Annotated in this window: 111 protein-coding genes and 1 pseudogene (1 of these 112 cut by a window edge); 54 read left to right on the forward strand and 58 right to left on the reverse strand. The window is 66.3% G+C overall.

The window, feature by feature from the left end:
• Positions 1–133: 133 nt before the first annotated feature.
• The 3 genes from JX25_RS11545 to JX25_RS11555 are packed head-to-tail and all read left to right on the forward strand — an operon-like array spanning position 134 to position 3,423.
• Positions 134–2,584, forward strand: a complete 2,451-nt coding sequence (locus tag JX25_RS11545; RefSeq protein ID WP_128255269.1) for a heavy metal translocating P-type ATPase — start codon at positions 134–136, stop codon at positions 2,582–2,584.
• On the forward strand, positions 2,581–2,985 hold the full coding sequence (cueR, locus tag JX25_RS11550; protein WP_128255270.1) for a Cu(I)-responsive transcriptional regulator: 405 nt from the start codon (positions 2,581–2,583) through the stop codon (positions 2,983–2,985). Before JX25_RS11545 ends, cueR begins: the two co-directional genes overlap by 4 nt.
• Before the next feature lie 33 nt (positions 2,986–3,018).
• The gene (locus JX25_RS11555) at positions 3,019–3,423 is read left to right on the forward strand and encodes a DUF1810 domain-containing protein (RefSeq protein ID WP_128255271.1); all 405 of its coding nucleotides are present in this window, start codon (positions 3,019–3,021) and stop codon (positions 3,421–3,423) included.
• On the opposite strand, the gene JX25_RS11560 is transcribed toward JX25_RS11555, so the two are convergent.
• The 4 genes from JX25_RS11560 to JX25_RS11575 all read right to left on the reverse strand — a co-directional run bounded on the left by JX25_RS11560 (position 3,420) and on the right by JX25_RS11575 (position 8,820).
• Positions 3,420–4,859, reverse strand: coding sequence for a succinate-semialdehyde dehydrogenase (locus tag JX25_RS11560; RefSeq protein ID WP_128255272.1), 1,440 nt, complete (start codon positions 4,857–4,859; stop codon positions 3,420–3,422). The genes JX25_RS11555 and JX25_RS11560 overlap by 4 nt on opposite strands.
• Positions 4,856–5,905 carry a tartrate dehydrogenase gene (locus JX25_RS11565; RefSeq protein WP_479680586.1) on the reverse strand — a complete coding sequence of 350 codons (1,050 nt, stop codon included), beginning with the start codon at positions 5,903–5,905 and terminating at the stop codon, positions 4,856–4,858. The genes JX25_RS11560 and JX25_RS11565 overlap by 4 nt, the downstream gene beginning before the upstream one ends.
• 5 nt (positions 5,906–5,910) lie before the next feature.
• Entirely contained in the window at positions 5,911–7,374 is a 1,464-nt protein-coding gene (locus JX25_RS11570) for an aldehyde dehydrogenase family protein (RefSeq protein WP_128255274.1), read from the reverse strand.
• Positions 7,375–7,494: 120 nt separating this feature from the next.
• Positions 7,495–8,820 carry an NAD(P)/FAD-dependent oxidoreductase gene (locus JX25_RS11575; protein ID WP_128255275.1) on the reverse strand — a complete coding sequence of 442 codons (1,326 nt, stop codon included), beginning with the start codon at positions 8,818–8,820 and terminating at the stop codon, positions 7,495–7,497.
• Between the two features lie 154 nt (positions 8,821–8,974).
• Here JX25_RS11575 and JX25_RS11580 point away from each other — a divergent pair, with 154 nt between their 5' ends.
• Complete coding sequence (locus tag JX25_RS11580) at positions 8,975–9,469, forward strand: Lrp/AsnC family transcriptional regulator (protein ID WP_128255276.1); 495 nt, start codon at positions 8,975–8,977, stop codon at positions 9,467–9,469.
• Here JX25_RS11580 and JX25_RS11585 read toward each other — a convergent pair.
• The 10 genes from JX25_RS11585 to JX25_RS11630 form a co-directional block, all read right to left on the reverse strand.
• The gene (locus JX25_RS11585) at positions 9,466–11,121 is read right to left on the reverse strand and encodes an ABC transporter ATP-binding protein (RefSeq protein WP_128255277.1); all 1,656 of its coding nucleotides are present in this window, start codon (positions 11,119–11,121) and stop codon (positions 9,466–9,468) included. The genes JX25_RS11580 and JX25_RS11585 overlap by 4 nt on opposite strands.
• A complete protein-coding gene (locus tag JX25_RS11590; protein ID WP_128255278.1) occupies positions 11,121–11,969 on the reverse strand; it encodes an ABC transporter permease in 849 nt (282 codons plus the stop codon). The genes JX25_RS11585 and JX25_RS11590 overlap by 1 nt, the downstream gene beginning before the upstream one ends.
• The gene (locus tag JX25_RS11595) at positions 11,969–12,928 is read right to left on the reverse strand and encodes an ABC transporter permease (protein ID WP_128255279.1); all 960 of its coding nucleotides are present in this window, start codon (positions 12,926–12,928) and stop codon (positions 11,969–11,971) included. Before JX25_RS11595 ends, JX25_RS11590 begins: the two co-directional genes overlap by 1 nt.
• A gap of 57 nt (positions 12,929–12,985) precedes the next feature.
• Complete coding sequence (locus JX25_RS11600; protein ID WP_128255280.1) at positions 12,986–14,596, reverse strand: ABC transporter substrate-binding protein; 1,611 nt, start codon at positions 14,594–14,596, stop codon at positions 12,986–12,988.
• Positions 14,597–14,654: 58 nt separating this feature from the next.
• Positions 14,655–15,347, reverse strand: a complete 693-nt coding sequence (locus JX25_RS11605; RefSeq protein ID WP_128255281.1) for an HAD-IA family hydrolase — start codon at positions 15,345–15,347, stop codon at positions 14,655–14,657.
• 149 nt (positions 15,348–15,496) lie between these two features.
• Positions 15,497–16,408: a 2-hydroxyacid dehydrogenase gene (locus tag JX25_RS11610; RefSeq protein ID WP_128255282.1), complete on the reverse strand. Its 912-nt coding sequence runs from the start codon at positions 16,406–16,408 to the stop codon at positions 15,497–15,499.
• The gene (locus tag JX25_RS11615) at positions 16,408–17,778 is read right to left on the reverse strand and encodes an aspartate aminotransferase family protein (protein WP_128255283.1); all 1,371 of its coding nucleotides are present in this window, start codon (positions 17,776–17,778) and stop codon (positions 16,408–16,410) included. Before JX25_RS11615 ends, JX25_RS11610 begins: the two co-directional genes overlap by 1 nt.
• A 13-nt stretch (positions 17,779–17,791) precedes the next feature.
• A complete protein-coding gene (locus JX25_RS11620) occupies positions 17,792–18,613 on the reverse strand; it encodes a GNAT family N-acetyltransferase (protein ID WP_128255284.1) in 822 nt (273 codons plus the stop codon).
• 107 nt (positions 18,614–18,720) lie between these two features.
• Positions 18,721–19,836 carry an acetylornithine deacetylase gene (gene argE / locus JX25_RS11625; RefSeq protein WP_128255285.1) on the reverse strand — a complete coding sequence of 372 codons (1,116 nt, stop codon included), beginning with the start codon at positions 19,834–19,836 and terminating at the stop codon, positions 18,721–18,723.
• Positions 19,820–20,182 (reverse strand): cupin domain-containing protein, encoded by a 363-nt coding sequence (locus JX25_RS11630; RefSeq protein ID WP_128255286.1) that lies wholly within the window; start codon positions 20,180–20,182, stop codon positions 19,820–19,822. Before JX25_RS11630 ends, argE begins: the two co-directional genes overlap by 17 nt.
• Positions 20,183–20,390: 208 nt before the next feature.
• Between JX25_RS11630 and JX25_RS11635 the strand changes: the two genes are divergently transcribed.
• Together JX25_RS11635 and JX25_RS11640 are read left to right on the forward strand one after the other, a co-directional pair.
• Positions 20,391–21,056 (forward strand): haloacid dehalogenase type II, encoded by a 666-nt coding sequence (locus tag JX25_RS11635; RefSeq protein ID WP_128255287.1) that lies wholly within the window; start codon positions 20,391–20,393, stop codon positions 21,054–21,056.
• Positions 21,057–21,059: 3 nt separating this feature from the next.
• On the forward strand, positions 21,060–22,340 hold the full coding sequence (locus JX25_RS11640; protein WP_128255288.1) for an NAD(P)/FAD-dependent oxidoreductase: 1,281 nt from the start codon (positions 21,060–21,062) through the stop codon (positions 22,338–22,340).
• Here JX25_RS11640 and JX25_RS11645 read toward each other — a convergent pair.
• The gene (locus JX25_RS11645) at positions 22,337–23,233 is read right to left on the reverse strand and encodes a GNAT family N-acetyltransferase (RefSeq protein WP_164876143.1); all 897 of its coding nucleotides are present in this window, start codon (positions 23,231–23,233) and stop codon (positions 22,337–22,339) included. The two genes, JX25_RS11640 and JX25_RS11645, sit on opposite strands and share 4 nt — an antisense overlap.
• A 319-nt stretch (positions 23,234–23,552) precedes the next feature.
• Here JX25_RS11645 and JX25_RS11650 point away from each other — a divergent pair, with 319 nt between their 5' ends.
• From JX25_RS11650 to JX25_RS15420, 5 genes are all read left to right on the forward strand, one after another.
• Positions 23,553–24,680 (forward strand): 5-methyltetrahydropteroyltriglutamate--homocysteine S-methyltransferase, encoded by a 1,128-nt coding sequence (locus JX25_RS11650; RefSeq protein WP_128255290.1) that lies wholly within the window; start codon positions 23,553–23,555, stop codon positions 24,678–24,680.
• A 72-nt stretch (positions 24,681–24,752) separates the two neighbouring features.
• Positions 24,753–25,730 (forward strand): TRAP transporter substrate-binding protein, encoded by a 978-nt coding sequence (locus JX25_RS11655; protein ID WP_128255291.1) that lies wholly within the window; start codon positions 24,753–24,755, stop codon positions 25,728–25,730.
• Positions 25,730–26,185 carry a TRAP transporter small permease gene (locus JX25_RS11660; RefSeq protein ID WP_241557947.1) on the forward strand — a complete coding sequence of 152 codons (456 nt, stop codon included), beginning with the start codon at positions 25,730–25,732 and terminating at the stop codon, positions 26,183–26,185. The genes JX25_RS11655 and JX25_RS11660 overlap by 1 nt, the downstream gene beginning before the upstream one ends.
• Positions 26,178–27,476: a TRAP transporter large permease gene (locus JX25_RS11665; RefSeq protein WP_128255293.1), complete on the forward strand. Its 1,299-nt coding sequence runs from the start codon at positions 26,178–26,180 to the stop codon at positions 27,474–27,476. Before JX25_RS11660 ends, JX25_RS11665 begins: the two co-directional genes overlap by 8 nt.
• 43 nt (positions 27,477–27,519) lie before the next feature.
• Positions 27,520–27,639 carry a small membrane protein YohP gene (locus JX25_RS15420; RefSeq protein ID WP_479680587.1) on the forward strand — a complete coding sequence of 40 codons (120 nt, stop codon included), beginning with the start codon at positions 27,520–27,522 and terminating at the stop codon, positions 27,637–27,639.
• 37 nt (positions 27,640–27,676) lie between these two features.
• Here the strand turns inward: JX25_RS15420 and JX25_RS11675 are convergent, their stop codons facing one another.
• Positions 27,677–28,726: an NAD(P)-dependent alcohol dehydrogenase gene (locus JX25_RS11675; protein ID WP_128255294.1), complete on the reverse strand. Its 1,050-nt coding sequence runs from the start codon at positions 28,724–28,726 to the stop codon at positions 27,677–27,679.
• Between the two features lie 365 nt (positions 28,727–29,091).
• Between JX25_RS11675 and JX25_RS11680 the strand changes: the two genes are divergently transcribed.
• The 10 genes from JX25_RS11680 (at position 29,092) to JX25_RS11725 (ending at position 39,360) form a co-directional block, all read left to right on the forward strand.
• Positions 29,092–29,409 (forward strand): hypothetical protein, encoded by a 318-nt coding sequence (locus JX25_RS11680; protein WP_128255295.1) that lies wholly within the window; start codon positions 29,092–29,094, stop codon positions 29,407–29,409.
• Between the two features lie 56 nt (positions 29,410–29,465).
• Positions 29,466–30,347, forward strand: coding sequence for a hypothetical protein (locus JX25_RS11685; protein WP_128255296.1), 882 nt, complete (start codon positions 29,466–29,468; stop codon positions 30,345–30,347).
• Positions 30,334–30,741 carry a phage holin family protein gene (locus JX25_RS11690; protein ID WP_128255297.1) on the forward strand — a complete coding sequence of 136 codons (408 nt, stop codon included), beginning with the start codon at positions 30,334–30,336 and terminating at the stop codon, positions 30,739–30,741. Before JX25_RS11685 ends, JX25_RS11690 begins: the two co-directional genes overlap by 14 nt.
• A complete protein-coding gene (locus JX25_RS11695) occupies positions 30,738–31,637 on the forward strand; it encodes a DUF3618 domain-containing protein (protein ID WP_128255298.1) in 900 nt (299 codons plus the stop codon). Before JX25_RS11690 ends, JX25_RS11695 begins: the two co-directional genes overlap by 4 nt.
• Before the next feature lie 155 nt (positions 31,638–31,792).
• A complete protein-coding gene (locus JX25_RS11700; RefSeq protein WP_128255299.1) occupies positions 31,793–33,022 on the forward strand; it encodes an Hsp70 family protein in 1,230 nt (409 codons plus the stop codon).
• Positions 33,023–33,063: 41 nt separating this feature from the next.
• Positions 33,064–34,875: a glycoside hydrolase family 15 protein gene (locus JX25_RS11705; RefSeq protein WP_128255300.1), complete on the forward strand. Its 1,812-nt coding sequence runs from the start codon at positions 33,064–33,066 to the stop codon at positions 34,873–34,875.
• A 100-nt stretch (positions 34,876–34,975) separates the two neighbouring features.
• The gene (locus JX25_RS11710; RefSeq protein ID WP_128255301.1) at positions 34,976–35,833 is read left to right on the forward strand and encodes an SDR family oxidoreductase; all 858 of its coding nucleotides are present in this window, start codon (positions 34,976–34,978) and stop codon (positions 35,831–35,833) included.
• 22 nt (positions 35,834–35,855) lie between these two features.
• Entirely contained in the window at positions 35,856–37,025 is a 1,170-nt protein-coding gene (locus JX25_RS11715) for a zinc-dependent alcohol dehydrogenase (RefSeq protein ID WP_128255302.1), read from the forward strand.
• Complete coding sequence (locus tag JX25_RS11720) at positions 37,022–37,771, forward strand: SDR family NAD(P)-dependent oxidoreductase (RefSeq protein ID WP_128255303.1); 750 nt, start codon at positions 37,022–37,024, stop codon at positions 37,769–37,771. The genes JX25_RS11715 and JX25_RS11720 overlap by 4 nt, the downstream gene beginning before the upstream one ends.
• 170 nt (positions 37,772–37,941) lie before the next feature.
• Positions 37,942–39,360, forward strand: coding sequence for a sugar porter family MFS transporter (locus JX25_RS11725; protein ID WP_128255304.1), 1,419 nt, complete (start codon positions 37,942–37,944; stop codon positions 39,358–39,360).
• A 99-nt stretch (positions 39,361–39,459) separates the two neighbouring features.
• Here JX25_RS11725 and JX25_RS11730 read toward each other — a convergent pair whose 3' ends face one another.
• A complete protein-coding gene (locus tag JX25_RS11730) occupies positions 39,460–39,894 on the reverse strand; it encodes a PRC-barrel domain-containing protein (protein WP_164876144.1) in 435 nt (144 codons plus the stop codon).
• 149 nt (positions 39,895–40,043) lie between these two features.
• Here JX25_RS11730 and JX25_RS11735 point away from each other — a divergent pair, with 149 nt between their 5' ends.
• Together JX25_RS11735 and JX25_RS11740 are read left to right on the forward strand one after the other, a co-directional pair.
• The gene (locus tag JX25_RS11735) at positions 40,044–40,838 is read left to right on the forward strand and encodes an NAD-dependent epimerase/dehydratase family protein (protein ID WP_128255306.1); all 795 of its coding nucleotides are present in this window, start codon (positions 40,044–40,046) and stop codon (positions 40,836–40,838) included.
• 12 nt (positions 40,839–40,850) lie between these two features.
• On the forward strand, positions 40,851–42,365 hold the full coding sequence (locus JX25_RS11740) for an aldehyde dehydrogenase (NADP(+)) (RefSeq protein ID WP_128255307.1): 1,515 nt from the start codon (positions 40,851–40,853) through the stop codon (positions 42,363–42,365).
• A 40-nt stretch (positions 42,366–42,405) separates the two neighbouring features.
• Here JX25_RS11740 and JX25_RS11745 read toward each other — a convergent pair whose 3' ends face one another.
• The 4 genes from JX25_RS11745 to JX25_RS11760 all read right to left on the reverse strand — a co-directional run bounded on the left by JX25_RS11745 (position 42,406) and on the right by JX25_RS11760 (position 46,109).
• A complete protein-coding gene (locus JX25_RS11745; protein WP_241557948.1) occupies positions 42,406–43,269 on the reverse strand; it encodes an amidohydrolase family protein in 864 nt (287 codons plus the stop codon).
• A complete protein-coding gene (locus JX25_RS11750; protein ID WP_128255308.1) occupies positions 43,270–44,406 on the reverse strand; it encodes a mandelate racemase/muconate lactonizing enzyme family protein in 1,137 nt (378 codons plus the stop codon). It lies immediately after the preceding gene.
• A complete protein-coding gene (gene kdgD, locus JX25_RS11755) occupies positions 44,403–45,320 on the reverse strand; it encodes a 5-dehydro-4-deoxyglucarate dehydratase (RefSeq protein WP_128255309.1) in 918 nt (305 codons plus the stop codon). Before kdgD ends, JX25_RS11750 begins: the two co-directional genes overlap by 4 nt.
• Positions 45,321–45,398: 78 nt before the next feature.
• Positions 45,399–46,109, reverse strand: coding sequence for a FadR/GntR family transcriptional regulator (locus JX25_RS11760; RefSeq protein ID WP_128255310.1), 711 nt, complete (start codon positions 46,107–46,109; stop codon positions 45,399–45,401).
• A gap of 102 nt (positions 46,110–46,211) precedes the next feature.
• Between JX25_RS11760 and JX25_RS11765 the strand changes: the two genes are divergently transcribed.
• Positions 46,212–46,922, forward strand: coding sequence for a FadR/GntR family transcriptional regulator (locus JX25_RS11765; RefSeq protein WP_128255311.1), 711 nt, complete (start codon positions 46,212–46,214; stop codon positions 46,920–46,922).
• Between the two features lie 49 nt (positions 46,923–46,971).
• Positions 46,972–48,120: a mandelate racemase family protein gene (locus JX25_RS11770; protein WP_128255312.1), complete on the forward strand. Its 1,149-nt coding sequence runs from the start codon at positions 46,972–46,974 to the stop codon at positions 48,118–48,120.
• On the opposite strand, the gene JX25_RS11775 is transcribed toward JX25_RS11770, so the two are convergent.
• The 7 genes from JX25_RS11775 to JX25_RS11805 all read right to left on the reverse strand — a co-directional run bounded on the left by JX25_RS11775 (position 48,113) and on the right by JX25_RS11805 (position 54,942).
• Complete coding sequence (locus JX25_RS11775) at positions 48,113–49,021, reverse strand: alpha/beta hydrolase (protein WP_128255313.1); 909 nt, start codon at positions 49,019–49,021, stop codon at positions 48,113–48,115. The genes JX25_RS11770 and JX25_RS11775 overlap by 8 nt on opposite strands.
• A complete protein-coding gene (locus tag JX25_RS11780) occupies positions 49,005–49,760 on the reverse strand; it encodes an ABC transporter ATP-binding protein (protein WP_128255314.1) in 756 nt (251 codons plus the stop codon). The genes JX25_RS11775 and JX25_RS11780 overlap by 17 nt, the downstream gene beginning before the upstream one ends.
• Positions 49,757–50,593 carry an ABC transporter ATP-binding protein gene (locus JX25_RS11785; RefSeq protein ID WP_128255315.1) on the reverse strand — a complete coding sequence of 279 codons (837 nt, stop codon included), beginning with the start codon at positions 50,591–50,593 and terminating at the stop codon, positions 49,757–49,759. Before JX25_RS11785 ends, JX25_RS11780 begins: the two co-directional genes overlap by 4 nt.
• A 1-nt stretch (position 50,594) precedes the next feature.
• Positions 50,595–51,455, reverse strand: a complete 861-nt coding sequence (locus tag JX25_RS11790; protein WP_128255481.1) for an ABC transporter permease — start codon at positions 51,453–51,455, stop codon at positions 50,595–50,597.
• A 32-nt stretch (positions 51,456–51,487) separates the two neighbouring features.
• The gene (locus tag JX25_RS11795) at positions 51,488–52,507 is read right to left on the reverse strand and encodes an ABC transporter permease (protein WP_128255316.1); all 1,020 of its coding nucleotides are present in this window, start codon (positions 52,505–52,507) and stop codon (positions 51,488–51,490) included.
• 50 nt (positions 52,508–52,557) lie between these two features.
• Positions 52,558–54,162: an ABC transporter substrate-binding protein gene (locus JX25_RS11800; protein WP_241557949.1), complete on the reverse strand. Its 1,605-nt coding sequence runs from the start codon at positions 54,160–54,162 to the stop codon at positions 52,558–52,560.
• 99 nt (positions 54,163–54,261) lie between these two features.
• Positions 54,262–54,942 (reverse strand): DnaA N-terminal domain-containing protein, encoded by a 681-nt coding sequence (locus JX25_RS11805; RefSeq protein WP_128255317.1) that lies wholly within the window; start codon positions 54,940–54,942, stop codon positions 54,262–54,264.
• 416 nt (positions 54,943–55,358) lie between these two features.
• Between JX25_RS11805 and JX25_RS11810 the strand changes: the two genes are divergently transcribed.
• The 4 genes from JX25_RS11810 to JX25_RS11825 are packed head-to-tail and all read left to right on the forward strand — an operon-like array spanning position 55,359 to position 59,411.
• Positions 55,359–56,663, forward strand: coding sequence for an AAA family ATPase (locus JX25_RS11810; protein WP_128255318.1), 1,305 nt, complete (start codon positions 55,359–55,361; stop codon positions 56,661–56,663).
• Positions 56,660–57,733, forward strand: coding sequence for a ParB/RepB/Spo0J family partition protein (locus JX25_RS11815; protein WP_128255319.1), 1,074 nt, complete (start codon positions 56,660–56,662; stop codon positions 57,731–57,733). The genes JX25_RS11810 and JX25_RS11815 overlap by 4 nt, the downstream gene beginning before the upstream one ends.
• Before the next feature lie 48 nt (positions 57,734–57,781).
• Positions 57,782–58,129 carry a DUF4112 domain-containing protein gene (locus JX25_RS11820; protein WP_128255320.1) on the forward strand — a complete coding sequence of 116 codons (348 nt, stop codon included), beginning with the start codon at positions 57,782–57,784 and terminating at the stop codon, positions 58,127–58,129.
• A gap of 49 nt (positions 58,130–58,178) precedes the next feature.
• Entirely contained in the window at positions 58,179–59,411 is a 1,233-nt protein-coding gene (locus tag JX25_RS11825; RefSeq protein ID WP_128255321.1) for an aminopeptidase, read from the forward strand.
• A gap of 15 nt (positions 59,412–59,426) precedes the next feature.
• On the opposite strand, the gene JX25_RS11830 is transcribed toward JX25_RS11825, so the two are convergent.
• Positions 59,427–60,752, reverse strand: a complete 1,326-nt coding sequence (locus tag JX25_RS11830; protein ID WP_128255322.1) for an esterase-like activity of phytase family protein — start codon at positions 60,750–60,752, stop codon at positions 59,427–59,429.
• Positions 60,753–60,813: 61 nt separating this feature from the next.
• Complete coding sequence (locus tag JX25_RS11835) at positions 60,814–61,239, reverse strand: organic hydroperoxide resistance protein (RefSeq protein ID WP_128255323.1); 426 nt, start codon at positions 61,237–61,239, stop codon at positions 60,814–60,816.
• A 98-nt stretch (positions 61,240–61,337) separates the two neighbouring features.
• Here JX25_RS11835 and JX25_RS11840 point away from each other — a divergent pair, with 98 nt between their 5' ends.
• The 7 genes from JX25_RS11840 to JX25_RS11865 all read left to right on the forward strand — a co-directional run bounded on the left by JX25_RS11840 (position 61,338) and on the right by JX25_RS11865 (position 66,564).
• Positions 61,338–61,784, forward strand: coding sequence for a MarR family winged helix-turn-helix transcriptional regulator (locus JX25_RS11840; RefSeq protein ID WP_241557950.1), 447 nt, complete (start codon positions 61,338–61,340; stop codon positions 61,782–61,784).
• A 95-nt stretch (positions 61,785–61,879) separates the two neighbouring features.
• Positions 61,880–62,362 carry a DNA starvation/stationary phase protection protein Dps gene (gene dps / locus JX25_RS11845; RefSeq protein ID WP_128255325.1) on the forward strand — a complete coding sequence of 161 codons (483 nt, stop codon included), beginning with the start codon at positions 61,880–61,882 and terminating at the stop codon, positions 62,360–62,362.
• Between the two features lie 349 nt (positions 62,363–62,711).
• Entirely contained in the window at positions 62,712–62,867 is a 156-nt protein-coding gene (locus tag JX25_RS14875; protein WP_164876146.1) for a hypothetical protein, read from the forward strand.
• Positions 62,868–62,919: 52 nt separating this feature from the next.
• Positions 62,920–63,822 (forward strand): glycine betaine ABC transporter substrate-binding protein OsmF, encoded by a 903-nt coding sequence (gene osmF / locus JX25_RS11850; protein ID WP_128255326.1) that lies wholly within the window; start codon positions 62,920–62,922, stop codon positions 63,820–63,822.
• Positions 63,819–64,940, forward strand: coding sequence for an ABC transporter permease (locus tag JX25_RS11855; RefSeq protein WP_128255327.1), 1,122 nt, complete (start codon positions 63,819–63,821; stop codon positions 64,938–64,940). The genes osmF and JX25_RS11855 overlap by 4 nt, the downstream gene beginning before the upstream one ends.
• Positions 64,937–65,854, forward strand: a complete 918-nt coding sequence (locus JX25_RS11860; protein ID WP_128255328.1) for an ABC transporter ATP-binding protein — start codon at positions 64,937–64,939, stop codon at positions 65,852–65,854. The genes JX25_RS11855 and JX25_RS11860 overlap by 4 nt, the downstream gene beginning before the upstream one ends.
• Positions 65,851–66,564, forward strand: a complete 714-nt coding sequence (locus tag JX25_RS11865; RefSeq protein ID WP_421780845.1) for an ABC transporter permease — start codon at positions 65,851–65,853, stop codon at positions 66,562–66,564. The genes JX25_RS11860 and JX25_RS11865 overlap by 4 nt, the downstream gene beginning before the upstream one ends.
• Here the strand turns inward: JX25_RS11865 and JX25_RS11870 are convergent.
• Positions 66,561–67,211, reverse strand: a complete 651-nt coding sequence (locus JX25_RS11870) for a GntR family transcriptional regulator (RefSeq protein ID WP_128255329.1) — start codon at positions 67,209–67,211, stop codon at positions 66,561–66,563. The two genes, JX25_RS11865 and JX25_RS11870, sit on opposite strands and share 4 nt — an antisense overlap.
• Before the next feature lie 206 nt (positions 67,212–67,417).
• Here JX25_RS11870 and JX25_RS11875 point away from each other — a divergent pair, with 206 nt between their 5' ends.
• From JX25_RS11875 to JX25_RS11895, 5 genes and pseudogenes are all read left to right on the forward strand, one after another.
• Entirely contained in the window at positions 67,418–68,647 is a 1,230-nt protein-coding gene (locus JX25_RS11875) for an NRAMP family divalent metal transporter (protein WP_206611580.1), read from the forward strand.
• A gap of 15 nt (positions 68,648–68,662) precedes the next feature.
• Complete coding sequence (locus JX25_RS11880) at positions 68,663–69,427, forward strand: LamB/YcsF family protein (RefSeq protein ID WP_128255331.1); 765 nt, start codon at positions 68,663–68,665, stop codon at positions 69,425–69,427.
• Positions 69,424–69,908: pseudogene (locus JX25_RS11885) on the forward strand (D-glutamate cyclase family protein). The gene JX25_RS11880 and the pseudogene JX25_RS11885 overlap by 4 nt, the downstream one beginning before the upstream one ends.
• A complete protein-coding gene (locus tag JX25_RS11890; protein ID WP_128255332.1) occupies positions 69,905–71,461 on the forward strand; it encodes a 5-oxoprolinase subunit B/C family protein in 1,557 nt (518 codons plus the stop codon). The pseudogene JX25_RS11885 and the gene JX25_RS11890 overlap by 4 nt, the downstream one beginning before the upstream one ends.
• Positions 71,458–73,194 carry an acetyl/propionyl/methylcrotonyl-CoA carboxylase subunit alpha gene (locus tag JX25_RS11895; protein WP_128255333.1) on the forward strand — a complete coding sequence of 579 codons (1,737 nt, stop codon included), beginning with the start codon at positions 71,458–71,460 and terminating at the stop codon, positions 73,192–73,194. Before JX25_RS11890 ends, JX25_RS11895 begins: the two co-directional genes overlap by 4 nt.
• A gap of 16 nt (positions 73,195–73,210) precedes the next feature.
• Here JX25_RS11895 and JX25_RS11900 read toward each other — a convergent pair whose 3' ends face one another.
• The 8 genes from JX25_RS11900 to JX25_RS11935 form a co-directional block, all read right to left on the reverse strand.
• Positions 73,211–74,308: an NADH:flavin oxidoreductase/NADH oxidase gene (locus tag JX25_RS11900; protein WP_128255334.1), complete on the reverse strand. Its 1,098-nt coding sequence runs from the start codon at positions 74,306–74,308 to the stop codon at positions 73,211–73,213.
• 64 nt (positions 74,309–74,372) lie between these two features.
• Positions 74,373–75,392: a nucleotidyltransferase family protein gene (locus tag JX25_RS11905; protein WP_128255335.1), complete on the reverse strand. Its 1,020-nt coding sequence runs from the start codon at positions 75,390–75,392 to the stop codon at positions 74,373–74,375.
• A 40-nt stretch (positions 75,393–75,432) separates the two neighbouring features.
• On the reverse strand, positions 75,433–76,458 hold the full coding sequence (locus JX25_RS11910) for a LacI family DNA-binding transcriptional regulator (RefSeq protein ID WP_128255336.1): 1,026 nt from the start codon (positions 76,456–76,458) through the stop codon (positions 75,433–75,435).
• Complete coding sequence (locus JX25_RS11915) at positions 76,458–77,072, reverse strand: dual specificity protein phosphatase family protein (protein WP_206611581.1); 615 nt, start codon at positions 77,070–77,072, stop codon at positions 76,458–76,460. The genes JX25_RS11910 and JX25_RS11915 overlap by 1 nt, the downstream gene beginning before the upstream one ends.
• Positions 77,065–77,859 carry an inositol monophosphatase family protein gene (locus tag JX25_RS11920; protein ID WP_128255337.1) on the reverse strand — a complete coding sequence of 265 codons (795 nt, stop codon included), beginning with the start codon at positions 77,857–77,859 and terminating at the stop codon, positions 77,065–77,067. Before JX25_RS11920 ends, JX25_RS11915 begins: the two co-directional genes overlap by 8 nt.
• A gap of 52 nt (positions 77,860–77,911) precedes the next feature.
• On the reverse strand, positions 77,912–79,015 hold the full coding sequence (locus tag JX25_RS11925) for an ABC transporter substrate-binding protein (RefSeq protein ID WP_128255338.1): 1,104 nt from the start codon (positions 79,013–79,015) through the stop codon (positions 77,912–77,914).
• Positions 79,012–80,127, reverse strand: a complete 1,116-nt coding sequence (locus tag JX25_RS11930; RefSeq protein ID WP_128255339.1) for an ABC transporter ATP-binding protein — start codon at positions 80,125–80,127, stop codon at positions 79,012–79,014. Before JX25_RS11930 ends, JX25_RS11925 begins: the two co-directional genes overlap by 4 nt.
• Before the next feature lie 2 nt (positions 80,128–80,129).
• Positions 80,130–81,938, reverse strand: a complete 1,809-nt coding sequence (locus JX25_RS11935; protein ID WP_128255485.1) for an ABC transporter permease — start codon at positions 81,936–81,938, stop codon at positions 80,130–80,132.
• A 421-nt stretch (positions 81,939–82,359) separates the two neighbouring features.
• Here JX25_RS11935 and JX25_RS11940 point away from each other — a divergent pair, with 421 nt between their 5' ends.
• Together JX25_RS11940 and JX25_RS11945 are read left to right on the forward strand one after the other, a co-directional pair.
• The gene (locus JX25_RS11940) at positions 82,360–82,938 is read left to right on the forward strand and encodes a sugar O-acetyltransferase (protein ID WP_128255340.1); all 579 of its coding nucleotides are present in this window, start codon (positions 82,360–82,362) and stop codon (positions 82,936–82,938) included.
• Positions 82,939–83,145: 207 nt separating this feature from the next.
• Positions 83,146–84,174 carry a Hint domain-containing protein gene (locus JX25_RS11945; protein ID WP_128255341.1) on the forward strand — a complete coding sequence of 343 codons (1,029 nt, stop codon included), beginning with the start codon at positions 83,146–83,148 and terminating at the stop codon, positions 84,172–84,174.
• Here the strand turns inward: JX25_RS11945 and JX25_RS11950 are convergent.
• Positions 84,155–84,388, reverse strand: a complete 234-nt coding sequence (locus JX25_RS11950; protein WP_128255342.1) for a hypothetical protein — start codon at positions 84,386–84,388, stop codon at positions 84,155–84,157. The genes JX25_RS11945 and JX25_RS11950 overlap by 20 nt on opposite strands.
• 94 nt (positions 84,389–84,482) lie before the next feature.
• On the opposite strand from JX25_RS11950, the gene nagA reads away from it, so the two are divergent.
• The 3 genes from nagA (at position 84,483) to JX25_RS11965 (ending at position 87,050) form a co-directional block, all read left to right on the forward strand.
• Entirely contained in the window at positions 84,483–85,580 is a 1,098-nt protein-coding gene (nagA, locus tag JX25_RS11955; protein ID WP_128255343.1) for an N-acetylglucosamine-6-phosphate deacetylase, read from the forward strand.
• The gene (locus JX25_RS11960) at positions 85,577–86,449 is read left to right on the forward strand and encodes an ROK family protein (RefSeq protein ID WP_128255344.1); all 873 of its coding nucleotides are present in this window, start codon (positions 85,577–85,579) and stop codon (positions 86,447–86,449) included. The genes nagA and JX25_RS11960 overlap by 4 nt, the downstream gene beginning before the upstream one ends.
• A 100-nt stretch (positions 86,450–86,549) precedes the next feature.
• The gene (locus JX25_RS11965) at positions 86,550–87,050 is read left to right on the forward strand and encodes a YciE/YciF ferroxidase family protein (protein WP_128255345.1); all 501 of its coding nucleotides are present in this window, start codon (positions 86,550–86,552) and stop codon (positions 87,048–87,050) included.
• 242 nt (positions 87,051–87,292) lie between these two features.
• On the opposite strand, the gene JX25_RS11970 is transcribed toward JX25_RS11965, so the two are convergent.
• The 6 genes from JX25_RS11970 to JX25_RS11995 all read right to left on the reverse strand — a co-directional run bounded on the left by JX25_RS11970 (position 87,293) and on the right by JX25_RS11995 (position 92,783).
• Positions 87,293–88,993 carry an ABC transporter permease subunit gene (locus tag JX25_RS11970; RefSeq protein ID WP_206611582.1) on the reverse strand — a complete coding sequence of 567 codons (1,701 nt, stop codon included), beginning with the start codon at positions 88,991–88,993 and terminating at the stop codon, positions 87,293–87,295.
• An 8-nt stretch (positions 88,994–89,001) separates the two neighbouring features.
• A complete protein-coding gene (locus JX25_RS11975) occupies positions 89,002–90,477 on the reverse strand; it encodes an ABC transporter substrate-binding protein (RefSeq protein ID WP_128255346.1) in 1,476 nt (491 codons plus the stop codon).
• A complete protein-coding gene (locus JX25_RS11980) occupies positions 90,477–91,271 on the reverse strand; it encodes an ABC transporter ATP-binding protein (RefSeq protein WP_128255347.1) in 795 nt (264 codons plus the stop codon). Before JX25_RS11980 ends, JX25_RS11975 begins: the two co-directional genes overlap by 1 nt.
• A 2-nt stretch (positions 91,272–91,273) precedes the next feature.
• Positions 91,274–92,056, reverse strand: a complete 783-nt coding sequence (locus JX25_RS11985; protein WP_128255348.1) for an ABC transporter ATP-binding protein — start codon at positions 92,054–92,056, stop codon at positions 91,274–91,276.
• 99 nt (positions 92,057–92,155) lie between these two features.
• Positions 92,156–92,374 carry a hypothetical protein gene (locus JX25_RS11990; protein WP_128255349.1) on the reverse strand — a complete coding sequence of 73 codons (219 nt, stop codon included), beginning with the start codon at positions 92,372–92,374 and terminating at the stop codon, positions 92,156–92,158.
• Between the two features lie 64 nt (positions 92,375–92,438).
• On the reverse strand, positions 92,439–92,783 hold the full coding sequence (locus JX25_RS11995) for a DUF1622 domain-containing protein (RefSeq protein ID WP_128255350.1): 345 nt from the start codon (positions 92,781–92,783) through the stop codon (positions 92,439–92,441).
• Between the two features lie 109 nt (positions 92,784–92,892).
• On the opposite strand from JX25_RS11995, the gene JX25_RS12000 reads away from it, so the two are divergent.
• Positions 92,893–93,081, forward strand: coding sequence for a hypothetical protein (locus JX25_RS12000; protein WP_128255351.1), 189 nt, complete (start codon positions 92,893–92,895; stop codon positions 93,079–93,081).
• Between the two features lie 13 nt (positions 93,082–93,094).
• Here JX25_RS12000 and JX25_RS12005 read toward each other — a convergent pair whose 3' ends face one another.
• The 9 genes from JX25_RS12005 to JX25_RS12045 form a co-directional block, all read right to left on the reverse strand.
• A complete protein-coding gene (locus JX25_RS12005) occupies positions 93,095–93,544 on the reverse strand; it encodes a copper chaperone PCu(A)C (RefSeq protein WP_128255352.1) in 450 nt (149 codons plus the stop codon).
• 11 nt (positions 93,545–93,555) lie between these two features.
• On the reverse strand, positions 93,556–94,869 hold the full coding sequence (locus tag JX25_RS12010) for a PepSY-associated TM helix domain-containing protein (protein ID WP_128255353.1): 1,314 nt from the start codon (positions 94,867–94,869) through the stop codon (positions 93,556–93,558).
• Positions 94,870–94,908: 39 nt separating this feature from the next.
• Positions 94,909–95,274: a hypothetical protein gene (locus JX25_RS12015; RefSeq protein WP_128255354.1), complete on the reverse strand. Its 366-nt coding sequence runs from the start codon at positions 95,272–95,274 to the stop codon at positions 94,909–94,911.
• 49 nt (positions 95,275–95,323) lie between these two features.
• Positions 95,324–96,010 carry a superoxide dismutase gene (locus JX25_RS12020; protein WP_128255355.1) on the reverse strand — a complete coding sequence of 229 codons (687 nt, stop codon included), beginning with the start codon at positions 96,008–96,010 and terminating at the stop codon, positions 95,324–95,326.
• A gap of 143 nt (positions 96,011–96,153) precedes the next feature.
• Positions 96,154–97,089, reverse strand: coding sequence for an ABC transporter substrate-binding protein (locus JX25_RS12025; protein ID WP_128255356.1), 936 nt, complete (start codon positions 97,087–97,089; stop codon positions 96,154–96,156).
• Positions 97,090–97,103: 14 nt separating this feature from the next.
• Positions 97,104–98,102 carry an ABC transporter permease gene (locus JX25_RS12030; protein WP_128255357.1) on the reverse strand — a complete coding sequence of 333 codons (999 nt, stop codon included), beginning with the start codon at positions 98,100–98,102 and terminating at the stop codon, positions 97,104–97,106.
• A complete protein-coding gene (locus JX25_RS12035) occupies positions 98,099–99,589 on the reverse strand; it encodes a sugar ABC transporter ATP-binding protein (RefSeq protein WP_128255358.1) in 1,491 nt (496 codons plus the stop codon). Before JX25_RS12035 ends, JX25_RS12030 begins: the two co-directional genes overlap by 4 nt.
• Positions 99,586–100,701, reverse strand: coding sequence for a Gfo/Idh/MocA family protein (locus JX25_RS12040; RefSeq protein ID WP_206611583.1), 1,116 nt, complete (start codon positions 100,699–100,701; stop codon positions 99,586–99,588). The genes JX25_RS12035 and JX25_RS12040 overlap by 4 nt, the downstream gene beginning before the upstream one ends.
• Complete coding sequence (locus JX25_RS12045) at positions 100,698–101,750, reverse strand: sugar phosphate isomerase/epimerase family protein (protein ID WP_128255359.1); 1,053 nt, start codon at positions 101,748–101,750, stop codon at positions 100,698–100,700. The genes JX25_RS12040 and JX25_RS12045 overlap by 4 nt, the downstream gene beginning before the upstream one ends.
• Positions 101,751–101,870: 120 nt before the next feature.
• Here JX25_RS12045 and JX25_RS12050 point away from each other — a divergent pair, with 120 nt between their 5' ends.
• Positions 101,871–102,878, forward strand: coding sequence for a LacI family DNA-binding transcriptional regulator (locus JX25_RS12050; RefSeq protein ID WP_128255360.1), 1,008 nt, complete (start codon positions 101,871–101,873; stop codon positions 102,876–102,878).
• Positions 102,879–103,076: 198 nt separating this feature from the next.
• On the forward strand, positions 103,077–104,339 hold the full coding sequence (locus JX25_RS12055) for an MFS transporter (RefSeq protein WP_206611584.1): 1,263 nt from the start codon (positions 103,077–103,079) through the stop codon (positions 104,337–104,339).
• Between the two features lie 39 nt (positions 104,340–104,378).
• Here the strand turns inward: JX25_RS12055 and pobA are convergent, their stop codons facing one another.
• A complete protein-coding gene (gene pobA, locus JX25_RS12060) occupies positions 104,379–105,545 on the reverse strand; it encodes a 4-hydroxybenzoate 3-monooxygenase (RefSeq protein ID WP_128255362.1) in 1,167 nt (388 codons plus the stop codon).
• Between the two features lie 56 nt (positions 105,546–105,601).
• Here pobA and JX25_RS12065 point away from each other — a divergent pair, with 56 nt between their 5' ends.
• Both JX25_RS12065 and JX25_RS12070 read left to right on the forward strand, forming a co-directional pair.
• A complete protein-coding gene (locus JX25_RS12065) occupies positions 105,602–106,477 on the forward strand; it encodes a helix-turn-helix domain-containing protein (RefSeq protein ID WP_128255363.1) in 876 nt (291 codons plus the stop codon).
• Positions 106,478–106,555: 78 nt separating this feature from the next.
• A complete protein-coding gene (locus JX25_RS12070; RefSeq protein ID WP_128255138.1) occupies positions 106,556–107,728 on the forward strand; it encodes an IS5 family transposase in 1,173 nt (390 codons plus the stop codon).
• 114 nt (positions 107,729–107,842) lie between these two features.
• Here the strand turns inward: JX25_RS12070 and JX25_RS12075 are convergent, their stop codons facing one another.
• A complete protein-coding gene (locus JX25_RS12075) occupies positions 107,843–108,592 on the reverse strand; it encodes an IclR family transcriptional regulator domain-containing protein (RefSeq protein WP_128255364.1) in 750 nt (249 codons plus the stop codon).
• A gap of 107 nt (positions 108,593–108,699) precedes the next feature.
• On the opposite strand from JX25_RS12075, the gene JX25_RS12080 reads away from it, so the two are divergent.
• The 3 genes from JX25_RS12080 to pcaF are packed head-to-tail and all read left to right on the forward strand — an operon-like array spanning position 108,700 to position 111,279.
• Positions 108,700–109,419, forward strand: a complete 720-nt coding sequence (locus tag JX25_RS12080) for a 3-oxoacid CoA-transferase subunit A (protein WP_128255365.1) — start codon at positions 108,700–108,702, stop codon at positions 109,417–109,419.
• Positions 109,419–110,084 carry a 3-oxoacid CoA-transferase subunit B gene (locus JX25_RS12085; RefSeq protein ID WP_128255366.1) on the forward strand — a complete coding sequence of 222 codons (666 nt, stop codon included), beginning with the start codon at positions 109,419–109,421 and terminating at the stop codon, positions 110,082–110,084. Before JX25_RS12080 ends, JX25_RS12085 begins: the two co-directional genes overlap by 1 nt.
• Position 110,085: 1 nt before the next feature.
• Positions 110,086–111,279 carry a 3-oxoadipyl-CoA thiolase gene (pcaF, locus tag JX25_RS12090; protein ID WP_128255367.1) on the forward strand — a complete coding sequence of 398 codons (1,194 nt, stop codon included), beginning with the start codon at positions 110,086–110,088 and terminating at the stop codon, positions 111,277–111,279.
• Here the strand turns inward: pcaF and JX25_RS12095 are convergent.
• Positions 111,276–112,003, reverse strand: partial view of a LysR substrate-binding domain-containing protein gene (locus JX25_RS12095; protein ID WP_128255368.1) — the 3' portion only. The gene runs 157 nt beyond the window's last position; the window shows 728 of its 885 coding nt (coding positions 158–885); the start codon falls outside the window, past its right edge; it ends in the stop codon at positions 111,276–111,278. The two genes, pcaF and JX25_RS12095, sit on opposite strands and share 4 nt — an antisense overlap.

Below are 112,003 nucleotides of genomic sequence, written 5' to 3' on the forward strand. Positions count from 1 at the left end.
CAGGATGGTCGTGCCATGCAATGTGGGGCTTCCCACCATGGGAAGGTCAAGCCTTGATTTTGCCGCTTGACCTTCCCACCATTGGAAGCCCCACTTGTGACGGGACTGCACCGAAATCCCGAAAGGCCACGGCATGTCCACCGCCAGCCCCACCGTCTTCAGCCTGCCCATCACCGGCCTCAGCTGCGCTTCTTGCGTGGGGCGGGCCGAAAGGGCGCTGGCCGCCGTTCCCGGCGTATCTGCCGCCAGCGTCAACCTTGCCACCGAACGGGCCGAGGTGCGGCTTGCCGCGCCCGTGCCCACCGCCACACTGGTCAGGGCCGTGACCGATGCCGGATACGGCGTGCCCACCACCACGACCGAACTGCTGGTGGAGGGGATGAGCTGCGCATCCTGCGTGGGCCGCGTGGAACGGGCGCTGGCAGATACCGCAGGCGTGACGGAAGTGGCCGTGAACCTTGCCACCGAACGCGCCACCGTCACGGGCGTTGCCCCTGCGGCGCAGCTTGTGCAGGCCATCGCCGCCGCAGGCTACCCTGCCCGCCCCGCCACGACCGAAGCCGGGGATGAAACCGCCGCCCGCCGCGATGCCGAACAATCGCACCTGAAGCGCGACCTGATCATGGCCGCCGCACTGGCCGTTCCGGTTTTCGTGCTGGAGATGGGATCGCACGTCATTCCCGGAATGCATGATCTGGTGATGGCCACACTGGGCGATGCAAGCTGGTATCTGCAATTCGTGCTGACAACGCTGGTGCTGGCGCTGCCGGGGCGGCGCTTTTACCGCAAGGGGATCCCGGCGCTGATGCGGCTGGCGCCCGACATGAACTCTCTTGTCGCGGTGGGCACGCTTGCTGCTTTCGCCTATTCGGTCATGGCCACCTTTGCGCCCGCGCTGCTGCCCGCCGGCACCGTTCACGTCTATTACGAGGCGGCGGCCGTCATCGTCGTGCTGGTCCTGCTTGGCCGCTGGCTGGAGGCGCGGGCAAAGGGCCGCACCTCGGACGCGATCCGCAGGCTGGTGGGCCTTCAGGCGAAAACCGCGCGGGTGCGCCGGGGCGGCACCCTGTCCGACCTTCCCATCAACGAGGTTGTGGAGGGCGACATCATCGACCTGCGCCCCGGAGAGCGGGTCCCCGTGGACGGGCTGGTGACGGCGGGCGAAAGCTATGTCGATGAATCCATGATCACGGGCGAACCCGTTCCCGTGGCGAAATCGGCCCGAAGCCCCGTCGTGGCCGGCACGGTGAACGGCAACGGCGCGCTGACCTTCCGCGCCACCGGCGTGGGCGAGGCGACGATGCTGGCCCAGATCATCCGCATGGTGCAGCAGGCGCAGGGGTCAAAGCTGCCGATGCAGGCACTGGTGGACCGGGTGACGATGTGGTTCGTGCCCGCCGTCATGGCGGCGGCGGCTGTCACCTTTCTTGTCTGGCTGGTTCTGGGTCCGCAGCCCGCACTTGGCCTTGCGCTGGTGAACGCGGTGGCGGTGCTGATCGTGGCCTGCCCCTGCGCGATGGGTCTTGCCACGCCCACCTCCATCATGGTCGGCACGGGGCGCGGGGCGGAACTGGGCATCCTGTTCCGCAAGGGCGAGGCATTGCAGCGCCTGCGCGATGCCCGTGTCGTGGCGCTGGACAAGACCGGCACGCTGACCGGAGGCCGCCCTGCCCTGACCGATCTGGAACCGGCACCGGGATTTGACCGCGTTCGCGTCCTGACCCTTGTTGCCGCGGCCGAGGCGGGGTCCGAGCATCCCGTCGCCCGCGCCGTCGTTCGCGCCGCCGAGGCCGAGGGCCGCCTCCTGCCGCAGGCGCATGGCATGCAAGCCGTCACCGGTTTCGGCATTCGCGCAACGGTGGATGGCCATGCCGTCGCCGTGGGGGCCGCGCGCTTCATGCGCGATCTGGGGCTGGACGTGTCGGCGCTTGATGACGCCGCCGCCCGCATGGGAACCGACGGCAAGACGCCTTTCTATGCCGCGATCGACGGGCGGCTTGCCGCCATCATGGCCGTGGCCGATCCCATCCGCGCCACCACCCCGCAGGTGATCGAAGCGCTGCACCGGCAGGGCCTGACCGTCGCGATGATCACCGGCGATGCCACCCGCACGGCCGAGGCCATCGCCCGCCGCCTTGGCATCGACACCGTCATGGCCGAGGTTCTGCCCGCCGGCAAGGCCGACGCCATCCGCCAGCTTCGCGCGCAGCACGGCCCCGTCGCCTTTGTGGGCGACGGCATCAACGACGCCCCTGCACTCGCCGAGGCGGATGTGGGCATCGCCGTCGGCAGTGGCACGGACGTGGCCATCGAATCCGCCGATGTGGTGCTGCTGTCGCGCGGGCTGGCCGCGCTTGGGTCTGCGATCGGGCTGTCGCGCGCCACCATCGGCAACATCCGCCAGAACCTGTTCTGGGCATTCATCTACAACGTCGCGCTGATCCCGGTGGCGGCGGGCCTGCTTTATCCGGCATGGGGCGTGCTGCTGTCGCCGGTCCTTGCGGCGGGGGCGATGGCGCTGTCCAGCGTGTTCGTGCTGGGCAATGCGCTGCGGTTGAAACGCTTTGGCGGGGGAATGGCATGAATATCGGGCAGGCGGCGAAAGCCTCGGGCGTTTCGGCCAAGATGATCCGCTATTACGAACAGATCGGGCTGATCCCGAAGGCCGATCGCACGCTGTCAGGCTATCGCGATTATGGCGAGGCCGAGGTGCATATGCTGCGCTTCATCCGGCGCGGTCGGGATCTGGGCTTTTCGGTGGCCGAGATTTCGGACCTTCTCAGCCTGTGGCGCGACGGGTCTCGCCAAAGCGGCGATGTGAAGCGCATCGCCCTTGGCCATATTGCCGGGCTGAACGAAAAGATCGCCCGCCTGCAACAGATGGCCGACACGCTGCAAACGCTGGTGTCGTGCTGTTCGGGCGATCACCGGCCCGATTGCCCGATCCTTGCCGATCTGGAAGGCAGCGCGGAACGCAAGGCCTAGGCATCCGCGTTGCCACGGAAACCGGAGATTGCCATGTCCCTTGACCGCTTCCGCACCGCCCAGGACCGCATCTGGCCCACCCCCCTGACCGAGCTTCGGGCAGGGCACAAGCAAAGCCACTGGATGTGGTTCGTGTTTCCCCAGCTTCGCGGCCTTGGCCGGTCCGAAACCGCCCGCTTTTACGGTATCGCAGGGCAGACCGAGGCCGCCGCCTATCTGGCCGATCCGCTTTTGTCGCAGCGCCTGACCGAGGCGGCCGAAGCGATGCTGGCCAATCGCGGCACCCCCGCCGCCCGTATTTTGGGCGAGGTGGACGCGATGAAGTTACGCTCCTCGGCCACGCTGTTCGCGCAGGCGGGGGGCGGCCCTGAATTCACCGCCCTTCTTGATGCCTTCTTCGACGGGCCGGATGACGCGACGCTGCGCCTTCTGGCCTAGAGCAGCCCGCCGAAGTGGAAGGCCTTGGTTTCAAGGTATTCCTCGATGCCCTCCTGGGCGCCCTCGCGGCCAAGACCCGAGGATTTGACCCCCCCGAAAGGTGCCTCGGCATGGCTGACGGCGCCGGTGTTCAGCCCGACGAGGCCAAATTCCAGCGCCTCGCCCACGCGGAAGGCGCGGGCCATGTCGCGCGTGAAGAAATAGGCCGCAAGGCCGAAGGGCGTTCCGTTGGCGATGGCCAGCGCCTCTTCCTCGGTTTCGAAGCGGAAGATGGGGGCGACGGGGCCGAACGTTTCCTCCGAGGCCAGCCGCATGTCTGTTCTTGCCCCAACCAGCACCACCGGATCGGCATAGGCATCGCCCAGATCGCGCGCGGCGGTGGCCCTTGTCGCGCCCTTTGCCAGCGCATCGGCCACATGGGCGTTGATCTTGTCGATGGCGGCGGAATTGATCATCGGGCCGATGGTTGTTCCCTCTTCGGTTCCGGGGCCGACCTTCAGCGCATCGACGCGCTTTGCCAGCGCCGCGACAAAGGCATCGTGGATGCCGGCCTGCACAAGAATGCGGTTGGCGCAAACGCAGGTCTGCCCGCCATTGCGGAACTTCGACACCATCGCCCCTTCAACCGCCGCGTCCAGATCGGCATCGTCGAACACGATGAAGGGGGCGTTGCCGCCCAGTTCCAGCGACATGCGCTTCAGCGTCGGGGCGCATTGCTGCGCCAGAAGCGCACCCACCCGCGTCGATCCGGTGAAGGACAGCTTGCGGATCACGGGGCTGGCGGTCAGCGTGGCGCCGATCACCTCGGGCCGGCCGGTCAGGATGTTCAGAACGCCCGCCGGAACGCCCGCCCGTTCGGCCAGAACCGCCATTGCCAGCGCGGAATAGGGCGTGAAGTCCGACGGCTTGACCACCATCGTGCAGCCCGCCGCCAGCCCCGGTGCCACCTTGCGCGTGATCATCGCGATGGGAAAGTTCCACGGGGTGATGATCGCGCAAACGCCCACCGGTTCCTTCATCGCGAAGATCTTCTTGCCCGCCACGGGGGACGGGATGATGGACCCGTTGATCCGCCGCGCCTCTTCGGCGAACCAGCGCAGGAACGACGCGCCATAGACCACCTCGCCCCGCGCCTCGGCCAGGGGCTTGCCCTGTTCGGCGGTCAGGATCTGCGCCAGATCGTCTGCGTGATCCAGCATCAGGTGGTACCAGCGCATCAGGATGTCGGCGCGGTCGGCATGGCTGCGTGCCTTCCAAACCGTCATCGCATGTTCGGCGGCGGTGATGGCTTGAGTGGTTTCATCCGCCGTGCAATCGGGCATGGTGCCGATCACTGCGCCGGTGGCGGGGTTTGTCACCTGCATGTCGGCGCGGGCAATCCACGTGCCATCGATCAGGGCTGCCTGCCGCAGCAGGTCGGGATCGGCAAGGTTCATGCCAGCTCCTCCATGATAGCTGCGGTGATGGCATCGGTGCCGTGCGATCCGGGGCGGATGCCGATGCCCCGCGCGGTCACGGCCTGCACCGCCGTCAGGATGGCCGAGGCGGCGACGCCCTCGCCCAGATGTTCCAGCATCATCGCGCCCGACCAGATCGCGGCGATGGGGTTCGCGATGTTGCGGCCCGCGATGTCGGGGGCCGATCCGTGAACAGGCTCGAACATCGAAGGAGCACTGCGGTCGGGGCAGATATTGGCCGATGCGGCAAAGCCGAGGCCACCCTGGATGGCCGCACCCAGATCGGTCAGGATATCGCCGAACAGGTTGGAGGCGACGACCACGTCCAGATCCTGCGGTGCCATCACCATCTTGGCCGCCATCGCGTCGATATGCATGTGGCTGACGGTCACGTCCGGATAGTCGGCGGCGAGTTCCGTCGTCACCTCGTCCCAGAAGACCATGGAATATTTCTGCGCATTCGATTTGGTGACCGAGGTCAGGTGCCCCCGCCGCGCGCGCGCCTGTTCGAACCCGAAGCGGAGGATGCGCTCCACCCCCTTGCGGGTGAAGATGGCGCTTTCCACCGCCACCTCGTTGTCGCGGCCCTGATGGACGCGCCCGCCCGCGCCGGAATATTCCCCTTCGGTGTTTTCGCGGATGCACAGGATGTCGAAACCGCTTGCCTTCAGCGGCCCTTCGACACCGGGCAGCAGGCGGTGCGGACGGATGTTCGCATATTGGTCGAACGCCTTGCGGATCGGCAGCAGCAGCCCGTGAAGCGAAACGCTGTCGGGCACGGTCGCGGGCCAGCCAACGGCGCCAAGGAAGATGGCGTCGAAGGCGCGCAACTGGTCGATCCCGTCTTCGGGCATCATGCGGCCGGTCGCCAGATATGTCTCGCACGACCAGTCAAAGCGCGTGGGGGCCAGCGCGAAACCGTGCTTGGCGGCGGCGGCCTGCAGCACCTGCATCGTCGCATCGGTCACATCCACGCCGATGCCGTCACCGGGAATAAGCGCGATCTTGTGGGCGGGCATCGTCATCTCCTTCAAAGGTCGATCAGGACGGATTTGGTGCGGCGGTTCGCGGCAAACGCCTCGCGCCCCAGATCCTTGCCAAGGCCAGAGGCCTTCCAGCCCCCCGTCGGCAGGATATGATCGCGCGAACGGCCATAGCGGTTGACCCAGACCGTCCCCGCCTCCAGCCGCCGCGTGCAGCGCAGGGCGCGCGACAGATCGCGCGTGAACAGGCCGGCACAAAGGCCATAGGTGGGATGGGCGGCAAGCTGCATCGCCTCGTCCTCGGTCTCGAAGGTCTGGAAGGTGGCGACGGGGCCGAAAATCTCTTCGGTCACGGCGGGGTTGGTGGCCGAAACGCCCGCAATCAGCGTGGGGCGATAAAAGCTGCCCACGCGATCGAACCGCCCGCCGCCGCAAAGGATCTCTCCCCCCTGCGCCCGCGCGGCCTGCACGATCCCGTCGATCCGCTGAAGCTGGGGCTCCGAGATGATGGGGGAAAAGCCTGCCTCCTCCTCCCACGTTGCGGCCGGGGCGGGGCGGGCGAAACGTTCGGCCAGCTTCGCCGCCAGCGCATCAGCGATGCCCCGCTGCACGAGGATGCGCGAGCCTGCCACGCAGAACTGCCCCGCATTGGGCAGGATGCCGCGTTCAAGACAGTCCGCCGCCAGGTCAGGATCGGCATCATCGAACACGACCATCGGGCTTTTTCCCCCAAGCTCCAGCGTCATGGGCTTGATGCCGGTGCGGGCGATGTTTTCCATGATGGCGGCACCGGCGCGGGTCGATCCGGTGAAGGAAACCTTGTCGATGCCGGGATGGGCCGTGATGGCCGTGCCCGTCACCGCCCCGTCGCCCAGCACCACGTTCACCAGCCCCGCCGGAATGCCCGCACGCACCGAAAGTTCGGCCATGTAAAGGGTGGAAAAGGGCGTCATCTCGGACGGCTTCAGAACCACCGCGTTGCCCGCCGCCAGCGCGGGCCCCAGCTTCCAGCCCGCCATGGAGATGGGGAAGTTCCACGGTGCGATCGCCCCCACCACGCCGTAAGGTTCGGCGGCGATGAAGCCGAAGCTGCCATCGCCCGTCGGGACCAGATCGCCGCCTTCCTTGTCGGCGAATTCGGCAAAGAAGCGGATCTGTTCGGCCGTGACCGCCACATCGCCCGTCAGCGCATGCGAAACGGGCCGGGATGAACAGACGGCCTCCAGCCGGGCAAGCGTCAGGGCTTCGGCCTCGATCAGGTCGGCCCAGCGGTGCAGCGCGGCCAGCCTTTCGCGCGGCCGCAGCCCGCTCCACCCCGAGACGGCCAGCGCCTGCCGCGCCGCCCCCACCGCACGATCCACCATCGCGGCATCGGCCACCGGCACCCGCGCAATCACCGCGCCGGTGGAGGGGGCGCGCACCTCCATCGCTGCCGTATCGCGCACATATTCGCCGCCGATGAAATGGGCGCAGGGCAGGGTCAGATCAGCGGGGGAAAAGGCAAGCGTCATGGTATCCTCGCGGAAGCGTCGCCATCAGGATGGCGCGGGGGGCAAAGCGGAAGCTGCCGAAACCGGCGGCTGCACGGCACGGCGCGCGGCAAGCCGTGGCCCGCGCCGAATATCCTGCCGTCAGAACTTCGCCACCTTACCCCATTGGCTGCTGCGGAACCGGTCCAGCCGGTATTGCGCGGTTGCGGTGATCGGCTTGCGCCCCAGAACCATGTCAGCCACCAGATGCCCCACCCCCGGCCCGATGCCGAAGCCGTGGCCCGAAAGGCCCGCCGCCAGAACCAGGCCCGGAATGCCGGTATCGGCATCGATCACCGGCACGCCATCGGGCGTGCTGTCGATGAAACCGGCCCAGCTTGCCTGCACCGGAACATCGCGCAGCGCCGGAAGCAGCCGCCGCGCGCGCGCCAGCGTTTCGGCCACAAGCCGGGCCGAGGGGGCGGGATCCAGCACGCGCATCCGTTCCATCGGCGTGGGGCGGTCCATCGCCCAGTGGCGGCGCGTCTCGAAGCCCGCGCGCCAGCCCTGCATCCCGCCGGGCGACAGCGCCCGCCAGCGCCGCGCGAACATCGGCAGGAATTGCCGTGCGTGGTGCAGCATTGCCGGCGTCGGGTCCACGTTCGCGCGTCCGGATATGGCCAGCGTATGCCCGCCATCCCCCCGCCGCGTGACGGAAACGGCGGCCGTGTGCAGGGCGGGCGGCACCCCTTCCGCCCCCGGCGCGATGGACAGGATCGAACTGCGGACCGAGGCTTGCGGGAAGGAAATGCCCATCCGGTGCATGAAGCTGCCCGCCCATGCCCCGCCCGCAACCACCACAACGGGGGTGCGGATCGTGCCGCGTTCGGTGATCACCCCGCATACGCGCCCGCCTGCAAGCTCCACCCCCCGCGCGGCGCAGGACTGGATGACGTGGCCGCCATGCCGGACGATCCCGCGCGCGATCACGGGCACGGCGCGGGCGGGATCGGCGGTGCCGTCGCTGGGCGACCACACGCCCCCCAGCCACGGCTTGCCGGTGGCCGCGCCCCGCTCTGCCGCCTCGGCCGCGGTCAGCATCCGCGTGTCGATCCCCTCGCCGCGGGCGAAGCGCCCCCATGTGGCCCAGCCCTCGATCTCGGCCTCGTTGTCGGAAAGATACAAAAGACCGCAGCGGCGAAAGCCCGTATCCTCGCCCAGATCGGCGGCGATGTTTTCCCAAAGGGCAAGGCTGCGGGTGGAAAGCGGCAGTTCGCGCGCGTCGCGGTTCTGCTGGCGGCACCAGCCCCAGTTGCGGCTGGACTGTTCGGCCCCCACGCGCCCTTTTTCCAGCAGCACCACCTTCTGCCCCGCCCGCGCCAGCCAGTAAGCCGCCGAAACGCCCGCGATGCCGCCGCCGATCACCACGCAATCGGCCTCGGGCGGCAGGGCATTATCGGTTTCGATCTGCAAAAGCGGGGCGGGCATGGCACTCTCCGGTCGTTGTTGGGGCCAGCATAGCGGGCATGGCGCAGCGGCATCTGCCGCATCTTCGCGCCAAAGCGGCATTTCCTTTCGAACGGCGTGGCTTGGCAAGCCCTTCGATCTGCCGCAGAAAAAGCAAAACAGGAAGGACACTGCCATGACGCCGCGCCTCAAACTCGACCGTATCGACGTCAAGATCCTGGCCGAGCTGCAGCGGAACGGGCGCATCACCAACGTGGAGCTTGCCGATCTGGTCGCGCTGTCGCCTTCGCCCTGCCTGATGCGGGTAAAGAAATTGCAGCAGGCGGGATATATCACCGGCTATTCCGCGCTGATCGACGTGGCAAAGCTGGGCGACACGCTGACCGTGTTCACCGAGTTCACGCTGAAGAACCACCGGCAGATCGACTTCGCCCGCTTCCAGGAGGCGCTGGAAAAGGTGGACAGTTGCATCGAATGCCACCTCGTTTCGGGGGGCTATGATTACCTGGCGAAGTTCGTCACCTCTGGCATCGTGGATTACCAGACCATCATCGAAGGGCTGATCGACCGCGAAGTGGGGATCGACAAGTATTTCAGCTTCGTCGTCATGAAGACGCCCTTCGTGAAAACCCAGATCCCCCTGACGCGCCTGTTCGCCGACCGCATCTAGCGGTTGGCGAACTGCGCCACCAGTTCGGGATCCTGTTCCAGCCCCTTCAGCCAGCCCGTATCCAGCTTCGGGATGGAGGAGATGAGAAGCCGCGAATAGGGATGCGTTGCATCGGCCGACATGCGGGCGGCGGGCAGCGCCTCCACCACGCGGCCCTTCAGCATGACCAGAACCTCGTCGCAGATCGCCTCCACGGTGGAAAGATCGTGGCTGATGAACATGTAGGACAGGCCAAGCTCTCGCTGCAGCTCCTTCAGCAGATCAAGGATTGCCGCCGCCACGACCGTATCCAGCGCCGAGGTGATCTCGTCGCAAAGGATCAGTTCGGGTTCGGCGGCAAGTGCGCGGGCAAGGTTCACCCGCTGCTTCTGGCCGCCCGAAAGCTCTGACGGAAGGCGGTGGCGCAGGGCGGTGGGCAGGTGCACCATTTCCAGCAGCTCGGCCACGCGTGCGTCGCGCGCGGCACCCTTCAATCCGTGATAGAAGGTCAGCGGGCGCCCAAGGATCGCCCCCACCGATTGCGCCGGGTTCAGCGCCGTGTCGGCAAGCTGGAACACGATCTGCACGCGGCGAAGCTGGTCCTTGCTGCGCTGGCGCAGGTCGGGATTCAACACCTCGCCGTCCAGCAGCATGTCGCCGCGATAACAGGGAAGAATGCCTGCGATGGCGCGTGCCAGCGTGGATTTGCCCGAACCCGATTCCCCGATCACGCCAAGATTGCGCCCCCGTTCCAGTTGCAGGCTGACATTCTGCAACACCTTCGCGGCGGGCTTTCCGTCCCGGATCACGCCATATCCGGCACAAAGATCGTCCACACGCAGGATGGGGCGCGCCCGCTCTGCCGGGGTGGCGGACACGTGCGGCACGGGTTCGAACGCATCCAGAAGCTGGCGGGTATAGGGATGTGCCGGCGCGTTCAGGATCTGCTCGGTCGTGCCTTCCTCCTGAACCTCGCCGCCGCGCAGAACAATGATGCGGTCGGCGATCTGCGCCACCACGGCCAGATCGTGGCTGACGTAAACCCCCGCCATTCCGCCCTTCGCCATGACGGAGCGGAAGGCGCGCAGCACCTCGATCTGGGTGGTCACGTCCAGCGCGGTTGTCGGTTCGTCAAAGATGACAAGCTGCGGATCGCCGATCAGCGCCATCGCCGCCGAAAGGCGCTGCAACTGGCCCCCCGAAACCTGGTGCGGATACCTGTTCCCGATCCGGTCGGGATCGGGCAGGGCCAAGGCGCGGAACAGCTCGCGCGCCTTCGCCTCGGCCTTGGCGCGGGGCATCAGGCGGTGGATGGCCGTCACCTCCACCACCTGGTCCATGATCCGCTGCGACGGGTTGAAGGCCGCCGCCGCCGATTGCGGAACATAGGACACCTCGGTCCCGCGCAGGGCGGCGCGCTGGCCTTCGGTCATTCCCGTCACGTCATGGCGGCCCACGCGGATGGTGCCGCCCTGGATGGCGCAGCCCGTGCGCGCATGCCCCATCAGCGACAGCGCGATGGTTGTCTTGCCCGAACCGGATTCCCCGATCAGGGCCACGATTTCACCCGGCGCGATATCGAAGCTGACGCCGCGGATGATCTCCACCTTCCGCTTGGCGTCGGTGACGGCGCCGATCCGCAGATCGCGCACACAAACCAGGGGTTCGCTCATCATTCGCTCCTGTCGCGTATACGGGTGGGAAGGTTGTCGATGAACATGTTGACCGAGATGGTCAGCGAGGCGATGGCCACCGAAGGGAAGATCACGGCGGGGGCGCCAAGGCTCAGCCCCTCGATATTCTCGCGCACAAGGCCACCCCAGTCGGCGTTGGGGGGCTGCACGCCAAGGCCAAGAAAGGACAGGCCCGACAGAACCAGAACGATGAACACGAACCGCAGGCCAAGATCGGCCAGAACGGGGCCAAGGATGTTGGGAAACACCTCGCGCAGGATGATGTGGCCGAAGCCTTCGCCCCGCGCACGGGCCACCGTCACGAAATCCATGGTGTTGACGTTCACCGCCAGCGCCCGCGCAAAGCGATAGGACCCGGGCAGGTAGATCACGGCCAGCGTCAGGATCAGCACGGGGATGGACGATCCGACCGCCGCCACCACGACCAGCCCGAACAGAAGCGAAGGGATGCCGTTGAACGCATCCAGCAGCCGCGACAGAAGCATGTCGAACCAGCCGCCCGTCACCCCCGCGATCATGCCAAGGATCACGCCGCCCGCGCAGGCCAGCACCACCGCCGCCGCGGCGATGCCGACGGTGTATCGCGCCCCCATGATCACGCGCGAAAGGATGTCGCGGCCAAGATAATCGGTGCCCATCCAGAACTGCCCGTTGACCGGCCCGAAATAGTTCCAGTCCACCATGTCGCCGGGGGCATAGGGCGTGATCCACGGCCCGATCAGCGCGATCACCACCCAGAACAGGATCACGGCAAGGCCGATGCGCCCCGCCCAGTTGAAGGAATATCCCAGCCGCGCCGGGGTCGGAATGCGAAGGGGCAAGGACATCAACGGCGCAACCTCGGGTTCGACAACATTGCAATGACATCGGCCAGCGTGATCAGCAGCAGATAGCTGATGCAGAAGATCATCGCGCAGCTTTGGATCAGGGGCAGATCGCGCGTGGCCACCGCATCCACCATCAGCTTGGCCACGCCGGGATAGTTGAACACCGTTTCCACGATGATCACCCCGCCCACCAGGTATGACAGCGACAGCGCGACAGCGTTCGCGATCGGGCCAAGCGCGTTCGGCAGCGCATGGCGCAGAACCATCCGCCTGCGCGATGCACCCTTCAGCAGCGCCATTTCAACGTAAGGGGTGTTGATCGTCTCGATCACGGCGGCGCGGGTCATGCGGATCATCTGGGCCGAAACGACGAATGTCAGCGTGATGACCGGCATGGCATAGGCGCGCAGCATTGCGCCAAGACTGTCCACGTTCACGCCGTAGCTCAGCGCCGGAAGCCAGTCCAGCCAGACCGCGAAGATCAGCACGGCAAGCGTTGCCACCATGAATTCCGGCACCGAGATGACGGAGATGGTCAGCATCGACACCGCCCGGTCCAGAAGCGATCCGCGCCACATCGCCGCTGCGATGCCCAGCGTCAGCGCAAGCGGCACGCAAACCAGCGTGACGATGCCGGCAAGGCGCAGCGTATTGGCCAGCCGGCCGGCCAGAAGATCGGCCACCGCCATGTTGTTGGCATAGGACATGCCAAGATCGCCCTGCGCCAGCCCTGCCAGCCATGACAGGAAGCGGGTGAAGGCAGGCTCGTCCAGGCCCATCGCGGTACGCAGGCCGGCCACCGCCTCGGGGGTGGCCGACTGGCCCAGAAGGATTTCAGCCACGTCGCCGGGCAGCAGTTCGGTCGCGAAAAACACGGCAAAAGACACGATCACCAGCGTGATGGCGGCGATGCCAAGACGCTGGCCGACCAGAAGCCATGTGGTTGCGGAGCGTAGCATGTCGCGCCTCCGTCGGAAGGGAAGTTGCCCCGCGCGGCACCCGCGCGGGGATCGGCATCAGGCTTCCAGCCAGACATTCTCGGCGAAGGCGTAACCCATCTGCCCGCCCAGCGGGTTCGGCCGCAACCCTTTCAGCTTGCTGGAAAGCCCGTCCACGTTGGACAGATAGGCCGGGATGACGGTGCCCGCCTCGTTCGCGACCATTTCCTGCATGTCCCAGTAGATGTCGCGCCGCAGGTTTTCATCCAGCGATCCGCGCGCCTCCGTCAGCATGGCGTCGAACTTTTCGGACTTGTACTGGCTTTCGTTCCAGGGCGCGTCCGATGCGTAAAGAAGCGAGAACAGGATGTCGGGCGTGGGGCGCGGGTTGATGTTGCCGAAATGGACCGGCGATTTCAGCCAGTAATTGGACCAGTACCCGTCCGAGGGCACGCGCTGCACATCAAAGCGCATGCCGATCTGCGCCCCTGCCTGCTGCACCACCATCGCGTAATCCACGCCCGATGTGGGGGCATCCGACGTGACGATGGGGATTGCCTGCCCCATCAGCCCGGCCTGTTTGAACAGGTCCGCCGCGCGTTCGGGATCGTATTCGCGGGCCGCAAGTTCGGTGTTGCGATACCGGTCGGCGGGGGAAACGGGCTGGTCGTTGCCCACCTCTGCCAGCCCGCGCAGGACCGAATTCACGATCGCCTCGCGGTTCATCAGGTATTTCATGCCTTCGACGAAATGCGCCTTGTCGCCCGGGGACATGTCCAGCCGGATGTTCAGGTTGGTATAGTTGCCCGAGGTGGTGACCGATGTCTGCACATGGTTCTGCCCTTCCAGCATCCGCATGGATCGCGGGTTGATGGAGGCCGCAAGATGGATGTCGCCCGAAAGCAGCGCGTTCACCCGCGCATTGTTGTCCGAAATGGCGAAGTATTCGAAGCTGTCGACATAAGGGCCGTTTGCCTTGAAATAGTTCGGGTTGCGCGTGCCGATGGACCGCACGCCCGGCTCGAACACCTCGCAGATGAAGGCGCCGGTGCCATTGGCCTTGGTAAAATCGGTGGTGCCATCCGCGATGATCATGAAATGGTGCAGCGCAAGGATCGTCGGCAGGTCGGCATTGGCGGCGGCCAGAACGATCTGCACGGTCCGGTCGTCCACCGCCGTCACCTCGGTGATCTGTTCGGCGATTGCGGCGGCCTTGGACCCGACGGCAGGATCGTGATGGCGCTTCAGCGAATAAACGACATCGGTGGCCGTCAGCGTCTTGCCGTCATGGAACGTCACGTCCGGCTTCAGCACCACCTGCCAGGTGCGGGCGTCATCGCTCGTCACCTCGTCGGCCAATTCCATCTGCACCTGCCCGTGTTCGTCAAGGAAGGTCAGGCGGTTATAAAAGGCGCAGCAGCGCACATAGTCGGTGGCATGCGAGGCCTTGGCCGGATCCAGCGTATCGGCGGTGGAGGCCGACCAGCTTGCCGCCTTCAGCGCCCCGCCCGTCACCGGCGTTTGCGCCGCCGCCTGCCCCGCGCGAAGCAGCAACGAGCCGCCCGCCGAAACGGCCACGCCCGAAGCCATCAGCATCTTCAGCAGGTCCCTGCGCGAGGCGCCGCGGCGGATCGCGGCCTCCACCATCGCATCGTCCCGCCCCGTCCAGTTCGTCGGCTTGTTTGTCATCTTTATTTCCCCTGTTGCTGGCCCGCCCGTTCTTCCGACGGCTCGGGCAAAGATCGTGTCAGGCGCGGTCCACCGCGTCGGCAAGTTCGGCAAGGCTGCGGAAGTGGTAATCGGGCCGCGTATGTTCGCGCGGCGCGATCGTGCCGCCATGGCCCGCATCATCCGCGCGCCGCTGGATCCACACGTTCGTCATCCCCAGTTCCCGAGAGATGCCGATGTCATGATACTGGCTTTGCGCGACATGCAGGATGCGCGCGGGATCGTCGCCTTCAGCCGCCACATGGTCGAACACCTGCCGGAAGAAGGCGGGATCGGGTTTTTCAGTCCCCGTTTCATCCGTCGTGAACGAGGCGTGGAAGGGATGTCCCAGCTTCGCCTCGTATTTCTCGAACGCCCAGCGGCGGGCATTGGTCATCGCGATCAGCCGGAAGCGCGTCTTCAGCCGTGCCAGCGCTTCCACGCTGTCGGCAAAGGGCTCGGCCTCGGCGGCGGCGTCGATCAGCGCGCGGCGGGCGGCGGGCGTGTCGGGCAGGCCCAGCCGGGCGGCGATATGGCCATAGCAGCGGCCCAGGTCATCGGGAAAGCGCTGCGCCTCGGGCTGGCGCCGTGCGTCGCGATAGGCGTCAAGCGCGGCTTCGCGGTCGACCCGCGCGATGGCTTCCAGCCCCGCCGTGATGGCGCTTTCGAAATCGATCAGCGTGCCCACCACGTCGAAGCTGGCATGGCTGAAGGCGGCAAGAGGTTTCGGCATCGAAGATCCTTCCGTTCCGCAGCGAAGGCCCATCAGGCCTCCACATCGCTGTTACATCCAGCTTTTCCTGTTCGGGCCCGCGCGGAACGCCGAAAGGTTGCGATCCGGCGGCAGATTATTCTGTATTCCAACCGCCGGCAGCATAACGTTCAATAACCCTTCGCGCGGTCCACAAGCCCCGGCACCGGCTGGCCGTTTCGGGTGGCACGGATCACGGCAAGGGCGTGGCGGGCCCCTTCCTCGGGATCGGTCTGCGAGGCGATGTGCGGCGTGACGATGATCCGCGGGTCGGACCATGCCCAGTGATCGGCGGGCAGGGGCTCGGGATCGGTCACGTCCAGCATGGCGGCCGCAAGCTGGCCGCCATCCAAGGCAGCCCGCAGCGCCGCCATGTCCAGATGTGCGCCGCGCCCCGCATGAACCAGCCGCGCACCCTGCGGCAGGCAGGCCAGAAGCCTTGCGTTCAGGATGCCGCGCGTTTCGTCCGTCAGCGGCAGAAGGCAGATCAGCAGGTCGGTGCGGGCAAGAAACCCGTCCAGCCCGGATGCGCCATGCACCTCTATTCCCGCAACGGGGGTGCCGGACCTGCTCCATCCCGCGACGGGGAAGCCCATGGCGCCAAGGGTTCCGGCCACCTCGCGGCCGATGCGGCCCATGCCCATGATGCCGATACGGCGATCGCGGGCAAGGCAGGTGGTGTGGGTGCGCCATTCCCCCCGCGCCGCCTGATCCAGATAGGCTGGCAGATCGCGGTGCAGCGCCAGCGCCGCCATCACCACCCAGTCGCGGACCATCCCTTCGATTCCCGGGGCCAGTGTGCGCGAAAGCGCGACCCCCTCGGGCAGCGGCGGCATATGATCCACCCCCGCCCCCACCCCGATCACGACCTGCAGCGAGGGATAGCGGGACAGGTCGCGCGGCGGCATCCAGCAGGCGATATGCGTGACAGCGGCGGGATCGTCCACCGCATCCTCACCCAGAAAGATGCGCTCCCCCTCCTGCTGGAAGACGCGCTGCCAGATCGCGCCCCGTTCGGGGGTGGACCGGAACAGCAGGGCCATCAGCGTACCATCCCGCGCAGTTCGGGATCTTCCAGCGTCAGGTCCAGAACCGCGCGGGTGCGGGCGACGATCTGGTCGATCTCCTCCTCGGTGCAGCACAGCGGCGGGGCATAGCCGAAGATCCCCTGCGGGAAGGATCGCACCACCAGCCCGTGTTCCCATGCCCGGTCGAACAGGCGGGTTGCGGGCTGAAGCGCGGCGGGAAGCGGCGTTTTCGCGGCCTTGTCGGTCACAAGCTCCACCGCGGCCAGCATGCCGCGCCCGCGCACATCGCCCACCAGCGGATGATCGCGCAGCGTTTCCAGACCTGCCTGAAGCCGCGCACCCGCACGGCGGCCGTTTTCCAGCAGCCCGCCTTCATAAAGCGCCAGCACCTCCAGCGCGACCGCGGCGGAAACGGGATGCGCGGAATAGGTGAAGCCATGCCCCACCGCCTTGGCCCCCGCACCATCCGCGATGGTCTGGTAAACGTGATCGCGCATCAGCACCGCCCCCATCGGCGCATAGCCCGAGGTGAGGCCCTTCGCCACCGTCATCAGGTCCGGCACGATGCCTTCGTCTTCGCAGGCGAAAAGCGGGCCGGTGCGGCCGAAACCGGTGATCACCTCGTCGGCAACGAACAGCACGCCGTATTCGGCGCAAAGGTCGCGCATCGCCTTCACCCAGCCCTTCGGCGGCACAAGCACCCCACCCGATCCCTGGATGGGTTCGACATAGAAGGCGGCCACGCGTTCGGGCCCCAGCCCTTCGATCTTGGCGCGCAATTCGGCCACCGAGGCGTCGATGATCGCCTGATCGCCCTGCACCGCGTTGCGATAGACATAGTGCGACGCGATCTTGTGCTGCCAGTCATAGGGCACGCCGAACCCGTCGTGAAAGCCCGGCAGCGCCGTCAGCCCCGCCCCCATGGTGGTGGAACCGTGATACCCGCTTGCGACCGAGATGAACTGGTCGCGCCCCGGCTGCCCCTTCGAATGCCAGTAATAGCGGATGAAGCGGATCGTGCTGTCCACCGCGTCGGACCCGCCAAGCGTGAAATAGACATGGTCCAGATCGCCGGGGCTGCGTTCGGCCAGCGCGGCGGCCAGCCGGATCGGCGCCTCGGCCCCCAGATCGAAATAGCCGGTGGCATAAGGCAGGCGGCGCATCTGGTCGGCGGCTGCCTGCACGATGCTTTCATGGCCGTAACCTGCGTTCACGCACCAAAGGCCCGCGAACCCGTCGATCAGGCTGCGCCCTTCGGCATCGGTGACGGTCGCGCCCTTTCCGCCCGTCAGCACGCGCACGCCGCGCGCTTCGTGCCCGCGGAAGGAGGATACGGGATGGATCAGGTGCCGCCGGTCAAGTTCGGCAAGGGAGTTGGTCAGCATGGAAGTCTCCGGTTCAGCCAAGGGCCTGCGAGATCAGGGCATAAGTCGTCGCCCCCTTCAATGGGGCGGCCTGCGGATCGCGCACCATCGCGGTGCCGCCTCCCGCCCGCGCAAGGCCAAGCGAGGCGGCAAGATCGGCCAGCCCCTCGTGCCGCAGGTCGGTCCGCAGGAAGGTGCCGGCGCAGCGGGTGGCAGCGTCCGACAGAAGGGAACGGGCGGCGGCGTCATCACGCGCCACGATGGGGCCAACCACGCGCCCGCGTCCGAAGGGGCGCAGCAGGGCAAACCCGCCATCCGTCAGCAGAACCTCCCCGCCCTCGGCGATGCGGCGCAGGATCTGCTCGCGCTTCAGCCCGCTTGCGGCGTGATCCAGCGCCGCCATGTCCGCCACATCGGCAGGGCCGCCGGTGCGGACGGCGCGTTCGGGGGCGCCGGCCAGCGCGATGCCCTGATGCTGCATGATCTGCCCCGTGGCCACGAATCCCAGCTTTTCATAAAGCGGCAGGCCATCGGTGGTGGCGACCAGGCGCATCTCGTGTCCTGCCGCGCGCTGCATCGCCGCATCCATCAGCATCCGGCCAAGGCCGCGCCCGCGCATCGCCTGATCCACGATGATCATCGACAGCGCCGCCGCCTGCCCCATCACCGCACACAGCGCCGTGCCCACCACGCGCCCTTCGTCCATCGCGACCACCCCGTCCGAGGCGAAAAGCGTCAGCGCCCAATCCTCGATCCGGTGGGGCCATCCCGTCTGCTGCGACAAGCGCAGCGCGTCGTCCAGATGCGCCGGTGTGAACGGAACAAGGCGCGGCTTGGCAAGGGTTTGCGTGGTCATGATCCTGTCCTCTTTGCCCCAGCCTAGCGTGCGGGCGGCGGCATGATAATCGCGTTCGGGGCCGCGGGCGGCAGTTTGCTGCGGGCGGTACGGGGGCCTGCCGCAGATTATGCCGCCCCCGTGCAAAGCGTCCGGCCAAGGGCGCGGATCATCCGGCCCGCGCCTTCCAGTTCGGTTCGCGTCAGGTATTCCTCGGGGCGGTGGGCGCGGGCGATATCCCCCGGCCCGCAGATCACGGAAGGGATGCCGGCGGCCTGGAACAGCCCCGCCTCGGTTCCGAAGCTGACGGCGCCAAGCGGCGCATGCCCCGAGATTTCCGCAGCCAGCGCCGCCAGCGGATGATCGGGCGGCAGGGCCAGCGCGGGATACGAGGACAGCCATTCGGCCCGCAACCCGCCCGCGGCGGCGATCACCGGCGCCAGAACCTCCTTCGGGTCCACGCCCGCGATGGCGCGGGCCTCGATCTCGGCCTCGGCATGGTCGGGGATGATGTTTATCGCCTGCCCGCCTTTCACCGTGCCGATCTGAAGGCTGGACCATGGCGGCGCAAAGCGCGCATCCTGCGGGCCCGATTGCAGGGCCGCCGCCTGATCCGCCGCCGCCGAAAGCGCGGGCAGAAGCGCATGGATCGCGTTCATCCCCAGATCGGGGCGCGAGCTGTGGCCCGCCCGTCCCTGCGCCACCAGCCGCAGCGCCGCCTTGCCCTTGTGGGCCAGCACGGGAACCAGGCCAGTCGGCTCCCCCACGATGCAGCCTGCGGGCGGCGCGCAAAGATCGGGAAGCGCGGCGATCAGGTGGGGCACGCCGCGGCAGCCCGCCTCCTCGTCATAGGACAGGGCGATATGGATCGGCGCGGCCAGCGGCATCGCGGCCAGATCCGGCACCGCCGCCAGAACGGCGGCAACAAAGCCCTTCATGTCGCAGGCCCCGCGCCCGATCAGACGGTCCCCTTCGGCCCGCAGGGTGAAGGGATCTGCGTGCCAGTCAGGCTCTGCCGCCGGAACAACATCGACATGCCCCGAAAGCACATAGCCCGCGCGGGACGGATCGCCGATCGTGGCGAACAGGTTCAGCCGGTCGCCCTCCGGCCCCTTCAGCAGGCGCGCGGCGATGCCGTGGCCGCGCAGGTAATCCTGCACGAACCCCATGATCGCCCCGTTCGGCGTGCCGACGACACTGGGAAACCCGACAAGCCGCGAAAGGATCTCAATCGGCGAAGACATAGATCTTCCGCACCGTTTCGATCGTTTTCCAGATGCCCCTGAAGCCGGGCTTCATCAGGAAGGTATCGCCCGCGGTGAAGCGGCGCGTTTCCCCGCCCTCTTCGGTCAGCTCCACGATGCCCGAAAGGATGTGGCAGATCTCCAGCGCCTCGCCCTTGACGGATCGGGTGGTGCCGGGGGTCGCTTCCCAGATGCCGGTGCGGATCTTCGACCAGTTGCCCAGCGGCACCTCGTCCAGCGCCCATGTCTTGAAGGCGGGCGCACCTTCGATCAGCCGGTCGGGCGCGGCGACATCCTCGCGCGGGGGGAAATCGGGGGCGGTGTCGATCGGCTTCAACAAGGTCATCGGCGTGTTCCGTTTTGTGAAATGCGTATGGCCTCAAGCATGGCGCGCACAGCACCCGCGCGGGCACCGTTCTGACGGGCATGGCGGCATCCCCTGCCGCCGGACATGCGCGATACGCAATTTCGTGCGCCAAAAGCCGCATCTGCGGCAATCCCTGTCGCGCCGCGCGGCGGATGCTGATGGGGCAAGGATACCTCCGGAGAACGCGATGACCTTCCGCCCCAAATTCATCACCTTCGACTGCCACGGCACGATGATCTTCTTCGACATGGCCGGCGCCGCGCGCGACCATTACGCGGCCCAGCTGCCCGGCGCGAAGATGGACGCCTTCATCGCCGACTTTTCCGCCTTCCGCCTGGACGAGGTTCTGGGCGCGTGGAAACCCTATGCCGAGGTGGTGCACAACGCGCTGGAACGCACCTGCAAGCGCAACGGCATCGCCTTCGATCCGGCCGTGGCGCAGGACATCTATGCTCGCGTGCCCACATGGGGGCCGCATCCGGACGTGCCGGAAGGGCTGGCAAAGGTGGCGGACAAGATCCCGCTGGTCGCGCTGACCAATTCCATGAACGCGCAGATCCCGCACAACATCGCCCGGCTGGGCGCGCCCATCGCCCATACCTTCACCGCCGAAAGCGCAGGGGCCTACAAGCCGCAGATGCGCCCGTTCGAATACATGTTCGACGAACTTGGCTGCGGGCCCGAGGATGTGCTGCACGTCTCCTCCTCGTTCCGGTACGACCTGATGACGGCGCATGATCTGGGCATCCGCAACAAGGTCTGGGTCAACCGGGGGCATGAACCGGCCAACCCCTATTACGGATACGTGGAGATTGCGGACATCTCGGGCCTTGCCGGCACCGTCGGGCTGTAGGCGATGGAATACGCATCCTATTGGCATGCAAGCGCCCCGCCCTTCGTGCATGGTGCGGCGGGGCCGGTCGACGGGCAGGTTGACGTGGCCGTGGTGGGCGCAGGCTTCACCGGCCTGTCGGCCGCGCTTGCGCTGGCCCGCGAAGGCGTGCGCGTCGCCGTGCTGGAGGCGGGCCATGTCGGATCGGGCGCTTCGGGGCGCAATGGCGGGCATCTGAACAACGGCATCGCCCACGGCTTTGCCGCTGCCAAGGCGCATCTGGGCGATGCGCGCGCCCATGCGCTTTACCGCGCCTATGACCGTTCCATCGACATGATCGAGGCGCTGGTGGCGGATGAAGGCATCGACTGCGACTTCCGCCGCGCGGGCAAGCTGAAGCTGGCCTCCAAGGAAAGCCACGTCGCCGGCCTTCGCGCCAATCACGAGCTGATCCGCCGCGAGGTGGACCCCGAGACCCGCTGGCTGGACAAGCGTGACCTTGCGGCAGAAATCGGCGGCACCGGCTTTCACGGCGCGATCCTGTATGAAAAGTCGGCCATGATGCATATGGGCCGCTATGTCACCGGCCTTGCGCAGGCGGCGCAGCGCCATGGCGCGACGATCTGGGAAAACGCCCGCGTCACCGCCCGCACCAAGCTGGCCGAGGGGTGGGAGCTGACCACCCCCCGCGGCCGCATCCGCGCCAGCCGCGTGATCGCCGCAACGGGCGCTTATGGCCGCACGCCCCCCTTTGCGTGGTTCCGCCGCCGCATCATCCCCGTGGGATCGTTCATCATCGCCACCCGCCCCCTGACCGAGGCCGAGGTTGCCGCAACCCTTCCGGGCGACCGGACCTGCGTCACGTCACTGAACATCGGCAACTATTTCCGCCTTTCGCCCGACAGGCGCCTGATCTTCGGCGGGCGGGCGCGGTTTTCGGCCAGTTCGGACCAAAGCTCGGACGCGAAATCGGGCCGTATCCTGCGCCGGTCGATGGCGGCGATCTTCCCGCATCTGGCCGATGTGCGGATCGATTACTGCTGGGGCGGGCTGGTGGACATGACGAAGGACCGCTTCCCCCGTGCGGGGCAGGCCGATGGCATGATCTTCGGCATGGGATATTCGGGCCACGGGGCGCAGATGTCCACCCTGCTGGGGCATGCGCTGGCCGATCTGGCACTGGGGCGCAAGGGCACGAATCCGCTTGAAGGGCTGGACTGGCCTGCCATCCCGGCCCACAGCGGCAAGCCTTGGTTCCTGCCGCTGGTCGGGATGTGGTTCGGGCTGAAGGATCGCCTGTCCTAGCCCAGGGAGTGGGCGGCGAGCGCATAGGTCACGGCCCCTTCCGCCGCGCGGCGGTGGGGGCCGATCCGCATCTCCGTCACCGTGTCGTAATCGGCAAGGCCGGCGCCGCGCAGGAACGCAACGAAACGCTCGCTGTCCACGGGTGTATCAAGACGAACGAACCGCCCTTCGGACTGCCGGATCAGGGGGGCGGCAAGGCGGATCGCCATCGCATCATCCTCTGCCGCCATCGGGCCGATCACCACGCCTTTTCCGAAGGGGCGCAGCAGGGCGAAGCCGCAAGGCTTTCCGTCCCGCTCGGCCACGACGCCGGTCGAAAGCGCCAGCAGCGCATCCACCACCGCACCCCGCGGCGCACCGAAGGCATGGGCATCCAGCGCGTGCAGGGCCGGAGTGTCGGCCTGCGTCAACGGCCGGATCGTCAGGCCGGGCAGGTCGGCGGGTGCATCGAACGGCACCGCGATGCCCTGCTGCTGCCGGATCGTGGCCACCGGCACAAAGCCCGCCGCCTGATACAGCCGGTATCCCGACCGCGTCGCGCTGAGGCGCAGATCCCGCCCCGCGCAATCCTGCATCATCCCCGCCAGAAGCGCCCGCCCCGCCCCCTGCGCCTGCAATCGCGGCACCGTCACCATCATGCCCAGCATGGCGAAATCTTCCCCCATCGGGAAATACATCCCCGAGGCAAGCGGGCGGCCGATCTCGTCCACCGCCAGCCGGCCCTTGCCCAGCGAAAGGAACAGGTCCAGATCATCGGGGCGATGGGGCCACAGAACGCCCACCGTCAGTTCATGCAGCAGGTGACGCTGCCCAAGGCCAAGCGGCCCGACGCTGGCCTCATAGGAATCCACCTTCAGCGGCGGAAACGTTCCGATAGCGCCCAGATTTTCCATTCCGCCCTGCCCCTGATGCATGCTGTCGGCCCACCCTATACCAGCGGTGCCGCCACATCGTGCCGAATGACGAAGTGGCCAAGGAAGATTATGCTGCACATCCGCCGCCCCGTCATATCTTCGCAAACCGCCTGCGCCTTGGGCAATGCGGCGGGCGGTTCGGCATCCGGCACGCCGCGACATGCGCCACCTTCATCATCTTCATGAAAATTATGAAGGGCAAAGCAAATTGACATCACGCGCCCGCGCGTGGATGGTTGCCGCAGCTTCGGGGCGGCCACTGCCCGTCCCGCCATGTTCCAAGACCGAAGGCCTGCCAATGACCGCTTCCGCAAACCGTCCCGCCCGCACCGCGCCGTTCCGCGCCGATCACGTCGGCTCGCTCCTGCGGCCCAAGAACGTGGCGGTCGCCCGCGCGGCCAACGTTCCCGCCGCCGATCTGCGGATCGAGGAAGACAAGGGCATCCGCGATCTGGTGCAGCTTCAGCGCGAGGCGGGCATGAAGGTGGTGACCGACGGCGAAGCCCGCCGCGCCTTCTGGCACTATGATTTCATGGGCATGCTGACCGGTCTGGACATGAAACCCTCCAGCCGCAGCCTGCCCTTCAAGACCGAACACAAGACCCCCCCGATCGAGGCGCACCTGACCGGACCGCTGGATTTTCCCGCCGATCACCCGATGATCGAGCATTTCACCTTCGTGAAGAACCTTGCCCAGGCGGGCGAGGCGCCGAAAATCTCCATCCCCGGCCCGTCGGCCTGCCACTTCCGGATGGAGCCGGAGAACATCGAGTACGATGCCTACAAGGACGCCGACAAGCTGTTCGAGGATATCGCCGCAACCTACAAGAAAGCCGTGCAGGCATTCTATGACGCGGGCTGCCGCTATCTTCAGCTGGACGACATCTTCTTCGCCTATCTGGGCGATGCCAACCAGCGCGAGCAGCGCAAGGCGATGGGTCAGGATCCCGACTGGCTGATCGACCGCTATTCCTGGATGCTTGAAGAATCCATCAAGGACCGCCCCGAGGACATGGTCATCGGCATGCACATGTGCCGGGGCAACTTCCGCTCCTCGCACGTGGCCGAAGGCGGCTATGACGTGGCGGCGGATGCGATCTTCAACCGCACCTCGGTCGATGTGTATTTCATGGAATACGACACCGAACGCGCCGGCGGGCTGGAGCCGCTGAAGCTGCTGCCCAAGGGCCACAAGCGCGTCATGGCCGGTTTCATCACCACCAAGACGGGCGAGCTGGAAAGCGCCGACTGGCTGAAATCGAAATTCGACGAGGCTTCGAAATTCGTGGATCTGGACCAGCTGGGCATCGCGCCCCAATGCGGCTTCGCCTCGACCGAGCATGGCAACGCCATCACCGAGGACGACCAGAAGCGCAAGCTGGAGCTGGTGGTCAACACCGCACAGGCCATCTGGAACGAGAACTGATCCTTCCGGAAGCGTTTCCGGACCTATCAGACAGGGCAGCCGAACGGCTGCCCTTTTTCAAAGGATATCATGATGCCGAAGCTGTTCAAACCGGCGCTGGCCGCCGCTGCCCTGTTCCTTGCCGCCCCCGCGATGGCCGAAACGATGAAGTTCGCTCATTTCGTGGCCCCCACCCACACGCTGACCGAAGCCATCGTGCAGCCGCTGACCGAGGCCGCCGCGCCCACGGGGCTGGTGATCGAAACCTATCCCGCGGGCAAGCTGGGCGCCGGGCCGGCCGATCAGTATGTGCGCGTGGTTCAGGGCGTGGCGGATATCGCCTGGGGCATCCAGGGCTATACCTCCTCGCAGTTTCCGCTGTCGATGCTGACGGAACTGCCGGGCGCGCTGCCCGAAGGCATGACGGGGGCCGACTTCCTGTGGAACGGCTGGGATGCGGGGCTGCTGGCACGGGAATATCCCGCAACCGAACCGCTGGCGCTGTGGACGGCCGAACCCGCCGTGCTGATCCTGCGCAGCAAGGTGGTGCGCACGCCCGCCGACCTGCGCGGCCTGAAGATCCGCGTGTCGGGCGCAACGACTGCCCGCGCGGTGGAAGCGCTTGGCGCGGTGCCGGTGCAGCTTTCGGCCGGTGACGTTTACAACGCGATGCAGACGGGCCTTGTGGACGGGCTGATCACCGGGTCCAGCGCCATCGCCGATTTCCGCTTTGACGAGGTTCTGGGCCACGTGACGCTGGGCATCCCGCTGGGCAACCAGTCCTTCTTCGTCGTGGCCAGTGCCGCGAAGATGAAGGCGCTGCCGCAGGACCAGCGGGATGCTCTGGTCGGCGCGTCGGGCCGTGAACTTTCGCGGCAGGCCGAGGCGGCATGGAATGCCAAGGGCGAGGCCGCCATCGCCGCGCTGCGCGAACGCGATCCGGCCATCGTGACCGACCTGACAGAGGCAGAGATCGCGGCCTTTAACGACATCCTGCTGCCGCTGACCGAAAAGATGGTTGCGGATGCGGGCGCAGCCAAGGCACTGGCCACGATGCAGGGCGGCGAATGATGGCCTGGCTGTCGCGCATAAGCGCCGCGCTGTCGGGCGCGGTGCTGCTGGCGGTGACGGCCATGCTGCTGATCGACGTGCTGGGCCGAGCGGCGGGCCATCCGCTGTTCGGTGCGCAGGATGTGGCGCAGATGGCGATGGTGCTGATCACCTTCGGCACCGTTGCCGCGCTGGACCGGCAGAACGGGCAGATCCGCGTGGACCTTCTGAAACCTGCGATGCCCCGCGCGGTGCGCCGCGCCGTCAGCCGCCTGTCGCTGCTGCTGGGGGCCGCGATCTATGCCACGCTGGCATGGACGCTTTGGGATGCGGCGGCGCTGTCCTCGATGCTGTCGCTGGGCACCAACATCCTTGGGCTGCCGCGCGCGCCGTTCCAGTATGCGCTGGCCGCCTTTGCCCTGATCGCCGCGCTGAACGCCGTTCTGCTTGCGGCCACCGGAGATCACGATGACTGAAACCCTTGCCGGCCTTTCCGGCATCGTGGCGCTTCTGGCGCTGATCCTGCTGCGCGTGCCCGTTGCCTTTGCCATGTTCGCGGTGGGCTTTGCGGGCATTTCCTTCCTGTCCGGCCCGCAGGCGGCGCTTGGGCTTCTGGCCTCGGAAACCTTCGCCCTCGCCTCGCAGTTCGACCTGCTGGTCATTCCGCTGTTCATCCTGATGGGCAACCTCGCCTCCCGCTCGGGGATGAGTGCGCAGCTTTACGCAGCCGCCTATGCGCTGGTGGGGCGCTTCCGTGGCGGGCTTGCCATGTCCACGCTGGTGGGCTGCGGGGCATTCGCGGCGCTGTGCGGATCGTCCATCGCATCGGCGCTGACGATGGGACGCGTGTCGATGGACGAGATGGCCCGCTACCGCTATTCCCCGCGCCTTGCCACGGCCACGGTCGCGGCGGGCGGCACGCTGGGCATCCTGATCCCGCCCTCCACCGGGCTTGTGATCTATGCGCTGCTGACGGAACAATCCATCGGGCGGCTGTTTCTTGCGGGCTTTCTGCCGGGGCTGATGCTGTTGTCGCTGTTCATGCTGACGGTGGCGATCCTGTGCTGGCTGAACCCCGCCGCCGGCCCCGCGGGCGAGCGTACCGCCGATATGCGCGGCGCGCTGGTGGCCGCGCTGCCGGGGCTGGCGATCATCGCCATCACCATCGGCGGCCTTTACCTCGGGATCTTCTCGCCCGTGGAATCGGCGGCGGTGGGCGCCGGTCTGCTGGCGCTTCTGGGCCTTGCCCGGCACGAGATCGGGCTGAAAACCCTGTGGACCTGCGGGCGCGACAGCGCCATGACCTCGGCCAGCGTGATGCTGATCCTGATCGCGGCGCATCTGGTGAACCCGTTCCTTGCCCTCAGCCATATTCCGCAATGGGTGGGCGATGCGCTGACGGCCAGCGGGCTGCCGCCCTTCGGCATCCTTGCACTGATCGTCCTGTGCTATCTGCTGCTGGGCATGTTCATGGACGGTTTTGCCATGCTGGTGCTGACGCTGCCGATCTTCTTCCCCGTCATCGTGGCGCAGGGCTTCGATCCGATCTGGTTCGGCGTGATCGTGATGATCGTGCTGGAAATGGGGCTGCTTTCACCGCCCGTGGGCATGAACGTGTTCATCGTCCATTCGGTGGCCCGCCACGTTCCGCAGGCCGAGATTTATCGTGGTGTCCTGCCGTTCTGGCTGGCGATGATCGCGGCGCTGGTGATCCTGTCGCTGGTGCCGGAAATCGCGACCGCCCTGCCCGACTGGATGATGGGCTGAGGTTTTTTGCCATGCCGGCGGAACGAGGCGATCCCGCATCACGTTGAAAAGGGAAAGCTGCAACCGCGAGGATACCATGTTCAAGTTCATCGGCGGCACCATCGGCGTGATCTTCCTGATCGGCCTTCTGGTGGTTATCGGGCTTCTGGCCCTGATCTTCTGATCTGAAAAGGCCCGCCGATCCGGCGGGCCTTTCTTCTTCAGGCGGCGTCCAGCGACGCCATGTCGATCACGAAACGATAGCGGACGTCGGCGCGGTCCATCCGTTCGAACGCTTCGTTGATCTGGTCCATGCGGATCATCTCGCATTCGGGCAGGATGTTCATGCGGCCGCAGAAATCCAGCATTTCCTGCGTTTCGGCGATCCCGCCGATCAGCGACCCTGCAACGCGGCGGCGGCCCATCAGCATCGGCACGGTCACCATCTCGTCCATCGGGCCAACCTGGCCGACGATGCACAGCGTGCCATCCACGTCCAGCAGCGGCAGATAGGGGTTCAGGTCGTGCTTCACGGGCACAGTGTCGATGATGACGTCAAAGCCCGAAGCTGCCTGCGCCATCGCATCCGCGTCCGAGGAGATGAGGAAAGCATGTGCGCCCAGTTCCAGCGCATCCCCTTCCTTGGACGGAGAGCGCGAGATCACCGTGACATGCGCGCCAAGCGCGACGGCCAGCTTGATCGCCATGTGGCCAAGCCCGCCCATGCCCACAACGGCCACGCGGCTGCCCGGACCCACGCCAAAGGTGCGCAGCGGCGAATAGGTGGTGATGCCGGCGCACAGCAGCGGCGCGGCGCGGGCAAGGTCCAGCCCCTCGGGCAGGCGCAGAACGAACTCCTCGCGGACGATCAGGTGCTTGGCATAGCCGCCCATCGTGATCTCGCCCGATTGGCGGTCGGGGCTGCCATAGGTCTGGGTCATGCCCTCGCGGCAATATTGTTCTTCGCCCGAATTGCACTGGTCGCAATGCAGGCAGCTGTCGACCATGCAGCCGACGGCAACGTGATCGCCCACCTTGTAGTCCGTCACGGCTGCGCCCACCTCGGTCACGCGGCCGACGATTTCATGGCCCGGCACGATGGGATAGGTATCGCCGCCCCAGTCGTTGCGGGCGGTGTGCAGGTCCGAATGGCACACGCCGCAATACAGGATCTCCATTGCCACATCCTCGGGGCGCAGGGCGCGCCGCTCGAATGTGTAGGGTTCAAGCGGGGCCGTGCTGCTTTTCGCGGCATATCCGATTGTTTGCATCGTGGTATCCTTTTCCGTCAGGGGCTGCATGCCCTGAATGCCAGCATATGGGGGCGCCGCGGCGCGATGCCAACAGCCCGGCCAACAGCCCGGCGGCAGTGTCGCGGGCACGCAAGCGCTGCGATCGCCGTGCGTCGCGCTGCAGTTCCATCAGAAGGCGTGATGCCCTCCAGCGGAAAGCTCATGCCGGGCGGGGGCGGAAACGGGAGGCATGGCTTCTCCTGTCCCGGGATGCGGGCCTGTTCCATCAGGTTCCTCCCCCACCGGCAAGGGGATGTTCGGGGCGCGGCGGAACAAGCCAGCCCCTGCAACCGTTTACCTGCCACCAGCGCAATCAACCGCGCCCGTCAAGACAGGAGTGGACGATGAAGACCCCCACGACCGACCGGCTGCGCAGCGACATCGATTCAGGCCGCTCCGGCGATAAGGTGAATTTCTCCGATCCCGCGATGTCCCCGCTGGGCACGGATGACGAAGCCGCAGGCACGCCGAACACGCCCGAACAGATCCGCATGGCAGCACAGCACGAAACCACCCGCGGCGATGATCCGTCGGCCGGGCGCAAGGATCGCAACCCCGAACTGCGTCAGCGCGACAAGGGGCGCTTCCTCTTCGCGATTGCCGGAATCATCCTTCTGGCACTGATCCTTGCATGGATTTTCGGCGCGATGGGCAACGGATGAACAAGGCGACGGAACACGGGACCGTGAATCCCGTTGTGCCCCGGAAGGAGACGACGATGGCCACCCCGACCGACCGGTCCCCGCTGCCGAAAGATCCGGAAAACCGCGCCAACGTTTTTTCCGACGCGCCGCCGAAACCGGACCGGGCGGCCCCCGGCGCCAAAACGACAACTGGCCCGGAGGGCCACCGATCCAACAACGGAAAGGAAGAAGAAATGACCTATTCTGACACACCGGATCATTCGACCGACAAGCTGAAGAACCGCGCCCAGCACGAATACCAGGACGCGAAGGAACGCCTGCATGACAGCAGCGCCCGCCTGCGCCAGAATGCCAGCAGCAACCTGATGAACGCCGTTACGAGCGAGCTGGAGCGCCGCAAGTCCGGCATGGGAGACGAGCTGCGCACCATCGCCAAGTCCCTGCGCCACGCTTCGGAAGAACAGGAATCCGAAGGCGTCACGGCACCTGCCGGCCTTATCTCCAAGGGCGCCGACCTGATCGAGGATCTGAGCGAGGAGCTGGAGAACCGTTCGGTCGATGACATGGGCCGTGCCGTTTCCGATTACGCCCGCGCCAACCCGGCGATCTTTGTCGGCGGCTGCCTGATTGCGGGCCTTGCCCTTGGCCGCGTGCTGACCGCCTCGACAAAGAACGTGCGTTCGGACCGCGAGCCGCAGTCGACATATGGCGCATCGCCCTATGCCGCGCCGGTACCCGCGCCGATGTCCACCTCCACGCCGAAGCCGCCGGCCCCCGCGACACCCGCCCCGACCACGGCAACACCCGCATCCAGCACGCCGGCATCCGCAGGCATGGGCGCAACCCCTTCGGTCCGTACGGCTGGCGTGACGGAACCGTCGCCTGTCAAGCCCGCCACTTCGGCCACGCCGGGCTATGTTTCCCCGAAAAAGGAGACGGATAATGGCAAGCTTTGACCAACGTCCCCCGCAGGACAACCGGTCGCTGACGGATCTGATTGCGGATCTGGTCCATGACCTGTCCGACCTGGTCCGAAGCGAAGGCCGTCTTGTCCGTGCCGAGATCACCGAAGCAGGCCGCCGCGTGGCCCATGGCGCCGAGATGGTCGTTGCCGGCGGGATCATCCTGCTGCTGGCCGCAATCGTCCTGCTTCAGGCCCTGGTCGTTGCGCTGGCGCATTGGGTCGGGCCGGGCTGGGCCTCGGTCATCGTCGGTGTCGTGCTGTTCGTGATCGGCGGGCTGCTGATCACCCGCGGCCGCAAGGACCTGTCCACCAAAGCGCTGATGCCCGAACGCAGCCTCGAGCAGACCAGCCGCGATACCCGTCTTGTGAAGGAGCAGTTGAAATGAGCGAGTCCCCCAAATCCATCGAAGCAGAGGTCGAAGCCAACCGCGCCAATGTCGAGGGCACGCTGAACGCGCTGCGCGACAAGGCCTCGGTGCAAGGCATCATGAACGATGTCAGCCGCTATGTCGGCATCAACGATGCGCGCGGCACGCTGGAAGCGGCCGGCCGGCAGGTCAATGCGAACCCGGTGGCCTTCGGGCTGATCGGCCTGGGCCTTGCCTGCCTTGCAACGGGCATCGCACGCCGCCATCCCGACAATTACGGCCCGCAGGATTCCATGAACAGCTCTTCCGTGGCCGGTGGCCGTTCGGGCGTGGGCGCACGGGTGCGCGAGTACAAGGGGCGGGTTCAGGGCTTTGCCGGTCAGGCGCAGCAGGGCGCGCATGATTACAGCGACAAGGCGAAGGACGGCGTAAACCAGTACACGAACGCCGCTTCCGAAAAGCTGCACGCCGCGCGCGACAACCTGTCCGAGCGCTATGACAACACGCGTCATTCGCTGGCGGATCGCTACGAAAGCACCCGCACGCGCGTTTCGGACCTGTCCAGCCGCGCCTCCCAGCAGGTCAGCGCGCAACCGTTGATCTTCGGCGCTGTCGCCCTGGTTGCCGGTGCCGTTCTGGGTGCCGCACTGCCCAAGTCCAACGCCGAGAACCGCTGGCTTGGCCCGAGCCATGACCGCCTTGCCGAAGGCGCCCGCGACATGGCGAGCGAGCTGAAGGAACGCGCCACCGCCGCGGCCGAGGCCGGCCTGAACGCCGCCTCGCACACGGCGCAGGACGAAGGTCTGGTTCCCGACGAGAAGGGCAGCACCGTTGCCGAAAAAGTCCAGCACGTTGCCGAAGCCGCCGTCGAAGGCGCCAAGGAAGAGCTGAAGAAAGACAACAAGAACGCCTGATCCGGGGCCGTTCGCGCGGCCCTTTCCCTTCGCGCCGGTTTCGCCAGGCCCAGCTTGGCGATCCGGCGCGAATTTGTTTGTGCCCCTCCCGCCGCAAGCTTGCGCAGGGTCCGCTTCTCCGCTAGGCGGTGCGGCCCATTTGCAGGAAAAGCGGCATGACGAACATTCTCGGAATCGATTTCGGGACCTCAAACTCGGCGGCTGCGATCGCCCATGATGGTCACGTGTTCCGCATTCCGGTGGAGGCGGGAACCGAAACGCTGCCAACGGCCGTGTTCTTTCCCGTGGGCGGCGGCATGCGCATCGGCGCCGCGGCGGGCCGCGCGCTGGTTGATGGCACCGAGGGGCGATACATGCGCGCGCTTAAAAGCGTGCTCGGCACCTCGCTTTTGCATGAATCACGGCTGATCGGCGGGCGCCGCCGGTCGGTTGCCGATATCATCGCCGCCTTTCTGACCGAACTTCGCACAAAGGCCGAAGCGCAGGCGGGCCGGCGCTTCACCCGCGTGCTTTCGGGCCGCCCGGTGCATTTCCACGCCGATCCCGCCCGTGACGCGCAGGCCGAAGCCGATCTTCGTGCCTGCTATCTTGCCGCCGGGTTCGAGGAGGTCAGCTTCATGGCCGAACCCGAGGCAGCGGCCGTGGCCGCCCAGGGCTTGGGCGGGGCGAACGATCTGGGGCTGATCGTCGATATCGGGGGCGGCACGTCGGATTTCACGGTGTTCCGCACGCAGAACGCCGCGCCGGAAATCCTTGCCAGCCACGGCATCCGGCTGGGCGGCACGGATTTCGACCATGCCGTCTCGATGGCCCATGCCATGCCCGCCTTGGGCCATGGCAGCCAGCTGCGCCGCGAAATGGGCGACGGGCTTCTGCCCGTTCCCGTCGGCATCTTCAACGATCTGGCCACATGGGCGAAGATCCCGTTCCTTTACACCCCCGACACGCGGCGCATGGTGGCGGGCATGGTCAAGCTGGCCACCGATCAGCAGGCCATCACCCGCCTTGCCACCGTACTGGAGGATGAATCCGGCCACGATCTGGCCTTCGCGGTGGAACGGGCCAAGATCGCGGCCAACGGTGGCGCAGCCGACGCCCGGATCGAGATGGGGTTCATCGAACGCGGCCTGCGTCCGGGCGTCACCCCCGAAACGCTGGACGCCGCCCTTGCCGCCTTCAGGTCCGACCTGCGCCGCGCCGCCGCCGAAACGCTGGACCGGGCAGGCCTTCCGGCCAGCCGCATCGGGCGGGTGATCCTTGTCGGCGGTTCCAGCCTGATGGGGCTGGTGGCGGATGAAGCGGCAGCGCTTTGCCCGGGCGCCCGCATCCTGCGCAGCGAGGCGTTCACCGCGGTGGTGGACGGGCTGGCGCTGGCCGCGCGCTGATCACGCCATAGGTATGGGCGGGCCTGCAACACGGACCGTCCATGCCCCACACTCCGCTTCCCCCCCGCCGCGACGATGACGGCTTTGTTCCCCTTGACGCCTATGGCGCGCTTGGCGAAGGCCGATCGGTCGCGCTTTCGGCCGAGGATGGCGGCATTGACTGGTGGTGCGTGCCCAACATGGACAGCCCGCCCCTGTTCGACCGGCTGCTGATCGGTTCGGCCGAATTGCCCGACGGCACATATGCCGGCCATTTCACCATCACGCCGACCGATCCCTTCCGCGTGTCCCGCACCTATCGCGATCACAGCAATGTTCTGGAAACCCGCTTCATCACCGATGGGGGGGAGGCGGTGCTGACGGAATCGCTGAACAGCGGCACCGCCGGCCGCATGCCATGGGCCGAACTGGGCCGGCGGCTGGATTGCGTGCGCGGCCGGATGGGATTTCAGCTGACGTTGCGGCTTGGCCATCGTGCGGGGCGGTGCAGCCCTTATCTTTCGCATGCGGGCAAGCACTGCCTGTTCCATGTGGGCGAAGTTCTGGGAGTCTTCCTTTACGACAGCGACGCCACCGACCTGGCGGTGCAGGATGACAAAACCGAGGGCCGGTTCGAGATGACGGAAGGCCAGCGGCACACTTTCGGCATCGTGGCCGGGGCCGCCGAACCGCTGGTCGTGCCGAAGCTGGAGGCGGTGGACAGCCGCATCGACCTGTCCGACAAGGAATGGCGGGACTGGGCGGTGCTGTTCCATGACGGGCAGGATCTGTCCAGTTTCATGCTGCGGCAGGCGCTGGCGCTGAAGATCCTGCTTTATTCGCCCAGCGGGGCGATCGCCGCGGCGGCGACATCCTCGCTTCCCGAACGCATCGGCGGCGACAAGAACTATGACTACCGCTATGCTTGGGTGCGCGATGCGGGCCATACGATCGTGTCGTTTCTTGACCTTGGCGCGGATGCCGAGGCGAAGGCCGCGATGACATGGCTGCTGAACCAGCTGGCGGCCCACGGCTCGCAGGTGTGTTTCAGCCTTGATGGCGGCGTTTACAAGAACCTGGAGGAGGTTCCGCTTCCCGGCTATCGCGGCAGCCGCCCCGTGCTGCTGGGCAACCAGGCGGCGGGCCAGCACCAGCATGGCACCTATGGCGACATCTTCGAAACGGTGGGCGCCTTCACGCGGCAGGGGCACGTGATCGATGCCGGAAGCGCCGAAACCCTGTCCCATCTGGCCGACGAATGCGCCGACATGTGGCGCCAGCCCGACAGTGGCATCTGGGAACTGCCGCAGATCGAACATTACACCATGTCCAAGATAAACTGCTGGCAGGCCCTGTCCCGCGCGGTGGAAATGGCCGACCACGGCCACCTGCCCACCACCTGCCGCGACCGCTGGGACCGTGAACGCCTGCGGATCGCCGACTGGATCCAGACGCGCTGCTGGAACGAAAAGCTGGGCGCCTACACGATGGTGCCGGATTCCGACAAGCTGGACGCCTCTGTCGCGCTGGCGGTCCGGTTCGGCTTCGACGGAAAGGACCGGCTGGAACGCACGCTGGATGCGATCGACCGGCATCTGGGCGCGGGGCCGTTCCATTACCGCTATTCCGGGATGGAGGAGGAGGAGGGCTGTTTCCTTGCCTGTTCGTTCTGGATGGTGGATGCGCGGCTTCGGCTGGGCCAGAAAGACCGCGCGCGCAAGGCGTTCGATGCGCTGCGGGCGGGCCTTGACCGCGGCGTCGGCACCCTGCCCGAAATGGTGGATCCCAAGGATGGCTCGTGGTTGGGCAACATGCCGCAGGGGCTGACGCATCTGGCCGCGCTGCAGGCTGCGGCAGGGCTTCTGCGCGCCTGACCCGCGCCGCGCAGGCGGGGCTTTCCGCCTGCGCGCAACCCTTGCGGGAACATCGTCCCCTTGCCCCCGTTGATGCCGGGCAACGCAATGGAGGCGACCGATGAAAGATTTTCCCAAACCGCCCTTCCCCGAACAGCAGCAGGACATGCCGGGCAGCACGGACAAGATGGATCCGCGCCCCGACCACGGCGAAGACAGCTACAAGGGTTCGGGCAAGCTGGAGGGGATGAAGGCGATCATCACCGGCGGCGACAGCGGCATTGGCCGTGCCGTGGCCATTGCCTATGCCCGCGAAGGGGCGGACGTTCTTATCGCCTATCATTCCGAACACGAGGAAGCGGCCGAAACCAAGCGCCTGATCGAAGCCGCGGGCCGCAAGGGTGTCGCGCTGGCCTGCGATCTGAAGCGCCCCGACGAATGCCGCCGCGTGGTTGAAACTGCGGTGAAGGAACTGGGCGGGCTGGACATCCTTGTGAACAATGCCGCCCATCAGGCCAACATCACCGAATTCACCGATATCCCCGACGAGGAGTGGGAGATCACCTTCGCCACCAACATCCATTCGATGTTCTACCTGTCGAAGGCCGCCGTTCCGCACATGAAGCCGGGATCGTCGATCATCAACACGACCTCGGTCAATGCCGACACGCCGCGCCCCACGCTGCTGGCCTATGCCACCACGAAAGGCGCGATCCACAACTTCACCGGCGGGCTGGCGCAGTTGCTGGGCGAAAAGGGCATCCGCGTGAACTGCGTGGCCCCCGGCCCGTTCTGGACGCCGCTGATCCCGTCGACCATGCCCGCAGAAAAGGTCAAGACCTTCGGCCAGCAGGTGCCGATGGGCCGTCCGGGCCAGCCGGCGGAAATCGCACCGGCCTATGTCATGCTGGCCGATCCGGTTTCCAGCTACACCTCGGGTGCGACGATCGCCGTCACCGGCGGCGCGCCCTTCATCTGATCGCGAAAAACAGGAGGACACCATGAAAGCCATCACATGGCACGGCAAAAGCGACATGCGTTGCGACAACGTCCCCGACCCCAAGATCGAGGACGGGCGCGACGCGATCATCAAGGTGTCCTCCTGCGCGATCTGCGGGTCGGACCTGCACATCTATGACGGGGTGATCCCGCATGTGCACCACGGCGACATCATCGGCCACGAAGCCATGGGCGAGGTGGTCGAGGTGGGCCGCGACAACAAGGCCCTTTCGGTGGGCGACCGCGTGGTCGTGCCCTTCACCATCGCCTGCGGCGAGTGCTTCTTCTGCAAGCGGGGCTTCTTCTCTGGCTGCGAACGGTCCAACCGCAACCACGATCAGGCGCGCAAGCTGTGGGGCAATTCCCCAGCCGGCCTGTTCGGCTATTCGCACATTCTGGGCGGCTATGCGGGCGGTCAGGCCGAATTCCTGCGGGTGCCCTTTGCCGATGCCGGCCCGATCAAGGTGCCCGACAACCTGACCGACGATCAGGCGCTGTTCCTGTCCGACATCTTCCCCACCGGATACATGGCGGCAGAGTTCTGCGATCTGAAGGGCGGTGAAACCGTCGCGATCTGGGGCTGCGGTCCTGTCGGCCAGATGGCGATCCGCTCGGCCTTCATGCTGGGGGCGGAACGCGTCATCGCGATCGACACCGTGCCCGAGCGGCTGGCGCTGGCGGCGCAGGGGGGCGCCGAAACGCTCGATTTCCGCGATGTGGACATTTACGACGAGATCATGGCCCGCACCGAAGGGCGCGGCGCGGATGCCTGCATCGACGCAGTCGGCACCGAGGCCGACATGCTTTCGGGCTTCAGCGCCGTGATCGACCGCGTGAAGATGGCCACCTTCATGGGCACGGACCGTCCCTTCGTGCTGCGCCAGGCCATCATGTGCTGCCGCAACTTCGGCACCGTCTCCATCGTGGGTATCTATGGCGGGTTGCTGGACAAGATCCCCATGGGTTCGGCCATCAACCGCGGGCTGACCTTCCGCATGGCGCAAACGCCGGTGCAGCGGTATCTGCCGAAGCTGCTGGATCACATCCAGGAAGGGCGGATCGATCCGTCATTCGTGATCACCCACAAGGGAAGCCTTGAAGACGGGCCCGAGCTTTACAAGACCTTCCGTGACAAGAAAGACGGATGCATCAAGGTGGTGCTGAACCCATGACACTTGCAGTCGTAACCGGAGCGTCCAGCGGGATCGGGCTGGAAATGGCGCGCATCTGCGTGGCTGAGGGGGACGATCTGATCATGATCGCGAACGAGCCCGAGATCCACACCGCCGCGGGCGAATTGCGCGCCGAAGGAATTCACGCCGATCAGGCCACGGCCGAAGGATGCGCCACAATTCTTGACGCCATCGGCGGGCGCGAGGTGGACCTTCTGTTCCTGAACGCCGGCACCAGCCTTGTGGGCACCGTCCAGCAGCAGGAGATGGAGGAGATCGAGCGGATCATCCAGACCAACATCCTTGGCACCGTGCGCCTTGCCCATCCGCTGTGCCGGCGCATGGTGGCGCGTGGCAGCGGGCGGATCCTGATCACCGGCTCCATCATGGGATACATGGCGGGAAGCTGGCAAACCGTCTATGCGGGCACCAAGGCGTTCCTGAACACCTTCGCGGTCGCCCTTGGGCACGAGTTGCAGGATACCGGCGTTTCCGTCACCTGCCTGATGCCGGGCGCCACGGAAACCAGCTTCTTCACCCGCGCGGGCCTTGACGATACCGCCATAGGAAAAATGAAGAAGGACGATCCCGCGATGGTGGCCCGTGCAGGCTATGACGCGATGATCGCCGGCCGGGCGCAGATCACGCCCACGCTGAAGAACAAGCTGCAGGGCGCCGCGTCAGAGGTGATGCCCGCCCCGCTTGTTGCAGGGCTGAGCGAGCGGATGTTCAAGCCGCGCGACTGATCGCATCAAGGGGGCAGCACTGCGGGCTGGCCCCTTCTTCGCAACTGCCGGTTGTGTGACGGGATTTTCCCGAACCGATACGATTTTGCAGGTTGACCTGCCCCCCTTCCAAGGCAGATCAGGCCAGACCGGCCGGTACTGGCCGGTTACGGAAGAAGGACCACGGAAACATGCAAGAAGATCACGATCAGGACGGCACGTTGTCGCGCCGCCTGATGCTTGTCACGGGCACAGCGGCCCTTGGCGGGTTCCTGTTCGGCTATGACAGCTCGATCATCAACGGCACGGTTGATGCCATCCGCAACGAATTCGGGCTGTCGGCGGCGGCGATCGGCTTCACCGTATCCTGCGCCCTGCTGGGGGCCATGATCGGCGCATGGTATGCCGGTGTCTGCGCTGAAAAGTTCGGGCGCGTGCGCACGATGGTCATCGCCTCGGTCCTGCTGACGGTCAGCGCCATCGGCTCTGCGCTGGCCTTCGGCGCGACGGACCTGATCATCTGGCGCTTCGTGGGCGGGGTTGGCGTCGGCTTTGCCTCGGTCATCGCGCCGGCCTATATCGCCGAGGTGTCGCCCGCGGGCAGCCGCGGACGCCTTGGAACCCTGCAGCAGATGGCGATCGTGTTCGGCATCTTCCTGTCGCTTCTGGTCAGCGCGATCCTTGCCGGCATGGCGGGCGGCGCGGCGCAGGCGCTTTGGGGCGGCACGGCATGGCGCTGGATGTTCCTGACCGAGGTCGTGCCCTCGGCCATTTACGGCCTTCTGGCGATGCGCCTGCCCGAATCTCCCCGCTATCTGGTGGAACGCAACCGCATCGACGAGGCGCGGACCGTGCTGGACAAGGTCGTGGGCATCAGGAACCCGGACCGTCTGAGTGCCAAGATCGAGGAGATCCGCGGCACCGTCGGTGCCGAGGCGCGCAAGTCGTTCGCCGACCTGAGGGGCGGCAGCTTCGTGTTCCACGGGGTCGTCTGGATCGGGATCATCCTGTCGGTGTTCCAGCAATTCGTCGGCATCAACGTGATCTTCTATTACTCCACGACGCTGTGGCAGTCGGTGGGCTTCCAGGAATCGGATTCGTTCATGATCTCGGTCATCATGTCGATCACGAACATCGTGGCCACCTTCATCGCCATCGCGCTGATCGACACCGTGGGCCGGCGCAAGCTGCTGATGGGTGGGTCGGCGCTGATGGCGCTGTCGCTGGCGGTGATGGCCATCTCGTTCAACCATGCCGAGATCGTGGACGGCGCGCTGTCCCTGCCCGATCCGTGGGGGCCCGTTGCACTGGTGGCGGCCAACGTGTTCATCGTGGGCTTCGGCGCCAGCTGGGGCCCCGCCGTCTGGGTCCTTCTGGGAGAGATGTTCCCCAACCGCATCCGCGGCATGGCGCTCGGCCTTGCCGGCGCGGCGCAGTGGCTGGCCAACTTCGTGGTCAGCACCACCTTCCCGATCCTGTCGGGCATCGGGCTGGACTTCGCCTACAGCCTTTACGCCTTCTTCGCCCTGCTGTCGCTGTTCTTCATCTGGCGCGCGGTTCAGGAAACCAAGGGCCGCTCGCTGGAGCAGATGGTGACCGGGCGGCGCTGACCCCGCCTGCCTTGGGGCGTGCCATGCGCCCCGAACCCCGAACGAAAGAAGCCGCGCAGGAAGATCCCTGCGCGGCTTTCCGGTTTCATGGAAAACGGATCATTCCCAGAAGTTGCGGTCCAGCTCCGGCAGGTCGCGCAGTTCTTCCTGCGACAGGCGCGTCACATAGGAAAAGTCGCGGTTCTTGCCGGCAACCAGTGCAAGATCGGACACGGGCAGCAGGACATGGCGATCGCCAAGGCCAAGGAAGCCGCCGATCTCGGCCTCGATCGCGACCAGCTTGCCTTCGCTGTCCAGAACCACGTCCTCGATCTCGCCCACCTTTTCCCATTCGGATTCGACGGTGGTATAGGTTGCGCCCTCGAACGACTGCTGGTCGATGCCGGTGGCGACGCTGTAAACGGTGCCGTCTTCCAACTCATCCCCGCTGACAAGGTTCGCCGACGAGGTAAGGTCGACGGTGCCCGCATCCTGCGCATGGGCAGCGCCGGCAGCAAGCATCAGGGCGATAAGCGAAGGGGTCACGATCTTCATGGTGGTCTCCTCTTGGGTTGCCATGCCCAACGTGACAGCCCCCCGGCAGTTCCCGCCGGAAAATCCCGCCGATACGCCCGCTTGGAGGTGGACGCGGAAACGCATACTTGTATGATAACTGCATCACCAGCACGTAGGGGGAGACCGTAGTGCAACGAATACTGATCACTGGCGCGGCAGGGGGGCTGGGCCGCGTGATGCGCGAAAAGCTGAAACCCCTGGCCGAAACCATCCGGCTGTCCGACATATCCGACATGGGCGAGGCCGGCCCGAACGAAGAAATCGTGCGCTGCGATCTGGGCGATGAAGCCGCGGTTCTGGACCTTGTGGAAGGGTGCGACGCCATCATCCACCTTGGCGGCGTTTCGGTCGAACAAAGCTTCGACAAGATCCTGAACGGCAACATCAAGGGCGTCTACAACCTTTACGAGGCGGCGCGCGCCCATGGCCATCCGCGCATCGTCTTTGCCAGTTCGAACCACACCATCGGCTTTTACACGCAAGACCAGCGCCTGACCCCGGACATGCCGATGAAGCCCGACGGCCTTTACGGCGTGTCCAAGTGTTTCGGCGAGGCGATGGCCAGCCTTTACCATTCGAAGTTCGGGCAGGAAACGGCGATCGTCCGCATCGGATCATGCTTCCCCGAACCCGCGAATTACCGGATGCTGTCCACGTGGATGTCGTTCGATGACTTCACCGCCCTGATCGGGCGCTGCCTGTCCGTGCCGCGCCTTGGCTGCCCCATCATCTGGGGCGCGTCCGACAACGATCGCGGCTGGTGGGACAACTCTGCAGCCGGCTTCCTGGGCTGGCGGCCAAAAGACAACGCCGAGGTTTACGCAGCCTCGGTGCTGGCGAAGGACGGCCCGCTTGCGGCCGATGATCCCAACGCCATCTATCAGGGTGGCATGTTCACCCGTGATCCCATCCACAAGACCTGAAAGGACCACGACATGAGCTTTACTCCGCATGGCAAGCATCTGATCGCAGGCGAATGGGTCGCCACCGACACCAAATTCTCTTCGGAACCTGCAACGGGGCCGGTGCACAGCTTCTCGGTCGGGACGGTCGAACTGGTCAACCGCGCCTGCGAGGCCGCCGAAGAGGCGTTCTGGACCTATGCCTACACCACCCGCGAAGAGCGCGCGAAGTTCCTTGCAACCATCGCCGACGAGATGGAGGCCCGCGCCGATGCCATCACGGAAATCGGCAGCCAGGAAACCGGCTTGCCCACCGCCCGCCTGCAGGGCGAACGTGGCCGCACCACGGGCCAGCTGCGCCTGTTCGCAAGCCACATCCGGGACGGCGCCTACCTTGACCGCCGCACGGACGCGGCCATGCCCGACCGCCAGCCCGCACCGCGCCCGGAAATCCGCATGATCCAGCGCCCGATCGGCCCGGTTGCCGTGTTCGGTGCGTCGAACTTCCCGCTCGCCTTCTCCACCGCAGGTGGCGACACGGCGGCGGCGCTGGCCGCAGGCTGCCCGGTCGTGGTCAAGGGCCACTCCGCCCACCCCGGCACCGGAGAGATCGTGGCAGAAGCGATCCACGCCGCGATCGAAAAGACCGGCATGCCGAAGGGCGTGTTCAGCCTGATCCAGGGCGGCAAGCGCGACGTTGGCACCAGCCTCGTCCAGCACCCGAACATCAAGGCCGTCGGCTTCACGGGCAGCCTTGGCGGTGGCCGCGCGCTGTTCGACCTGTGCGCCCAACGCCCCGAGCCGATCCCCTTCTTCGGCGAGCTGGGCTCGGTCAACCCGATGTTCATGCTGCCCGAGGCGCTGGCCGCGCGCGGTGAAGCACTGGGCCAGGGCTGGGCCGGTTCGCTGACCATGGGCGCGGGCCAGTTCTGCACCAACCCCGGCATTGCCGTGGTTCCGCAGGGCGCCGAGGGTGACGCCTTCATCGCCGCCACCGCCAAGGCGCTGGAAGCCGTCGCACCGCAGGTCATGCTGACCAATGGCATCGCCGACGCCTATCACAAGGGCAAGGACCGCTTCGACAGCCGCAACTCGGTCCGTCCGGTCGTGTCCAAGCAAAGCACGGGCCGCGAGGTCAGCCCGAACCTTTACGAGGTTTCCTCGGAAGCGTTTCTTGCAGATCACTCGCTGGGCGAAGAAGTGTTCGGCCCGCTGGGCGTTGTCGTCCGCACCCGCACCCCTGAAGAAATGGTGCAACTGGCCAAGGGTCTGGAAGGTCAGCTGACCATCACGATCCACATGGACAAGGGTGACACCGAAGCCGCGCGCAAACTGCTGCCGGTGGTGGAACGCAAGGCCGGACGCGTGCTGATCAACGGCTTCCCGACGGGTGTGGAAGTGGTGGATTCGATGGTTCATGGCGGGCCGTACCCGGCATCGACCAACTTCGGCGCCACCTCGGTCGGCACCATGTCGATCCGCCGGTTCCTGCGCCCCGTGGCGTTCCAGAACCTGCCGGCCGAACTGATCGAAGGCGATCTGGCCTGATCAAAAAGGGACGCCGCCCGAAAGGGCGGCGTCCTTGCCTTTACATCGGCTTGAAGCCGAACAGCGCCTCGGGCGTGGTGACAAGCGCCTGATGCCGCGCCTCATCCGACGGCAGCCATGACAGCACCGTATCCGTCAGCGCACGATCATCGGGGTAATCCGCTGTCGTTTTCGCAAGGTTGTGCGGCCAGTTGGTGCCCCAGACGATCCGGTCGGGCGCATAGGCCGCGATTTCGCGCGCAACCTCGGCAACGTCGGCATAATCGGGCCCGCCCGTGCGGCTGGATTCGTAAACGCCCGCGAACTTGAACCAGCAATTGCCGCCATCGATCAGCCGCTTCACAGCGTCGATCTGCGCGCGGCCCGCGCCGGAAAAGAACTTGCCGTGATGATCAAGGATCCAGCGGCTTTTCACCTTTGCCAGCCGCGGTTCATGATCAAGGATGTTGCTGCCGTCAAACTGCACGGCCATCGCCCAGCCGGCGGCATGGGCACGGGCATCCACCCCTTCCAGCCCCGCAAGGCCGACCGCGCCGCCCGGCAGGTCCATGATGCGCGCGCCGGTCACACCCGCCTGCGCCAGACGCTCGATCTCGGCATCGGGCGTGTCGGGATGAATCACCGCGACGCCGCGGGCAATGTCCCCCATCTCGGCCAGGCAGGCCAGAAGGTTCGAATTGTCGGACTGGTGCGCGTTGCCTTGCGTGATCACCACCCGGTCGATGCCGATCCAGCGCATGAATTCGCGGTATTGTTCGGCATCGGGCAGCGCGCCGGGGGGAAGCGGGGGGCCGCCCTCCTGCGCCTCGTATCCGGGAAGATACATGTGCATCTGCGTGTCGATCGTGCCCTTGGGCAACACGGTGTCCGGCTTTGCGCCGGACAGGGTGCGGATCATCTCCATTCAGTCCTCCTTGGGGGCAAATTCGCGCAGGGCGTTTCGGTCGATCTCGATCCCGAGGCCGGGGCCATCGGGGATCGCCACCACCCCGTTCACATGATCGATGGGCCGGGTGATCACGGCCTGACGGAAGGGGTTGTCGGTCCGGTCGAACTCAAGGATCGGCTCGATCGGGTTGTTGCGCACGGGCGAGGGCACCATCGCCGCCATGAATTGCAGCGCGGCGGCGATATGCACCGCCGTGCCCCAGACATGCGGCACCACGCGCACCCCGTGAAGGCTGGCCATGTCCGCAATCCGCCGCGCCTCGGTAAAGCCGCCGCAACCGGCAAGGTCGGGCTGGATGATATCCACGGCCCGCGTTTCGATCGGTTCGCGGTGGCCCCAGCGGGTGTGCCACGTTTCGCCCCCCGCAACCGGAATCGGCTGACGGGTGCGCACTTCGCGATAGGCGGCAAGCTGTTCGGGCACCACCGGTTCTTCGAACCAGTCGATGCCGTATTCGGCGGCGCGCTGGCCCAGCCGGATCGCCTCCATCGCGTCATAGCCGTGATTGGCGTCGATCATCAGCCGCATGTCCGGCCCGATCGCTTCGCGCACGGCGGCGATGACGCGCAGATCCTCGTCCAGGCCGAAGCCGATCTTGACCTTGCAGGCGTGGAAGCCGGCATCGCGATGCGTGGCCATTTCCTGCGCATTGTCCTGCACCCTGTCCACCCCGTCGCGCTTGAAGCTGCCGGTGGCATAGGCGCGGACGCTTTCGCGGAACCGCCCGCCCAGAAGGGTGGAAACGGGAACCCCGAAATGCTTGCCCTTGATGTCCCACAGCGCGATGTCGATGCCCGACAGCGCGGTGATGGAAAGCCCGCGCTGCCCCTGATCGCGCAGCGCGTTATACAGCGTGGCCCATATCCGTTCGGTCTGAAGCGGGTCCTGCCCGATCAGCCAGTTGGCATAGGCTGCGACAATTGCCGCATTCGGCCGCGCGGGGCCAAGGCATTCGCCCCAGCCCACGGTGCCGTCATCGCACTCGATCTCCACCAGCACATGGGTGCGGCGGTCGAACCGCATGGAGGCGCTTTCGAAAGCGACCTCCAGCTTGTGATCAAGAAGATGCGTACGAACGCGCGTTATCTTCATGCGGCTTTCTTGCGGCGATAGGGTTCGATCAGCGCATCCATCATGCGTTCTTCTTCTGCGGTCAGGTCGGTGATCGGCGGGCGCACCCGGCCCGCGTTGAAGCCCTGAAGCCGCACGCCAGCCTTGATGGCCGACACGGCATAGCCTTTCTGGCGGTTGCGGATCGCCATGAAGGGATAGAAGAACTCGTTCAGGATCTTTTCGCAGGTGGCGCGGTCATTGGCGCGCAGCGCCTTGTAGAAGTCCATCGCCAGCTGCGGCACGAAGTTGAACACCGCCGAGGAATAGGTGGTGAAGCCCGCGCCCAGATATGCCTCGGCGAACAGTTCCGCCGTGGGCATGCCGCCCAGATAGGTCAGCCGGTCGCCCATCTTCGCCGTGATCTGGCGCACAAGGCCGATATCGCCCGTGCCATCCTTGAAGCCGATCAGGTTGGGGCATTCGTCGCACAGGCGGGCCAGCGTGTCGGCCTGAAGCACCGCGTTGTCGCGGTTATACACCATCACGCCCATGTCCGTGGACTGGCACACCGTCTTGACGTGGTGGTAAAGGCCTTCCTGCGGCGCATCGATCAGGTAATGCGGCAGCAGCAGGATGCCGGTCGCGCCGACCTTTTCCACCGACTGCGCGATTTCCACCGCGATCTCGGTGCCGTAACCGCAGCCCGAAACGATCGTGGTGTCGCCCGCAGCCTCGATCGCGGCCTGAACGATCGCCGGGATCTCCGCCGGTTTCAGGCTGAAGAATTCGCCCGTGCCGCCTGCCGCGAACAGTACCGGTGCATCAAATCCCGACAGCCATTCGACATGCGACTGGTAGCTTTCGGGCGCAAAGCGGCCCTCGCCGTCGAAATGCGTCACCGGGAACGACAACAGCCCCGAGCCGAGCGCCGTCTTGAGTGCCTGAACGTCCATTGCGTGATCCTTGAATTTTTGGGTTCTGAGCAGACGCTACCCCACACAACAGACATGTGTCAACACTTGTATGATGTGTTATCCGCGAAGCAAGGCACGGTACCGGTTCCGCGATCCGCGAAGATGCACGCGCATTGCCTGGCGGGCCGCTTCCTCATCCCCCGCAAGGATGGCGGAAACGATGCGGTCGTGCTCCTCCTGGATCTGCGCCAGATAGGTTCTGGGCGCTGCATCGGCCGCGTCCTGCATCGCGCGGCGGGGGATCACGCTGCCGCCGACCATCGCCAGAAACTCGGCAAAGCGGGGGTTGTTCGTCGCCTCGGCGATGGCGATGTGCAGGTCGTAATCGGCCGCGGTGGTGGGCTCGCCGGCCGCGATTGCCGCATCGACGGCGCGGAACGCCTCGATGATGCGTTCTTCCTGCTGCGCGCTGCGGCGCTGTGCGGCAAGGCCCGCGGCCTCCACCTCCACCGCGGTGCGCAGTTCAAGCATTTCGATCATGGAGGAAAGGCGGACATAGTCGATGTTCTGGAACGGCGCGGGTTCCGGCTCGGCGGCTTCCAGCACGAACACGCCCGCGCCCTGCCGCGCCTCCACCAGCCGGTCGGCGCGCAGCGCGGCGATCGCCTCGCGCACCACGGTGCGGCTGACGCCATGCGCCTCGGTCAGCTTTGCCTCGGACGGCAGGCGGTCACCGGGCTTCAGATGGCCTTCGGTGATTTCGGCACGCAAGGCCTCGCTGACACGGGCAACAAGGTTGCCTCGGGGCCGGGCTGGGGAGGTGGTCATCTTTCTGTCCTTCTTCTGCCCGCCTATGATACAGGAGCCACCGTTATTTGCCATCCTTGCGCTGATCTGTATACCCGATGTTGGACAGCCGGAGGGGGAGCGATGACTGGACCAAGGGAAAGGCTGGCAACGCGCGTGGCCGATCTGCTGCGCGCAGAGATCACCGAAGGGCGCGTGAAGCCGGGGGAGCGGCTTCCTTCGGAAACGCGGCTGGCCGAAATTCACGGCGTCAGCCGCACCGTTGTGCGCGAGGCAGTGGCAACGCTGGCCTTCGAAGGACTGGTGCTGGCCCGCAAGGGCGCTGGCATCTTTGCGCAGGAAGCGCCGCAAGGCCCGTTCCTGAACCTTGATCCGGGGCGCGTTTCCTCGGTGATCGAACTGCTGGAACTGCGCCGCGCGGTGGAGATCGAGGCCGCGGGCCTTGCCGCACAGCGCCGCAGCGCCCTTCAGGAAGAACGCATCCTTTCGGCGCATCGCGAGGTTCTGGCCTGTCTGGAGGCGGGCAAACCCACGCGCGATGCCGATCTGGATTTCCATCATGCCATCGCCGAGGCGACAAACAATTCCCGCTTCGCCGAATTCCTGACCCTGATCCGCATCGGCATCATTCCCCGCGGCACGCTGCAAACCGGCCGCGACAACGTGCGCCCCGCCGATTACAACCGCTATCTTCGCGAGGAGCACGAGGCGATCTGCCGCGCCATTCTGGACGGCGATGAAGCTGCCGCGCGCCTTGCGATGCGGGACCACCTGAAGGGCAGCCTTGCGCGTTATCGCGTCCTGCTTCGGGAAAATCAGCACACAAGTTATTGACACTTGTATAACAGGTTGACATTCTCCCCTCCGTCACAGGGAGGACAGCATGATCATCACCGACGTTCAGGTGCGCCATTTCCTTTCAACCACGCGCCGTCATTCCGACAGCGCCGGCCACGCGCATCCCGGCCCGCCCCATCAGGTCAAGACCTCGATCATCACCATCCGGACCGAGGACGGGCATGAAGGCCATTCCTTCACGGTGCCCGAGATCGTGCGGCCGCACCTGATCGACAAGTTCGTCAAGAAGGTGCTGATCGGGCAGGATCACCGCGACCGCGAACGGCTGTGGCACGATCTGGCCCATTGGCAGCGCGGATCGGCCGCACAGCTGACGGACCGTACGCTGGCCGCCGTGGACGTGGCGCTGTGGGATCTGGCAGGGCGCGCGCTGAACACGCCCACCTACAAGCTGATCGGGGCATATCGCGACAAGATCCGCGCCTATGGCTCCATCATGTGCGGGGACGAGCTTGAGGGCGGCCTTGCCACGCCCGAGGATTATGGCCGCTTCGCCGAAAAGCTGGTTGCGCGCGGCTATAAGGGGATCAAGCTGCACACGTGGATGCCGCCCGTCAGCTGGGCGCCCGATGTGAAGATGGACCTGAAGGCCTGCGCCGCCGTGCGCGAGGCGGTCGGCCCCGATATCCATCTGATGATCGATGCCTTCCACTGGTATTCCCGCATGGATTCGCTGGAACTGGGGCGCGGCCTTGAAAAGCTGGGCTTCGACTGGATCGAGGAGCCGATGGACGAACAATCCATGTCCTCCTACAAGTGGCTGGCGGACAATCTGGACATCCCGGTGGTCGGCCCCGAAAGCGCGGCGGGCAAGCACTGGCACCGCGCGGAATGGGTCAAGCACGGCGCCTGCGATATCCTGCGCACGGGCGTGAACGATGTGGGCGGCATCACGCCTGCGCTGAAAACCATGCGCATGGCCGAAAGCTTCGGGATGGAGTGCGAGGTTCATGGCAACACGGCGATGAACCTTGTCGTCACCGCCACCTCCAAGAACTGCCGCTGGTATGAACGCGGGCTGCTGCACCCGTTCCTGAAATACGATGACGGGTTCGATTACCTGAAGCAGCTGTCGGACCCGATGGATGCCGATGGCTATGTCCACGTTCCGGACCGTCCGGGCATCGGCGAGGATATCGATTTCGACTTCATCGAGAACAACCGCGTCAACTAAGGAAGGCCAGCGCCTCCTTCTGCACTTCGGGCGGGCAGACATGCCCGCCGTCGAAGATCGCGGCATCGACATTCCAGATGGCGCGCAGATCGTCGAAGGCGGGTTCCACCGCCGCCAGCGGCAGGTGCCGGTCGGCGCTTCCAGATCGCAGGAACAGCGGCCTTGGCGCGGCCGCGCCCGCCAGATCCGGCAGATCGGCCAACGCGGCCAGTGACGGGTGCAGCATCCAGAACGCCGCCTGCCCCGCCGTGATCGGCGCGCCAAGGCGCAACAACTCCCGCCGCCGCGCCATCCACGACAGCGATACCGCCGATCCGACAGAGGGGGTGGTGGCAAGGCATTGCCATGCCCGGAAGCCCCCGAAGGAAAAGCCCCATACGGCAAGGCCATGCCGCGCCTCGGGCAACCCCGCGGCCCATGTGGCGATGTCGCGATCCTCGCCCGCGACCAGCCCGGCAAGCGAGGTGCCAAGACCCATCGCCGTGCAGGCCAGCGCCTGCTGATCCCCCGGCATCTGCCGGTCGCCCCAGCCAAGCGCATCGAAGCACAGCACCGGATGCCCCGCATCCAGAAGGCGCTGCGCGGGCGGGCCGGAATAAAAGCCCTGCGGATCCTCGGTCATCTTGCGCCAGCCCATGTCGAACCGGCCGCCGTGATCGTGCAGCATCAGAACGGCCCGGCCGGTGATCCGGGCCGGGTGCTGGATCACCCCGCCTGCCCGCTTGCCGCTGGCGAAATGCAGCGCGGTGCCGTCGAAACAAAGAACGGGATCCGGCGGGGGCAAGGCGGCATCCCATGCGGCGCGGATCTGCGCCCTGCCCGTTTCGGTCCGTGCCGAAAGCGGCAGCGGCGCATCCAGCCGCCGCCGCCAGTCGGCAGGCCAGTCACATGGCGCGGTCATAAGCGATGGAGGCGTCTATCAGCTCGCGCGCATAAGGATCCTTCGCTTCTTCGCCCGGAACGCCGGTCAGCGCGCCGCGGCCCAGAACCTCCACCAGACGGCCCTTCTGCATCACGGCGAAACGGTCGCACATGTGATCCACCACCGCCAGATCATGGCTGACCATGACATAGGTGAAGCCCCGCCTTTCGCGCAGATCGGCCAGCAGGTTAAGGATCTCGGCCTGAACGGACACATCCAGCGCACTGGTCGGTTCGTCCAGCAGCAGCACGTCGGGTTCAAGGATCAGCGCGCGGGCAATGGCAACGCGCTGGCGCTGCCCGCCCGAAAGCTGGTGCGGATACCGGTCCAGAAAGGCGGTGGGCAGGCCCACCTCCGTCATGGCGCGTTCCATCCGCCCGTCGCGATCGTCCAGACCGTGAATGCGCAGCGGTTCGGACAGCACCGTCCGCACCGACTGGCGCGGGTGGAGCGAGCCGTAGGGGTCCTGGAACACCATCTGCATCGTGCGGCACCGTTCGACCAGCGGCATCTGGCGCACATCCTGCCCACCAATGGTCACGCGGCCCTCCCACGTCTTCATCAGCAGGGACATGCAACGCAGGATCGTGGACTTGCCCGAACCGCTTTCCCCGACCAGCCCGAAACATTCACCGGCCCGCACGTCAAAGCCGATGTCGTGAAGAATGCGCGCCTCTCCCAGCGTGATCGACAGATCGCGGATGCTGATGTTCTTCATGTGCGTGCCTCCTCGGCCCATTCGGGGCGGCGTTGCAGCACGGGCAATGGCTGGCGCGGCCCGCCGATGCGCGGCTGCGCGGCCAGAAGCCCGCGGGTATAGGGGTGCTGCGCGCGGTCCAGCTCGCTCGCCTTCAGCGTTTCCACCACCCGGCCGGCATACATGATCAGGACGCGGTCGCAGAAGTTGCGCACAAGGTTCAGGTCGTGGCTGATCACGACCAGCCCGATGCCGCGATCGCGCACCAGCCCGTCAAGGATCGACAGCACCTGCATGCGAACCGTCACGTCCAGCGCGGATGTCGGCTCGTCGGCGATGACCAGCTCCGGCTCGGTCAGCAGCATCATCGCGATCATGATGCGCTGGCCCATGCCGCCGGAAACCTGGTGGGGGTAAAGATCGTAAACCCGTTCCACGTCGCGGATCGCAACGGCGGAAAGCATCTGCAGCGCCTTTGCCTTGGCTTCCGCGGCAGAGCATTTCATGTGCACGCGCCACGCCTCGGCCACCTGGTCGCCGACCTTGCGGATCGGGTTCAGGCTGAACTTCGGATCCTGCAGGATCATGGAGATGCGCTTGCCGCGCACCTCCAGCATGCGCTTTTCGGGAAGGGCCAGAAGGTCCGTGTCCTGAAACTGCATCTTGTCGGCCGTGATATCGGCAGATGGCAGCAGCTTCAGGATGGCGCGTCCTACCGTGGATTTGCCGGAGCCGCTTTCGCCCACGATGCCAAGGCGTTCACGCCCCAGCTGGAAGGACACGCCCCGCACGGCGGGCGCGGGCGAGCCCCGGTAATGGACGGTCAGGTTCTGGATATCGAGGATCGTGTCCATCTCACCTCCGGTTCATCTGCTTGGGATCGAGCGCGTCGCGCAGCCCGTCACCCACGAGGTTGAAGGCAAGGCTGACGCACAGGATCGCGATGCCGGGGAAGGTGACCAGCCACCAGCTGTCGATCATGTAGCGGCGCCCCGTGGCGATCATCGCGCCCCATTCGGGCAGCGGCGGTTGCGCGCCAAGACCCAGAAAGCCAAGGCCGGCTGCCGTCAGGATCACCGTGGCCATGTTCAGCGTCAGCCGGATCAGGACTGAAGGCAGGCACATCGGCACGATGGATTTCATGATGATGCGGAAATCCGATGCCCCCTGAAGGCGCGCGGCAGAAACGTAATCCTCGGCGCGGAAGGTCAGGGTTTCGGCCCGCGCCAGCCGCGCGATGGGCGGCCACGATGTCAGCGCGATGGCGATGATGGCATTTGACAGGCTTGGCCCAAGCGCGGCCACGAAGGCCAGCGACAGGATCAGCGAGGGGAAGGACAGGAAGATGTCGGTGATGCGCATCATCACCGTGTCGACCGCGCCCCCGTAATATCCCGCGATCGTGCCCACGGCGAGGCCGATCGGCCCCACCACCACCGTGACCAGCGCGATGATGGTCAGCGTGATGCGCGTGCCATGGACAAGGCGGCTCCAGATATCGCGGCCAAGTTCGTCCGTGCCGAACCAGTGGCCATTGCCGGGCGGGGCCAGCGTGTTGGTCAGATCCTGCGCGTAAGGGTTGTGCGTGGCCAGCAGCGGCGCGAAGATGGCGCCGATCACCAGCAGCGCGATCACGGCCAGCCCGAAGGCCGAAGTGGGTTGCCGCATCAGGAAACGCAGGATGCGGCCCAGTGGGGCGAGGCCCGGAAGCGTCATGCTGCGGCCTTTCTTCAGGGTTTCGGTCTGCATCAGCGGGTCCTCGGATCGAAGACGCGGTAAAGCACGTCGGACAGAAGGTTCAGCGCGATGAAGATGACGCCGACCAGCAGCACGCAGGTCATCACCGCGTTCATGTCACCGATCATCAGGTTCGATGTCAGGTATTGCCCGAAGCCCGGCCAGGAAAACACCGTCTCGATCAGGACGGCCCCTTCCAGCAGCGCGCCATAGGCCAGCGCCACGATGGTGACCAGCTGCACCCGGATGTTCAGGAAGGCATGGCGCCAGATGGTCTGGCGGACGGACAGGCCCTTCACCCGCGCGGTGGTGATATACTCCTGGTTGATCTGGTCCAGCATGAAGCTGCGCGTCATCCGCGTGATATAGGCCGACGAGGAATAGCCCAGCAGGCTGGCAGGAAGGATCAGGTGGTTCAGGGCAGACCAGAACACCTCCCACTCCCCAGCAAGGGCGGCGTCGATCAGGATGAAGTTCGTCACCTCGGGAACAAGGCCGATGAAATAGTCCTCCATCCGGCCGCCGCCGCCAACCCAGCCAAGCGCGGCATAGAAGATCAGAAGCGCGATCATCCCCGTCCAGAAGATCGGCATCGAGTGGCCCATCAGGCTGAACACGCGGATTACCTGATCCTGCCAGCGATCCTTCTTCACCGCCGCGATGACGCCAAGCGTGATGCCAAGGGTCGCGCCGATCAGGATGGCCAGCGTTGCCAGTTCCAGCGTTGCCGGCATCACGGTCAGGATGTCGTTGAGGACAGGCTGGCCGGTGCGGATGGAGGTTCCGAAATCCCCCGTCAGCACATCGCGCAGATACATCAGGAACTGCATCGGCAGGGGCCGGTCCAGCCCCAGTTCCTGGTAAACCTGCATATAGGTGTCCTGCGTCGCCTCTTCGCCCACGATGGCGCGGACGGGATCGGCCGGCATCAGCCGTCCGATGGCGAAGGTCAGGACCAAAAGCCCCAGCAGCGTGACGGCAATGGTGCCGGCCTGGCGCAGCAGGCCGCGTGTTCGGGATCGTGTCAGCATCGGTTCCCCGTGAGGGTTGGGGCGGAGGGGGCGCGTGGCCCCCTGCCCTTTCAGCGGTTTTTCGTGACGGTCGAAAGATCGGTCGACCAGGACGGGTTCACCACGAAGCCTTCCAGATCGGCGCGATAGGCCGCCGAGGTCACGACCTCGGAGAACGGGATCAGCGGGGGGACGACCTCGTCGATGCGGTTCTGGATGTCGGCATAGATCTGGCGGCGCGTTTCAAGGTCCGCCTCGGAGGCGCCGGCATCGATCAGGTTGTTCAGCTCCTCGTCCATGAAGCTGGTGCGCCAGCCCTGGAAGTTGGTCAGCCGCGCCTCGTCCGAGTTGTCGGGGTTGTAGATCAGCGCGCGCATGTTGCTGTCCGGGTCGGGCAGCTGCCCGCCGCCGCCGCGGCCCACGATCATCTCGAAGTTCCGCTCGCGCATTGCGCCATAGATCTGGTCACCCGATCCGGTGATCACCTCGGCCCGGACCCCCCCTTGGGCCAGAGAGCCTTGAAGCGCGGTGGCAAGATTCAGGAAGGGATCGTCCGACAGCGCGCGCAGCGTCACGTCCATGCCGTTGGGGAAACCACCCTCGGCCAGAAGCTGCTTGGCGCGTTCGGGATCGAAGGTATAGCCGGGATCGTCCAGCAGCCCGAAGAACCCGCCCGAGATGGGGCGTTGGTGCATCTTGCCGAAGAAGGGCAGGATCGCGTCGTTCAGGCCCTTGTAATCGATAAGGTAGCGCATCGCTTCGCGCACCTTGGGGTTCTGGAACCGTTCATCCGCCATCGACATGGCAAGATAATAGAAGCCGGCCGACGGGGTGGTCTGGATCTCGATCCCGTCCTTGTTCTGCAGCGCGTTCAGATCGGCGGGGGCAAGCTGGAAGGCGATGTCCAGATCCTGGCGTTCCAGTTGCAGCCGCTGGCTTTGGCTTTCGGGAACGTGGCGCCAGATGATGCGGCGCATCGCCGGCTCCTCGCCCCAGAAATTGTCGTTGCGCGTCAGAAGCACGAGGTTGTTGGACTTCCACTGCTGCAGCGCGAAGGCCGCCGATCCGGCGGAATTCTGCGACAGCCACGCGGTGCCCATGTCGCCGTCCCGCTCATTCTCCATCACCAGCTTGCTGTCGAGGATGGAGCCGGGCCCCACGATCCCGAGGGTGGAGATGATAAGCTGCGGGTTCACCTTCTGCGGCAGCGTCACGACGACCGTGCGGTCATCGGGCGCGGTGAACGCGGTTTCGGCCGCCTCGGCAGTGAAGCCATAGGTTTTCAGGAAGCTGGCCTGTGCAAGGTTCAGTTCCATCAGGCGGCGGAACGACCAGACCACATCCTCGGCCCGGACGGGGTTGCCCGAAGCGAATTCCGCCTCGCGCAGATGGAAGGTGATGGACATTCCGTCCTCGGCCACGTCCCAGCTTTCGGCAAGGTCGGGCTGCACCTCGGACCGGTTCACCGGGTCCAGCTGGACAAGGCCGTCATAAACGTTGGCCAGCACCTGCACCGTTTCCTTGCCCGTGATGGCAGCAGGATCGAGCGTCAGGATGTTTGTCATGGAAAAGCCGATGACAAGCTGGTCGTCTGGCGTCTTGGCCAGGGCCGGTCCGGCGGCAAGGGCAAGAAGCGAAGCGGCGGCCAAAGGCCGGACGCAGGCATGCATGATCATGGTGTCCTCCCAGAACTGAAGAGATCCCGCCCCTCACGGGATGTCCGACAGCATGATTTATTTGTTATACATGTTGGCGCCTTGTCAATCGCCTTTCTGTCAGCCGGCCACCAAAATCCGCAGGCTGCCGATCTGGGGGGCGGCAACACGGCAGGCGGTCAGGATGCGAAGCGCCAGATGCGTTTCCACATAGTTGGCGTGAAAGCGGGTGGGCGCTTCAAGGGTCAGCCCGCCGCCAGTCTCCTCCAGCGGACGAAGCTGGCGCAGCCAGGTCGCGTAAACAGTGGGCGCCTCTTGCGCGATGTGCTGCATGACGCGGTCCCAGGGGCTTTGGCCGTCGGGCTGGGGAAAGGCGATGATGTTGGGCGTCCCTGCGGGGACAGGTGGGGCATCATCGGGTGCAAGGCGCGCCTCCAGATCCCGACCAACGGCGGCCCAATGGGGCGCGGTGTCGGCAAGGATGCGATCAAGGCCCAAGGCGTATTCGGCCACCCGGCCCCGTCCACCCTGACGGCGCAGCACGAGCCAGCCTTTTTCCCGAAGCCGCGCCATTTCCCGCTTCACCGTCCGTTCATCAACCGACCAAAGGGCCGCGATCTCGCGCTGGCCGGTGGCAAGGCGGTCGGCCCGCCAGTCGTAGCGGGCCGTGATCAGCACGATCAGCCGAAGGGCAAGGCGCTGCGCCATTGCCTCCCCTGCCAGTCCTGCCGCGCCGATGGCCGTCAGAACATCATATTTCCTCGACGAGGCTCCCTGCCCCGCCAATCGTGCCACTGCCATCTTCTGCCTTCCCCGCATCCTGACGGGATATTGATAGATCCGGGGTATCTTCCCCGGCTTAACGAACCGCGCGCTGCCACCGTGGTTCCGGCAACACAACGCTTTTCATTTCCCGACCACCATTTGCGTTGAGTGGGGCGATTCTGTCAAGGGCCGCCCTCATTCCCTCCTCTTCAGGATCTGAAGAAGGGTCTTATAGGTATTGGGGGACACCCTAGGCGTCCCTTTAAGAGGTGTGAAATGTCCCCTTAATGCTGGATAAAGCCGCAAGATGTCCCCTGATCGGGGGCAGAGGGCCCTAGCCTGTCCCTGCGGGGACGCTTTTGCATCTCTTTATATACATAATCTTTGCGCCTTTCGCAAATCCGGCGTAAACCGAATATATAAAGTGAAGAGCGTTGCCTTTCGGAGAAATGATGTTCACCCATGACGACCTTGCGCGGCTTCAGGCGCAATCGCTGAAGATGCAGGGCTGGATCCGCCAGCAGACCTACTCCCCCGAGATGGAGAAGACGCTGCGCCGCTTTTCCAGCTGGGAACTGGCCGAACTGATCTTCCGCGTGAACCAGTCGACCCTGCGGGGACGCATGGCCACCGAACCCTCCCTCCCCCAGGGGCTGGTGGAGGAGGATGGCCGCCAGCGCTGGTATACGCTGGAGGAGATCAACGAGATCCGCCGCAAGCTGAAGATCAACCGCAAGTCCCTGCTGCCGCCCCGCCCTGCCGGCAAGCGGGCCATTCGCGCCGCCATCGCCAACTTCAAGGGCGGTGCGGGCAAGTCGACCGTGGCCCTGCACTTCGCCCATGCCGCGGCACTGGACGGCTATCGGGTGCTGGCGGTGGATTTCGACCCGCAGGCCACCCTGTCCCATTCCATGGGTCTGTCGGACGTGGCCGAGGAGTTCACGGTCTGGGGCATTATGGCGCGGGACCTGATCCGCGAAACCGAACGGATGAACAGCGCCGCCCGCGGCGCGGAATCCGGCGCGGCCCTGCCCCAACGAAAGCTGCCTTCCGCCATCACCGGGATGGGTCTGACCGATCTGCGCACGATGGACTTCATCAAGCAGACATCCTGGCCGACGGTGGATGTCATCCCCTCCTGTGCCAACTCTGCCTTCGTGGAATTTGCCTCGGCCCAGTACCGGAACCTGAACCCCGAATGGTCCTTCTTCGCCGCCGTGTCCCGCTATCTCGATACGTTGCCGGATGATGCCTATGACATCGTGATCTTCGACTGCCCGCCGGCCATCGGTTATCAGTCCATGAATGCGGTGTTTGCGGCTGATGTTCTTTATGTGCCCTCGGGTCCCGGCTATTGGGAATATGACTCCACCACCTCTTTTATCGGTCAGCTGGCCGAGGCGCTTGGCGATCTGAGCCAGTTCCAGGGGATCGTCCCCGCGGGGACAATGACGCTCCCCAAGGCGTTTCTGGATCTGCGCTTCCTGCTGACGCGGTATGAGCCGAACAACGAATTGCACCGCGCGATGCATCAAGCCTTCCGTAAGGTGTTCGAGGGTAGGGTCGCCGAACACCCGATCGAGATGACGCGGGCGGTGGAACAATCAGGCCGGTTCCTGTCCTCGATCTATGAAACCGATTATCGCGAAATGACGCGCGAAACATGGCGCCGCGCCCGCGCCTCGTTCGACAGGGCGTATATGGAGTTCCGCGACAACCTTGTTGCGGCATGGGACAAGCTGGAGGATGAAGCATGATCAAGCGCCGCACTTTCGATATCGACTTCCCCTCCGAAGAGCCTGTCCCCGCGGGGACAGAGCGCGAGGCCCGTCGCGGCCCCATGGCCGCTGCCATCAGTGAGAACGCCGAAGCACTGCGGGAACGCCAGCAGGCCGAGGCCGCGATCCGGGCCGAAAATGACCGTCTGGCCCATGAACTGGTGCGGTTGAAGAAGCTTGGCCTCGTCACCGACCTGATCCCGCTGGACAAGATCCGCGCCACGAAGCTGACCCGCGACCGAGCCCCTGACCGAGACCCCGAGCTTGATGAGCTGAAAGAATCCATCCGCGGCGTGGGCCTGTCGAACCCGATCCGCGTGGAGGCTGCGGCCGATGGCAATTTTGAACTGATTCAGGGCTTCCGCCGCCTTGCCGCCTATCGCGAACTGTTCGAAGAAACGGGGGAGGAGCGGTTCGCTGCCATCCCCGCCGGGATGGTCGCGCAAGGGGAGACCTTGGAAAGTCTGTACCGGCGCATGGTCGATGAAAACCTTGTTCGGCGGGATATCAGTTTTGCGGAAATGGCGATTCTGGCGCGCAGCTATCTTCAGGATCCTGAGACATCCGCCTTCTCAATCGATCAGGCAATTGCCACGCTGTTCCAATCGGCGGGGCGGCAGAAGCGCGTCTATATCCGCAACTTCGCTACGCTGCTGGATCGGATCGGGATGCACCTTCTGCACCCGCACTCCATCCCCCGTGCCCTTGGTCTGGACGTTTTGAAACGGGTGGAGCGGGAGCCGGGCGCGGCCACCATGCTGGGCCGCCTGTTGATGGCGCAGCCCGAACGGTCGGACACGGACGAACTTGCTGTCCTGCGCGATTTTGCCGCCGGCGCAGGCAAGGTAACGCCGCCACGTCCGGCGCGCGGTCCGGGCAATCCCGGTGCCAAGACAACCCTGCGCGTTGCGCGCGGTGAAGATGTTGCCCGCTGCACTGCAACCCACGGTCGTGTGGAACTGCGGATGGAGCGTGACTTCAGCGCCGTCGACCGGCACCGTCTTGAACAGGCGATCGAAGCGTTCCTTGCCTCGCTGGACGATAACTGACCGGAACCTGCGGGGCGGGTCGCGCATTTTCGCCAGAAGGAGATGCCGATGACCCGCCTTGCCCGTGACGCCGAGATTGCGCGACTTGATCGTCTTGCCCATCAGCTTGACGCGCGGTTCAAAGTCCTTGGTTTCCGCTTCGGGTGGGACGGGCTGCTGGGTCTGATCCCCGGCGTGGGCGATGTGGCTGCGGCCATTCCTTCGGCACTTATCCTTCACCGCGCTTATTCGCTTGGGGTGCCGAACAGCCTTCTGGTGCGGATGGGGGTGAATGTCGCGCTGGATACCGTGATCGGATCGGTTCCGCTGCTGGGCAGCGTGTTCGACATCGCCTACAAGTCGAACCTTCGCAACGTGGCGATGCTGCGCCGCCACCTGGAGCAGCGCGACCCTTGACCCCGCCGCGCACCGCGTCATCCTGCGCGGCGCAACGACGGAGGTATGAATGGCAATCGATCCCGTGAAACTTGACCGGCTGGCGCAGGTGGCCGTGAAGGTGGGCCTTAACTTGCAGGAAGGTCAGGACCTGCTGCTGACCGCACCGGCCGAGGCGTTGCCGCTGGTGCGCCGGATTGCGGCCCATGCCTATGCGGCCGGGGCAGGGGTCGTTACGCCGATCCTGTCGGATCCGCAGGTGACGCTGGCCCGCTATGCCCATGCCCGCGACGAAAGCTTCGATAGTGCGCCGGACTGGTTGTTCGAAGGGATGGCGAAGGCATTTGATGCCAACACAGCGCGGCTGGCCATCGCGGGCGACGACCCGCTGATGCTGTCGTCGGCCGATCCGGCGAAGGTGGCCCGTGCCAACCGCGCCCAGTCCCGTGCCTATAAACCCGCGCTGAAAAAGATCGCGGGGTTCGACATCAACTGGAACATCGTCAGCTATCCCAATCCTGACTGGGCCCGCCGCGTCTTCCCCGACCTGCCGGAGGAGGAGGCCGTCGCCCGCCTGGCCGATGCAATCTTCGCAGCTTCGCGCGTGGAAGGGGACGATCCGGTTGCCGCATGGGCCACGCACAATGCCCAGCTTCACGCCCGCTGCGCATGGCTGGACGGACAGGCGTTCCGCTCGTTGCACTTCACGGGGCCGGGCACGGATCTGACGGTCGGGCTGGCTGACGGGCATCGCTGGCAGGGCGGCGCGTCGGTGGCCCGCAACGGCATCACCTGCAATCCGAACATCCCGACCGAGGAGGTGTTCACCACGCCGCACGCCCTGCGCGTTGACGGACATGTCAGCGCGACAAAGCCGCTGTCACATCAGGGCACGCTGATCGAGGATATTCGCGTGACCTTTGCCGGTGGCGCGATCACCGAGGCACATGCCAGCAGGGGACAGGACGTGCTGCGCCAGCTGATCGATACTGATGACGGCGCGCGGCGGTTGGGGGAGGTGGCGCTGGTGCCACATTCCTCGCCCATCTCGGCCTCGGGGTTGCTGTTCCTGAACACGTTGTATGATGAAAACGCAGCTTGTCATATTGCATTGGGTCAGTGCTATGCCAAGTGCTTCCATGGCGATCCCACGCCAGAACAGATTCAGGCACAAGGCGGCAATTCCAGCCTGATCCACGTGGACTGGATGATCGGTTCCGATCAGGTGGATATCGACGGCATCAAGCCGGATGGCGAACGCGTCGCCGTGTTCCGCAAGGGGGAATGGGCGCAGGCCGTCTGACCTGCGCTCCGCGGGTTATTCGGCAGCCAGCAGATCGGCCACGTCAAGCAGGATGAACTCGTTATCCGCCGCCTGGCCGATCTCCCGCCCGCCCGAGAAGGGAAGGTTGTTGTCATCCGCCACAAGGATGTGGGTGTCGTCCATGCGGATCACGTCTTCGATCGTCTGGAACGGGAAGGTGAACACGCCGTCCTGCGAATGGGGCGAAAGGCCGTCGGGATCCTGGATGTCCAGCAGGTCCACATGGCCGATGCGGCGCATGAAACCGTCCTCGTCGGTATCGGCAGTATCCACCAGCACGATGTTCTTCACGCGGGCAGGGCGGGGATAGCAGGCGGCGGGGTCCGCGCCGTCCTCGCAGGCGGCCATGCCTTCGCCGGCGTCGCGTTCGATCACCAGCGCGCGGTGATCGTCGATGAAGTTGAAATCGCCGATGGCCACCGCACCCTCGGCAAGGCGGAAGCGATGGGTGTCGCCCGTCCACTTACGCTCGGCGGGATCGAACACCAGCACGCGCAGGAAGTCGCCCTCTGTCCCGTCTTCGGTCAGCAGGGGTTTTTCCAGCATGGCCCAAAGCTCGTTTGTTCGGGGATGCAGCGCCATGCCTTCATAACCGCCCGAACGCTGAACCCGGTAATCCTTGCCCGCAACCGCAGGAACCGTCACGCCGGGGGTGTCGGGGCCTTTCAGCCGTTCGCCCTCCAGCATGGTCGGGTGGACGTTCAGCACGCGGCCATCCGTCGTCGCCTCGATCAGGTAGGGTCCGAATTCGTCGCCGATCCAGATCGTGTCGTCCAGAAGCTGGATGGATTCGGGATCGAAATCCGCCCCCGTCAGATAGCGGCCATCCGTGCCTTCATAGGCGATGCGGAACGGAACCTTGTGATCGGGATCGTGCAGGAAGACGGACTCCAGCCGTTCCACCTTGCCGGTTTCGAAGTCGGGCAACAGGCGGTGGAACACCAGCAGTGCATCGGGGCTGTTGCCCTTCGATCCGAACCCGTTATCGGCCAGCGTGAAGATGGAGCCGTCTTCGGCCCGGTTCATCGCAAATCCCGACATGCCTTGGAAGGGTTGGCCAAGGAAGGGCAGGGACAGGCCGGTGGGATGGCTGCCGAAAGCGGGGCCGGTATCACCCGGAACGCTCATCGGGGTGTCGTTGCGCCCATCCCCGGTGAACTTGCCCGAGATCCACGCATCGCGCGGCGCATCGGCCGGCGGGGCGATCATCGTGTTGGCGGGGATGACAGCAAAGCCTGCCAGTTTGGCGGGAAGGGTCTCCTCTGCCAGCACGGCAGAGGAGGAGCAGAGAAGCGCGGCAAACGTGACGCGAAGAAGCATGTGTCCGGACCCTTCGGTTGCAATATCGCCCCCGATAACGCGCCCGTGAAACAGCTTCGTGTCAGACGACAGTCAGGCCGACATCGATGTTTCCGCGCGTGGCGTTGGAATAGGGGCAGACCTGATGCGCCTGTTCCACCAGCGCCCGCGCGGCTTCCGGATCGACGCCGGGAAGCGAAACCTCAAGCGCGACGGTCAGCCCGAAGCCGCCCTCGCTGCGCGGACCGATGCCAACCTGCGCCGAAACCTTGGCATCCGCTGGCACCTTCGTCGGGCCTTTGGCGGCAACGGCCTTCATCGCGCCAAGAAAGCAGGCGGAATAACCCGCAGCGAACAGCTGTTCGGGGTTCACGCCGTCGCCGCCCGCGCCGCCAAGTTCACGCGGAGTGGACAGTTTCACATCGACCGCACCGTCTTCGGTGGTTGCATGGCTGTCACGCCCGCCCGTGGCCGTGGCGGAGGTGGAGTAAAGGACGTTGACGCTCATGAAGAACTCCCATTGCTGTTTGATAAAGCGATTAAATCGCGAGCGATATAAATATCAAGAGGTCTTGCCCTTTTTCACGCACCATGCGATTTAAAGTCATGGCCCACACGCATGCACCCACAGAACTGCTTTGCTTCACCGTGCATGCCGCGGATCAGGCTTTTGCGCAGGTGTACCGGCATGCCTTGTCCGAAATGGGCGTGACCTATCCGCAGTTCCTTGTGCTTGGCCTTCTTTGGCAATGCGATGACCGGACGGTGGGCGAATTGGGGCAAATGCTTCGCCTGCAATCGAATACATTGACGCCGCTGCTGAAACGGCTGGAGGCGATGGGCTTGCTGAGCCGACGCCGCGATCCGCAGGATGAACGCACGGTCCGCATCCGGCTGACCGATGCCGGCCGCGCCTTGGCCGACAAGGCGCCCGACGTGATGAGCTGCGTTTCGCGGGCCATCGGCATGACGGCCGAGGAACAGGACACGCTGACCACCCTGCTGCGCCGCCTTCAGGACAGCCTGCGCGCCAGCACCACGCCCGCCGCATAACGAAACTTTCGCAGTTTGTGCAAATGTCTGGCATGCCGCCGCGTTTCGGCACGCTATATCGGTCGATGAACCGGAACCGACAGAAGGAGAATGCGATGCATGAACGTTACGCAAGCGGGCTCAGCGACGAGGCGGCCAAAACCTCGATCGAGACGCTGGACAAGAACCTGTCGCTGGTGATCGACCTGTCGCTGATCGTGAAGCAGGCGCACTGGAACATGAAGGGCAGCAACTTCATCGGCGTGCACAAGCTTCTGGATGATGCGGTCGACAACCTGCGCGACATTCTGGACAAGATGGCCGAACGCGCCGTGATCCTTGGCGGATCGCCCGACGGGCGCAGCCAGAACGTTGCCGCCGCCACCACGCTGCCCGAATATCCCGCCGGCTTCATGCTGGTGAAGGATCATGTGCGCGAACTGGTGGAGCGTTACAAGATCGTCGCCGCTTCGCTGCGTGAAGCGATCGACATCGTGGACGAGGGCGGCGATCAGGATACTGCCGATCTGTTCACCGAGGCCAGCCGCATCGTGGACAAGGATGCGTGGTTCATCGGGTCCAACGCCGAAGGCAACTGACGTAACCTAGCACGATCCGTCAAGGACTGTTCCGTACAACGAAGCATGTTGACCAGTGCCATGTTGCATCGTTGTTCGGGGCCGTTTGCCTGCTGCTTGCAGCGGCACTTCTGACGGCTTGGAAAGAGTTTCGCCCAGGTCGGCACGTGCTGGTCTGGGCGTTTTCGTTCGCGGCGGCGGCGGCCCACGCCATCATCGCCGCGCCAACGCAGGGTGTTCTTTGGCAGGCGGCGGGCTCCGCGCTTCTTTCGCTTGTCATCTCCGCCGGCTTTGCTTCCGCTGGCCGGTGGGGTGGATCGGTTTGAACGCATCCGCCGCGCCGTGCCGGCAGCCTTGCAGGATCTGGCGGGTGACGGCCAGTTTCGGCATCGCGAGCCTGCGCCCGAACGAGGGTCTTGCGGCGGCGCTGGTGCGGGCCGATGTCGCGCTCTGCCGCTCCAAGAACGAAGGGCAGGATCGCATCACGGCGAAGCTGCCTGATTTCGCCCCGCACACTGGCTTTTGATCGCGTGCGACTTATCCTGTGGCCGAAGCGGTCAGAGCAAGGAGCCTCTCGCATGTTCAATTTCCGTGTCGCCGCACTGGCAATGATGCTTGGCGCGGGCAGCGCAGGGGCGCAGGTGGTCGTATCCTCCAAGATCGATACGGAGGGTGGGGTAATCGGCAACATCATCGTTCAGGTGCTTGAACAGAACGGGATCGGGACGCAGAATCGCCTGCAACTGGGCGGCACGCCCGTGGTCCGCCAGGCGCTGCTGGCCGGAGAGATTGATCTCTATCCCGAATATACCGGCAATGCCGCGTTCTTCTTCAACCGCGCCGAAGATCCTGTCTGGAAGGATGCCGATGCCGCATGGCAGACCGCGCGCGATCTGGACGAAGCGAACGGCCTTGTCTGGCTGGACCCGGCGCCCGCGAACAACACCTGGGGCATCGCGCTGCGGGATGATGTGGCCGATGCCAACCGCGTCGGCACGCTGTCGGATTTCGGCGAATGGATCTCGGGTGGCGGGGCGGTGAAGCTGGCGGCCTCGTCCGAATTCGTGAACTCCGCCGCCGCGCTGCCGTCCTTCCAGAAAACCTATGGCTTCCAGCTTTCCACCGACCAGATGGTCGTGCTGTCGGGCGGCGACACGGCGGCAACCATCCAGGCGGCCGCCAATGGCACCAGCGGCGTGAATGCGGCGATGGTTTATGGCACCGACGGCGCGATCCCCTTCGCGGGCCTGCGTGTTCTGGCCGATGACAAGCAGGTGCAGCCCGTCTACCAGCCCGCCCCCGTCATCCGCGCCGAGGTGCTGGCAGAATATCCGCAGATCGAGGAGCTTCTTTCCCCCGTTTTCGAGGCGCTGACGCTTGAAACCCTGCAAACGCTGAACGGGCGCGTGCAGGTGGAAGGTGTTCCCGCCGCCGATGTCGCCCGCCAGTTTCTGACGGAAGGCGGGTTCATCGAGGGGTGAGGTATGCTGACCGCCTCGGCCTTGTTCTTGCGCTGCCGCTGATCGCAGGTTTCGCGCTGCCCTTTGCGGGGCTGCGCCCGAACCGGATCGCGGCCCCCGTCGCCGAATGGCTGCCCCATATCTTCGGCTGGCCGGCCGCTGCGGGCGTGGCGCTGGTGGCGGTGGCCGCGCTGGCCCGCAGCCCCTTGCGCCTGCCGCTGGCGGCGCTGGCGGTGGCGGGTTGGCTGGCGCTTCTGGGGCTTGGCGCCTCGCGGCTGGCCGAGGATGCGCCGGCCTATGCGCGCGTGTCGCCGGGGGCGGGGTTCTGGCTTGGGCTGGTGGCGCTGGTGCTGCTGCTGGCCGATGCGCTGGCCCGGCGCAAGCCGGCGCCGGTTGCGCGGCTGGCGCTGCTGGCGGCCACGGTGGCGGTTCTGGCGCTGGTGCTGCGCCTTTGGCCGGATGTGTCGGTCCTTCAGGAATATGCCGCACGCCGCGCTTCTTTCTGGGCCGAAGCGCAGCGGCACGTCGCGCTTGCCCTTGGATCATTCGCGGCGGCGGTGGTGGCGGGGGTTCCGCTGGGCATCGCGATCCAGCGCACGCCGCGCCTGCACCTGCCGGTGATGAACGTGCTGACGGCGATCCAGACCGTGCCCTCCATCGCGCTGTTCGGGTTGCTGATCCTGCCGCTGGGATGGGTGGCGGCCAATGTGCCGGGGGCGCGGGCGGCGGGCATCGGTGGCATCGGCATGGCCCCCGCGCTGGTGGCGCTGTTTCTTTATGCGCTGCTTCCGATCGTGACCAACACCGTCGCCGGTTTGCGCGCCGTTCCCCCCAGCGTGTCCGAGGCGGCGCGCGGCATGGGCCTTGCCCCGCGCCAGCGCCTGCTGCGCGTGGACATGCCGCTGGCCCTTCCCGTGATCCTGACGGGCGCGCGGATCGTGCTGGTCCAGAACATCGGGCTTGCGACCATCGGCGCGCTGATCGGGGCAGGGGGCTTTGGCACCTTCGTGTTCCAGGGGCTTGGCCAGACCGCGCCCGACCTGATCCTGCTGGGCGCCCTGCCGACCGTGGCGCTGGCCTTCGCGGCGCAGGTGATCTTCGACGCCCTGATCGACCTTTTGCCGGGGAGGCGCCCGTGATCGGCCTGCACAACCTTTCGAAACACTATGACGATCTGCGGGCGGTGGATGATGTATCCCTTTCCATCGAAACGGGAAGCGTGGTTGCCATTGTCGGCACCTCCGGTTCGGGAAAGTCCACCCTGCTGCGGCTGGTGAACCGGCTGATCGAACCCACGGCAGGCCATGTCACCCTGAACGGGCAAGACACGCGCGACATGCCCGCGTTCGAGCTTCGCCGCCGCATCGGTTACGTCATTCAGGATCACGGGCTGTTTCCGCACTGGACCGTGGCGCGCAACATCGCGACCGTGCCGCGCCTTCTGGGCTGGCCCAAGGACAAGATCCGCGCCCGGGTGGAGGAGTTGCTGCGCCTTCTGTCGCTGGATCCTGCCACCATCGGTCCGCGCTTTCCCCACCAGCTTTCGGGCGGGCAGATGCAGCGGGTGGGCGTGGCCCGAGCGCTGGCCGCGCGGCCCGAGCTGTTGCTGATGGACGAACCCTTTGGCGCACTGGATCCCGTGCTGCGCGGCAAGGCGCAGGCCGATCTGCGCGCCATCCAGCAAACGCTGGGCAGCACGATCCTTCTGGTCACCCATGACATGGCCGAGGCGATCCGCCTGTCCGACCGCGTCGCCGTGATGCGGGCGGGGCGCGTCGAACAGTTCGGCACCCCGGCCGAGATATTGTCTCGCCCCGCCACCGCCTTTGTCCGCGATCTGGTGGGCGAGGGGGAGCGGGCCTTCCGCTTCCTGTCGCTGATCCCCGCCACCGATCTGGCCGAGGAAGGGGCGGCCTCTGGCCAGCCCCTGCCGCGCACCGCCACCGCATCCGAGGCGCTGGATGCGCTGATCTGGCAGAATGCCGAAGCCCTGCCGCTGGAAGGCGGCGGCCGCATCAGCCGCGCTGCGCTGCTTCGGGCGGGGCATCCGTGAAGCGCTGGCCCGCCCTTGTGTTGCTGGCGGCGATGCTGGCCTTCCTGCTGCGGCCCGCCCTTTTCGTCCCGCTTCTGGCGCCGCTTGCACCCGAAGGTGCGCCCGTCATCTATGACCGGGCGGGGCTTTTGTCGCTGACGCTGGCGCATCTGGCGCTGGTGGCGGGGGCGATGGTGCCGGCGACGTTGGTCGCCGTGGCGCTTGGCATCTTCGTGCGGCGTCCCGCGGGGGAAGCCTTTCTGCCACTGTCGCGCGTGGTGACTGGCTTCGGGCAGACCTTTCCCCCCGTGGCGGTGCTGGCGCTGACGGTCCCCGTGCTTGGCTTTGGCACATGGCCCACTCTTCTGGCGCTGTTTCTTTACGGGTTGCTGCCGGTTTTCGAAAACACGCTGGCCGCCTTTTCCGCGCTGCCCCCATCGGTGGTGGAGGCCGCACGCGGCACCGGCATGACCCCCCGCCAGCGGCTGTGGCAGGTGGAACTGCCGCTGGCCCTGCCGCTGATCCTTGACGGGGTGCGGACGGCCACCGTCATCTCTCTCTCCACCGCCACCATCGGATCGGTGGTGGCGGCGCGTGGGCTGGGGGAGGTGATCATCGCCGGCCTCACCTCGCAGAACCTTGCCTTCGTGGCGCAGGGGGGCGTGCTGGTGGCGGTGCTGGCCATCCTTCTGGCGCAGGGCTTTGCGCTGCTTTCGGCCCGGCTGCGTTAATCCAGCCGCGCCGCAAAGGCGGCCATCACCTCCCGTTCCGACTGCATCAGGTAATCGCGCAGCAGGTCCGCCGCCGCCGCTGGGCCGTCGCCATGCAGCACGGACAGCAGGGCGCGGTTGCGATCGATGTAAGGCACGTGAAGCTGTTCGGGGCTGTGCATCAGGCCGAAGGCAAGGCGCAGTTCCGCCATGATGCGGGCAAAGAACGCGATCAGGCGCGGGCTGTCGCTTAACCCAACGATGGCCGCGTGGAATTCCATGTTGGCGCTGCCCACGCCGCGCCAGTCCTGCATGGCGGCCAGTGCGGCGGCGCGGTCCACTGCCTCGGCCATGCGGGCCACGGCGGGATGGCGCGGCCATGCCTGCGCCAGCGCGGGCACCTCGACCATCAGGCGCACGCGATAGATGTCAAGGATCGTCGCCAACGAGGGCTGGGCCACGAACACCCCGCGATTTGGCTGGTGCGTCAGGAGCCCGTCCTGTGTCAGCAGGCGGAACACCTCGCGCAGCGTATTGCGCGAGATATCAAGATCGGCGGCCAGGCGCGTTTCGGAAAGGCGCTGGCCGGGAAGCAGGACGCCGGCGACCACCTGTTCGCGCAGGCGCAGGGCAACGGTTTGGGCAAGGCTGGGGCTTTGATCGGTCATGTCGGCATCTGGCACGGATTCGCGTGAAAGCTCCATCCGGTTTGCCCGATGGAACGCCGGTCATTCGCCCGCTGATGAAAATTTAATCAGATAGAACGATGGGAGGCCGATCGTTGAACAATCGGCTTAAGCGCGCAAGATTATTGTTGCGCGAGCCGCATTTCCTGCGCCAGCTTTTCAAAAAAAGACCCAGCAGGAGAGTTTCGTTGGAAAAATCAGTTCCTCCCGCCGCTTCGGCCTCGCTTCGCGGGTCCTTTATCGCGGCCATTTTCCTGATGGCGACATCCGCCATCGGTCCCGGCTTCATCACGCAAACCGCCACCTTCACCGCGCGGATGGGGGCGGCCTTTGCCTTCGCGATCCTTGCATCGATCATCATCGACTTCGTGGTGCAGCTGAACGTGTGGCGCATCACGGCGCTGACGCGGCGGCGGGCGGCGGAAACCGCGAACGCCGCGCTGCCGGGGGCGGGATACCTGCTGGCGGTACTGGTCATCATCGGCGGGCTGGCCTTCAACATCGGCAACATCGCGGGCGCGGGGCTGGGCCTGAACGCGCTTCTGGGGCTGGAGCCGAAGATCGGCGGTGCGCTTTCGGCGCTGCTGGCCATCGGGATTTTCCTTTCGGCGCGCGCGGGCTTCCTGCTGGACCGCATCATCATCGTGCTGGGCCTTGTGATGATCGCGCTGACGCTGTTCGTGGCCTTCGTGTCGAACCCGCCCGTGGGCGAGGCGCTGCGCCAGACCGTGCTGCCCGACAGCATCGATTTTGCCACCATCACCACCATCGTTGGCGGCACCGTCGGCGGCTACATCACCTATTCCGGGGCGCACCGGCTTATCGACAAGGGGTTGACGGGGCCGGAAAACCTTCCGGCCGTGACCCGCGCCGCACTGACCGGCATCGCCGTGACGGGCGTGATGCGCTTCGTGCTGTTCCTTGCCATCCTTGGCGTGGTGGCCAGCGGCGTCACACTGGATTTGTCCAGCCAGACGGCCAACCCCGCCGCGCAGGCCTTCGGACATGCCGCAGGGCAGGTGGGCATCCGCATCTTCGGGCTGGTGTTCTGGGCGGCGGCGATCACCTCGATCATCGGCGCGGCCTATACCTCGGTCAGCTTCCTGCCGGCCTTCGCCCCGATGGGCGATCGCGCCCGCAACATCGCGACCGTGATCTTCATCGCCATCTCTCTGGCTGTTTACCTGAGCCTTGGAACAGCGCCCGCCGCCATCCTTGTGTTCGTGGGCGGCTTCAACGGGCTGATCCTGCCCATCGGCCTGACCATCTTCACCTATATCGGCTTTGCGCGGTCCGACCTGATGGGCGGTCACCGCTATAACCGCCCGCTGCTTGTGGCCAGCGCCCTTGTCTGTGCGCTGACATGGTGGATGGGGTGGCGGTCGGTCGGAACCATCTTCGCCTTTATCGGTCTTTGAACGGGAGGAGCCCACATGCAGATCGACCTGAACAGCGACCTTGGCGAAAGCTTCGGCGCGTGGCGCATGGGCGATGATGCCACGATGCTGGGGATCGTCAGTTCCGCCAACGTGGCCTGCGGGTTTCATGCGGGCGATCCGGTGGGCATCCTTGCCACCCTGCGCGAAGCTGCGGCCCGCGGTGTGGCGGTGGGTGCGCATGTCGGCTATCGCGATCTGCAGGGCTTCGGGCGGCGCAAGATTGATGTCGCTTCGGACGATCTGACGGCGGACGTGATCTATCAGATCGGGGCGCTGCAGGGGCTGGCCCGCGCGGCGGGCACGCGGGTGGCTTACGTCAAGCCGCATGGCGCGCTTTACAATACCGTCGCGGGTGATGCGCGGCAGGCCGATGCCGTGATCGCGGGGATGCTGGCGGTGGATCCGTCGCTGGTGATGATGGGCCTTGCCGGGGCACCGGTCCTTGAACGCGCCCGCGCCGCCGGTCTGCCCGTGGTGGCCGAGGCGTTTGCCGACCGCGCCTATACTGCCGAAGGGCTGCTGGTGTCGCGCCATGAAAAGGGCGCGGTTCTGCACGACCCCGAGGTTGTGGCCGCACGGATGCTGCGCCTTGCGACCGATGGCGTGATCGAGGCGATCGACGGCACCCCCCTGCGGCTGGAGGCGTCCAGCATCTGCATCCACGGCGACAGCCCTGGCGCGGTGGCCATGGCGCAGCGCGTGCGCGAGGTGCTGGTGGCAGCCGGCGTATCCATCCGTTCCTTCGCGGGGGGCGCATGACCCTCGACATCACCGCCGCCCGTTCCGCGCGCGAGGCGTTTCGCGCGGGACGCATCGCGCCCTCGGCCGGACTGGCGCCGGGGTTCACGCAATGCAACATGATCCCGCTTCCCAAGGATTGGGCGCGGGATTTCCTGCTTTATGCGCAGCGCAACCCCAAGGCCTGCCCCGTGCTGGACGTGACGGAAGCGGGCAGCCGTGAGACAGCGCTGGCCCAGGGGGCGGATCTGCGCCGCGACCTGCCGCTTTACCGCATCTGGCGCGATGGCCGGTTAGAGGCGGAGGTTCCCGACGCCTCGGCCGCATGGGCGGACCATCCCGGGAATCCGGTGCAGATCCGCGAGGGTGAGGTGCCGGTGTTCTGGGCCTGCGGGGTGACGCCGCAGGCGGCTGTCATGGCCTCGGGCGTGCCATTTGCCATCACCCATGCCCCCGGCCTATGTTCGTGACCGACATTCCCGATGCGAGGTGGCAGGTATGACCCCCCAGTTCCTGCCGATCGGCCCGCGCGCCTTCTTGGTGCAACTGTCCGATCTGGATGAAACGCTGGCGCTGTTCGACGCGCTGACCGCCGATCCCGTTCCCGGCGTGGCCGAGATCGTGCCCGCCGCCCGCACGCTGATGATCCGCACGGCGCCGGGCACGGCGGCGGACGGGCATCTGGCCGCCGCCATCCTTGCCCGTGTTCCCGAAGAACGCCGCGAGGCTGGCAGCGCCCCCCCGATGGAACTTCCCGTCACCTATGGCGGCGAGGATCTGGACGAGGTGGCCCGCCACATGGGCCTGACCGTGGCCGAGGTTGTGGCCGCCCATCAGGCGGCAACGTGGCAGGTGGCGTTTTGCGGTTTCGCCCCCGGTTTCGCCTATATGACCTGCGATGACCCGCGGTTCGATCTGCCGCGCCGCCCGTCGCCGCGCACCCGCATTCCGGCAGGTGCGCTGGCGCTGGCGGGCCGCTTTTCCGGCATCTATCCGCTGGAATCGCCGGGGGGATGGCAACTGATCGGGCAATGCGACGTGCCGATGTTCGATCTGGATCGCAGCCCGCCCGCCTTGCTGCAGCCGGGCATGCGGGTGCAGTTCGTGGATCGCGCCGCCCCCAAACGCGCGCCCCGCAAGGTGGCCCCGCAGCCGGCAACGGGCCTTCGCATCCTGTCCACCCCTTTTCCGGTTCTTGTGCAGGACGAAGGACGCGCGGGGCAGGCGGGGCAGGGCGTGTCCGCCGCCGGTGCGCTGGATCTGGGCGCGATGCGGCGGGCCAACCGCCGCGCGGGCAACCCTTCGGGTGCGGCGGTGCTGGAAATCACGCTGGGACCCGTACGCCTGACGGTGGACGATCCCGTGACGCTGGTTCTGGACGGTGCCGCCGATCGCGCCGAGGTGGAGGGAACGCCCGTCGATCCCGCCCGCCCCTTCGCGCTGGACGCGGGCGAGGTTCTGACCATCCACGCCCCCGCCCGCGGGATGCGCAGCGTGCTGGCCGTGCGCGGCGGTTTCGCGGTGTCGCCGGTGCTGCAATCGGCGTCCCGCGATACGCTGGCCCATATCGGGCCGGAACCGCTGACCGACGGCGCAGTGATCGCGCTGGCCCATGCGCCTGCGGATGCGGTTGATCCGCGTGCGGCCCCCGCGCGCGCCCTTCCGGCAGCGGGGGAGGTCGTTGCCCTGCCCGTCACCCTTGGCCCCCGCACCGACTGGTTCGATGAAGAAACCGTTGCCCGCTTCCTGTCGCAGGACTGGACGGTGACACCGCTTTCGTCCCGCGTCGGAATGCGGCTGGAGGGGGAGGCGCTGACCCGCACCGACATGCGCGAGCTTCCCTCCGAAGGGACGGAAACCGGGGCAATCCAGATCCCGCATTCCGGCCAGCCCGTCCTGTTTCTGGCCGATCATCCGCTGACCGGCGGTTATCCCGTGATCGCGACCGTGCTGCCGCAGGCGCTGGACCTAGCGGCCCAGATCCCGCCCGGCGCGCGCATCCGCTTCACCGCCGACCGGCCCTTTGCCCCCATATTGCCCGAGGCATCCGCATGACCCTGTTTCTTGACCCGACCGACCCGAACCGGGTTCGCCGCATCCTGATCGCCAACCGCGGCGAGATCGCGCTGCGCGTGATCCGTGCCTGCCGCGACGAGGGGGTGGAGGCGGTTGCCGTTTATGCCGATGCCGACCGTGACGCGCCTTTCGTGCGGGCGGCGGATGCGGCCTATCCCCTTGGGGGCGACCGGCCGGCCGATACCTATCTGGACGCCGGAAAGCTGCTGGCCATCGCGGCGAAGGCGGGTGCGGATGCAGTGCATCCCGGTTATGGCTTCCTGTCGGAAAATGCCGGTTTCGCACGCGCCGTCCAGCAGGCCGGGCTGATCTGGATCGGCCCCGATCCGCAGGTGATCGAGGCGCTTGGCGACAAGATCGAAGCGCGCCGCATCGCCGAGGCGGTGGGCGCGCCGCAGGTCGCAGGCTCTCCCGGGCCCGTCACGGCGGCCGAGGCGCTGGCCTTTGCCCGCGATCACGGCCTGCCCATCGCGATCAAGGCGGCCTTTGGCGGCGGCGGTCGCGGCATGAAGGTCGCGTGGCGGCTGGAGGAGGTGGAGGAGCTGTTCGACAGCGCCGTGCGCGAGGCTGTCACCGCCTTCGGCCGCGGCGAATGTTTCGTGGAGCAGTTCCTTGATCGCCCCCGCCACATCGAGGCGCAGGTGCTGGCCGACCGTCACGGCACGGTGAAGGTGCTGGGCACGCGCGATTGTTCGCTTCAGCGCCGCAACCAGAAGCTGGTCGAAGAAGCCCCCGCGCCCTTCCTGCCCGACGATCTGCGCACCCGCATCCACGATGCCGCCCGCGCGATCTGCGCCCATGCCGGATACAGCGGGGCCGGCACGGTGGAGTTCCTGCTTTCGGCCAATGGCACGCTTTCGTTCCTTGAGGTGAATACACGCCTTCAGGTCGAACATCCCGTGACCGAGGAAACCACCGGCATCGACATCGTGCGCGCCATGATCCGCGTGGCGGGCGGCGCGCGCCTTGCGGATGACAGCGTGCCCGAACCGCGCGGCCACTCGATCGAGTTTCGGATCAATGCCGAAGATCCGGCCCGCGGCTTCCTGCCCACCCCCGGCCCCGTCACGCTGTGGGATCCGCCGGGCGGGCCGGGCGTACGGATCGACAGCGGCGTGACCACGGGCGGCACCGTCGCCCCCGCATTCGATTCCATGATGGCCAAGCTGATCGTGACGGGCGCCACGCGGAACGAGGCGCTGGCCCGCGCCACCCGCGCGCTGGCCGAATTCCGGGTGGAGGGGGTGGCGACGGTTCTGCCTTTCCACCGCCTTGTGGTGACGGCCCCCGATTTCCGCGACGATTTCCGCGTCCACACCCGCTGGATCGAAACGGACTTTGCCGAAACCGTTGCGGGGCTGGAAGGGCATGCGCGGGTGTCGCCCGCGGAAAGCGTTCCGCTGGTGCGCATGACGATCGAGATCGACGGCAAGCGGCACGAGCTGGGGCTGCCGGCGGGGATGCTTTCCGCCTCCACCGCCGCGCCGGTCCGGGCGGCTTCCGATGACGGGGTGACCGCGCCGGTGGCCGGAACACTGACCCTGTGGCAGGCCGAGGACGGCGCCGAGGTTGCGGCGGGCGACGTGATCGCCGTGATGGAGGCGATGAAGATGGAAACGCGCGTCGAGGCACCGCGTGCGGGGCGCCTGACGCGGCTGGCCGAAGCGGGCGCCGTGCTTTCCGCCGGCGCGCCGCTGGCCCGGATCGACTGATCCGGGCGCTGCGCCCTCAGCGGTGCAGAAGGTCGCGGAAGCGGCGGGGCTGGCAGCGCAGGTATTGCGGCGCAACGCGAACCTGCGCGCCCAGATGCGCCGCCGCGTGCCACGGCCAGCGCGGATCGTAAAGCACGCCGCGGGCGATGGCGATCATGTCGGCATCGCCCGTGGCCACGATGGCTTCGGCATGTTCGGGATCGGAGATCAGGCCCACGGCCACCACGGGCATGGACACCGCCTGCTTCACCGCGCGGGCCAGCGGCACCTGGTATCCGGGGCCGACGGGGATATCCTGATCGGGATGCAGCCCGCCCGAGGAGATGTGGATGCCGGCGCAGCCCCGCGCCTCCAGTTCCTTGGCAAAGGCGATGGTCTGGTCAATATCCCAGCCGCCATCCACCCAGTCCGTGCCGGACACGCGCACGGTGACGGGATAGCCTTCGGGAACGGCGGCCTTCATCGCCTCGAACACCTCCAGCGGGAAACGCATCCGGTTTTCCAGCGACCCGCCATAGCTGTCCGTGCGCCGGTTCGACAGGGGCGACAGGAATTCGTGCAGCAGGTATCCGTGGGCGGCGTGGATCTGGATCGCGTCGATGCCAAGGCGGACACTGCGGCGGGCGGCTTCGGCAAAGGCGTCGCGCAGGCGGGCAAGGCCGGCATCATCCAGCGCGACGGGGGCCACCTCGCTGTCCAGATAAGGCACGTCCGAAGGGGCCTCGGTTTGCCAGCCGTTTTCGGCATCCGGTGCGATCTGGTCGCCCCCGTCCCACGGCTTCGAGGTGGAGGCCTTGCGCCCCGCATGGGCAAGCTGGATCGCGATGGGCATGTCCGATACCGCGCGCACGGCTTTCAGCGTGCGGGCCATCGCCTCTTCGGTGGCATCATCCCAAAGACCCACATCGCCATAGGAGATGCGGCCCTCGGGCACCACGGCGGTCGCCTCGATCGTCAGCAGCGCGGCGCCGGAAAGGGCAAGCTGGCCGTAATGGATGGTGTGCCAGTCGGTCATGCGGCCATCCTCGGCCGAATACTGGCACATGGGCGCGATGACGATGCGGTTTTCCAGCGTCTGAGAGCCGACCTGCACGGGGGTGAAGAGGGTGGCCATGAACGTCTCCGTTTTCATCTTGGGGCGGTAATCTATGTGCGGGGGCGCCGCGCCGCCACCCGCATCACGACAGCGTGTGCAGAAGGGCCGCCGTATCCGGCATCCGCGCCAGCGAGGCATCGATCCGCCTGCCCCAGTTCGGGCCGCGCGCCCGGGCATCTTCCAGCGCAAGGGCCAGATCGTCGGGGCGATCTTCGGCCAGCGCAGCGATCAGGAAGGCGGCCTGCGCACGGTCCTTCACCGATTTCAGCGCATTCGGGCCGCCTTGCCGCCTGTCGGCCACGATCAGCTTGTGGATGGCGAAGCGTTCGGGCCGCGGCACCTGCACCAGAACGCCCGAACGATACAGAACCGCGGCGCGGATGGGTTCGGCGATCAGGTAGTTCAGGAAATGCAGCGATTGCGCCGAAACGCCAAGCGCGGGCAGATCGCGGATGTCTTCATCGGGGCGGAAGCTGGGGGTCAGAAACTCCACCAGCGTGTCGGAGCGGGTCTGCTTCCACCGCCAGACAGCGTGGCCCTGAACCGACGGGACGGGTTCGAAATCGAATTGGCGGAAGGTGTCGGCCAGCGGGGTGTCCACCCGATCCTCCAGCGCCAGCGACAGGCGTTCGAACTGGGCGATGTCCAGATCGCCGGTTTGCGCCGTCTGGTCAAAGGCAAGGCGCAGGCCAAGCTCCCCTTCATACAGGCGGAAGGCGTGGGTGCCGACGATCGTGCCGCCCAGCCGGAACACGCCCGCCTTGGCCATTGCGGCATAAAGCGATCCGGTGCCGGCATCGGTGGGCAGGAACCCTTCGGCCCGCAGGATGCGCACAAGGCGGGCCCGGTGGGCGGCGCGGGCCTTCGCCTCGGCCTGAAGGTCGCGGTGGCGGGCGATGTCGGCGGCAAGCTGGGGCGTATCCTCGCCGATATAGCGTTTGCGCACGGAAGATCCGATGCGCCACAGGTCATACCAATAGGCGCGGTTGCCCCGCACCTCGCGGAAGGGCGTGCCACGGATTTCCGCCGCGCGTTCCGAGGCGAGGCTGGACAGCAGATCGTGATAGGCCGCATGGGCCACGGGGCTGTGACGTTGGATCATGGACAACAACCTTTGCGTTTGTTGTCCATACCAAAAACTGTCATGGAATACAATCTTCGGCGTTGTTGTCCATGAAGGGCCGGATCGTGCCGCGCCACACTGGCGCCGCGGGCAGCATGGTGCAGCTGGCCCCCGTTTGCCGCAAATTGCGCAGGATCACGGCCGCAATCTCATCGAAAGGTTGGGCGAAGGTGGTCAGATCATGCCCCTGCCAGCCCGCCTGCGGAATATCGTCAAAGCCCAGCAGGCACAGATCCTGCGGCACGCGCAGGCGGAAATCCTGCCTTGCGCTGCCCAGAAACCCAAGCGCGATCAGATCGTTGATGCAGAACACGCCGTCGGGGCGGGTTGCGCCGGCCAGAACCTCGCGCGCGGCGCGCTGGCCGGTGGCATAGGACGTGCTGCCCCCGCGCCAGACCTGCGCCTCAAGGCCCAGAAGGTGCATCTCCTCCAGGAACATCCGTTCGCGCTGCATCAGGCTGGCCGTCCCGCTGGCGGAGTTGACGACCGTGACGCGCCTGCATCCCGCGCGCTGCATCATCCGCGCCCCGTCGCGCATTGCGGTGCGGTAATCGATGCGGATGTGGTGCACATCCTCCAGCGCGTCATCGCGGTTGATCAGGATGACGCGCTGGCCCGCCCCGATGCACAGCCGCACCAGGTCGGCAGGCGGCGTGCCCGACAGCACGATGGTGGCGCTGGCGCGGTACTGCAGGGTGCTTTGCAACGCCTCGCGCGCGCTGGCAGGGTCAGACCCGGCATTGATCACCATCGCCATGCGCCCCGCTTCTTGCAGGCGGCGGGTGATCGCTTCCAGCAGGCAGGCCTGGAACGGGGCGGACAGATCGGCCCCCAGAAGGCAGACGGGGCGGCTTTCCTCTTTGGAAATGCCGCGCGCAAGGTGGTTCACGTGGTAATTCAGCTGCGCTGCCGCCGCCATGACCTTGGCGCGCGTTGCGTCCGACACGCTGGCCCCGTCGGTGAAGCTGCGCGACACGGCCGAGCGGGACACGCCGGCCAGACGCGCCACATCGGCGGCCGAGGGGAGAGGAGGGCGCACAGGCATCACGGCAAATGCGGCTGGATCATCCGCGCCATGTTGGCGGCCCAACGCGCCGCGTCAACCAGAACGGGCTTTGGCGCCTCGAACCATTCGTCGGGATGCAACATGCGGGCATGGCGGACGTGATCCACCGCCGCATCCAGCGTGGCATAACGATCAGGGCGTTCAAGGTGCAGGAACAGCGCCACCAGCGTGGCCGAGCGGCTGCGCCCGCCGCGGCAATGCACCAGCACGTTGCCCTTTTCGCGCAGCGGATAGCTGGGCTTCACGGGAAGGTCCTGCGCCAGAAGCCCTGCAAGCTGGTAATACCCCGCCAGCATCATCGGTGCGGGGTTTCCCGGCCCGTCCACGATGCCCAGCTTGTAATACCGCACGAAGCCGGGGCCGAAGGCAATGTTCCCCGCCTCGGGCGCGGGGGGTTGCACCACGTTGATGTCAAGGTTAACGGCGCAGTTCAGCACGGCGGTGATGTTGTGCCGCGCAAGCAGCGCGGGATCGGAGGCCGCCTGCTTGTCGCCGATGAACAGGTCCACGCCCGATCCGGGCAGGTCCCGTTCGATCAGGCTGATCCACGGGCGCTGCGCCGTCATCTGTTCCAGTGTCAGCGCATCAGCCATGCCGCGTTCCTTCGGTGAAGGCGGCCAGCAACGGGGCGGCGATGCCAGCGGCGGCGGCGAAAACGGGGCCGGGGCGGGCAACATCGGTCAGGATCTCGGGCCAGAGGGCGGTTTGCCCGCCCGCCTCGCGCACCATCAGAAGGCCGGCAAGGCAGTCCCAGCAGTTCATCTCGATTTCCAGATACCCGTCGCTGCGCCCTTCGGCCACCCAGGCCAGCGCCAGCGCGCCCGAGCCGCCACGGCGGATGCTCGCCCCGCCCGTCAGAAGGTTGCGCTGCACCTGAAGATACTGCTCCACCGAGGTGCGGCGCGACCAGCCGAATTCCACCGATGCGGTATCAAGCGTGGCCGTGGCCGCCGCCCGCATCGGCGCACCGTTCTTCGTGGCCCCGCCGCCGCGGCGGGCAAACCAGCGTTCGTTGCTGATGGGCTGGATGATGGCGCCCAGTTCCGTCACGCCCTCCACCACCACCGCGATGCAGACGCAGAAATGCGGCACGCGGCGGGCGAAGTTCGCGGTGCCGTCGATCGGGTCGATCACCCACAGAACAGGGGCAAGGCTGCCGCCGCCCTCTTCGCCAAGGATGCCGTCATCGGGGAAGGTTTCGGCAAGGCGCGCGCGGATATGCGCTTCAACCGCAAGGTCCGTTTCGGTCAGGAAATCCTGCGGGCCTTTCATCGTGAAGCTTGCGGCCTTGGCAAAGCCTTCGCGGGCGATCTCTGCCGCCTCGGTCATCAGGGTTCGCAGAAAGGCGGCGCGGCTGTCCATGTCGGGGGGTGTTGTCATTGGTGTTCATCGCCTGAAGGGGCGCGGGCCGGCATGGCCCGCGCGAAAGATGTTACGAGCCGCGACGGCTCAGCGCCCAAAGGTCCTGCCAGTCCTGCCGGCTGTTCCAGTCGTCCTGCGCGGTTGCCGCGTCATACTGCATCAGCGCGTCCGCATGGGCCCCCACGCCCGAGGGTTCATCGGCCGGAAGCGCGTTGTCCGTGTTGGTGGACATTTTGCCGTCGATCGCCTGCGGGGCAATACCTTCCTCCGTCAGAAGATAGTGGACGAACAGTTTCGCCGCGTTGGGGCTGTCGCTGTCGGTCGTGATGAAGGCCAGCGAGGGGTAAAGCCAGCCGGCAAAGGGCTGCATGTCGGCGCAAAGGCCCAGCGTCATGCCATTGGCGTTTTCACGGAACTTGGCGGTGCTGACAAGGCCGATGAAGTTTTCGGTCGCATCGGGTGCGCCCACGGCTTCGGCCGCGTTTGAATCGCTGTCGGTCAGCAGCGGCTGGTTTGCGGCCATGGCGGCCACCCAGGCCCCGGTCGCGCTGCTTTCATCCGTTTCCAGCGGCTTGCCGTAATGGGCTTCATAGGCGGCGGCCATCGCATCGTCGTGGTGCGTGGCCATCTGGTTGAACCAGTCGGTATAGGACGGCTTGCCCAGCGGATCCTGCATGCTGACATGGCCGCGCCATTCCGGCTCGGTCAGCTCCCATATGTTCGAAACGGGGCAGCTTTCGTTCAGCTCCGTGTTGAACGACCACACGTTGGGAGAGTTCACGACAACCAGCGGGTCGCGATACAGCGCCGGCACCTTGTCTTCCATGTCGGGCGGAAGATAGCTGGTGACGTATCCGGTATCGACCAGTTGCGCCATCGCGGCAGGCGCATCCGACAGGATGACGACGTCGGCGCGCACGTTGCCGGCCCGCGCCTCGCCCGTGACGATCTTCAGCGTGGCGGGGGCCTTGGATTTGATCCCCTCGGCCTGAAGGCCATAGGTTCGGGCGAAGGCGTCGGCCTGTTCCTTGATCTTGCCGGTGGAATCGTAAACCGTCAGGGGCGGTTCGGATCTCGCCGCCTCGATCAGGGCGTTCAGGTCGAAATCCTGCGCGGCGGCGGCGGTGGCGAAGGCGCTGCCCAGAAGGGCCGCGGAAACGGGAAGGAACTTCATCGGATGGTTTCCTGCACAAGGGCGGGTTGAAGGGAACGGGCCGGCGGGCACGGGATGCGCCCGCCGCAAGCGTCGAAAAGATGCAGCGCTTCGGGGCGGGGCAGGGCGTAAAGACGCTGGCCTGCCTGCCAGCCGGGCGGCACATGGGTGACGTGGAAAAGCTGCCCCCCCTCGGCCGGGTGGCCAAGATCGAGGATCCATGATCCGCCCGTCGGCAGCACGGCGCGCAGATCCACCGGGATCGCGCCGGGGGTGGGGGTGCGCGACAGCATCACGCCTTCGGGCCGCAGCCCCACCGCCACCGCCTGCCGGATGTCCGACAGGCCGCCGGCGGCCAGAATCGCATCGGCCAGCGCCGTGCCGGTGGCGATCATGTTGATGGGCGGGTTGCCGATGAATTCGGCCACGAAGCGGTTCGCGGGCTGGCCATAGATCTGGTCCGGCGTGCCCACCTGCTGCAGCTGGCCGCCATTCATCACCGCGATGCGGGTGGACAGGGTCATGGCTTCCCACTGGTCATGGGTGACGAACACGATGGTGGTGCCGAAATCGCGGTGCAGGCGGCTCAACTCCTCGCGCATGCGCAGGCGCAGCGCGGCGTCAAGGTTGGACAGCGGTTCATCCAGCAGCAGGACGCGCGGGTTCACGGCCAGCATCCGCGCCAGCGCCACACGCTGCTGTTGCCCGCCCGAAAGCTGCGAGGGATAGCGTGCGCCAAGCCCGTCGATCCGCAGCATGGCCATCACCTCGTTCACGCGGGCGCGGCGGGCGGCACGGTCCATCTTGCGCAGGCGCAGGCCGAATTCGATGTTCCGTTCCACCGTCATGTGCGGCCAAAGGGCATAGGACTGGAAGACCAGCCCGATCCCGCGTTTTTCGGGCGGCACGAAGCGGCCCTCCTGCACGCCGTCCACGACCTGCCCGCGGATGGTGATGCGCCCGCCGGTCGATGTTTCCAGCCCCGCGATCATCCGCAGCATCGTCGTCTTGCCGCAGCCCGAAGGGCCGAGGATGCACATGAACTCCCCCTCCTCGATCCGCAGGGACACGTCGTTCACGACGGGGGTTTGGCCAAAGCGCTTGGCAAGATGGTCCAGTTCGATGATGGGCATGGTCAGCCTCCCACTCCGTTGGCAAGGCCGGTGCCCGTGATGCGATTGATGAGAACCGTTCCGCCCCAGGCCAGCAGCGCGATCATCAGCACGACCGCATTGGCCGCCTGCGTGTAGTTGTAGTCGATCAGCCGCAGCGACCATGTCGTCAGCACGTCGGTCGCAGGAACGGCAAGGATGATGAAAAGGCTGACGCCCTTGATGCCCGAGATGAAGGGAAGCAGCACCGCCGCCACCATCGGCCCTTTCTGGATCGGAAGCACGATCGACCCGATGCGCCGCAGCCAGCCCGCGCCCGCGATGCGGCCCGCTTCCTCCGCCTCCCGGCCAAGCTGCGTCATCGCCGCGATCCCCGAGCGGGAGGCGAAGGGCATCTGGTCGGCCACAAGCGCCAGAAGCAGGATCAGGGGCGTGCCGTAAAGCGCCGGGATCGGCCCCACCGGCCCTGCGAACAGCGCAAGAAAGGCGGCGGCAAAGGCGATGCCCGGCACCAGATAGGGCATGAACGTGATGTGGCGCAGCGCCGTTGCCAGCGCCCGCCACGGGCTGCGGATCACGACATATCCCACAAGCATCCCCAGAACGCCTGCGATGATCGACGCGGTTCCGACGATGGAGACCGAATTCCAGCCCGCCTGCCAGAATTCGGCGGTGCGCAGGATGCCGCTTGGCAGGGCGATGGTGTCAAGATCGGTGCCGATCCAGTAATCCAGGGTGAAGTTCCCGGCCGTGAACCGGCCCGGAATTCGCATCACGGTTGAAAGGGCCAGAACCGTCAGCGGGATGATGACGCCGTTGGCGAAGAAGCCGCCCGCCAGCCCGAAGGCGGGCCAGCGCCAGCCCCGCAGCGGTTGCGCGCGCCCCGTCTGCCCACCCTTGCCCGAGATGAGGGCGAAGCGCTGCGCCTCTCGCGTCATGCGGGCGTCAAGCAGCAGGGCGATCATGCCGATGGCCACGATGACGGCGCCGAACACCGCCGCGATGCCGTTCTGCTGCGTGCTGATCGACCGGTAAAGCGAGGTGGACAGCGTTTCATATCCAACCGGCAGCCCAAGGATGTAGGGAACGGCGAATTCCCCGATCGCATCGGCAAAGATCAGAAGGCTTGCCGACAGCACGGCGGGGCGCATCAGCGGCAGCACGATCGTCCACGTGATGCGCGGGCCGGATGCGCCCAGCACGCGGGCCACGTCCTCCAGCTGTGCATCCAGACGGCGCAGCGCGTTGCCCGTCAGCAGGATCACGAAGGGGATATAGTGCAGCGACAGCACGATCACCGTGGGCAGCGCGCCATAGGCGATGCCGTCGGGAACGGCGATGCCCAGCGTTTGCGCCCAGCCGGGTTGCCCGCCGACGGTCTGGTTCTTGAACAGCGTGGTCCATGCCAGCGCGAAGGTCCATGTGGGCAGCATGAAGGGCACGATCAGCGCGGTGGAAAACCAGCGCCGCGCGGGCAGGTCCGTCCGCGCCACCAGCCATGCAAGAAGCGTACCCAGCGTGATAGAAATGGCGATGGTGCAGGCCGCGATGGCCATCGTGTTGGCCAGCGGCGCCCAGAACAGGATTTCCGACATGCGCGAGGCGAAGACGCGGGCAAGGTAATAGGTCGTGAACTCCCCCGCCTCCACGCCGGTGCGGATGCTATCGCCGGTCTGGCTGATGACCACGTCGCGCAGGATGGTGGCCAGCGGCGCTGCGATCAGCAGCCCGAACAGCGCCAGCAGGGCCACGCCGATGAACACCGTCGGATCCTGAAGGGCGATGGCGATGCGATGTCGCAGGGGGGCGGGCGGGGCAAGGGGGCCGAACATGATTTCTCCGGTCGTCATCTGCCCCCGGTCTAGGGCGGCTGGATGACAGGAGCATGACGTTCTGCACATATGTGCATCAGCGTTGATTGGTCTATAATGCGTTTGTGTCGGGCAGGATGAAACATCGTGCAATCGCGCATTCCATCGCCAAAAGACGATCGATTGCGGGTTGCTGTTTTTCGGCAAGAGGGTTGGCAAAGGCGCCCGGTTGGTACCGTTTCACCCATGACGCATGCCTTTCCCGCCCCTCCGGTCAGTGATGTGTCAGCCTCCTGACCGTCGGCTCGCCCTTGTCGCAGTGGACCGGCAACGCGGTTTCGCAAGGCGGAATTCTCGATACCGGCACACATCTGCTGCGAAAGCCCTATATGCTGCCGCAACCGGCGCGAAAGGTGCGCAGCGTACTGGACGGGACAAGGCGATGACGGGAAAAAGTGAAAAGCAGAAGATGTTGGCGGGGGAGCCTTACCTTGCCACCGATCCCGAGCTGGCGCAGCTGCGAGAGCGGGCCTCGCAGTGGATGGACCGCTACAACGCCCGCATCGCCGGCCCCGACGCCGAGAAGCTGGCCCTCCTGCGCGAGATCATGGCCGAGGTGGGGGAGGAAACCTTCATCCGCCCGCCCTTCTTTTGCGACTATGGCGAAAATATCCGGCTGGGCTCGCGCATCTATGTGAACTTCAACTGTGTGATCCTTGATGTGGCGCCGGTTGTCATCGGCGATGGCACCCTGATCGGCCCCGGCGCACAGATCCTGACGGCCGAGCATCCGGTGGAAGCTGGCCCGCGCGCCACGGGCATCGAAAGCGGCCGGCCCGTGCATATTGGGCGCGATGTGTGGATCGGGGCGGGGGCGCTGATCCTGCCGGGCGTGACGGTGGGCGACGGTGCCGTGATCGGGGCCGGTGCAGTGGTGACCCGTGATGTCGGCGCGGGCGTCCGGGTTGCGGGAAGCCCCGCCCGCGCCCTGCCTGCCGCGCAGCACCGGCCGGAACCCTGACGGCTCAATCCTTATGCTATGACCATGCCCTTTGCGGGGCATGTGCACGTTTCAGGTCAGACGGCCTGCGGGCGCACAACATTCAGACAGAGGGACACAACCAACGGTATGGACACAACCACCGGTGGTGTGCCAGCCTCGGCTTCTGCCCCTGTTGGGCGGGACCATTACATTTGTTCTTGTTTAACGAGTTCTGGAGAGTTTTAGGTGGCGACAGGTGATTTGCGGCTCGGGTATTTTGTAGCTACCGGTGGCGAAGGCGTGGCGGCAGGTGATGCTGTCGGGCTTCTGCAGGCGGGGATCTTGCTTAGGTCCACCTTCCGGGAAAGCGCCTTTCTTGGCACAGGCCAGACTGCGACCATTCCCGGTCTTTCCACCCCGCAATCGGGCGCCTTCTTTCTGGACGAGGCCGGGAACACCTTCTTCGTTCCCGATGATCAGGGCGTGCTGGCGGGCCTTCCGGCAACCCCTGCCGTGTCCGGCCTTGACCTTGCGGTGGACACGGGCGCGATCGTCTTTCCGGATATCGACCGGGCGCGCCGGGGCAGTGACATTCCGCGCGCCGATCGTGCGCGGCGCGGGAATTCCCATGCCGCAGGCGGGCCGCCCGCGTGCAGCGGTTCGGCCGGCCGGGCGGGCGGGGACGATGATGCGGTCGGGGAAACGGACCAGACACTGTGTTTCACGCCCGGTACGATGATCCGCACGCTGAGCGGCCTTTGTGCCATCGAAACGCTGAAGGCCGGCGACATGGTCCTGACGCGCGACAGCGGCATGCAGCCGGTTCGCTGGATCGGGCAGACGGTCGTGTCGGGGATGGGGCCGCTGGCGCCTGTCCGCCTGCGCCCGGGGGCCGTGCCGGACCTGACGGACGATCTGCTCGTCTCGCCGCAGCACAGCATGCTGATCGACGGGTATCGCGCGGACCTGCTGTTTGGCACCCGCGAGGTGCTGGCCCCGGCACGGCATCTGGTCGACGGGCATTACATCACGGTCGAGGAGATGGAGAGCGTCACCTATATCCACCTGATGTTCGACCGGCACGAGGTTGTGTTCGCCAATGGCGCGGCTGCCGAAAGCTATCACCCTGCCATCTATGGCCTTGGCGGGTTGGACGACAAGGCGCGGGAGGAGATGTTCGCCATCTTCCCCGACCTGCGCGCAACGCCCGAAAACTATGGCAGGACGGCGCGGCGCGTGCTGAAAGGCTATGAGGTCAGCGCGCTGAGCTGGTGAGGCGCTTTTCGGTGGTCCCCTGCCTGCCCCCGTCCGGAAGCTTGCGGGTGGATACCCAGATGATGGGCACCACCGACAGCAGGATGCCGGATACAAGCGCCCCCACCGCCAGCAGCCCGGACGAGGACATCTGCACCTCCAGATCCGCGGTCATTTTTCCGGCCTGAAGCCGGGCGTTGATGCGGTTGGGTTCGGGTTTCTTCAGCTCGCTCATGAAACTGCGCCTCCTTTTGTTTGGAAGGTGGCGGCGCGGCGGGGGATGTCAAACGGCTGTTCCCGCAGCAGGGCGGCTCTGCTATCGTCCGGGCATGACAGCTTTTCGCGCCCCCCGCATCTTCGACGGAACCTGCTGGCATGACGATGCCTGCCTTGTGGTGGAAGATGGCCGCATTGCCGCCATCACGCGCCCCATGGCCGGGGCGGTGCCCGTCAGCGGGTGGATCGTTCCCGGCCTTGTGGATCTTCAGGTCAATGGCGGCGGGGGCGTCCTGCTGAACAACGACCCCACGCCCGAAGGCATCGCGCGCATCCAGGCGGCCCATGCGCAGCATGGAACAACCTCGCTTATGGTGACGCTGATCACCGACACGGCCGAGGTGACGGCCAGCGCGATAAAGGCCGCCGCCGCGACCGACGTGATGGGCCTGCATCTGGAAGGGCCGCATCTGGCCCTTTCGCGCAAGGGCACGCATGATCCCGCGCTGGTGCGCCCGCCGCAGCCGCAGGATATCGACGTGATGGTGGCGGCGGCGGCGCAGGTGCGGCTGATCTGCACCCTTGCCCCCGAGGTGGTCGCCCCCGCCGATATCCGCCGCCTTGCGGATGCGGGTGTGACGGTCAGCCTTGGCCATTCCGACGCCACCTTCGCGCAGGCCTGCGCCGCCGCCGATGCGGGGGCGCGCATGGTCACCCACGTCTTCAACGCGATGAGCCAGCTTGCCCATCGCGCCCCCGGCCTTGTGGGGGCCGCGCTGGAGGATGGGCGGCTTTGGGCCGGGCTGATCGCCGATGGCTTCCACGTGGACGATGCGGCATTGCGGATCGCGATGCGGGCAAAGGACGGCCCCGCGCGGCTGTTTCTTGTCAGCGATGCAATGTCCACCGTGGGCACGCAGGATGACGGGTTCATGCTGAACGGGCGGCAGATTTACCGCAAGGGCGGCCGGCTGACGCTGGCCGACGGAACGCTTGCCGGGGCCGACATCGCGCTGATCGATGCGGTCCGGCATGCCCATGCCCTTGGCGTTCCGGTGGAGGAGGCGCTGCGCATGGCCACGGCCTATCCGGCGGCGGCGATGGGCGATGCCACGCGCGGGGGGCTTCGGGTGGGGCAGCGCGCAGATTTCCTGCACCTGTCGCCAGATCTGGCGCTGCGGGGCGTCTGGATCGCTGGCGTTCCCGCGTGATCCTTTGCTTCGACATCGGCGGCACCGCGATCAAGGTGGCCGAGGTGACGGGGCCGCAAGGTCCGGGCATGCCCTACCGCTTGCCCACCCCCACGCATGATTTCGCTGCTTTTGTGGCAGCGATGCGCAAGGCGGTTGCGGCGGCCAGCCAGCCGCCGCGCATCCTTGCCATCTCCATCGCGGGGGCGGTGGACAAGGCGGGGCTGGCGACGGTGGCCAACATCCCTTGCCTGACCGGCCGCCCGCTTGCGCAGGATCTGCAGGCCGCACTTGGCCTGCCCGTGGTGCTGGCCAACGATGCCGACTGTTTTGCGATGGCCGAAGCCGTGCAGGGCGCGGGGCGCGGCCATGACGTGGTGCTGGGCATTATCCTTGGCACCGGCGTCGGGGGCGGTGTCGTGGCGGGCGGCAGGCTGATCGCGGCCGCGGGCGAGTGGGGGCACGGCCCCGTTCTGGCCCATCGCGCGGATGTTCCGGTTCTGCGCTGCGGGTGCGGGCAGACGGGATGCCTTGATACGCTGGGGGGCGCGCGGGGGATGGAGCATCTGCACCGGCACCTGCACGGGGCGGGGGCCGACAGCCGTGCCATCGTCTCAGGCTGGCAGGCCGGCGATCCCGCATCCGCGGCCACGGTCCGGCTGTGGTGCGACGTGCTGGCCGGGCCGCTGGCGATGGTGGCGAACCTGCTGACGCCGGGGGTCATCGCGGCAGGGGGCGGGCTTGCATCCTCGGCCCCGCTGGTTGCGATGCTGGACGGGGCGGTCCGCCAGCGCATCCTGCGCCGCATGGACGGACCGCTGGTCGTGCCGGCCACCGCGGGGGAGGAACCGGGGCTGATCGGTGCGGCCGCCCTTGCCTGCGCGGCCTGACGCTGCCACCGGATCGCTGTGCGGAACCACCCGCACAGCCGGGGGTTGTGACCGCGCCGGGGCAAAGGCCCCGCAGGTCCACGCCAACCCGGAGGATACAATGGCCGACAAAACGCTCGACACGCTGTTCTACGAAACGCTGAAGGACATCTATTACGCCGAGCGCAAGGGCACGACCGCCCTTCGCAGGCTGGCCCGCGCCGCGCAGAACCCCGATCTGAAGGCCGCATTCGAGGAGCATGAGGAAGAAAGCCAGCAGCAGGTGGAACGCCTGACGCAGCTGTTCGAAATGATCGGTAAGCGTCCGCGCGGCAAGACCTGCGACGCGATCGAGGGCATCATCTCCGAAGCGCACGAGATTATGGAGGAGTTCAAGGGCACGACCGCGCTTGACGCCGGCATCGTGGCCGCTGCCCAGGCGGTGGAGCATTACGAGATCGCCCGCTATGGCACGATGAAAAGCTGGGCGCAGAAGCTGGGCATGGACGATGCCGTGACCCTGATCGACCAAACGCTTCAGGAAGAGATCTCCAGCGACGAAAAGCTGAGCAAGCTGGCCGAAACCGTCATCAACGACGCCGCCACCCGTAGCGACGAGTGATCGGCATGCGCCCGCCGATGGGGCGGGCGCTTCTTCACCCCCGGAACCCGACGCTGCCGGACAAGTTTGCTTCGGATTCTGGCGCTGCGCCTTCGGAGGAGTTGCCGGCATCCTGCTGCATCGCTGCATTGATCTTGCCCGCATGCTTGGCTTCGGGCGCGATGTGATGGCGCCGGCGATGATCGCGGCCGTGGTGGTGGTGCTGGCCACGCGCGGCGGCCCGCCAGACCGAAGGATAAACCCTAGCGGCGCAGCAGCGCGGCCAGCGTCACCGCAAGAACCGACAGCAGCGACAGGGCCAGGACGGGGGTCAGAACAGCCCATGGCGCCCGTTCCATGTAGGGCATCGCCTCGGCCAGGATCAGGCCCCATTCGGGCGAAGGCGGGCGCGGGCCCAGCCCCAGAAAGCCAAGCGCGGCCAGCGCCAGCGCGATCCCCGGAAGGCGCAGCATCGCGTGCCGCGTCACCGGCCCCACCACCGCCGGCAGAACATAGCGGACCATCAGCCGCAGCGGCCCCACGCCAAGAACGGGGGCGATGCGCACATGCGGCTGCGCCCGGACCTCGGTCGCCAGCGCGGCGGTGTGCGCGGCCAAGGGTGCCCATGCCACCGCCGCCACGGCGATCACCGCGCCATGGCTGCCGGGGCCCATCGCGGCGGCCACGGCAAGGCCGGCAATGACGGGGGGCGTGGCTTTCGCAATCTCGATCGGGCCGGCGGCAAGGCGGGGGAACATGCCCACCGCCAGCCCCGTCACCAGCGCAATCGCGGTCACCAAGGCTGCCATGCCGATGGTGGACAGCGCGCCGTGGGCCACCCGTGCCAGCACGTCGCGCCCCAGCCCGTCAGCTCCCAGCGGCAGCGCAAGGGAGGGTGCCTGAAGGCGGATATACTCCGATGCAAAGGGATCGCGCGGCAGCCCCGCCAGCACCACCGCCAGCAGCAGCGCCAGAACGGCGGCCGGCACGGCCCAGCCATACCGCGGTGCGGGATGGCTGACCTGCGGCACCGGCAGCGCCCCGAGCTGCAGCGCGCGTCCCAGCAGAAGCCCGCGCAGCAGGTGCATCACCGTGCCGATCAGCACCGCGTTCAGCAGCAGCACCAGTATACCCGCCTGAAGCGCGGGCATATCCTGCGCCGAGGCCGATCCCAGCACCAGCCGTCCAAGGCCGGGGATGGCGAAGACCTGCTCCACCGCCACGGCGCCGCCTGTCATGCCCACCATGATCATCGCGATCTGCGGCATCACGCCGGGAAGGGTGCGGCGCGCGGCGGCCCGCGCGATGCGGGCGCGGGAAAAGCCCGCCGTGGCCCATGTGGCCAGCCACGGTTCGGAAAAGGTCGCGGCAAGCCCGTCCGACAATAGCCGCCCCAGCAGCCCGCCCGCAGGAAGGCCAAGCGCCAGCGCCGGAAGGATCGCCTGCGCGGGCGTGCCCCAGCCATAGGGCGGCAGCCATTCCAGCCACACCGCCACGATCACCAGCAACAGCGATGACAGCATGAATTCCGGCAGGGCCGTCAGCGCCGCCGCCACCGCCCCCGAGGACAGGCCCCCCTTGCCGCGCAGCCCGCGCGCCAGCGTGGGCAGGCACAGCAGCAGCGCCGTCACCGCCGCCACAAGAAACGCCGCCGCCATCAGCACCAGCGACACCTGCATCGCGGCCACGATCCCCGGCATCACCGGCCCGCCCGAAATCCAAGAAACGCCTGCATCCCCCCGCAGCAGGCCAGCCAGCCAGAGGCGCAGGTTCTCCGCAGGGCCAAGCGCAAGGCCAAGCTGCTGGCGGATCGCCTCCAGCGCCTCGGGCGTGGGGTTTTGGTCACCGGAACGGGCGCGCAGGATGCTCAGCGCCGGGTCGCGGCCCGAGAGCCACGGCAGCAGCCCCACCAGCACCATCACGATGCAAAGCGTCACCAGCCGCGACAGCGCGGGAAGGGCCACGTGCCGCATCATTCGGCTTGCAGGGTCGTATGCTCGGTGATCAGCATCCGTTCGCGCGGATCGCGTTCGGCATTGGCCACGCCCGCGCCTTCGCCCTGGATCACGCGTTCATGCAGGATGGGAACGGCCGCGCCGGTGGCAAGGATCATGGCCTCGGCTTCGATGATGGCGCTGCGGCGCGCGTCGCCCGCAGGGGCCGCGGCGGCGCGGGCCAGCGCGGCATCCACATCCGCATCGCAAAGCTGCGAGATGTTGAACGATCCCTCGCACGCGAAATCGCTGAACATATAGGCGACCGGATCGCCGGAATCGAGAACGGTGGCGCGCGACAGGGTGAAGATGTCAAAGGCACGCGACAGCGCGTCAGCCTCGATATGGGCGTATTGGCGGACCTCCTGCTCCACCTTGAAACCGGCGGCTTCCAGCTGCTGGGCGACCATCACGGCAACCTCGGGCAGTTCGGCGCGGTCGCTGAAGGTGGCAAGCGTGATTTTCGTGCCTTCGGGCGCGCGGGGGGCGGCGCCTTCCCACGGCTCGCGCAAACCATCGGCCCAGGGCAGGGCCGGGCCCAGCAGGCCGCGCGCCACATCGGCGCGGCCTTCGTAAACTGTGCGGCTGATCGCCTCGCGGTTGATCGCTTCGCGGACGGCGGCGCGCAGGGCCGGATCGGCCAGCGGGCCGCGCTGCGTGTTGACGTAAAGCGTGTTGGTGCGCGGCATCGGCACCTCGTGCACCAGATCGGGATCGAGCAGCGCGGCCTGCGACACGGGGATCGCCTCCACCACGTCGGCGGTGCCGGTGCGAAGGGCCGCAGCGCGTGCGGTGCCGTCATTGACATAATCGGCATCGATGCCCGCCAGCTTCGCCTTTTCACCCCAGTATCTGTCGAACCGGTCCAGATGCGCGCTGGTGACCCCGTTGATCTTGCGCAGAACGAAGGGGCCGGTGCCGGCCTCGATGGGGTTCACGCGGCCGTCCCCGGTATAGGCGCTGGCGGCCATGATTGCCAGTTGCGGGCTGGACAGGCGGTTGGGTACCAGCGGGTCCGCATCGCCCGTGCGCACGATCACCGCATCTTCGCCATCGGTTTCGACCGTCATTTCCACCCCGTCAAGGATGCGGGGCTTCGGCACGGCCCTTGTCGCCGCCATCAGCGAGGCGGCCACCTGCGCCGCCGTCAGCGGTGTGCCATCGTGAAAGCTGACGCCGGAGCGGATGGTGAAGCGCCATGTCCGGTCATCCAGCTGTTCCCATTCCGTGGCCAGAAGCGGCTGCGGATCGCCCGCCGCGTCCAGCCGGATCAGGGTTTCCGCCGTGCTCCACCGCGACAGCTTGAACGCGTCATCGCTCAGCGGGCTGAGGCCCGAGCGTGGCGGCTGCAGCATCGCCACGTGGATGCGCTGCGTGTCCTGCGCGGGCGCCATCGTGGCGGCAAGCGGCAGCAGCAGGGCGGCAAGCCCCGCGCGGCGGAAGAAGGGGATCATCAGGCAATCTCCGTTGCGGGAAGGGGAGGGATGGCGGAAATGAGCGCGCGGGTGGCCGGATGGCGCGGTGCGGCAAGGAGATGGGCGGTGGGGCGATCCTCGACGATGCGGCCGGCATCCATCACCAGTGTCCGGTCGCAGATGCGGGCGGGAACCGAAAGATCGTGCGAAACGACCAGAAGCCCCGTGCCGAAGTGCCGCGACAGATCATCCAGCACCGAAACCACCTGATCGCGCACCGGCAGATCCAGCCCGCTGACAGGTTCATCGGTCAGCAGAAAGGCGGGACGGGTGGCGACGGCGCGGGCGATGGCGACCCGTTGCGCCTGCCCGCCCGAAAGTTCCGCCCGGCGGCGGTTCAGGAAATCGGGGCCAAGGCCCACCTGCTCCAGCACCTCGCAGGCGCGGGGCAGGGGGTCGCAATCGACCTTCAGGCGGCGCAGCGGCTCGGTCACCAGTGCGGCCACCGTCATGCGCGGATCAAGCGATGCGGCGGGATCCTGCGGGATGTATTGCACCGCCCGCCGGAAATCGCGCAGCGCCCGCACCGGGGCGGGGCGGATCCTCCGGCCGTTGCAGGTGATCAGGCCGGCATCGGGGCGGTCCAGCGCCAGAAGGCAGCGCAGCAGGCTTGTCTTGCCGGAACCGGAGGCCCCCACAAGCCCCACGCGTTCGCCGCGCGCAAGATCAAGGTCGATATCGTGCAGCACGATTCGGCGGCGGCGCAGTGGCCAAAGGCCCGGCCGGGCGTGGCCAAGCCGCAGGCCGCGTACCGAAAGAAAGGCGTCGGGCATGGTCAGGCGGCCTGCTGCACCGGCATTGCCGGCAGATCGCCGCGCCGCGCCGCATGAACGATGGCGCGGGTGCAGGCATGTTGCGGTGCCGAAAGGATCTGCGACATGGTTCCCGTTTCAACCACATGCCCGTCCTGAAGCACCACCGCGCGGTCGCACAGCCGCGCTGCGGCCCGCAGATCATGCGTGATGAACAACAGCGCCGGCCCTTGGCCTGAGGCGTGGTGCAGAACGTCCAGAACCTGCGCCTGCGTCACGGTATCCAGCGCCGTGGTCGGTTCATCGGCAATCATCAGCGGCGCACCCGTGGCCAGTGCCATGGCGATGCACACGCGCTGGCGCTGGCCTCCCGAAAGCTCTGGCGGGCAGCGGCGCAGAAGAAGGTCCGCTTCCGGCAGGTGCATTGCCTCCAGCAGGGCGGCAGCACGGGCGCGGGCGGCGGCGCGCGAAAGGCCCTGCGCACGAAGCGGGCGTTCAAGCTGGTATCCGATGGTGGCCAGCGGGTTCAGCGCGGCCTGCGTGTCCTGCATCACCATCGCCATCCGCGACTGCTTGGGGCGCGACAGCGCGTGCACCCCCGCCACGTCGCTGCCATTCATCACGATCCGGCCGGAAACCCGCGCTGTCGGCGGCAAAAGTCCAAGCGCGGCCCGTGCGATCATCGATTTCCCCGAACCGGAGGGGCCGAGAAGGCACACCCGTACCCCCGCCCCGATACGCAGGCTGACATCGCTGACGATGCGGCGGTTCGCGATTTCGATGGAAAGGGAGTCGAGCAGGAACATGGACCACCGTGATCTTTCGGTGCGGACGTAATAAGATCACGTAACAGCGGTGTCAATAACGGGAAAAGGAAAGGGGAGGGCCATACCCTCCCCCATCCGTCAGGGCCGCCGGGCGCCCACGTGATCGCGGCGCTGTTCGGTCTGGACATCGCGGCTGTCAAGGCCGCGGCTGTCGCTGTGCTGGGCCTTGTCGCGATTGCTCAGCACCATGTTGTCGGGCAGGTTCTCGGTCTCGGTTTCGGTCATCGCGCCGGTGCCGTCACCTTTGCCCTTGTCCTGCGCGCCGGGGCCGAAATGCTTGTGGCTTGCATGTGCCATCGTGCTCTCCTTTTTGACGTGTCGAGCTTTGGGGGTAACTGCCGGATCGGCGTGATGTTCCCGATCAGCGCGTTTCCCTGGCTTTCTGCCACGGCCAGCGGCCATCGATCTCCACCTCCAGCGAGATGCTGAGGAAGGTCCGGATCAGCACGATCCCCGCCAGCACCAGCACGCTGTCCAGCGTGGGTTCGATCGCGACGGTGTTGATGATGTCGGCGGCAACAAGGAATTCCAGCCCCAGAAGGATGGACCGGCCAAGACGCCTGCGAAGGGCCTGGAAGCGGCCCTCGTCCGCCCGTTCCGTTACGAAGCGCAGCGCGGCGATGATCATTCCGAACACGATGGCGGCCACGCCCGCAACCTCGATCGCGCGGGTGATCCAGTGCAAGGCAAGGGAAAGGGGTTCCATGGGCGATCCTTCGGGGCTGTTGCAGGGGGCGAACGGGCCGCGCCCCGCGCCTGTTCCCCGCAGGAACATCGCGCCGCCGCACGGGTTTCACCCCGACAGGAGGACGATTATGAGCAACAAGCACCCCAAATCCGCCCATCCCAGCGATGCCGATCTGCGCGGCAATCCCGGCATCAGCGGCAGCAGCCCCGAAAACGAATTTGATGACGGGGAAAACACCTTCGAGGGCGACGTGATGAACGACACGACGCCCGAAGGCGGGATCGATCCCAACCAGCGCGGCCGCACCAACAAGTGACGGCGCGGCGGCGTCAGTGGTGGTGGTGGTGGCCCTGCTGCGCGTTGATGGCGCGCACGGGCACCTCGACCTCTACGGGCGCCGCGTTTTCAAAGGTCAGCTTCAGCGTGATCGTTTGCCCTTCGATCAGCGGGGCGGCCAGATCTTCCAGCATCAGGTGCGTGCCCGAAGGGGCAAGTGTCACGGCCGTGTCGGCGGGAAGGGGCAGGCCGTTCGCGGCGCGCATCTGCATCCGGCCCCCTTTCATCGTCATCTCGTGGATCGACACGGTGCCCGCGGCATCCGTGCTGGCCGAGACCAGCCGGTCATCGGCATCGGCTGTCAGCGTCATATAGGCGCCGCCGACGGGCGCGCCGGGAAGCGTCGCGCGGGCAAAGGCGTCGGTAACGGCAACCTGCGCCTCGGCCGCAAGGGCGGGGGAGGCAAGCGCGAAAGCGGCAACCGCGATCAGGGTGCGAAACATGGTGTTTCCTTTCATTTGAGGGCCAGCCGCCGCGTGGCGGTCAGGCGCAGGATGTCGATAACAAGAAATGCCGCAAGGCTGGTGCCAAGCGTCGGCAATGCCCAGCCGAACGCGCAGGCGATCAGCAGCGTGGTCACGCGCAATGGCAATGACAGGCGCATCCACAGCACGGCCAGCGGCAGCCCCATCGCGGGCCGCCGCGCCCACCAGATCGCATAGCCCCACGCGGTGGAGGCCATCAGCGCCAGCGCAACCGTGGCCATCAGGATCTGGTTCGGCAGCCCGAACAGAACGCCCATATGCGTGTCGATCCCCCACCGGATCAGCTTCGCGACGGGTGTGAAATCGGCGAAATCGGCCCGGTCCGTGATGGCCAGCGTGTCGGGCGCCAGTGCGACCGTGACGGCCTGCGTGGGCCATCCGCGGTCGTATTCACGCACGACCCATGCCTCGTGCGGTCTGGGCAGGCGGATTTCGATGAAGGGGGAACCGAGGCCGGCGGCGCGGGCGGCGTCGTCAAGCTGGTCGATCCGGTCCTCCCGCGCGGCAAGGTCGGGGGCGTGGTGGTGGTGGTGCATGGCCATCGCCTCGCCCCCGTTCAGCGTGGTGCTGACGCTGGGCGTGGTCCATCCGATGGCCCCGCGCAGTGCGTCAATCCGGCCCCCTGCCCCTTGCGACCATGTCAGCCCCGTCACCGACAGGAACAGCAGGAACACCGCCGCCGTCACGCCGATCAAGCCATGGATGCGGCGGCGGGCCGTGCGGGGTGCGCCCGTCGTCCAAAGGGCAACGCCGCCCAGCACCACCACCCAAAGCCACGAGGCTGCGAGCTCGCTGTAATAGCGGCCCCAGTCGCCCAGAAGCAGGCTGCGATGCAGGTAATCCAGCGTGATGCGGAAGGGGAGGATTCCGCTGGTGCCATAGGTGGTCATGTCCCCCTTGATCGCCAGCGTCACGGGATCGACGAACAGGGTCCGGTTTTCAGACGGCCCAAGCGCGGGGTCCGAGAACATGATCCGTGTCGTTTGCCCCTCGGCCGGGGCGGGGCGCACGGCCGACACGTCAAGGGTGCCGCCGATATGATCCCGCGCCGCCTGTGCCTGCAGCGAAAGGGGCTGCGCGGGGCCGACGGTGTCGGTGAACAGCGCTTCTGAATACAAGCGCGCCTCAATCTGCGGGGTCAGCACGTAAAGCAGGCCAGTCAGCGCGGCGATGAACAGGAACGGCCCCACGAACAGGCCGATATAGAAGTGAAGCCGCAGCAGGAAGGGCCGCAGCGCCCCGCCGGACGCCTTGCGGCGCGGCAGGTCTGTGGTGGTGGACATGTTGATCCCCAAGAGCGTTCGGTGAAGGCGAAGGTCGGCTCAGGTCAGGGAAGGGGGGCCGCGGGGCGGAATGGCTGGATCGCGGGCGCGCGAAGCGGCGCGTTGCACCTGCGGCAGGATGACTGCGGCGGCCAGCCTGCGTTCCAGTTCGGGCAGGGCAAGGCCGGTGCCCGGCAGGTCCGTGGCCGTGACAAGCTGGCAAAGCGAACAGGAAGGAAGGTGCAGGTGATCCTGATCTTGCGTGCTGCACAGATCATCGGCAAGGCCGCCGGCCAGCATATACGCCTCAAGCCGCGCTTCCGTCATGGATGGGGCGGCGTGCAGGGACGTGCCCGTTGCGAAGGCAAGGGCCAGCAGGATCAGAAGCGTCAATCCCGCAAGATGGGGGTGCAACAGATGGCGCATGGTCCATCTGTTGCAGATGCGCCGTCAGGGGCGCAATGGGCGAAATGTCTCACTCTGCCAGGGCGGCGTCGTAACGCTCCGACACCTTGGTCCAATCGACCACGTTCCACCACTCGGCCAGATATTCGCCGCGGCGGTTGTTGTAGGTCAGGTAATAGGCGTGTTCCCACACGTCATTGCCCAGAAGCGGCGTGCCTTTGGTTTCGGCCACGTCCATCAGCGGGTTGTCCTGGTTGGGGGTGGAGGTGACCTCCAGCTGGTCCTGATCGTTCAGGATCAGCCATGCCCAGCCCGATCCGAAACGGCTTGTGCCGGCTTTCTCGAACGCGGTGCGGAATTCATCTTCGGATCCGAAGCTTTCGGTGATGGCCTGCGAAAGCTCCTCCGACATCTCGCCTGTTTCACCTTCGGGGGCCATGGTTTCCCAGAAGAAGCTGTGATTCCAGTGCCCGCCCGCATTGTTGCGCACGGAGTCGGGGAAGGTGCCGGCCTGTGCCACCAGCTCTTCCAGCGACAGGTCTGCCGGCGCGTCGCCGGCACCGACCGCCTTGTTCAGGTTGTCGACATAGCCTTGATGGTGCTTGCCATGATGCAGTTCCATCGTCTCGGCGCTGATCGCCGGTTCCAGCGCATCGGTCGCATAGGGCAGTTCGGGCAGGGTGAACTGCCCTTCGGATTGGGCGAGCGCGGCGGTCGGCAGGGCGAAGGCGGCGACGAAGGCGATCTTGTGAAGCATGGTGTCCTCCCAAAGGTTCAGCCCGCACAACCTTTTCACTGCCCGTCCGTTCCACCGCCGCAACCTTTTGCCGCAGGCGACCGCCGGATGACAAAAAGCCAGCCCCGTGGGGCTGGCCATGTTCGTGCACCTGCCGCGTTCGATCAGAACGGGCTGTCTTCGAAATAGTAATCAGCCGCGTTCTCGGGCGTGATCAGTTCGGAGCCGATGATGAACCGGCCCGCCACCGGCGCGGGGGAGGTGAAGCGCATCGCCGTCAGCTCGATCGCGGTTGCGATCATCGCGGGCGGATAGGTCACGTTCACCGGCAGCATCGGATCGTTGTCGCGGATGCGGGCCACGATTTCCTTCATGCCCGCGCCACCCACGACCCACATCTCGTCCGAGCGGCCGGCCTGTTCGATAGCCTGCAGGGCGCCCGTGGCCATGTCGTCATCGGCGGCCCAGACTGCGTCAATCTCGGGGAAGCGGGACAGGAAGTCCTGCATCACGGTGAACGAGGTGTCGCGGTTCCAGTTGCCGTGCTCCATGCCCAGCACCTCGATGCCGGCGCCTTCGATGGCGGCGGTGAACGCCTCGACGCGTTCGTTGTCGATGGTGGAGGCGATGCCGCGCAGCACCACGATCTTCGATCCTTCGTCCAGCGTTTCGGCGAAATATTCGCCGGCGACGCGGCCGAAGCCTTCATTGTCGCCCGCGACATAAAGATCCTCGATCCCGTCTTGCGAAAGGCCGCGATCGACCACCGTCACATAGGTGCCGCTTTCGGCCACGCGGGCCACGGGGGCGGTCAGGGGTTCGGATTCGAAAGGCAGCACGACCAGCGCGTCGATGTTGCGCGTGGCCACCATATCCTCGATGTCGGAAACCTGCTTGGACGGGTCCGATGCCGTGGTCAGAACGAAATCCAGGTCCGGATACGCTTCTTCAAGACGTTCCACCGTGGCCTGCGCGTGATAGTTCAGGCCCCCCGCCCAGCCATGCGTGGCCGCGGGAATGGAGATGCCGATGGTTTCGGCCCCTGCCGGTAGCGCAACGGCCAGAAGTGCCGTGGCGGACAGGATCGTGCGGATGGTCATGGTAGTCCTCCCGTTCAGTTGGATCGGATGCCGCCCCTTTGCAGAACAACGGCAAGAATGATGATGATGCCTTGGATCGCCCCGTTCAGATAGGGGGAAACAAGGTCCGTCAGGTTCAGGATATTGCCGATCAGGCCAAGGATCAGGACGCCCACGACAGTGCCCCAGACGCGCCCGAAACCGCCTTTCAGCATGGTGCCGCCGATGATGACGGCCGCGATCGCCTCCAGCTCCCACAGAAGGCCGGTTGCGGCGGAAGCGGACCCCAGGCGCGGCACGTACATGATCGTGGCCACGCCAACCAGCAGGCCCAGCAGCACATAGGTTGCCATGCGCACGCGCATCACGTTCACCGCCGAATACCTCGCCACCTGTTCGTTCGACCCGATGGCTGCGCAGTGGCGGCCGAACCGGGTGTGGCGCATCGTGATTTCCCCCGCGATCGCCACAAGGGCAAAGACGATGATCGGCCAGCTGACCCCCAGAACCGTGCCGTAATAAACAGGGCGGTAAACGCCCGACAGTTCGTAGTTCAGCGAAAGGGTGCCCCCGTCGGCCATCCATGTGATCAGTGAACGGTAGATGCCCATCGTGCCAAGGGTGACGATGAACGCCTCGATCCGTGCGCGGGTGACCAGAAGGCCGTTGATGGCCCCGCCGAACAGGCCCGTGACAAGGCCGATAAGGATGCCGACAAGGATCACCCCCACCCCTTGCCCCATCATGGGCAGCAGCGCGTTCATCACCATGATCATCACGCCCGCAACGAAGGCGGCCATGGAGCCGACGGAAAGATCCAGCCCGCCTGCCGTGATCACGAAGGTCATCCCCACCGCGATGATGCCGATGAAGGCTGACCGCGCCAGCACGTTCGTCAGGTTGGAATAGCTGAGGAAGTTATCGTTCAGCGCGATCCCGATCAGCAGCAGCACCCCAAGGGCGGCAAGCGGCCCGATGGCGTGCAGGTTGATGCGGCGGCGCGGGGCCTGCCTTGGTTCGGCGGTGGCTGTCATGCGGCCTCTCCCTCAAGTCCCATCGCCAGCCGGACGATGGCGCGTTCGTTCACATCTGCGCCCGCTACCTGCCCCGCGATGCGGCCACGCTGCATCACGATCACGCGGTCGCACAGGCCGATCACCTCCGGCAATTCCGAGGAGATGACGATAACGCTCAGCCCCTCGTCAGCAAGGCGGTGGATGAAGCGATAGATTTGCTGCTTGGTGCCGATATCGATGCCGCGGGTCGGTTCGTCCACGATGACGATACGGGGTTGGGTCAGCATCGTCTTGGCCAGAAGCAGCTTCTGCTGGTTTCCGCCCGAAAGGTTGCCCGCCAGCACGTCGCGATGCGGGATGCGGATGTCCCAGTCGGCGATCGCCTGGTCCAGCGCGGCATCTTCGGCCTTGCGGTCGATCAGGCCATGCGAAAACCGTTCAAGCGCCAGAAGGGTCAGGTTCTCGCGCAGGGACTTGTTCAGCAGAAGGCCCGATTCCTTCCGGTCCTCGGTCAGATAGACCAGTCCGGCCTGGATCGCGGGGCGCATCCGGTCGGCGGGCAGGGTGGCGCCGTTCACGGTCACGCTGCCGTCGCGCGGGCGCAGGCCGGCAACCGCCTCCATCAGCTCGGTCCGGCCAGAGCCGACAAGGCCGGCAAAGCCAAGGATCTCTCCCTGCCGCAGATCGAACGAGGCGTCCTCGACAAAGCGCGGCACGCGGATGTCGCGGGCCGAAAGAACAACGTCGCCGCCGCCCTTGCGCTTTGGCGGGTAAAGGTCCGAAAGATCGCGCCCCACCATGGCGGTGGCCATCTGGTCCTCGGTCATGCCTTCGGCGCAATCGGACAGCACCATCGATCCGTCGCGCAGTACGGTCACGCGGTCGGCCAGGCGCCGCACCTCGCCCAGCTTGTGCGAAGTGTAAAGCACGGCCACGCCTTCGGCCTTCAGGCGATCCACCTGCTGAAACAGAACCTCGGTCTCGCGGGCGGTCAGAACGGCGGTCGGCTCGTCCATGATCAGCACGCGGGCATGGCGCGACAGGGCCTTCGCAATCTCCACCATCTGCCGGTCGGGAACCGAGATGTCGGCAATCCGCGCATCGGGCGAGGCATTGCAATGAAGCCGCGTCAGCAGTGCCTGCGTGTATTTGCGCATTCCCGCATGATCAAGGAACGGGCCGCGCCGCATCTCGCGCCCAAGGAACACGTTTTCCGTCACCGTCAGATGGGCGGCAAGATTGAATTCCTGGTGGATCATCACGATGCCCGCCTCCTCCGCCTGGGCGGGGGAGGTGAGGCGGACCGGATCGCCGTCGATGCAGACGGTGCCGCTGCTGGGGGCCAGAAAGCCGGACATGACCTTCATCGTTGTGGACTTTCCGGCGCCGTTTTCACCGATCAGCGCATGAACCTCGCCGCTGTGAAGCTGGATGTCGATGCCGTGCAGCACCTCGATCGGGCCGAAGCTGCGGGTGACGTTCGACAGGGAAAGAACCGGCTTCATGGGGCCACCCAAGCCCCGTTATTGGCCGAGGATTCCCGGCAGGCCGCGATGAACGCCATCCCGCCCATGCCATCGACGATGCCGGGATACTGCACCCCGTCCGGCAGCACACTGCCATGGGCGCGGATGGCACGGGCAGCCTCGGCATAGATATTGGCGAAGGCTTCTATGTATCCTTCGGGATGGCCTGCAGGCACGCGCGACAGGCGCGTTGCGGCCCCGGTCGCCCCCGCGCCGTTCTGCGTCAGGATCTGGCGCGGCTGCCCGAAGCGGGTGAAGGAAAGTTGTGTTGCAGCTTCCTGCGTCCAGTCAAGGCCGCCGGTTTCACCGAACACGCGGATGCGGACGGTGTTTTCATGCCCCGGCGCGACCTGGCTGGCCCAAAGCGAACCGCGTGCCCCGCCCTTGAAGCGCAGCATCGCCTGCACGTTGTCATCCACCCGCCGCCCGGGCACGAAGCTGCTGAGTTCTGCCGAAAGCGCCTCCACCTCCAGCCCGCTGACGTATTGCGCCAGATGCCATGCATGGGTGCCGATATCGCCCACCGCGCCCGCGCCCGCCTTCGCGGGATCGGTGCGCCATCCTGCCTGCTGCGAGGCGTTATCCTCGGTCAGCCAGTCCTGTGCGTATTCCACCTGCACCACGCGCACCGGGCCGATATCGCCCCGCGCTACCATTTCGCGCGCCTGACGGACCATGGCATAGCCGGAATAGGTATGCGTCAGGATGAACAGCGCGTTTGACGCTTCGCAGGCGGCGGCCAGATCGCGCGCCTCTTCGGTGGTGGCGGTCAGGGGCTTGTCGCAGATGACGTGGATGCCGCGTTCAAGGAACGCCTTTGCCGGCGCCGCATGCATGTGATTGGGGGTGACGATGGCCACCGCCTCGATCCCGTCGGGGCGGGTGGCCTCGGCCTCGGCCATCTGCGCGAAATCGTCGTAAACCCGCGCAAGTCCAAGCTCCTCCCCCGACCGGCGGGCCCGCTCGGGATCGGAGGACAGCGCCCCCGCCACAAGCTCGAACTGGCCATCAAGGCGCGCGGCCATGCGATGCACGTTTCCGATGAAGGCACCGCTGCCCCCGCCAACCATTCCCAGGCGCAGCGCCCTCATCGGTCCAGCCCCAGCATGCGGCGGTTGGCCTGCGCATCGGTGCCGGCAGCTGCGAAATCGTCAAAGGCGTGCGGTGTCACACGGATGATGTGGTCCTTCACGAAACGTGCCCCTTCCCTTGCCCCATCCTCGGGGTGCTTGAGGGCGCATTCCCATTCAACCACCGCCCAGCCGTCAAACCCCTGCGCTGTCAGCTTGGAGAAAACGGCGCGGAAATCAACCTGCCCGTCGCCGGGGGACCGGAAACGGCCAGCGCGATCCACCCATGGCTGGTAGCCGCCGTAAACGCCCTGCCGCCCCGTCGGGTTGAATTCGGCATCCTTCACATGGAACATGCCGATCCGGTCGGCATAGATGTCGAGGTTGGCCAGATAATCCAGCCCCTGAAGCACGTAATGCGACGGATCATACAGCATCTTGGCGCGCGGATGGTGGTTCACCCGGTCAAGGAACATCTCGAACGTGGCGCCGTCATGAAGATCCTCGCCCGGATGGATCTCGAAGCAGACATCGATGCCGCAGCTTTCGGCATGGTCAAGGATGGGGTGCCAGCGGCGGGCAAGTTCATCAAAGGCCGCTTCGATCAGCCCCGGCGGGCGCTGCGGCCACGGATAGACATAGGGCCATGCAAGCGAGCCTGAGAACGTGGCCATCGCCTTCAGCCCCAGATTGGCCGAGGCGCTGATCGTTTTCTTTACCTGATCGACGGCCCATTCGGCGCGCGCCGCGGGATTGCCGCGAACCTGCGGTGCGGCAAAGGCGTCGAACGCCTCGTCATAGGCAGGATGCACGGCGACAAGCTGGCCCTGCGTATGGCTGGAAAGTTCGGTGATGACGATGCCGCCGGCCTGCGCCAGAAGATCCTCGCAATAACTGCGGGAACTTGCCGCAAGCCCCAGATCCATCAGCCGCGCATCGCCGGATGGAACCTGCACCCCCAGATACCCACATTCCGCGGCCCAACGTGTGATCCCTGCCCATGTGTTGAACGGTGCCGTGTTTCCGGCAAACTGGGCCAGAAAAAGGCCGGGGCCCTTCATTGTTTTCATGAATCCTCCTGCCACCGATCCCATCCCCCATGTAATCGGTTGCAAGAAGCGTGGCACAGGCGCTTCTTCTTTACAAGAACAGCTTCATGAGCCAGCGTTGGCGCTTGAGGAAGCAGGTACATGACAAAGAATACTCCACGCGTCCGGGACGTTGCCCGGCTGGCAAAGGTTTCCACTGCAACCGTTAGCCGCACCTTAACGCGGCCCGACCTTGTTTCAGAAACCACGCGCAAGCTCGTGATGAAAGCGGTGGAGGAGACGGGTTACACCGTTAACATCTCGGCCCAGAACCTGCGCCGCCAGCGGACGGGAAGCATCCTGGCGCTGGTGCCGAACCTTGGAAACCCGTTCTTCACCGATATCCTTGGCGGCATCAATGTGGTGCTGCGCGAACGCAAGCTGAACCTGCTGGTGGCCGACACCACAGGCACATCGGGCACGCGCGTGCAGATGGCGGCGCTGGCGCACAGGTCGCGGGCGGACGGGCTTGTGGTGATGGACGGCACCCTTGCCCCCGAGGTTTTTTCCCATTCCGCCTGCCCGCCTTTCGTTCAGGCCTGCGAATGGAACGGCCAGCTGGATGCCCCGCGCGTGGTGGCCGACAACCACCTTGGCGCGGGTCTTGCCACGCGCCACCTGATCGCGCTTGGCCACAGGCGCATCGCCCAGCTTTTCGGCCCCGAGGAGAACCCCCTGACCATCACGCGCTGCGCGGGCTTTGCCGATGCGCTGCAGGCGGCGGGCCTGCCGCATCGCGCCGAATGGATGATAGAGGGCGATTTTTCCATGGGGTCGGGGCAGGCGGCAGCACGGCGCATCCTTGCCATGAAGGACCGGCCCACCGCCGTGTTCTGCCACAGTGACGGCATGGCCTTCGGCCTGATGGCCGAGTTGCAGCGCAACGGCGTGCGCGTGCCGCTGGAGTTCTCGGTTGCCGGTTTCGACGATATCGAGCTTGCGGAGCATGCAACGCCCGGGCTGACCACGATCCGTCAGGAAAGGGCCGAAATCGGCGCGACGGCGGCCCGCACCCTGCTTGCGATCCTGAAGGGCGCGGTGCCAGAGGCGGCGACCGTGCTGCCCGTGCGGCTGGTCGAACGCGGCAGCACCGGACCGGCCCCCGCCTGACCGCCGTCCATAACACCGGCGTTATGGGTTTCGGACGTTTTTGCATTTCCAAATGGCCGGATTGCATGTCATCGATCTGGCCGAGGAGGCCGTCCCCCGTCGGGACGGACAGAATGCCGATCGGGAATTGGCAGGCCTGGTGCGCGATCCATGGGGACAGGCGCCGGCCCCGTCATCCCGCGCGGAGAGGGAGACGACGTGACGCAAACATATTCCAAAGACGCAGGCGGAAGCGCGGGCTGGGTGATCACCCTGTGCTGGATCGCGGTTATTCTTGACGGGTTCGATCTTGTGGTGTTGGGGGCCCTGATCCCGACGCTGACCAACCCCGCTGCCCCGTTCATGACACCGGCCGAGGCGACCTTTGCATCCACCATCGGGCTGGTGGGCATGACCATCGGTGCATTGTCCATCGGCGCGGCAACCGACCGCATCGGCCGCCGCCGCGCGCTGATCTGGGCCGTGGCCGCGTTTTCCATCCTGACGGCGCTGTGCGGCCTTGCGCAAACACCGGCACAGCTGAGCCTGTTCCGCTTTCTGGCCGGTGTGGGCCTTGGCGGCTGCCTGCCCACCGCCATCGCCATGGTGACCGAATTTTCGCGCGGCAAGGCGGGCCGTGCCTCCACGCAGGTGATGACGGGTTATCACGTGGGCGCGGTGGCGACGGCTCTGCTGGGGCTGGTGCTTCTGCCGATGACCGGCTGGCGCGGCATGTTCTTTGCCGGTGCGCTGCCGGGCCTTGTGGTGGTGCCGCTGATGTTGCGCCATCTGGCCGAAAGCCCCGCCTATCTTCTGGCCAGCGGCCGCCGCGCCGAGGCTGAGGCCGTGGCGCGCGCGCATGGCATCACGCTGGCCGAACCTGCGGCCGATGTGCCCAAAGCCTCGATCCGGACCTTGTTCGAGGGCGGGTTCCTGCGCACGACGCTGGCGATCTGGGTCACCTCTTTCATGGGGCTGCTGCTGGTCTATGCGCTGAACAGCTGGCTGCCGGCGCTGATGGTGGCTGCCGATTACGGGCTGGAACGCGGGCTGTGGCTGCTGCTGCTGCTGAATGCCGGCGCCATCTGCGGCCTGCTGGTTGCAGGCCAGGTGGGTGACCGGATCGGCCTGCGGACGGCGGCGATCATCTGGTTTGCGGCGGGCGCCGTGCTTCTGGCGCTGCTGTCGTGGAAGATGCCGGTGGGGCTGCTTTACCCCGTGGTGTTCCTGACCGGCTGCTTCGTCTTTTCGGCGCAGGTGCTGGTTTATGCCTTCACCGCCTCCCGGTTTCCGGCGGCGGTGCGTGCAACCGCCATCGGCATGTCGGCAGGCGTGGGCCGTCTGGGGGCCATTGCCGGCCCTTTGATCGGGGGCACGCTGGTATCGATGGGGATCGGCCACCCTTGGGGCTTTTATGTCTTCGCCGTCGTGGGCATGATCGCCGCCCTTGCGATGAGCGTGACAACCGCCCGTTCGTCCTGAACCATCGCCCGTGCCGGAAAACCGGCACGGGCGCTTTCGTCAGAATGGCTGCCCGACATAGTTGCGCGCCATCGTCTCGCGGGCCGAGGGCATGTCGCGCAGAACGTGCAGCTCTGCCTCCTGCACCTTCTGATCGAAAGCGCTTTGATCGGGAAAGCGGTGCAGGATCGACGTCATCCACCAGCTGAACCGCATCGCGCCCCAAACGCGCGTCAGCGCCCGCCCGGAATAAGCCTCTACCCCCGACATGCTGCCAGCGGCGGCCTCCACCAGCGCCTCGTAAAGGTAATGCACATCGGATACGGCAAGGTTCAGCCCCTTGGCCCCCGTGGGCGGCACGATATGGGCGGCGTCGCCCACAAGGAACAACCGGCCCCACCGCATCGGCTCGGTCACGAAGCTGCGCAGGGGCGCGATCGATTTCTCGATCGAGGGGCCGGTTTCCATCGTTCCGGCCACATCGGCGGGCAGGCGGCGGCGGATCTCGGTCCAGAACGCCTCGTCCGACCAGTCCTCCACCTTGTCGGTCAGCGGCACCTGGATGTAATAGCGTGACAGCCGGTCATTCCGCATCGAGGCAAGGGCGAAGCCGAGCGGATGGTTGGCATAGATCAGCTCATCCGCCGCCGGCTTGGTATGGGACAGGATGCCCAGCCAGCCGAAGGGATAAACACGCTCGAACTCCTGCCGGACGGATTGGGGGATCGACTTGCGGCTGACGCCGTGGAACCCGTCGCAGCCCGCGATCCAGTCGCAATCCAGCCGCTGCGCCCGCCCGTCCTTGGTGAAGGTGACGTGTGGGTGGTCGCTGTCCAGATCGTGCAGGGCAACGTCCGACACCTCGTGCAGGATGGTGGCGCCGATGGCGTCCTGCGCGTCGTAAAGATCATGCGTCACCTCGGTCTGGCCGTAAACCATCACCTCCTTGCCGCAGGATTGGGCGAAATCGACGCGGAACCGCCCCTCGGTGGTGGAAAGATAGCAGCCGTGATGGGGATGTCCTTCGCGCATCATCCGTTCGCCGCAGCCGGCCTCGTGCAGCATCCGCACGGTGCCCTCTTCCAGCACGCCCGCACGGATGCGCGACAGCACATGTTCGCGGCTGGTCCGTTCCAGCACGACCGTCGCAATGCCCGCGCGGTTCAGAAGCTGCGAAAGAAGCAGGCCCGATGGCCCGCCGCCGATGATGGCAACCTGCGTCCGCATGATAGTCCTCCTTTTCTCCTCGGCGCTCAGGATTGCAGGGGCGGGGCGCGGGGAACATGGACGAAGGTGCCAAACGTTGGTACAAATCGAACATGGAGCAGATCCCGACATTCGATCTTTACGGCGAGCATCAGGCCTTTCCCGATATCCTGCATTGCGAAACCATCCTGGACCGCGCGGCGGGGCATGACTGGCAGATCGGGGTGCACCGCCATGCCGATCTGCACCAGTTCTTCCTGCTGGTGGCCGGGCGGGCGCAGATGACGGTGGATGGCGCGGTGCAGGCCCTCGCGCTGCCCGCGCTGGTCAGCATTCCGCGGCGCGCGGCCCATGGCTTCCGCTTTGCCCGCGGCACCGAAGGCTTCGTGATCACCCTTCCGGTGGCAGAGTTCGCCGAGCTGTTCGGAGCCAGCGCCCTTGGCGACCGGCTGGCGCAGACGGGCGCCGTTCCCGCATCCGACGATCTGGTGCAGATCGTGCAGGGGCTGGCGGATGAACACCGTTCCCGCCGTTTCGGGCGCATCGCGGCGCTTCGGGGGCTGGCCACGCAACTGGGCGTCAATGTCGCGCGGCAGCTGGAGGGGGAGGACACCCGCGACCATCCCTATGCCCGCCGCATGGCCGCCTTCGATGCGCTGGTTCACGCCCATCTGCGTGACCGCTGGGCCGTGGCCGATTACGCCCGCGCCCTTGGCATGACACCCACGCACCTGTCGCGCGTGGCGCGGGCGGAAACCGGCCTCAACGCTTCGCAGTATATCGACCGGCAGGTGTTCCAGGAGGCGCGCCGCCTTCTAGCCTATACCCGCGCCGGCGTGGGCGAGGTGGGGCAGATGCTGGGTTTCGACGATCCGGCCTATTTTTCGCGCGCGTTCCGGCGGCAGTGCAAGGAAACGCCGCAAGCCTATCGCGACCGGCTTCGGGTGCTTTAGCAGGCCGCTGAAGAAGTCGATCCTTGGCCTTCTCCGAGGAACATGATTCACCGTCGGGGGACCAAGGCGGGGGTGATGATGCGCGGCACTGACGACACGAGCGGGTCGCTGTTCAGCTATGTTGATCTCGATGCGCGCATTCCGGCACGGCATCCGCTGCGCAAGATCAGGCAGGTGGTGAACGAGGCGCTGGCCAGCCTGGATGCCGAGTTCGCAGCGCTCTATACCGATTTCGGTCGCCCCTCGATCGCACCGGAGCGGCTGATCAGGGCCTGCCTGCTCCAGATCCTGTTCTCGGTCCGCTCTGAACGGCAGCTGATGGAGCAGATGCAGTATAACCTGCTGTTCCGGTGGTTCGTGGGGCTCGGCATCGACGACCAGATCTGGGTTCCGACGGTGTTCACGAAGAACCGCGACCGGCTGCTGACGACCGAGATGTCGCGCAAGGTGATGGCCGCGATCCTGGCGCACCGGGAGGTCGCGCCGCTTCTGTCGGACGAACATTTTTCGGTTGACGGCACGCTGGTCAAGGCCTGGGCCTCGATGAAGAGCTTCCAGCTCAAGCCGGACATCTCCCGGCCTGATGACGAGGGACCGAGCGACCCGCCTTCACCAGCCACGACCGCCGCCGACCAACCTGAACAGGTCCAGACAGGGACAGACGCGATGCCCCGCCCCACCCGCCAGCACCGCAACGCTGAGATCAACTTCCGGGGCGAGAAGCGTTCGAACGCCACCCATGCCTCGACCACCGATCCGGACGCCCGCCTCTACAAGAAATCGCCCGGCACCGGGGCGATACTGTGCTTCATCGGCCATGCTCTGATGGAGAACCGCTCGGGCCTGATCGTGCAGGGCGATCTGACCGAAGCGGACGGCCGAGCCGAACGGCGTGCCGCGCTCGACATGGTGCATCGCCACTCTCCCGGATCGACCCGCAGGCTGACCCTTGGGGCGGACAAGGGATATGACGCCGCCACGTTTGTCGCTGATCTGCGACAGGCCTGCGTGACACCGCATGTCGCGCAGAAATCGCGTTGTTCAGCGATTGATAGGCGAACCACCCGGCACAAGGGTTATGCCCTGTCCCTCAAGCATCGGAAGCGGATCGAGGAGGCGTTCGGGTGGGCCAAGACGGTCGGCGGCATGGCTCAGACTGTTTATCGCGGCGTCGAACGAGTGCGCTCCCGCTTCGTTTTGACGATGGCGGCCAACAACCTTGCACGGCTGCCCCGATTGCTGACCGCATGAAGCCAAAAGCGGTATCAGCCGCGCACACCCTTCGCCCCGATAGGCCGGAAGCTCGATGCAGCCGGGCCCATCCGAAGAAAACCGTTCCGCCCCGGCGACTTCTTCAGCGGCCTGTTAGGTCAGCACCTTGCGCAATTCGTCCCGGATCAGGCGCAGCGGGGCAAGATAGCGGTCGGCCAGATCCTCGGGGCGGGCTTGCGTGGCGGGCAGGCCAAGGTTCATGGCCGCCACCACGCGCCCCCGCGCATCCAGAAGCGGAACGGCAATGGATCGCAGGCCCACCTCCACCTCCTGATCGATCAGGGCGTACCCGTCGGCGCGGGCCTGCGCAATACGGGCCATGACGGCTTCGGGATCGGTCAGCGTGTGCGGGGTGCGCGGGGCCATCGGGCCAAGGCGGGCGCGGGCCTCGTCCTCGGGGAGGGCGGCCAGCAGCACGCGCCCCATGGATGTGCAGAAGGCAGGCAGGCGGCTGCCCGGCATCAGCGCGATCGACATCACCTTGCGCTGCGCGGCGCGGGCGACATACACGATTTCCCCCCGATCAAGAATGGACACCGAAGTGCTTTCGCCAAGCTGGTCCGACAGCCTGTCCAGCCACGGCTGCACCACCCCCGGAAGCGGCATCGTGGCAAGGCAGGCGGTGCCAAGGCGCAGCACATGCGGGGTCAGCGTGAAGTATTTCCCGTCATAACGGGCGTAGCCCAGATCGGCCAGCGTCAGCAGGCAGCGGCGGGCGGTGGCACGGTCCAGATCCGCCCGCTCGGCGGCCTCGGTGATTGTCAGGCGGGGGCGGTCGGCGGTGAACGCCTCGATCACGCGCAGGCCCTTGGCAAGGCCACCCATCGTGTCACGCTTTTCCATTTCCACCCCGATTTGTGCGAATAACGAACAAAGTAAGCATATCGCACAAGAACGTTGAGGTCGACCGCCGTCCTGCCTACCTTCGCCAAAGAATGAAGGAGGAGAGCATGGACAAAACAGTCCCGTCCTTGGCCGAGGCGGTGAAAGCCGTTCCCGATGGCGCGGTGGTGATGATCGGCGGCTTCGGCGGTTCCGGCGCCCCGATCGAGCTGATCCACGCGCTGATCGACCGGTTCCGCGAAACCGGCAGCCCGAAGAACCTGACCGTTGTGAACAACAACGCAGGCAACGGGCGCATCGGCATCGCCGCGATGATCGATGCGGGAATGGTCGCCAAGATGGTCTGTTCCTTCCCGCGATCGTCTGATCCGCGCGCCTTCACCGAGGCGTATCTGGAGGGCCGCGTCGCGCTGGAATTGGTGCCGCAGGGAACGCTGGCCGAACGCATCCGCGCGGGCGGGGCGGGCATTCCGGCCTTCTATACCCCCACCTCCTATGGCACGGAACTTGCCGAAGGAAAGCCGGTCGCGGAATTCGACGGCAAACCCTATGTGCAGGAACGCTGGCTGAAGGCCGATGTGGCGCTGATCAAGGCGCACAAGGGCGATACGATGGGCAACCTGACCTATCGCCTTGCCGCGCGCAACTTCAGCCCGCTGATGTGCATGGCCGCCGCCACCACCATCGTGCAGGTTTCCGAACTGCTTGAACCGGGCGGGATCGATCCCGAACAGGTCATCACCCCCGGCATCTTCGTCGATCACGTGGTGCAGGTGACGAACCCGCAACAGGAAGAGGCCCTGATCCGCGAGGGGGCGGTGCATTGATGAAACTGAACAACGCACAGATGGCCTGGCGTGCCGCGCAGGACATTCAGGACGGCGCTTACGTGAACCTTGGCATCGGCGCGCCCGAAATGGTGGCCCGATACAGCGTTGAAGGCCGCACGGTCATCTATCACACCGAAAACGGCCTTCTCAACTTCGGCGAGGCCCCGCCCGCCGGGCAGGAGGACTGGGACCTGATCAACGCCGGCAAGCGCGCCGTGACGCTGAAGCCGGGGGCAAGCTTCTTCCACCATGCCGACAGCTTTGCCATGGTGCGGGGCGGGCATCTGGATGTCGCGATCCTTGGCGCCTACCAGATCGCGCAGAACGGCGATCTGGCCAACTGGCGCGTGGGATCGAAGGGCGTTCCCGCCGTGGGCGGCGCGATGGATCTGGTGCACGGGGCAAAGCAGGTCTGCGTCATCACAGATCACGTGACCAAGGATGGCCAGCCCAAGCTGGTGGAGGCCTGCACCTTCCCGCTGACCGGCGTCGGCTGCGTGACCCGCATCTATACCAGCCTTGCCGTGGTGGACATCGCCGGTGGCCGCTTCATCCTGCGCGAAAAGCTGGCGGGGATGAGCTTGGACGAACTGCAATCCCAGACCGGCGCGACCCTTCACACCGAAGGCGACGTGGCCGATCTTTCCGTGCCGGAGCTTTGAGATGACCGAAGCCTATATCTGCGATTATATCCGCACGCCCATCGGGCGGTTCGGGGGCGCGCTTGCCACCGTTCGCGCCGATGATCTGGGCGCGATCCCCCTGAAGGCCCTGATGGAACGCAATCCCGGCACCGACTGGGCCGCGGTGGAGGATGTGATCTTCGGCTGCGCCAACCAGGCGGGCGAGGATAACCGCAACGTGGCGCGCATGTCCTCGCTTCTGGCGGGCCTGCCGGTGGAGGTGACGGGCACCACCATCAACCGTCTTTGCGGATCGGGGATGGATGCGGTGTTGATGGCGGCGCGGGCCATCCGCGCCGGCGAGGCCGACCTGCTGATCGCGGGCGGCGTGGAAAGCATGTCGCGCGCGCCCTTCGTGATGCCCAAGGCCGAAACCGCCTTTTCCCGCAACGCCGAGATCTTTGACACGACCATCGGCTGGCGCTTCGTGAACCCGGCGATGAAGGCGCAATACGGCGTGGATTCCATGCCGCAAACCGGCCAGAACGTGGCGGACGATTTCGGCGTCAGCCGCGAGGATCAGGACGCGATGGCCCTCGCCTCGCAGCAAAAGGCTGCGGCGGCGCAGGAAAACGGCCGTCTGGCGCAGGAAATCACGCCTGTGACCATTCCGCAGCGCAAGGGCGATCCGGTGGTGGTGACGCGGGACGAACATCCGCGCCAAACCTCGGCCGAGGCACTGGCGAAGCTGCGTCCGCTGTTTGCGAACGGATCGGTCACGGCGGGCAACGCCTCGGGCGTGAATGACGGTGCGGCGGCGCTGATCATCGCCAGTGCCGAGGCAGCAAAGAAGCACGGCCTGACCCCTATCGCCCGCATCCTTGGCGGGGCGGCGGCGGGCGTTGCCCCGCGCATCATGGGGTTCGGCCCCGCACCTGCCGCAAAGAAGCTGATGGCGCGGCTGGGGCTGACGCAGGCCGCATTCGACGTGATCGAGCTGAACGAGGCGTTTGCCGCGCAGGGCCTTGCCACGCTGCGCGATCTGGGCATCGCCGATGACGATGCACGTGTGAACCCCAATGGCGGGGCCATCGCGCTTGGCCACCCGCTTGGCATGTCGGGCGCACGGATCACGGGCAGCACCGCGCTGGACCTGAAGCCGGGGCAGAAGGGCCTTGCGATGATGTGCATCGGCGTGGGGCAGGGCATCGCCATCGCGGTGGAGCGGGTCTAGACCAGCCCCCGCGCAAGGCGGACAAGGCTGTCCTGCGCCACGTCCGCGTCTTCGCCCTGCGTGATGCCCACGGGGCCGGACAGGAATCCGGCGCCAAGACGCAGGGCGATCATGTCGCCCCGCGCAACCTCGGCATGGATCACACCTGCCGAAATCAGCCATGCCGCATCCGAGGCCAGCACCAGCCCCCGCCCGATCGCGAGCGAGACGGTTTCAAAGGCCGGACGGATGCGCCCGAACCCCTGCGAGGCGATCCAGTCCTCCACCCCCCGCCGGATGATCGCGCCTTCGGGCGGCAGGATCAGCGGCACCCGCGTCAGCAGATCAATGGCGGGATGGCCGGCAAGGGGATGGCCGGGGCGCAGGGCCAGCACCACCTCCTCGTCGTAAAGATGGGTGAAGGACAGGCCCGCGATTTCCGCCGCGCCGGGCATCCGGCCGATCATCAGGTCGATCCGCCCTTCGCGCAGATGCCGCAGCAGGTAATCATGAGAGCCGGAGATGAGCGACAGCACCGTTTCCGGCCGCGCCTGCCGGAAGGCAAGGGCCAGCGCGGGAAACAGCCGTGTGGCCACCGTCGGCAGAACGCCCACCCGCAGGCCCGCACGGGCGGCACCGGGATGCAGCGCGGCGGCCCCCGCCTCCAGTATCTGAACCGCTTCGGCGGCATGACGGCGGAACGAAAGTCCCGCCTCGGTCAGGATCAGGCGGCGCCCCTGCCGCA

This window comes from Falsirhodobacter deserti (assembly GCF_004015795.1).
Lineage (GTDB): Bacteria > Pseudomonadota > Alphaproteobacteria > Rhodobacterales > Rhodobacteraceae > Falsirhodobacter > Falsirhodobacter deserti.

Coding starts and splice junctions, on each gene's coding strand:
- JX25_RS11895 (WP_128255333.1), top strand. CDS start 71,458: ATGACCCTGTTTCTTGACCCGACCGACCCGAACCGGGTTCGCCGCATC.
- JX25_RS11595 (WP_128255279.1), bottom strand. CDS start 12,928: ATGCTACGCTCCGCAACCACATGGCTTCTGGTCGGCCAGCGTCTTGGC.
- JX25_RS11920 (WP_128255337.1), bottom strand. CDS start 77,859: ATGACAACACCCCCCGACATGGACAGCCGCGCCGCCTTTCTGCGAACC.
- argE (WP_128255285.1), bottom strand. CDS start 19,836: ATGTCTTCGCCGATTGAGATCCTTTCGCGGCTTGTCGGGTTTCCCAGT.
- cueR (WP_128255270.1), top strand. CDS start 2,581: ATGAATATCGGGCAGGCGGCGAAAGCCTCGGGCGTTTCGGCCAAGATG.
- JX25_RS11695 (WP_128255298.1), top strand. CDS start 30,738: ATGAGCGAGTCCCCCAAATCCATCGAAGCAGAGGTCGAAGCCAACCGC.
- JX25_RS12035 (WP_128255358.1), bottom strand. CDS start 99,589: ATGAAGCCGGTTCTTTCCCTGTCGAACGTCACCCGCAGCTTCGGCCCG.
- JX25_RS12025 (WP_128255356.1), bottom strand. CDS start 97,089: ATGACCATCCGCACGATCCTGTCCGCCACGGCACTTCTGGCCGTTGCG.
- JX25_RS11640 (WP_128255288.1), top strand. CDS start 21,060: ATGGAATACGCATCCTATTGGCATGCAAGCGCCCCGCCCTTCGTGCAT.
- JX25_RS11570 (WP_128255274.1), bottom strand. CDS start 7,374: ATGACGCTTGCCTTTTCCCCCGCTGATCTGACCCTGCCCTGCGCCCAT.
- JX25_RS11935 (WP_128255485.1), bottom strand. CDS start 81,938: ATGTTCGGCCCCCTTGCCCCGCCCGCCCCCCTGCGACATCGCATCGCC.
- JX25_RS11580 (WP_128255276.1), top strand. CDS start 8,975: ATGACGCCGCGCCTCAAACTCGACCGTATCGACGTCAAGATCCTGGCC.
- JX25_RS12015 (WP_128255354.1), bottom strand. CDS start 95,274: ATGCGCCATCTGTTGCACCCCCATCTTGCGGGATTGACGCTTCTGATC.
- JX25_RS11915 (WP_206611581.1), bottom strand. CDS start 77,072: ATGGCTGATGCGCTGACACTGGAACAGATGACGGCGCAGCGCCCGTGG.
- JX25_RS11610 (WP_128255282.1), bottom strand. CDS start 16,408: ATGGCCCTGCTGTTCCGGTCCACCCCCGAACGGGGCGCGATCTGGCAG.
- JX25_RS11880 (WP_128255331.1), top strand. CDS start 68,663: ATGCAGATCGACCTGAACAGCGACCTTGGCGAAAGCTTCGGCGCGTGG.
- JX25_RS12045 (WP_128255359.1), bottom strand. CDS start 101,750: ATGAAAACAATGAAGGGCCCCGGCCTTTTTCTGGCCCAGTTTGCCGGA.
- JX25_RS11730 (WP_164876144.1), bottom strand. CDS start 39,894: ATGAAGATCGTGACCCCTTCGCTTATCGCCCTGATGCTTGCTGCCGGC.
- JX25_RS11760 (WP_128255310.1), bottom strand. CDS start 46,109: ATGACCACCTCCCCAGCCCGGCCCCGAGGCAACCTTGTTGCCCGTGTC.
- dps (WP_128255325.1), top strand. CDS start 61,880: ATGCATGAACGTTACGCAAGCGGGCTCAGCGACGAGGCGGCCAAAACC.
- JX25_RS12065 (WP_128255363.1), top strand. CDS start 105,602: ATGGACGAAGGTGCCAAACGTTGGTACAAATCGAACATGGAGCAGATC.
- JX25_RS11655 (WP_128255291.1), top strand. CDS start 24,753: ATGCCGAAGCTGTTCAAACCGGCGCTGGCCGCCGCTGCCCTGTTCCTT.
- JX25_RS11680 (WP_128255295.1), top strand. CDS start 29,092: ATGAAGACCCCCACGACCGACCGGCTGCGCAGCGACATCGATTCAGGC.
- JX25_RS11710 (WP_128255301.1), top strand. CDS start 34,976: ATGAAAGATTTTCCCAAACCGCCCTTCCCCGAACAGCAGCAGGACATG.
- JX25_RS11990 (WP_128255349.1), bottom strand. CDS start 92,374: ATGGCACATGCAAGCCACAAGCATTTCGGCCCCGGCGCGCAGGACAAG.
- JX25_RS11720 (WP_128255303.1), top strand. CDS start 37,022: ATGACACTTGCAGTCGTAACCGGAGCGTCCAGCGGGATCGGGCTGGAA.
- JX25_RS11820 (WP_128255320.1), top strand. CDS start 57,782: ATGACCCGCCTTGCCCGTGACGCCGAGATTGCGCGACTTGATCGTCTT.
- JX25_RS11725 (WP_128255304.1), top strand. CDS start 37,942: ATGCAAGAAGATCACGATCAGGACGGCACGTTGTCGCGCCGCCTGATG.
- JX25_RS11835 (WP_128255323.1), bottom strand. CDS start 61,239: ATGAGCGTCAACGTCCTTTACTCCACCTCCGCCACGGCCACGGGCGGG.
- JX25_RS11985 (WP_128255348.1), bottom strand. CDS start 92,056: ATGTTCCTGCTCGACTCCCTTTCCATCGAAATCGCGAACCGCCGCATC.
- JX25_RS11980 (WP_128255347.1), bottom strand. CDS start 91,271: ATGCCCGACGCCTTTCTTTCGGTACGCGGCCTGCGGCTTGGCCACGCC.
- JX25_RS11635 (WP_128255287.1), top strand. CDS start 20,391: ATGACCTTCCGCCCCAAATTCATCACCTTCGACTGCCACGGCACGATG.
- JX25_RS12040 (WP_206611583.1), bottom strand. CDS start 100,701: ATGAGGGCGCTGCGCCTGGGAATGGTTGGCGGGGGCAGCGGTGCCTTC.
- JX25_RS11785 (WP_128255315.1), bottom strand. CDS start 50,593: ATGGACACGATCCTCGATATCCAGAACCTGACCGTCCATTACCGGGGC.
- JX25_RS11825 (WP_128255321.1), top strand. CDS start 58,179: ATGGCAATCGATCCCGTGAAACTTGACCGGCTGGCGCAGGTGGCCGTG.
- JX25_RS12000 (WP_128255351.1), top strand. CDS start 92,893: ATGAGCAACAAGCACCCCAAATCCGCCCATCCCAGCGATGCCGATCTG.
- pcaF (WP_128255367.1), top strand. CDS start 110,086: ATGACCGAAGCCTATATCTGCGATTATATCCGCACGCCCATCGGGCGG.
- JX25_RS11630 (WP_128255286.1), bottom strand. CDS start 20,182: ATGACCTTGTTGAAGCCGATCGACACCGCCCCCGATTTCCCCCCGCGC.
- JX25_RS11645 (WP_164876143.1), bottom strand. CDS start 23,233: ATGGAAAATCTGGGCGCTATCGGAACGTTTCCGCCGCTGAAGGTGGAT.
- JX25_RS11545 (WP_128255269.1), top strand. CDS start 134: ATGTCCACCGCCAGCCCCACCGTCTTCAGCCTGCCCATCACCGGCCTC.
- JX25_RS11910 (WP_128255336.1), bottom strand. CDS start 76,458: ATGCCTGTGCGCCCTCCTCTCCCCTCGGCCGCCGATGTGGCGCGTCTG.
- JX25_RS11575 (WP_128255275.1), bottom strand. CDS start 8,820: ATGCCCGCCCCGCTTTTGCAGATCGAAACCGATAATGCCCTGCCGCCC.
- JX25_RS11975 (WP_128255346.1), bottom strand. CDS start 90,477: ATGATCCCCTTCTTCCGCCGCGCGGGGCTTGCCGCCCTGCTGCTGCCG.
- JX25_RS11590 (WP_128255278.1), bottom strand. CDS start 11,969: ATGTCCTTGCCCCTTCGCATTCCGACCCCGGCGCGGCTGGGATATTCC.
- pobA (WP_128255362.1), bottom strand. CDS start 105,545: ATGCGGACGCAGGTTGCCATCATCGGCGGCGGGCCATCGGGCCTGCTT.
- JX25_RS11650 (WP_128255290.1), top strand. CDS start 23,553: ATGACCGCTTCCGCAAACCGTCCCGCCCGCACCGCGCCGTTCCGCGCC.
- JX25_RS11870 (WP_128255329.1), bottom strand. CDS start 67,211: ATGACCGATCAAAGCCCCAGCCTTGCCCAAACCGTTGCCCTGCGCCTG.
- JX25_RS11620 (WP_128255284.1), bottom strand. CDS start 18,613: ATGACCACGCAAACCCTTGCCAAGCCGCGCCTTGTTCCGTTCACACCG.
- JX25_RS11930 (WP_128255339.1), bottom strand. CDS start 80,127: ATGCCCATCATCGAACTGGACCATCTTGCCAAGCGCTTTGGCCAAACC.
- JX25_RS12075 (WP_128255364.1), bottom strand. CDS start 108,592: ATGGAAAAGCGTGACACGATGGGTGGCCTTGCCAAGGGCCTGCGCGTG.
- JX25_RS11765 (WP_128255311.1), top strand. CDS start 46,212: ATGACTGGACCAAGGGAAAGGCTGGCAACGCGCGTGGCCGATCTGCTG.
- JX25_RS11560 (WP_128255272.1), bottom strand. CDS start 4,859: ATGAACCTTGCCGATCCCGACCTGCTGCGGCAGGCAGCCCTGATCGAT.
- JX25_RS11925 (WP_128255338.1), bottom strand. CDS start 79,015: ATGAAGTTCCTTCCCGTTTCCGCGGCCCTTCTGGGCAGCGCCTTCGCC.
- JX25_RS11795 (WP_128255316.1), bottom strand. CDS start 52,507: ATGCTGACACGATCCCGAACACGCGGCCTGCTGCGCCAGGCCGGCACC.
- JX25_RS11775 (WP_128255313.1), bottom strand. CDS start 49,021: ATGACCGCGCCATGTGACTGGCCTGCCGACTGGCGGCGGCGGCTGGAT.
- JX25_RS11965 (WP_128255345.1), top strand. CDS start 86,550: ATGGCCGACAAAACGCTCGACACGCTGTTCTACGAAACGCTGAAGGAC.
- JX25_RS11690 (WP_128255297.1), top strand. CDS start 30,334: ATGGCAAGCTTTGACCAACGTCCCCCGCAGGACAACCGGTCGCTGACG.
- JX25_RS11940 (WP_128255340.1), top strand. CDS start 82,360: ATGACGGGAAAAAGTGAAAAGCAGAAGATGTTGGCGGGGGAGCCTTAC.
- JX25_RS11815 (WP_128255319.1), top strand. CDS start 56,660: ATGATCAAGCGCCGCACTTTCGATATCGACTTCCCCTCCGAAGAGCCT.
- JX25_RS12085 (WP_128255366.1), top strand. CDS start 109,419: ATGAAACTGAACAACGCACAGATGGCCTGGCGTGCCGCGCAGGACATT.
- JX25_RS12030 (WP_128255357.1), bottom strand. CDS start 98,102: ATGACAGCCACCGCCGAACCAAGGCAGGCCCCGCGCCGCCGCATCAAC.
- JX25_RS11995 (WP_128255350.1), bottom strand. CDS start 92,783: ATGGAACCCCTTTCCCTTGCCTTGCACTGGATCACCCGCGCGATCGAG.
- JX25_RS12050 (WP_128255360.1), top strand. CDS start 101,871: ATGACAAAGAATACTCCACGCGTCCGGGACGTTGCCCGGCTGGCAAAG.
- JX25_RS11605 (WP_128255281.1), bottom strand. CDS start 15,347: ATGCCGAAACCTCTTGCCGCCTTCAGCCATGCCAGCTTCGACGTGGTG.
- JX25_RS11770 (WP_128255312.1), top strand. CDS start 46,972: ATGATCATCACCGACGTTCAGGTGCGCCATTTCCTTTCAACCACGCGC.
- JX25_RS11585 (WP_128255277.1), bottom strand. CDS start 11,121: ATGAGCGAACCCCTGGTTTGTGTGCGCGATCTGCGGATCGGCGCCGTC.
- JX25_RS11790 (WP_128255481.1), bottom strand. CDS start 51,455: ATGACGCTTCCGGGCCTCGCCCCACTGGGCCGCATCCTGCGTTTCCTG.
- JX25_RS11840 (WP_241557950.1), top strand. CDS start 61,338: ATGGCCCACACGCATGCACCCACAGAACTGCTTTGCTTCACCGTGCAT.
- JX25_RS11800 (WP_241557949.1), bottom strand. CDS start 54,162: ATGATCATGCATGCCTGCGTCCGGCCTTTGGCCGCCGCTTCGCTTCTT.
- JX25_RS11745 (WP_241557948.1), bottom strand. CDS start 43,269: ATGGAGATGATCCGCACCCTGTCCGGCGCAAAGCCGGACACCGTGTTG.
- JX25_RS11705 (WP_128255300.1), top strand. CDS start 33,064: ATGCCCCACACTCCGCTTCCCCCCCGCCGCGACGATGACGGCTTTGTT.
- JX25_RS11565 (WP_479680586.1), bottom strand. CDS start 5,905: ATGACGATGCCCGCCCACAAGATCGCGCTTATTCCCGGTGACGGCATC.
- JX25_RS12010 (WP_128255353.1), bottom strand. CDS start 94,869: ATGTCCACCACCACAGACCTGCCGCGCCGCAAGGCGTCCGGCGGGGCG.
- JX25_RS11685 (WP_128255296.1), top strand. CDS start 29,466: ATGGCCACCCCGACCGACCGGTCCCCGCTGCCGAAAGATCCGGAAAAC.
- JX25_RS11890 (WP_128255332.1), top strand. CDS start 69,905: ATGACCCCCCAGTTCCTGCCGATCGGCCCGCGCGCCTTCTTGGTGCAA.
- JX25_RS12080 (WP_128255365.1), top strand. CDS start 108,700: ATGGACAAAACAGTCCCGTCCTTGGCCGAGGCGGTGAAAGCCGTTCCC.
- JX25_RS11950 (WP_128255342.1), bottom strand. CDS start 84,388: ATGAGCGAGCTGAAGAAACCCGAACCCAACCGCATCAACGCCCGGCTT.
- JX25_RS12070 (WP_128255138.1), top strand. CDS start 106,556: ATGCGCGGCACTGACGACACGAGCGGGTCGCTGTTCAGCTATGTTGAT.
- kdgD (WP_128255309.1), bottom strand. CDS start 45,320: ATGGACGTTCAGGCACTCAAGACGGCGCTCGGCTCGGGGCTGTTGTCG.
- JX25_RS11660 (WP_241557947.1), top strand. CDS start 25,730: ATGGCCTGGCTGTCGCGCATAAGCGCCGCGCTGTCGGGCGCGGTGCTG.
- osmF (WP_128255326.1), top strand. CDS start 62,920: ATGTTCAATTTCCGTGTCGCCGCACTGGCAATGATGCTTGGCGCGGGC.
- JX25_RS11665 (WP_128255293.1), top strand. CDS start 26,178: ATGACTGAAACCCTTGCCGGCCTTTCCGGCATCGTGGCGCTTCTGGCG.
- JX25_RS11740 (WP_128255307.1), top strand. CDS start 40,851: ATGAGCTTTACTCCGCATGGCAAGCATCTGATCGCAGGCGAATGGGTC.
- JX25_RS11780 (WP_128255314.1), bottom strand. CDS start 49,760: ATGAAGAACATCAGCATCCGCGATCTGTCGATCACGCTGGGAGAGGCG.
- JX25_RS11810 (WP_128255318.1), top strand. CDS start 55,359: ATGTTCACCCATGACGACCTTGCGCGGCTTCAGGCGCAATCGCTGAAG.
- JX25_RS11900 (WP_128255334.1), bottom strand. CDS start 74,308: ATGGCCACCCTCTTCACCCCCGTGCAGGTCGGCTCTCAGACGCTGGAA.
- JX25_RS11675 (WP_128255294.1), bottom strand. CDS start 28,726: ATGCAAACAATCGGATATGCCGCGAAAAGCAGCACGGCCCCGCTTGAA.
- JX25_RS11715 (WP_128255302.1), top strand. CDS start 35,856: ATGAAAGCCATCACATGGCACGGCAAAAGCGACATGCGTTGCGACAAC.
- JX25_RS11615 (WP_128255283.1), bottom strand. CDS start 17,778: ATGCTGACCAACTCCCTTGCCGAACTTGACCGGCGGCACCTGATCCAT.
- JX25_RS11555 (WP_128255271.1), top strand. CDS start 3,019: ATGTCCCTTGACCGCTTCCGCACCGCCCAGGACCGCATCTGGCCCACC.
- JX25_RS12005 (WP_128255352.1), bottom strand. CDS start 93,544: ATGTTTCGCACCCTGATCGCGGTTGCCGCTTTCGCGCTTGCCTCCCCC.
- JX25_RS12020 (WP_128255355.1), bottom strand. CDS start 96,010: ATGCTTCACAAGATCGCCTTCGTCGCCGCCTTCGCCCTGCCGACCGCC.
- JX25_RS11600 (WP_128255280.1), bottom strand. CDS start 14,596: ATGACAAACAAGCCGACGAACTGGACGGGGCGGGACGATGCGATGGTG.
- JX25_RS11700 (WP_128255299.1), top strand. CDS start 31,793: ATGACGAACATTCTCGGAATCGATTTCGGGACCTCAAACTCGGCGGCT.
- JX25_RS11750 (WP_128255308.1), bottom strand. CDS start 44,406: ATGAAGATAACGCGCGTTCGTACGCATCTTCTTGATCACAAGCTGGAG.
- JX25_RS11830 (WP_128255322.1), bottom strand. CDS start 60,752: ATGCTTCTTCGCGTCACGTTTGCCGCGCTTCTCTGCTCCTCCTCTGCC.
- JX25_RS11805 (WP_128255317.1), bottom strand. CDS start 54,942: ATGGCAGTGGCACGATTGGCGGGGCAGGGAGCCTCGTCGAGGAAATAT.
- nagA (WP_128255343.1), top strand. CDS start 84,483: ATGACAGCTTTTCGCGCCCCCCGCATCTTCGACGGAACCTGCTGGCAT.
- JX25_RS11905 (WP_128255335.1), bottom strand. CDS start 75,392: ATGATCCAACGTCACAGCCCCGTGGCCCATGCGGCCTATCACGATCTG.